This is a genomic window from Allobosea sp. Tri-44 (assembly GCF_004123845.1).
GTDB lineage: Bacteria > Pseudomonadota > Alphaproteobacteria > Rhizobiales > Beijerinckiaceae > Allobosea.
Genome location: NZ_NBDP01000016.1, coordinates 1 through 114958 on the forward strand (window position 1 = coordinate 1; position 114958 = coordinate 114958).

Genomic DNA, 114958 nt, shown 5'->3' on the forward strand with positions numbered 1-114958 from the left:
CCAGGCACTCGGGCAGGAAACTCAGCTGCGAGCGGTCGGCTCCTTCAACGAAACGACCCATCCGATCCCCCCGCATCGCGGCAGGAAAACACTACCTGACTCGCGCGTTTTTACACAGCCAGGGTCGCAAACGGACTCTCGGTGCATCGGGAATGTCCGCTTCTCGGCAGAACCCCAGCGCCCCCAAAATGGCGCTTCTCGGCCCCGAAAGTGAGCTCTCATGATGTCGATTTTAACCATGGTGTAGCTGGTGCGTCCGCTCTCGCGTGAGACGAGCCGGGGGCAGCGCGACTGCGCTATTTGGTCGGCTGCGCCGCGCTGCCCCCTGTTCGGGGTGACGACTCTGATGATAAGATTGACTTGCCACGCGCAACTCGTCACTAACCCGCTAGAACCTGCCGATGGATAACTGTTATGTTTCTATCGGGGGAACAATGGGAGCAGAGGGTTCCAGATTCGAATCCTGGTGCCCCGACCAATCTCGACGAGCTTTGCCGGAAGGCGAGGGGAAGCATGACGGCACGTATCTATTCGCCGGCGCGCAACGCGATGCAGTCCGGCACGGCCAAAACCGGTCGCTGGCTGCTGGAGTATGAGCCGGAGCGGCCGCGCGAGATCGAGCCGCTGATGGGCTGGACCTCGTCCGGCGACATGAAGAGCCAGCTCAGGCTCTGGTTCGACACGGCCGAGGAGGCTGTCGCCTACGCAACACGCAACGGCATTGCCTATCGCGTGGAGCAGCCGCACGCAGCAAAGCGCCGCACCATGACCTACTCGGACAATTTCAAGTTCAACCGCGTCGGCCAGTGGACGCATTGAGTTGCTGCGCTGGGTTCGCCCCGGCGTCTCTTTCAGGGCCCGTAGCTCAGCTGGATAGAGCAGCAGCCTTCTAAGCTGCTGGTCACAGGTTCGAATCCTGTCGGGCTCGCCACTTTGCCTCACTCCTGCGCCTCATCTCGGCGCAGCTCGAAGGCCAGCATCGCTTCGGCCAGCGCTTCCAGCTCGCGCTCCTTGTCGTTGCTGTCCGGTGCGGCGTTGAGTTCGGTCAGGCGCTGCTGGGCCTGTTCGTAGTCCTCGTCGGTATGAACCGCGATCGGACTCTTCATGATCGTGCTCCTTTCGGCCCGCGTTGACTCTTCACGCGACCAGTGGGTCAACCCTCAATCTGAGATGGGGTTCCGCGGGCTCTGCCGCTATGGGCGCCTCAGTCCTCGCGTCCCCAATTTCGCAGCTGTCGGATCGTTGGCAGGGGTGGGCGCAGGCGCCAGAGCGCCACAGCGAGGTAGCCGACGAAGCCGATGACGTAACCGGGGATGGCCGCGCCAAGTGTCACGGTAACCAGCCCCATGGCGCAGCCGCCGGAATCGCCCGGGCCGCACTTTGGATCGAACAGCAGTGCCGCCATCACGATGGCGAAGCCGGCGAGCATCGCCAGCAGCATGCCGAGGCAACCTATCCAGATCGCCCGCAGCAATATCCTTACCATGGCGTCTCCCGGTGCCGTCTGCATGGCAAACGCTGCCCCTGCGTCGTCGCAGGTCATGAGTGCATCTTGCCGCGATCGGCGTGAAGTCGTAAACGCCCGGCGGCCGGATCGGCCATGATCACGCCCGAAAGGCGGGGCATGGCCCGGATGCATCCGGTTGGTAAAGCGTCTGGTTTCTGATCGCTGCCCGCAACCTCCAAGCTCCAGCCCCTGCCGCGGCTGCAAGGAGTCTCGATGATCTCGCTCGGCTCCGGCCTGGACCGGCTCGCCAATTTCGCCTCCGCGAGTCATTGGCGCGCCTGCCTGCTTCTGGCGCTGCTCTCGCTCGGCGCTTTCCTGCCCGGCTTCGCCAGTCTGCAGCCCTTCGATCGCGACGAGCCGCGCTTCGCTCAGGCCAGCAAGCAGATGCTGGAGACCCGCGACTTCGTCGACATCCGCTTCCAGGACGAGGCCAGGCACAAGAAGCCGGTCGGCATCTACTGGCTGCAGGCGGGAAGCGTTGCCATCGGCGAGGCGCTGGGCGTGCCCCAGGCTCGCACCACGATGTGGCTCTACCGTCTGCCGTCGCTGATCGGCGCCATCGCCACCGTGCTCCTGACCTATTGGGCGCTGCTCGCTTTCGTCGGCGCGCGCCTGGCCCTGCTAGGCGGGGCACTGATGGCGGCAGCCGTGCTGCTCGGCGTCGAGGCGCGCTTTGCCAAGACTGACGCTCTGCTCGCTGCCTGCGCGGTCGCGACCATGGGCGCGCTCGCCCGCGCCTGGCTCGACTGGACGCGCTCACTCGCCTTTGTGCCGAGCCGCCACAACTGGTTGGTGTTCTGGTCGGCAACGGCGCTCGGCCTGTTGCTCAAGGGCCCGATAGTCCCAATGGTCTGGGGCCTGGCGGTGCTTGTCCTCGCCATTCGCGAGCGCTCGCTACGCTGGCTCGCGCCGCTGCGGCCCGGGCTCGGCCTGCTCCTCTGCCTGATTGTCGTGCTGCCCTGGTTCGTTGCCATCGCGGTGAAGACCGGCGGCGATTTCTTCGCCGAGAGCGTCGGCAAGGACATGCTCGCCAAGGTCGGGGAGGGGCAGGAAAAGCATTGGGGCCCGCCCGGCCTCTATCTGCTGCTGTTCTTCGGCACCTATTGGCCCTCGGCTGCGCTGGCGGCGATGGCGATCCCGTTCGCCTGGGTGAAGCGCCGCGAGCCGCAGATCCTGTTCCTCATTGCCTGGATCGTGCCGTCCTGGCTCGTCTTCGAGGCGGTGCCGACCAAGCTGCCGCACTATGTGCTGCCGCTTTATCCGGCGATCACGGCCCTGCTTCTGCTCGCGCTCGTCAATGGCGGCATCAACCGCTTCCGCCGCGGTTCGACTTTGACCGCCTTCCTCGTCGTCGCGGTGCCGGCGGCGCTCGTCGGCGTGCTGCTCTACGGCACCTGGACGCTCGACCGGACCTTGCCTTGGCTGGCCCTGCCGGTCCTGGCGCTCGCGCTCTTCGTTGCCTTCCGCGGTTTCCTGGCCTTCCGCCAGGGCGCGTTCGAGGGTGCGCTCTGGCGCGGTGTGATCGCGAGCCTGCTGCTCAGCGCCGGCGTCTTCGGTCTTGCCTCGCCGAGCCTGCGCGGCCTCAAGCTGTCGCCGCGGCTGGCGGAGGCGGTGCAGGCCGTGACCTGCCCGAATCCGCAGGTCATCACCGTCGGCTACCGCGAGCCGAGTCTCGTCTTCCTGGTCGGAACCGATCTGCGCATGGGCGCCGATGGGAGCGTCGCGGCCACCTTCCTGCGGGAGCCCGGCTGCCGGGTGGCGCTGGTCGAGGGCCGTTTCCTCGACGGCTTCCGCCAGACGCTTGCCGCGTCGGGACAGGCGCCTCGGCTCCTGACCACGATCTCCGGCTTCAACCTGAACGGCGGCAAGCGCCTCGACATCAGCGTCTTTGTCCGCGAGTGATCGACGCTTGCCCCACCGTGGCGGTTGACGCAGTTTGCGCGCCGCAATGCAGAAAGACTTGGAATCCGTGACTGAACCTGTGCCTTCAACCGGCCAGCCCCGCCTCAGCATCGTCGTGCCGGTGCGCAACGAGGAGGGCAATATCGCGCCGCTCGTCCGCGACATCGAGGCCGCTTGCGCCGATCTCGGCCTCTTCGAGCTGATCTATGTCGATGACGGTTCGAGTGACGGCACGGCGGCCGCGCTCGCCGAGCTGGCCGCGACGCGCCCCTGGTTGCGAATCGTCCGTCATGCACAGTCCTGCGGCCAGTCGGCGGCGGTGCGCAGCGGGGTGAGGGCGGCGGCCGCCCCGATCGTTGCGACCCTCGACGGCGACGGCCAGAACGATCCCTCCTTCATTCCGGCGATGCTGGCCCAGCTCGAGGCGGCAGGGGCCTCTGCCGGCCTGGTCCAGGGCCAGCGCGTCGGGCGCAAGGACACGGGCTTCAAGCGCATGCAATCGCGCATCGCCAACAAGGTGCGTGGCGCCGTCCTCAAGGACGCTACGCGCGATACTGGCTGCGGCCTGAAGTGCTTCCGGCGCGAGGCCTATCTGGCGCTGCCCTATTTCGATGCGCTGCACCGCTTCATGCCGGCTCTCGTGGTGCGCGAAGGCCTTACGGTCCTGCATCACGACGTGCGCGACAGGCAGCGCCTGACGGGGGTCTCGAATTACGGTTTCTTCGACCGGCTCTGGGTCGGCATCCTCGACCTCGCCGGCGTCTGGTGGCTGATCCGGCGTCACAAGCGCGTGCCGCAGATCCTGACGGAGGCGCGCTGATGCTCATCGACCTGCAGAACATGATCGGGAATTATTTCCACGACGTCTTCGTCAACAAGGTCGACTGGTGGGTGCTGCTCGGCGTCGTCGCGCAAGGCCTCTTCACCATGCGCTTCGTGGTGCAGTGGCTTGCCAGTGAGAAGGCGCAGCGCTCCGTCGTGCCGATGACGTTCTGGTGGTTCTCGATCGGCGGCGGCATGCTGCTTTTGATCTACGCGCTCTATCGCCGTGATCCGGTCTTCATCATCGGCCAGGGCTTCGGCGTGTTCGTCTACCTGCGCAACCTGCAGTTCGTGCTGCGCGCGAAGGCGCGCGGCGAGGACACAAATTCCGCGCCGGGCTAGGGCTGACGGGAGCCGATACGCAGCGACGAACAGCTTGCGTCGGCTCGCATGCCTCGCGAGATATCCGTGTTGGGCCGTTCTGGACGGGCGGCGCAGGAGTACTAGTCCGCACGCACCAGTTCCCAGTCCCGCCGCAACTGTCTTGAATTCCTCCAGACTGCAGCCTTCTGGCAGGGAGAGGGATTTTGACCGATAATCGTCGCATTCTGGTGACCGGCGGCAATGGCTATGTCGGCCGACAGGTTGTTCGCCGGCTGTGCGATTCATCCGATGTCTGCGTCATCGACAATCTGCGCATCGGACCGATGCGGTTCTCCGAAAGCGAGCTCCGGCGCATCCGCTTCGAACGCGCCGACATCACCAGCAGGTCGAGCGTCCAAGCCATCGTCGAGGATTTCCGACCGGACGCCATCATCCATCTCGCGGCGATCCACTACATCCCCGAATGCGAGCAGGAGCCGGCAGAGACGCTCCGGACCAACGTGCTCGGCGCGATGAACATGCTCCTTGCCGCGCCTACCGGAAGCCGCTTCGTCTATGCGAGCAGCGGTGCGGTCTACAAGCCCGACACGCATCCTCACTGCGAAGGGACCGCATTGCTCGAACCGAGTGACATCTATGGGCTGAGCAAGCTGCAAGGCGAGCAATATGTCCGCTACATCGCGAGCATGCGCGCGCTGTCGGCGGTGGTGGTGAGGCTCTTCAATGTCGTTGGCCCTGGCGAGACCAATCCGCATCTCGTGCCGGAGATCGTCGCCCAGTTGAAATCCGGGCGCACCACCATCAAGCTGGGCAATCGCTGGCCCAAACGGGACTACATCCATGTCGAGGATGCAGCGCGCGGCTTCGCGACCGTGGCCACCGCCGAGGCGTTGGCGGCGGGCGCGACGGTGACGGTCAATCTGGGAACTTCCCAGTCCTATTCGGTTGACGAAATCCTGCATAAGCTCCGCGATATCGCGCAGATCCGCTTTTCATTGGAGGAAGACAGCGCGCGCCTTCGCCCCGTCGACAGGCCCGTTCTCATCGCCGACACGACGCAGATCCGCCAACGCTTCGGCTGGAAGCCGTCCTTCACCATCGACGACGCCTTGCGTGATCTCTGGCGCGAGCCGGACCTCGCGGCCTCTCTGACCGCGAAATACGCATGATCCGCGTCCTGTCGGTGATCGTGGCGCCGCCCCATCTCGCCGTCAGCGGCGCCGGACGGGCCGGTGAGCAACTCAGTGTCGCTCTCACCGACCACTGCCGGGTGACCGTCGCCAGCATGATGGGGCCGCAGGTTGCGGCTGATGACGGAAAGCTGCGCAGAACGCCGGTCAAGGTGAGCTTGCCGTGGCCCCTGCGTTCCCGGCGCCTGCCGAACCGTTATCGGACGCTGTTCTACCGTTCGGATATTCCCCGGCTTGTTCGCACCGGGGATTTCGACATCGTTCACCTGCACAATCCGATGCCGGCGCTCGAGATGGCGCGGATTGCCCGCGCCTGCCGGCGCGCGCGCATCCCCTACGTCGTCTCGACCCACGGCTTCAACGAAATCGCCAATGGCGAGCGAGTCTACGGGTTCGGATTCCTTCAGCGCTTGATCTGGAACGCGCTCGTAAAAATCCCGGTCTCGTCGACGGTTAGGGGAGCATCCGCGATCTTCACCTTGTCGGCAGCGGACGACGGCATCGTGCGCCAGATGGGGTTCGCCAGCGCGGCGATCGCGAACGTTCCGAATGGCGTGCCTGTCCCAGCGGAGGCCGACCCCGCCCGCGATACCGCCATCCATCTGCATCTCGGCATACCCGAACGCAGCCCGGGTCAGATCACATGCATGTTCTTGGCGAACCACACCCCGAACAAGGGCCTGCCCATCCTGCTGTCGGCCTTCTCGCAGCTCGAATGCCCCTATCTCCTGATCGTCGGCGGCGAGAAAAGGCCGGAGATAGATTATGGCCTCGCGACGCAGCAGCGAAGGCCGGATCAGCGGATCGTGGTTACTGGGCGGCTCGCCGACGAGGAGGTGGTCGCCTTGTTCCGACGCTCGGATCTCTTCGTGTTTCCGACGCTCGCCGACACATTCCCGTTATCGATCCTCGAAGCGATGTCGTACGGCCTCCCGGTCCTTGCGTCGAATGTCGGCGGAATTCCCCATCAGCTCGACGAGAAATGCGGGAGGCTGGTCAAGCCCGGAGCGGCCGGGGAACTCATCGACGCGATCAACGATCTCACGCGAGCGCCGGAAATCCTCGCCGAGATGGGGCGGCACGCACGTGCCCGCGTCGCCGCGCAATTTACCTGGGAGAGCGCCGCGACGCGCGCCTGCGTCGAATATGAGCGCCTGCTGCGGTTTTCCGCCACGAGCACGCCATTGCGCGCAAGGGCGCATCCCCGGTAAGTCCATAGGCGGTTGGCGAAGGGGAACTCGGTGGTTTAGCTCCGACCTAAAGTCTCGGAGTCTATCCGCCGGCCCTGAGCCGTGCGAAGCCGGCGTCGAGATCCTCCTTGAGGTCCTCCAGGTCTTCCAGGCCGATATGGAACCGGATCGTCGGCCCCTTGAAGCCGGGCTTGGTTGCGGTGCGGTAGCGGGTGCAGTCGAACGGCAGCACGAGGCTCTCATAGCCGCCCCAGGACGCGCCCATGCCGAACAGCGTGAGCCCGTCGAGCATGGCGGCCACCGCCTTCATCGAAACTGGCTCGAGCTCGATCGAGAACAGCGAGCAGGCGCCGGTGAAATCGCGCTTCCAGATGGCATGGCCCGGATCATCAGGCAGGGCCGGGTGCAGGACGCGGGCGACCTCGGGCCGCGCCGCCAGCCAGTTCGCCATCTCCAGCCCCGCCGGCTGCAGCTCCTTGAGCCGGATGGCGAGAGTACGGATGCCACGCAGCGTCAGATAGGCGTCCTCGGGCGCAATGATCACGCCGAGTGCGTCCCAGGTCCGCTGGAGCTGGCCGTAGAGCTCCGGTGTGCGGGCCGACACCGTGCCGATCAGCACGTCTGAATGGCCGGCATAGTACTTCGTCCCGGCCTGGACCGAGACATCGACGCCGAAGCTGTGCGCATCGAAAAGAAGCGGCGTCGCCCAGGTGTTGTCCATCATCACCATGATGTCGCGGGCATGGGCCGCAGCGACGATCGCCGGTATGTCCTGGACCTCCAGGGTCTGGGATCCCGGCGACTCGGTCCAGACGGCCCTGGTGTTCGGCTTGAACAACTCGGCGATGCCTTCGCCGATGAGCGGGTCATAATAGGTGACCTCGACGCCATAGCGCGGCAGCATCCGCTCGCAGAAATTGCGCATCGGATGATAGACGCTGTCGGTCACGAGAAAGTGGTCGCCGGCGGTCAGGAAGGCGAGGGTGGGCAAGGTGCAGGCGAGCAGGCCAGACGAGCAGGCGAGTACGCCGGCGCCGCCCTCCATCGTGTGGGCCGCGGCGAGCAGCGCATCGATCGTCGGGCTGCCGGAGGTGCCGTAGCTGTAGCGCGCCTTGCGGACCAGGAAATCCGCGGTGTTCGGATAGATCACGGTCGACCCGCGCACGATCGGCGGATTGACGAAACCGTAGCTGTCGGTGGAGTCGCGGCCGGCGAGGACGAGACGGGTTTTCTCGCGCAGGCGCGCGAATTCGGGCTTCGAGAGCTTTTTCATGGACCGGGAGCGACGCGTGCGGGAGGGGGTGGGTTGTGGCCGCACTTGACCACCTCCGGAAAGTCGCATGTGATGCCTGCTGTGAAAAGAGGCAGGCGCATGGGGAGCCCTTGCTTGACGCTCATGAGCGGCTCTGGCAATCGACCCGGGCCGTGTTTCGCTTAAATTTTCGGCATCGAAACGGGACATCAAGTCGCGACGATGCGGTGACCGGCAGGTTCCGGCCGGCAGACGCCGGCGGGGCAACAATGGGAGAGATCAGAATGAAGAAATTCATGGCAGCCGCTGTCGCCGGCCTCGGCTTCGCGCTGGCGGCGGTGAGCGCTCAGGCGCAGGCGCCTCAAACGCTCAATCAGGTCAAGAGCCGCGGCATCCTGAACTGCGGCTCCAACACCGGCCTCGCCGGCTTCGGCGTGCCGGATGGCCAGGGCAACTGGGCCGGGCTCGACGTCGATTACTGCCGCGCCATCGCGGCCGCGATCTTCAACGACCCGACCAAGGTGAAGTTCATCCCGCTCTCGGCCAAGGACCGCTTCACGGCCCTGCAGTCGGGCGAGGTCGACGTGCTCGTGCGCAACTCGACCTGGACGATGTCGCGCGACACCGCGCTCGGCCTGCTGTTCACCGGCGTGAACTACTATGACGGCCAGGGCTTCCTGGTCCGCAAGAAGCTCGGCGTGAATTCAGCGCTGCAGCTCAACGGCGCCTCGGTCTGCACCCAGCAGGGCACCACGACCGAACTCAACCTCGCCGACTTCTTCCGCGCCAACAACCTGAAGTACGAGGTCGTCGCTTTCGCGAGTGCGGATGAGACGGTCAAGGCCTATGATTCCGGCCGCTGCGACGCCTTCACCACCGACGCTTCGGGCCTCTATGCCGAGCGCCTGAAGCTGACCGCGCCGGACGATCACATGGTCCTGCCCGAGATCATCTCGAAGGAGCCGCTCGGCCCGTCGACCCGCAACAATGACGGGCAGTGGTTCGGCCTGATCAAGTGGGTGCACTACGCCATGCTCAACGCCGAGGAACTCGGCGTGACCAAGGCGAATGTCGACGAGATGCTGAAGTCGAGCAACCCCGAGATCAAGCGTCTGCTCGGGACCGAGGGCAAGTTCGGCGAGAGCGTCGGCCTGACCGCCGATTGGGCCTACCGGATCGTCAAGCACGTCGGCAATTACGGCGAGAGCTTCGAGAAGAATGTCGGCCAGGGCTCGCTGCTGAAGATCGCTCGCGGCCAGAACGCGCTGTGGACCAAGGGCGGCCTGCAATACGCGCCGCCGGTTCGCTAAGGAACCATGCGGGGCGGGCGCCTCCGGCGTCCGCCCCGATTCTTTCTAAGCTACTGGAAAAAATGGCTTGCCCGGTCGCGCTTGGTCCGGGATTTGCCAACCTATCGAGGACGGGATCAACCCGTTCCGCCGGACAGGGGAAGTACATGATCAGAGTGATCAGCGCGGCGCTGCTCGTCGTCGCCGCTGCCTTTGGCGTCGCTAGTGCACAGGCGCAACAGACCCTTGCTCAGATCAAGAGCCGCGGGGTCCTGAACTGCGGGTCCAATACCGGCCTGATCGGCTTTGGCGCGCCTGATGCACAGGGCAACTGGAACGGCCTCGACGTCGAATATTGCCGCGCCATCGCCGCGACGATCTTCAATGACCCCGCCAAGGTGAAGTTCATTCCGCTCTCGGCCAATGATCGCTTCAAGGCGCTCCTAGGGGGCGAGGTCGACGTGCTCGTGCGCAATTCGAGCTGGACCATCACGAACGACACGCCGCCCGGCCTGCTCTTCACCAACGTCAACTATTATGACGGCCAGGGCCTGATGGTGCGCCGCAAGCTCGGAGTCATGTCGGCGATGCAGCTGGCCGGCGCGTCGATCTGCGTGCAGCGGGGCACGACGACCGAGCTTAATGTGGTCGACTACTTCAAGACCAACAATCTCAGGCATACGATCGTCGCCTTCGACACCGGCCCGGAAACGCTCAAGGCCTATGATGCCGGGCGTTGCGATGCCTTCACCACGGACGCCTCGTCCCTCTATGCCGAGCGCATGAAGCTGACGGCACCGGACGACCACATGGTTCTGGTGGAGATCATCTCGAAGGAGCCGCTCGGCCCTTTGACGCGCGACAACGACTCGCAATGGTTCAAGCTGGTGCGCTGGGTCCACTTCGCCATGCTGAACGCCGAGGAACTCGGCGTGACCAAGGCCAATGTCGACCAGATGCGGGGATCGGCCAATCCCGAAATCAGGCGTCTGCTCGGCGTCGATGGCAGGTTCGGCGAGGGCCTCGGCCTGGCGAACGACTGGGCCTACCGGATCGTCAAGCATGTCGGCAATTACGGTGAAAGCTTCGAGCGCACTGTCGGCAGTCGCTCGGTGCTGAGGATGTCGCGGGGCCAGAATGCGCTCTGGACCAAGGGAGGGTTACAGTACGCGCCGCCGATCCGGTGAGCTTCTGGTAGCCCCCGTGCCTTTGCGGGCGGCTCCATCGTTTCGTTAGGGAGAGGAAGAGGAGACTGCGGCCGGCGGGGACTGGCCTGGAGCTTGCTAGCTAACCGAGAGCGGGAGAACCCGTTCCGCCAGACAGGGGACAGAACAATCATGAAACAAGTCATTGGGGCGGCGCTCATCGCCGTCACCGCCGCCATATCTGCGAGCGGAGCACTGGCCCAGTCGGCCACTCTGGCGCAGGTCAAGAATCGCGGCATCGTGCTCTGCGGCTCCGGCACCGGTCTCGCCGGTTTCGGCATCCCTGATCAGCAGGGCAATTGGAGCGGCATGGACGTGGACGTCTGCCGCGCCGTCGCCTCGGCGATCTTCAACGATCCGAACAAGGTCAAGTTCATTCCGCTCTCGGCCAAGGATCGCTTCACCTCGCTGCAGTCGGGTGAGGTCGATCTCCTGTCGCGCACCACGACCTGGACGATCTCGCGGGACACCGCGCTCGGGCTGAACTTCGCCGGCGTCAACTACTATGACGGCCAGGGCTTCATGGTGCGCAAGAAGCTCGGCGTCGATTCCGTGCTGAAGCTCGCCGGCGCCTCGATCTGCACCCAGCAGGGCACCACGACCGAACTCAACCTCGCCGACTATTTCCGCGCCAACAAGATCAAGTACGAGGTCGTCGCCTTCGCCTCCAACCAGGAGACGGTCAAGGCCTATGAGGCCGGCCGCTGCGACGCCTTCACCACCGACGCCTCGGGCCTTTACGCCGAGCGTCTGACACTCTCGAATCCGGACGATCACATGGTGTTGCCGGAGATCATCTCGAAGGAACCGCTTGGCCCGGTTGTGCGCCATGGCGACGATGTCTGGCTCGATATCGTCAAATGGTCGCTCTTCGCCATGATCAACGCCGAGGAACTGGGCGTCACCAAGGCGAATGCCGACGAGATGCTCAAATCCGAGAATCCGGAGATCAAGCGTCTGGTCGGGACCGAAGGCAAGTTCGGCGAACCGATGGGCCTGACCAATGACTGGGCCTATCGGATCGTCAAGCATGTCGGCAATTACGGCGAGAGCTTCGAGCGCAATGTCGGCTCGGGCTCGCTGCTCAAGATCGCGCGTGGCCAGAATGCGCTCTGGACCAAGGGCGGCCTGCAATACGCGCCGCCGATCCGGTGAGGATTGCCGATGCGCGGCACGCGTCGCGCATCGGGCATTGAAGCTGTCTTGTTCCGGCGAACCGGATAAGAATACGGGCTGGCGACGATCCGAGGGGGGCGTCGCCAGACCCTCGGTCGCCAACACTCAGAAGGGCGTCAGACGTGTCGACTACTTCCGCAGAGGTCAAGCCGGGCAGAGCCTCGGTGTTCTACGACCCGAAGATTCGGGGCTATTTCTACCAGATACTGCTGCTCGCCGTGGTCGGCTTCCTGATCTGGTCTGCGGCCTCGAACGCGATCGAGAACCTGCGAGCCCAGAAGATCGCCTCCGGTTTCGGCTTCTGGCACAACGCGGCCGGCTTCGATGTCAACCAGAAGCTGATCCCGTTCAGCGCGTCGGGCTCGACCTATGGCCAGGCCTTCTGGGTCGGCCTGCTCAACACGCTGCTGGTGGCCTCGATCGGCATCGTGCTCTCGACCTTCCTCGGCTTCTTCGTCGGCGTCGCCAGGCTTTCGAGCAACTGGATCGTGTCCAAGCTCGCGATGATCTATGTCGAGGTCATCCGCAACCTGCCGCTGCTGCTGCAGCTGTTCTTCTGGTACAATGCGGTGCTGAAGCCGCTGCCCAATCCGCGCCAGTCGATCGAGCTGCCGGCCGGCTTCCTGCTCAACAATCGCGGCCTCTATGTGCCCGATCCGCAGTTAGGCCCCGGCGGCAATCTCATCATCTGGGCGCTGCTGATCGGCCTGGTCGCGACCTTCGTCTTCCGCTCCTGGGCGCACAAGCAGCAGGCCGCGACCGGTAAGCAGTATCCGATCGGCCTGATTGCCTTCGGCCTGATCATCGTCCTGCCGCTGCTGGTCTATTTCGCCACCGGCCGGCCGGTCACCTTCGTCTATCCGGAGCTCGCCGGCTTCAACCTGCGCGGCGGCATCCAGATTTTCCCTGAGTTTGTCGCGCTGCTGGTTGGCCTGACCACCTACACCGCCGGCTTCATCGCCGAGGTGGTCCGCGCCGGCATCCTCGCCGTCTCGAAGGGGCAGACCGAGGCGGCCAACGCGCTCGGCCTGCGGGCGGGGCCGACGCTGAAGCTCGTCGTCATCCCGCAGGCGATGCGGGTCATCATCCCGCCGCTGACCTCGAACTACCTCAACCTGACCAAGAACTCCTCGCTCGCCGTCGCGATCGGCTATCCTGATCTCGTCCAGGTCTTCACCGGCACGGTGCTGAACCAGACCGGCCAGGCGGTCGAGGTCGTCGCCATCACCATGGCGGTCTATCTGACCATCTCGCTGGTGACGTCGTTTTTCATGAACATCTACAACAAGCGCATGGCGCTGGTGGAACGGTGAGGGCGCCCCGATGACCGACGCAACCACCGAAATGGCTCCCTACGCCTTCGTCCGCAGGGAGACGCTGGAGCAGCAACCGGCGCCGCTCTCCGTCGCCGGGCCGCTCGCCTGGGTCCGGCAGCATCTGCTCTCCAGCCCGCTCAACATCGCGCTGACGCTGGTCTGCCTCTACCTCGTCGTCGACTCGGTGCCGGGGCTGATCCGCTTCTACTTCCTTGACGCGGTCTGGACCGGTACGAGCCGCGATGCCTGCCTTGCCGACAAGGTCGGCCGGCCGGTCGGCGCCTGCTGGGCCTATATCGCCGATCGCTTCCAGTATTTCATCTATGGCTCCTATCCGATCAGCCAGCGCTGGCGCGTGAACATCGTCTTCGTCTTGTTCGCGCTCGGCGTCGTCTGGCTGCTCTGGAACCAGGCGCCCAAGAAGAAGCTCGGCATCTTCTTCTTCTTCGTGCTGCTGCCGATCTCGGCCTATGTGCTGCTGCTCGGTGGCCCCGGTGCCGAGCGCTTCCTCGGCTTCTGCCTCTCGGTGACGCTGGCGCTCGCGGCGCTCTATGTCGTGCTCTCCTTCGTGCCGCAGCTTGTCCGCTTCTACATCGGGGAAGCCGCGGTCGGTGTGGTTCAGGAGTTGCCGATTTGGAAGCGCTTTTTCGGACCAAAGCAGCTCGTCCTGTTCGCCCTCGTCGTCTTCGGCTTCCTTAGCCTGCTGGCGAATAGCCCTGGTCTGCCCAGGGTCGACACCGGCCTCTGGGGCGGCATGACGGTGACCTTCCTGATCGCAGCGGTCGGTATCGTCTTTTCGCTGCCGCTCGGGGTCGTCCTGGCTCTGGGGCGCCGCTCCAGGTTGCCGATCATCCAGCTGCTCTCGGTGATCTTCATCGAGTTCGTCCGCGGCGTGCCGCTGATCACCGTGCTGTTCATGGCCAACACCATGCTGCCGCTCTTTGTGCCGCAGGAGTACTCGCCGGACCGGTTGCTGCGGCCGCTGGTTGGCGTTGCGCTCTTTGCCGCCGCCTACATGGCCGAGGTGGTGCGCGGCGGCCTCCAGGCCATGCCCAAGGGCCAGTATGAGGGCGCGATGTCGCTCGGCCTCGGCTACTGGAGCATGATGCGGCTGATCATCCTGCCGCAGGCGCTGCGCATCGTGATCCCGGGCATCGTCAACACCTTCATCGGGCTGTTCAAGGATACGACGCTGGTCACCATCGTCGGCATCTTCGACTTCCTGCGTACCATCGAGGCCACCCTGGTCGATCCGACCTGGGCGACGCCGACGACCCGCGCGACGGGCTATGCTTTCGCTGCGGTTTTCTATTTCCTGTGTTGCTGGGGCATGTCGCGCTACTCGATTGCAGTCGAGAAGCGGCTTGCCGCCGGCCAGAAGCGTTGAGGGGAACAATCATGGCTATGGCAGAAACCACCAGCGCGCGCCCGTCCGCGCTGAAGCAGACCGCGCTCAACACCGCGACTGCCGTCGAGATGATCGCCGTCAACAAGTGGTACGGCGAGTTCCACGTGTTGCGCGATATCAATCTCAAAGTCTCGCGCGGCGAGAAGCTGGTCATCTGCGGCCCGTCCGGCTCCGGCAAATCGACGATGATCCGCTGCATCAACCGGCTCGAGGAGCATCAGAAGGGCCAGATCATCGTCGACGGCACCGAGCTCACCAACGACCTCAAGAAGATCGACGAGATTCGCCGCGACGTCGGCATGGTGTTCCAGCACTTCAACCTGTTCCCGCATCTGACGATCCTGGAGAACCTGACCCTGGCGCCGATCTGGGTTCGCAAGATGCCCAAGAAGGATGCCGAGGAGATCGCGATGCACTATCTCAAGCGCGTCAAGATCCCCGAGCAGGCATTGAAGTACCCGGGCCAGCTCTCCGGCGGCCAGCAGCAGCGCGTCGCCATTGCCCGCTCGCTGTGCATGAGCCCGAAGATCATGCTGTTCGACGAGCCGACCTCGGCGCTCGACCCGGAAATGGTCAAGGAGGTGCTCGATACCATGGTCTCGCTCGCCGACGAGGGCATGACCATGCTCTGCGTCACGCACGAGATGGGCTTTGCCCGTCAGGTCGCCGACCGAGTGATCTTCATGGACGCTGGCCAGATCGTTGAGATGAACGAGCCCAACGAGTTCTTCAAGAACCCGCAGCACGAGCGCACCAAGCTCTTCCTCAGCCAGATCCTGCACTGATCAGACTGACCTCCTGCTTGCTTGCAACGGCGCCTTCACGGGCGCCGTTTGCATGTCGGCTGCCTCGATTGACGTAGCCTTGCCAGGCCCCCGAAGCGGCCTTGTTGGAACTTTCCGGAATGGCTGCGGTTGTTTCCCTCGAAATCGGAGGAAACATCATGAAACTCGTTCTCACGACTATGGTCGCTGGATTGCTGCTCGGTAGTGCCGGCGTCTATGCCCAATCGGTCGATATCGGCCCCGGCGGTGTCAGCGTCGACACGCGCTCTCCGCGTGATCGCGCGATCGACCGTGATATCCGCCGCGAGGACCGGATGCGCGAGCGTGATCGCTGGGAGCGTCGCCGGGCCTATCGCGCCGAGCGCGATTGCCGGACCGTGACTCAGGTTCGCGAGACCCCGCGCGGAGAGGTGCGTCGCACGACGCGTGTCTGTGACTGAGCGTGAGTTGAGTTGCGTTAGGTAAGGCGAGACCGCCGCACCCAGTCGGGAGCGGCGGTCTTGCGTTGTGGATTACTTGGCGTTGCGCGCCTTAACGGCCGCATCGGGGAAGTCCGAGAACAGCCCGTCGATGCCGAGTGCCAGATAGGCCTTGTACTCGGCCGTCGGATCGCCCTTGAAGTCGGAGGCGAGGCGCTTGGGCTCGCTGCGGAAGGTCCAGGTGTGGACGAAGAGCCCGACGGCGTGGGCGTTCTTGACGACGTCGGTCGGCGGCAGCAGCACACGGTCGCGCTCGTCGATCGTCCCGTCACCGTTGAGATCGCGCGGCTTGCCGTCGTCGCCGATCACCTGCTTGGCCGGCATCAGATAGGGCTTCCAGGGACCGACGCCATCGGCATAGGTCTTGATCTCCTTCAGCCCCTCGGCCGTGACGAGGTCCTTGAAGGTGCGCTTGTCGCCGGTGACGGCGAAGTCGTAGGGCTTGTCGAACGGGGCGGCGAGCACGATGCCGCCGTCCTTGTCGACATCATCGGCGTCGACGAGCTGAATCAGGCGCAGCTGCGTCTTGCCGCGCAGATATTTGAGGTTGGCAGTCTCGAAGCTCTGGATGAACACCGGCGAGGTCTTCTCGGTCCAGCCGGCGGCCTTCAGCTGATCGAGCAGTCTGTCCTCGATCGCAAGGCCCATCGCGGAGTGATAGGTCGAGTGCTTGATCTCCGGATAGATGCCGATGGTGCGGCCGATCCGGGTGCTCTCGGCCTTGGCGAGGTCGATGACCTGCTGTAGCGTCGGAATTTCATATTTGCCGTTATGCGACTGGTCGCGGTCGGCGAAAGCCTGCTTGGCCCGCAGCGTCTTGATCTCGGCGAGGGTGAAGTCGGAGGCGAACCAGTCGGTGGTGTCGACGCCGTCGATCTTGCGGGTCAGCTTGCGCGCGGCGAATTCCGGCCGGGTCGAGACGTCGGTGGTGCCGGACAGCATCGGCTCGTGGCGGACGACGAGGTGGCCGTCCTTGGTCGAGACCAGGTCGGGTTCGATGAAATCGACGCCATGCTCGATCGCGAGCTTATAGGCTTCCAGCGTATGTTCCGGCAGATAGCCGCTGGCGCCACGATGGCCGACGATCAGCGCCGGCTTGCCGTCAAGTGTCGGTGCGGGGCTTTGGGCCAGGGCGGGCGCGGCCAGCGCCAAGACAAAGGTCGCCAGCATCGTGGCCGGCTGGAACAGGGGCTTCATCTCGTCCGATCCTCGTGTCCTGTGGAAGGTCGCGAAACTGCTCGGTCGATATGACAGGCCGGTGAAGGCCCGTTTGCCTCTTCGCAATGCCGGGAAGTCGTCGTTGCCGACACCGCGAAGCTGCGTTTCAGCGCTCCAGGCGCTCACTCGCCGGATGGCTGCGAGCGCCCGGAACAGGAGGCTCAGCGGCGGCCTTCCAGCGTGGTCTTGGCGTCGAGGCGCTTGGACGGCGGCGGCGTGGTGTCGACCGGCTGGGTGGCGCAGGCGGCCAGCGAAAGGCAGAACAGGCCGGCGAGCGCGAGGCGGGCGAAGGTGGTCATTGCAGGATCCCTAGGCGATTGGCGTTACGGAAGGAGTTGTATCGTCTTGCGCCCTGTGGGACGAGGGCGTCAAGGGTCCTTTCGCGCTTCGGAATCGTTCCAGATCGTGTCTGGCCCAAGCGCCGTGACCAAGAGCATCACAGGAACCGCCTGACATGACTCCTGCCGCCCGTATCAGCGCCGCCATCGAGGTCCTGGCGGACCTGATCGAGCGTCGGCGCCCGGCGGCCGATGCGTTGAAGGATTGGGGCCTGTCGCGTCGCTTTGCCGGTTCGAAGGACCGCGCCGCGGTCGCCTCGCTGGTCTATGACGCGCTGCGCCGCCGGGCTTCCTCCACCCACGCGCTCAGCGAGGAAACGCCCCGCGCGCTCGTCCTTGGCATGCTGGTCAGCCAGCGTGGAATGGCGGTCGAGGAAATCTCGGAGCTCTTCAACGGGCAAAATCACGCTCCGGCTCCGCTGACCGAGTTCGAGGTGGCTGGGCTCGTTGCCTTCGATCTCAATGCGGCGCCCGGCTGGGTGCGCGCCGATGTGCCGGACTGGCTCTGGCCGTCCTTCGTGGCCGGCTTTGGCGACGATGCGGTCGCAGAAGGGCAGGCACTGGCGGGCAGGGCGCCGGCGGATATCCGTGCCAACCGCCTGAGGACCGATCGCGACAAGCTGCGCACAGCGCTAAGCCATCTTCAGCCGGAGCCGGGCGCCTGGTCTCCCGATGCCTTGCGCTTCCTGCCCGGGCCCGATGGCCGCGGTCCTTCGCTGCAGAGCGAGCCGAGCTTCTTCAATGGCGAGTTCGAGATCCAGGACGAGGGCTCACAGCTTGTGACCCTGCTCGCCGGTGCACGGCCGGGCGAGACGGTTGTCGACCTCTGCGCCGGCGCCGGAGGCAAGACGCTGGCGCTGGCCGCTGTGCTCGACGGGAAAGGGCGCATCTTCGCCACCGACCTCGACAGCCGCAGGCTTGCACCGCTGCACGACCGGGTCGCCCGCTCGGGCGCAGGCAATGTCGAGGTTCGCGTGCCCAAGAGCCGTGGCCACGATGCGCTTGCAGATCTTGCTGGCACGGTCGATCTTGTGCTCGTCGACGCGCCCTGTACTGGCTCCGGCACCTGGCGGCGCAATCCGGACGCGAAATGGCGGGTGCGGCCCGGCGCGCTGGCCGAGCGCATCAAGGAACAGGCGCAGGTGCTCGATCGTGCCGCCACGCTGGTCAAGCCGGGCGGGCGCATCGCCTACATCACCTGCTCAATGCTGCCGGAGGAGAACGACGTAGCGGTCGAAGCCTTTCTGGCGCGGCATGCTGGCTTTGCGCCGGTTGCGACACGCTCTCTGCTGAATACCGGCGAAGTCGATTTCGGCTTGCTCGCCCGCTTCGCCACGCGCGTCGGCCTGCAGCTGTCGCCGCGCCGGACGGGGACGGACGGATTTTATCTGAGCTGCCTCACGGCGCCAGTCTGATCCGCTCTCAGCGCCGTTGCGCGCTTGCGCGCGATGGCGTAACCGGGCGCGATGAGCGCCCAGCCCCAAAACCCCGCCCATCACGACTCCATCCTCATCATCGACTTCGGCAGTCAGGTGACGCAGCTGATCGCGCGCCGCGTGCGCGAGATCGGGGTCTATTGCGAGATCGCGCCGTTCCAGTCGGCCTCCGAAGCCTTTGCCCGGATGAAGCCCAAGGGCGTGATCTTCTCCGGCGGCCCGGCCTCGGTGCCGGATGAGGGTTCGCCACGGGCGCCGCAAGAGGTGTTCTCCTCCGGCCTGCCGGTGCTCGGCATCTGCTATGGCCAGCAGACCATGGCCCATCAGCTCGGCGGCAAGGTCGAGGGTGGTCATGCCGCCGAGTTCGGCCGCGCCGATGTCGAGATCGTCACCCCGTCGGCTTTGTTCGAAGGAGTCTGGGAGGAGGGCGGGCGCTATCCGGTCTGGATGAGCCATGGCGACCGCGTCACCCAGCTCCCGGCCGGCTTTTCCGTCAAGGCGACCTCCGAGAACGCGCCTTATGCGGTGGCGAGCGACGAGGGCAGGCGGTTCTATTCGACCATGTTCCACCCGGAGGTGGTGCACACGCCCGATGGCGGCAAGCTGCTGCGCAACTTCGTCGTCGACATTTGCGGCTGCAAGCCCGACTGGAGCATGTCGGCCTATCGCGCCGAGATGCAGAAGAAGATCCGCGACCAGGTCGGCAAGGGCCGGGTGATCTGCGGCCTCTCCGGCGGCGTCGATTCGGCGGTTGCGGCCGTGCTGATCCACGAGGCGATCGGCGACCAGCTCACCTGCGTCTTCGTCGATCACGGCCTGATGCGGATGAACGAGGCGGAGGAGGTCGTCCGCCTGTTCCGCGATCACTACAACATCCCGCTCGTCCATGTTGAAGCCGAAGAGCTTTTCCTCTCCGAGCTCGCCAAATGCGGGGCCGATCCGGAGGCCAAGCGCAAGACCATTGGGCGGCTCTTCATCGAGGTCTTCGACGCCGAGGCCGCCAAGCTCGGCGGCGCCGATTTCCTGGCGCAGGGCACGCTCTATCCCGACGTGATCGAGAGCGTCTCGTTCAGCGGTGGCCCCTCGGTGACGATCAAGAGCCACCACAATGTCGGCGGCCTGCCCGAGCGCATGAAGATGAAGCTCGTCGAGCCGCTGCGCGAGCTGTTCAAGGACGAGGTCAGGGTGCTCGGCCGCGAACTCGGCCTGCCCGAAGCCTTCGTCGGTCGCCATCCCTTCCCGGGGCCGGGCCTCGCCATCCGCTGCCCCGGCGAGATCACCAGGGAGAAGCTCGACATCCTGCGCAAGGCCGATGCGATCTATCTTGAGGAGATCCGCAAGGCCGGCCTCTACGACGTGATCTGGCAGGCCTTCGCCGTGCTGTTGCCGGTGCGCACCGTCGGCGTGATGGGCGACTACCGCACCTATGACCATGTCTGTGCGCTGCGCGCCGTGACCTCGGTCGACGGCATGACGGCCGATTTCTACCCCTACGACATGGCCTTCCTCGGCCGCACCGCGACCCGCATCATCAACGAGGTCAAGGGCATCAACCGGGTGGTCTATGACGTGACCTCGAAGCCGCCCGGCACAATCGAGTGGGAGTGAGCGGGCAAACGGCGGCGATTGGCGGCTTTGGCGTAGAGTTTCGCAGAGAGTGCAACGATCTGCGGGCAGTTTCAGACTGCTGTCCTGGGCTATGGGTCGACCATCGATCCCACCCGCCTCGGCTGTTGCGAGGCCGGCATGGGCCATGCTTTGGCGACCGTCACCCGCAGCGTCCAAAGTCTGTTCGAAACACTCCAGCAGCATTTCGGTGAGGACCCGTACCTTCCGTGCGGGATGCTGACCTGGCGGGCGGATGACATATATGCCTGCCGGAAGTGGTGGATGGCGTGTCATAACCGGAACGAGCGCGCCGGAGGCCACATATTCATGGGTGACGCCATCCGGGATTCAGGCGATGCCGAGTCCTGCCAATGCTGCTCCCCGCGCAGTAATCCCAATGGCTCGAAGAAATATCTCCATTTGTCATTGATGGAGATAGCCGTGGGTCTAGCGTCAGATCAGTTGATCGACTAGCGGCCAATCCGCTGGGGTGTACTGATGACCGTTGCGCTCATCATCGTCATGGCAGCGTATTTCATCGTCGCAAGCCTGACTGCGCTCAATTCAGTGTTCGAAACCGAACGTAGCGTCCTAGCCGCCAAAGACCTCGCCGTTATTGCTCTGGTCAGCATGGCCTGGGCGTTCGTTGGCTGTGCGCTGCTGTTGGCGCAGGCCTGTCGGAGAACTTCCCTAAGGAAGCGCGGGTTCCTGCCCGCGGTTCGCTGACGCGCTCTGGTCGCTTGGAGCCCGCTGGTCCTGGCGAACAGCTCGCCATCCGCCGATCCCCGTTTCGAAGCAATCTCGATCTAGAGCATTTCCGCGTTTCTCCGAATCGCAGAAATACTCTAAGTTCTTGTTTTATCGCATTTTCTTCACGCGAACCGGTACCCACTTCGCTCGAAAATGCTCTAACGTAGCGGACCTCAGAAATGCGCCTTCGGCTGGAGCTTCAGTGTCGTGCGCGTCGAATCCGCCATCTTCGACAGCAACCAATCGGGGTTGCCGAGGTTGAAATAGGTTTTCAAGGCCAAACGCCAGAACAGACGCTCCGCCTGCGATGACGGCCCATGCTGGGCGTAGATCCTGGCGTATTCGGCAGCGGTGCGGCTTCCGTGAATCGCGCTGTTGTTCACGCCCGTTCTCCGGAAGCAGGCGATCGACTGGCTGATCCGCCCATAGGGTTCCTTTTTCAGGGCTCGGCAGAACATGTCGTAATCGCCGGCGTCCTTGTAGGAGATGTCGAACCCACCCAGTTCCTCGAAGAAGGTCCGGGAGAAATAGGTCGCCATGTGCATGATCGGATTCCAGCCCAGGCAGACCAGCATCCTGGGCGTCATCCAGTTGGGAGGCGCCGCGAGCCCGCCGAGGCTGTGCCCGCCTGAATCGATCCATCGGATAGCGCCGACCACCCAGCGCCGGCGGCTCCGGCGATAGGTATCCACCACCGCGGCAGCGGCCCCTGGCAGCATGACGTCATCGGCGCCCAGGAAGCCCAGCAACTCGCCCGACGAGTTGAAGGACCCCTTGTTGATGGCGTCGAAGATGCCGCTGTCCTTCCCCTGCATGACGCGCAGCCCGTAGCTGCGCGCGAGTTCGACCGTTCCATCGCTGCTGCCGCCATCGACGATGACGTGCTCGATCTCGATGTCGCGCGTCGCGTTCCGGCGAGCGGACTCGATGCATTCCTTCAGATAGTCGACGGCGTTCAGCGTCGGGGTCACGATTGTCACGATCATGGATGCAGCTCCGCGCCTGAGGCTGGTGTGTTCACGAGAACCGCGGCGAGTTCGCCACGTCCTGCCTCGCAGCGATCATCGGCAGGTGCTCGTCTTCAGCTGCGCCGGACTCTTCGGCTACCGGAATCCGGGTTACCGCGTTTTGCATCGCCCACATGGCTGCCTGGGTCCGATTCCTGACGCGGACCTTCCGCAGGATCGCCTTGACGTGGACCTTCACCGTGGCTTCGGCGATCTCGAGCTTGCGCGCGATCACCTTGTTGGATTCGCCCAGCATGAGCCCTTCGAGAATGCTCACCTCGCGGGCCGAAAGGCCCTGGAATGGCGAGCCGTCTGCCCGCCTTTGCACACCTTGGAGGAGGCGCTGCGGCTCGACCGCGATCTCGGAGAGCTGCGACAGAAGTTCGGGTGGAAAGACGGCGCCATTGGCAATGACGACTTCCAGTGACGTGATGAGATCCTGCGCCGAAATGGATTCGACGAGATAGCCCACTGCACCGAGCTGGATGGCACGACGCATCAGTTCGCGGCTGTCGCGGAGGGCGAGCGCCACGATCTTGGCGCTCTTGAACTGCCTTTTGATATCGCCGACGATCGAGCAGGACATGTCGTCGATCACGACGATGAAAAGATCGGGAATCTGCTGGCTGGTTTCCGGCCTGTAGAGATCACAACTCGTCGTTCTCTGGCTTACATGGAAGCGTGCGCCATCCAATAACTTCGTTATGCCTTCCCGAAGCAGGGCGTTGTCGCTCAGGACAGTGGTTTCGATGATTTCAGGCATCGGTACTCCCCTTTTACTCGGAACAAAACTGTTCTCAGCGAGCGCAACAGCGAGCATAAACTCGCCACTGCGTCGGCAAAAATATTACATCACGTTGTTAGAGAAACCTTCAGGTATGGTACGCTCGGTCTAATCAATCATGAGTACTGGGTGACGCAACAGGATGCGTGCAACCAGAAATTCATCGTTAATAATTAGTTCATTCGGATGCATTCGTCTTGTCGGGAAAATTACTATCCCGTCAGGATAATCCTTACAACGAAGCCTGTCCTTGGCCGCCGATTTCGATCTCGGGCGAGCGGTTTTCAGCCTGTCGGATCGACTTTGAGAATACGAAGCAGGTCCTTCGCGAGCACAGCCGCTTCGGTGCGGTTGCGGACGTTGAGCGTGCGCATCAACGCGGAGACGTGAATTTTCGCCGTTGGCTCGGCAATGTGGAGTGCCTGGGCGATTTCCCGGTTCGAAAGCCCATCAGCCAGCAGTGCCAGGACATCCTTCTGCCGGCGCGTCAGTCCGAACGGAGCCTGCTGCAGGCCGCTGCGGCGCTGCGGTGCTTCGCGAGCGCTATGCCCCTCTACCGAGGACCCGAATGACGTTAGCCCGCGTGGGACCGCGAGGCGTCCGGCGAGAACCTCCTGGACCGCCTCAACGATCTCATCATCTCGTTGCAATTTCGAAATGAAGCCGTGAAAACCTTCCGCGATATAGTGGAGGACCTGATCGAAGGTGCCGTTACTGGAGATGACGATATAACGCGTCGTCGTAGAGGCGCGCTTGAAGTCCCAGATGATCTGCGGTTCGGTGGAACCGGTCATGCGCAGGCTGACCAGTACGAGATGGATCGGCTGGTCTTCCATCAGGCGACGCATCAGGCCTTCGAAATCTGGAGCTTCCAGAAACTCGGCGTCCGGCAGCGCAGCCTGCAGGATCGTGCGCAGACCCGTGCGGTAAAGCGCATGTTCGTCGGCAACGAGGATCCTTGTCATGTCTGCGCCGCCGGTCTGCTCGCCTTTGCAACGAGGGACGCGACCGCGCGGATGGGCTCCGCTGGTCGCAGGCGGCCCTCAAGCGCAGGCTTCTGAGCCCCCGCGCAATGTCGTAGCGGCAACGGTTCTTCAAGTCGCTACGCTCTTCGGGAGATGTGGTTAGGTGTCGCTTGGCCATTATTGTTGCGGCCGCGCCAAGTTGAGTACTCCGCGCAGGGCCAAATGCGGCTGCTCAGCCCGCCGATGGCATAGCGACTACTGTCAGACGTCGAGAATCCAGCCATGACTGGCGCCATATCTGATGATGTCGAGGCGCGAGTGCAGCATTAGTTTCTTGCAGGCTCTGTAGCGGTAGGTTTCGACCGATTTGATGCCGAGGCCGACGCGCCGGGCGATCTCCTTATTGGAGTGGCCGACGGCGGCAAGGCGCAGGACCTGCGTCTCGCGGTAGGTCAGCGTGCCGTTCGCGGATGCGGCGGTCGCACCAGAGGCGGGGCAAAGCTTGCGAATCCATTCCGAGCGGAAGTCCTCCAGATCGGAATCGATGTAGACGCCGCCGCTCAGCACCGTTCTGATCGCCTGTGCGACCTTCTCGCTTGCCGAGGCTTTGAGGACATAGCCGCGAATGCCTATCCTAAGCGCCTTCTGGACATAGCTCGGCTCCTCGTAGTGGGTCAGCATGACGATTCGCGTGTCGGACGCTCCTTCGAGGATGCGCTCGGCCAACATCAGACCGCTCATGCCCGGCAAGCCCATGTCGAGGACGACAATGTCGGGGCTTTGGTCGCGGACGAGCGCAAGCGCCTCGGATGCGCAAGTTGCCGTTCCGACGAGTTCGAGATCGGGCAAACCGAGCACGAGGGCCTGCAGGCCGGCGAGAACAACCGGGTGGTCGTCGACCAGGATGAGACGTGCCATCATGATGGGGCACTTCCATGCAAGCCGCACGCCAATGGAGCAGTTGCCGTGACGATCGTGCCCTTGCCGAAACGCGGGCTGATCGCCAATGTCCCGCCAATGTCGGCCAGGCGTTGGCGCATTCCGCGGAGTCCGATGCCGGCGTCACTCCCTTCCGGTTCCGTCGCTTCCGCAGAAAAGCCGATGCCATCGTCGGCTATCGTCAGCGAGACTGAGCGATCGGTAAATTCCAGGATGACATCGACCCTCCGTGCGCCGAGCGCGTGCTTGAGCACGTTCGTCAGGGCTTCCTGAGCCACTCGATACAGCGCGTTCTCGACGTCGATTGGCAACGGGTCTGGCTCGCTTCCTTTCTTCTTGAACGAGAAGCCGAGTCTGCCATCGGCCGCGACAGATGCCACCATGGATTCGATGGCGCGATAGAAGCCGAGCTCTTCGATGATGCGAGGCCGCCCGTTGACGACGGCATGATGGATCTTGCGCCCGATCCCGGCGACGTGCTCGGCAATTTCGTCGAGACGCTTTTTTGCGGACCCTTTCGCGCCATCCTGCAGGGCTCGCAGTTCCGCAAGGACGAGGGCCATCTCCTGCCCGGCATGATCATGCAGGTCCCGGGCGATGCGTTCGCGCTCGTCACAGCGGATGTGGTTGATCTCGTCCTGCAGTTCGTGCGTTCGCGCCTCCACGACGCGCAGCGCTTCAGCGACGAAGCAATATTGCTCGACCAGCCGCAGGCGGTCGCTGCGCAATTCGTCGAACTGCTGCACGGCAACGCGTTGCTGCCGCTCCGCCGTCAGGCGCCGTATCCGCTCCGCGGCCGCGGAAAACCGTGTGTCGAGCACTGGGAACAGACGTAGCAGAAGCGTGGCCGGGCGGTTTCGGCGTCGGGGGACCAGCACGTTGCCGAAGCAGCGATAGTCGACTGCGCCATCCGGGCCATCAAAACTGACCCGTTCGATCAATGGTTGGCGCGAGCCAGAGCAGGCGCGAAGATAGGTCTGCAAGGTCTCGGCGCCGCCCGCGCACAGATCGAGAAGCGAGGATATCGAGTTCGTGGGATGGAGAAGCTGGCTAGCGGCGCGATTGAACGCGTGGACGCTTCCATCGCTCAAGGCGATGACCGACGGCTCGAGATAGGTCTCGAGGTCTAGTTCATGCCGAAGCTGGAGATGCATCATCTCGGAAGTATTCCCTCGTATCGGGGCCCAGTTCCGTTCGCTTCAGATGAAGGACGACGCGGCAGCCAGGGGCGCCTCTGGCGATCGTTTGCTCGAGATCCACCGCAGCGTATCCGACCGTGTTGGCGGCCATCCGGCCGAAGATGTTCGAGGTCAGCATGCAGAGGGAAGGGTGGTTCGCAGCAGCCTTACCGAGAGGGCAGGCGCCATTACCAAATACGACGCGGTCCTCGTCTTGCTCGATCAAAGAAAAATTCCCGCCTGCGCGGTTCTTCAGATCGATCAGAACCTCGATCAGCTGATTGCGGTTGAGGTTTTGGGTGCCCAGCGCAGTCTTGTATTGCTTCTCGATATCGGCTCCCAACCGCGCGGCGATGCTGCTGACATAGACGCAGGCATCCTCGACTCCCGCTATGGTCTCCAACAGCTCCGCCATGTTGGCGACCAGCGCGTTGAAAAGACCATGGTGGTCGAATTCGATGTCAAGCGAGCCGATGCTCGGCGACGTCACGTTTGTGGCCGATGGAGTCACGAGGACTGGCCCTCCTGAATTGGGGGCGCCTTAGTAAAGGCGACCCGGGGTGATGTGCGTTTCGGATCGTTTACATTGGAGAGGCATCGAGCTCCTTCGTTGTCATGTTGTTCGGTTATGTCCGGCTTTCGCCTATTTCGCTGTCAGCCGCCTCAAGATTCAAAGTTTGAATTCATCTGAGGAGAAATAAAATATTTAGATTTAATAATCTATAAGAACCTATGCTGCATCAGCATTCCATAATTAAAATAGAATAATTGATACTTAATCGGTTAGTTTTTTGATTTTCTTATCACGTTTTAGTGAAGCCTGTGGCTTCGCGACGACATCGTCGATCCTTGCCTCAATCAGGCAAGTTAAAAAGATACTTGAAGGCGATTTTAGGTGGAGCAGACGGGGTAAACTGAACGCGGTCTCCAGGCTCAGAATGCGCATCTTCAACCCGATAATAGCATCTTATTGGGCGTCTGTCTGCCGGAATCTGAACGAACCTGTATCGGTACGATTTTCTACAACGTGAATTCTAATATAGGTTGTATCACTGGCGGCGAACCGACTGTCCCGAGGGTATGAAAAATCCAGATGGAGATAGCAACGGAGAAAATAGATTATAGATTCTAAAATATTCGAGTTTATTTCTAATTCAATTCGAAAATATTCGATAGCTTTTATTACAATTCTCCGAGCGGGGAGATGGAAATTGTACAGCCTCGATGTTGACGGCAGCCGCCGAGGAGGGCGAAATTTCGAGATGGATTGTTCCATATTGAACTTGTGATGACAACGGTATTCGGAATGGCAGTCTTTTACGAAGACCGGGATGATCGGCGCGACCAGGCTGCTATTTTCGCGGTTGGGCGAGTTGAGGTGCCGAATTGATCGCGATGCCGCTGCATTTTTGTGAACGGTCGTTCACGTTCGCCGTTTCATACGTCAATCATGAAGCGGGTGGGGCCCGATCGAACTCGGTGGTAAATCGGCACATCGACCAGCTTTCTAAGCTGACGCCAGGCAAACGGCAGGAAGCTTTGCTGGGAGCTGGATCGTGGTGGCGCAGTCCTCGGCCAGAGCCAGAAAGGCGAACTCCCGACGCATGGCCGACTCCTGCCTCAGAGTTCGGGATTCCTGATGGCGATCAAGGATTTCGGCAGGAACAACACGTTCTCCGTCAGGATCTCGGCATCGGGAAAGAGCTCGGCGAGCTGCGCTCGATCGAGCATCGAGGTTCCTTCGACGATCTGCATGGCGTGGTCGAGCGAGGTCGCCTTCGCATAGAAGCCGCGTGACTTGCTCGACACCAGCCGCCGCTGCAGCGGCTGCGGCAGCCAGTGCATGATTGGTGCGTTGCTGTGCGGGTCGAGCGGAAACCAGAAGTTCGGCGTCTGGACGTAATAGTTCGGAGCCAGTCGCCTGATCTCGGCTGCGACGCGCTTCATGTCGGCCCAGCGGCCGACATGCTCGATCAACGAGTTGGAGTGGACGAAATCAAAGTTCAGATCGGCGAATTGCGCGACATCCCGCGCATCTCCCTGGACGACATGGAAGCGCGGGTCGGGTGACGGCTCCTTGGCCTCGATGTTCAGGAGCCAGATCTCGACACCCGAATCCGGAAGATCGAACTGCCAGTAGTCGGCGTCTCCGCCCATGTCGAGAATCCGGCACGAGCCCCGCTTCTTCATCACGGCATCGATGATCGGGCGGACATGAGTTCTGAACCGCTCCTCGCGGAATTGCGAGCGCCGGAACGACCGCGGGATCATGTTCATGAGCTCTTGGCCTCGTAATGCCATGCCGGTTCTGAGGACATGATCCTAGCGAGGATCATTCCGCCGACAGCCCGGTCCGACGACTGAGCCGCTTGGGCTTGTGGACTAAGCCGTTCTGGGCAGAGGGCAGGCCTACTCGGGACGGACGAGCCGGCCGCTCGCTTCCTGGCCAAGGCTGCGGAAGGTTTCGTAAGAGATCGGCTCATGCCCCCAGATGAAGAAGGGTGCGCTTGTCGGCTGGCGCAGCACATAGGTGTTGCGGTTGAACTGGTTGCCGCCTGTTTCGATGACCCCGAAATTCGGATTCGAAGGCGTGACGTCGCTGGCCCCGCCGGACAGGCCGGTCTCGCCCTCATAGACGATCTCGTTGTCGTGCACCGCGTTGCGGGCCGTCCGGTAGAGCAGCGGGCCCGGTCCGTTTCCCCGCTGGGATTGATCCACCCGTTCGCGACCCTGATCGACGATGACGATCCCGCTGCTGCCGTCGGCGACGGTGACAATGTTGCCATAGACGCGCACGCCCTCCGACGCTGCGATCTGGATGCCGGCGCCCCACAGCCAGAAGCTGCCCTGCTGGCCGCCACGTCCGGTTCCGTTCAGGCGAACGATGTTGTTGCGGATGATGGCATCGAAGCTGATCTCGTAGAAGATTCCGGCATCCGAATTGCGCTCGACGAGGTTGTTCTCGAATAGCACGTTACGGCAGTCGACATCGCACCACAGTCCCGAGCCGTAATTGTCGTGCACATGGTTGCCGCGCAGCGTCAGGCGCTCGACCTTGCCTGCCTTGACGCCGCCGGCCTCCCAGGCGCCGTCGAAGCCGTGGATGTTGTTCTCGTAGATCTCGTTGTCTTCGATCAGGACGTCGGCGCCGTTCGGCGAGATGCCGAGCTGGCCGTTGTGATGAATCTTGTTGTTGCGAACGATGCTCCGATCGCCGGTCGCTATTCCAGAGCCGCTGTTGAAACGGACCTCGTTGCCTTCGATCACCCAATCGGTGGCGCGCGGATTCTCGTCGCCGAAGATCGCGCCCTGCTGGGCCGGCGTTGCATATTTTTCGACGATCAGGCCTTTGACGGTGACGCCGCGCGCCCCGCCGTTGTTGATCGCATAGAGCTGCCGCGTCCTCTCCAAGGTGCGACCGCGCGGATCATCGGCGAGATAGCTCAAGCCCGTTACGGCGTCGGAGTAGACTCGTCCGGACTGCAGATCGGCGCGCTCGGTGACCGGCTCCAGGGGGTGGCCATCGAGGAAGAAGCGCAGCGGATCGTTGCAGCGGGCTCGATGGGGCAGGCAGGTGCCGAACGGCTTGACCTGCAACTTCGACGCGGCGGTCACCCAGAAGGCTCCCTGCCTGCGAATGCCTGTGACCAGCTCGGAGCCGTTCAGAATGGCGCTGGGCTGACCGACGAAGGCTTGCCGGTCTTTGGGCACGATCTGCTGGGCTCGGTGAACGCCGGCCGCGATGCAGAACATGGCTCCCGGCGGGGCCTTGTCGACGAGAGCCTGGATGGAGTCGCCGAGCGGAACCAGGATCGAGCCGGGCGGACAAGGGGCATTCTCGGCAGCTTCGGAGGGAGGGCTGCCCAGCAGTGCCAACGCCCCGAGGAGAGCTGCGCCGGCAATGCGCGCGCGCTTGCCACCCCCTCGCCCGAAGCGAGCAGGCGCTTCGACGACATGCCAGGCGCGATAAACCATCAGCGAACCGAAGCCGATGCCGAACAGGATCCAGAAGGGAATGCCGAGCATTGGCCCCTCGAGCGCGACGTCGAAGGAGGCGTCGATGACGATTGCGGAGAGATAGCAGACCAGGAAGATGAAATAGCGCGCCCAGTCGAGATCGCCGCGCCGCCAGGCGATGTGGGCGGCCCGCAGCAGCGCTATGATCCAGGTCCCTATCGTCAGGAGCCAGAGCGTCAGCCCGGGCACGCCACCCCTGCCGAGATAGGTCATATGCACATTGTGCGGGCTGCGCAGGACCGGACCGCCGAGTTCGAGTCCGACCACGAAGCCGTCTGCCAGCGCCAGATTGATGCCGAATCCCTTGCCGGTCCAGAAATAGGGTCCGTGGAATGTGTAGTCGCGGATGGCCGTCCACCATCCCAGTCGCCATTTCTTGGTGCCATCGAGATTGTTCGCGTCGTTCGATGAGGCGATGCTCGTGACGTTGTCGATCACGGCCCGGGCGCTGATCGGCCGCTCACCCCTCGGCACGTCGATCTCGAAATTGATCGCGTAGGCGACGAGCAAGGCGAGCGCGAGCGCGCAGGCGATGCCGGCGAGGCGGCTGATCTGGCCGGTCAGAAGCATGGCCAGGGTCAGCGGTAGCAGCAGCGCGAGCATGCCGCCACGGTTTTGGCTCGCGACGAGCAGGGTTGCGCTCAGGGCGATCCAGAACCAGACCCGTCCCGTCTTGCAAAGCCCGACGAGGACGAGGACGAGCGCGCCGCACAGATGCGTTGCGAGTTCGCCCGGACGCACAGAGAGGAGGTCGACATCCTGGCCGGGGAGTCTGGGGAGCGAGTCGCCGAAGAACCGCGCGACGAGGTAAAGGAAGAATGCGGTGGGGACGAGCACGCGTGCGTGGATCCGGAAGTAGCCGACGATCTGTGCGATCCGGGCCGGACGCTCGACGATCAGGGCGGCGACGATGAAGGCGAAGCCGGCATAGAGCGCGACCGCACCGTCCCGCAGCGCATCGACCCCATAAGTTCCGATACCCTGCAAGACCCGCAGCAGAACCCAGGCCATGAGCAGTGCCGCGCAGATCGCTGGCACGGTCGTCAGCAGTACCGTCGAGCAGCCCGACGCCAAGAATGCCAGGAAGCCGAGCGCGAACAGAATCTCGCCCACGAAAAGGGGAGGCACGCCGAGATAGGCGAAGCTCTTGCCGATGACGATATAGCCGGCGAAGCCTAGCGCGAGGATCGGCAGATAGCGATCGGTCGCCCGGCGGTCGGCCGCGCCGCCAGCCGGTGTTCGTGACATCACTTTCACCATCCGCCCTCGCTCTATGCGGCATCGGCTGTCGCGAGAGGAGGGTACCGCTCGGCCACGTCGAAGCAGGCTGGGCATTCGAGGTAGCCAAGCCGGCAAGGAGGGCGCTTCACCACCTTTTGGGCAGTCCCTATGCCCAGAGCCGCAGGCGCGATGACGCCGCTAGACTTCGTACCGTGAAGATGCGGCCGGGCGATCGCCAGCGGAGGCTCGATGACATGCAGCGCGCGGCCAGGATCGGCTGGGTGTTCGGCCTCCGGAGGCAGGACAGGCCCGGCGGCAAGCCATGGGCGGGCATGAGAGCGCGTCTTCAAGCGATGCTCGATCCGGCGCTGTCCTTCGGCGACCAGGCGCTGTCCAGCGCCTGCAATTTCCTGACGACCATCCTGCTCGCCCGCGCGCTGGGCCTCGAGGCCTTCGGCCTTTACACGATGGTCTGGCTCGCGCTGTATCTCGCGATGAGCCTTCAGCTCGGCCTCATCGTCAGCCCGATGATGAGCATCGGCACGAAAGAGCAGGGGGCTGAGGCCGAGGCCTACTACACCGTCGTCTTCCTCCATCAGGCCGGCTATGTCGTCGTCGCGACCGGCGCGATCTTTGCCGCTCTGATGCTTGCAGCGGGCGCCGCCTCGCCTCTCGCCGAGGTCGCATTGCCGGGTTCGATGGCCGCAGCCTCCTATCTGACGCAGGATTTCCTCCGGCGTTATTTGTTCGCCCGCCGACGGCCTGCGGGAATTCTGCTGATCGACGCCATCAATCAATTCCTGAAGCTCGGGGCTCTCGCAGTCCTCTGGCAGGCAGGGATGATCAGCGTCGCCAATGCCCTATGGGCCGTTGCTGGTGCAGCGGCGGTCTCGACGCTCTGCGGCCTGACCCTATCGGGGCCTCTCCTGTGGAAGCCGCAAATCCTGGCCAGCGTCACAGGGCGGCAATGGCGGTCGGCCCGCTGGCTCGTGCTCACCGGCTCCGTGCAATGGGTGCTCAGCTACAGTGGCCTTCTGGTGACGGCCGGCCTATTCGGGCCGAAGGTACTTGGTGCGCTGAGGGCGGCGCAGAGCCTGCTCGCCGTCCTCAACGTCGTGCGCGAGGCGCTGGAGAACATCGTCCCGCCGATGGCCGGCAAAGCCTTCGCACAGGGCGGCATGCCCGGTCTTCACAGAACCCTCGGCCGCGCCATGTTGTTCGCCGGCCTGACCGGTGCCGCGGTGGTCCTCGGCCTCGGGCTGTTCGGCCCCTGGCTGCTGCACCAGCTCTACGGCGGGGAGATCCTCGAATTCGACTGGGTGATCATCTGGTATTCCTTCGCATTTCCGATGGCGCTGATGAGCCTGGTCCTTGGCTGCGCCTTCCGGGCGCTGGAGCGTACGCGGCCGGTCTTCATCGCAGCGCTCGTTGGAGGCTGCTTCAGCCTGCTGGCGGTCTATCCGGCCGCGCTCTTCTTCGGCGTGGCGGGGTTGATCGCCGTGACGCTTCTATCGGAGCTCGCTGCTCTGCTCGTCCTGGTGATGCTCGCGCTCCGGATACCGGGTTTGCTGGCAAGCCGGCCGATCGCTTCGGCGCGCGCGCGCATGGTGACGGCGTCGTCGCCATGATGCCGCTACCGCCCTCTCAGGTGCATCTCTGGTGCTGTCGTGTCGATTGCAGCGCGGCAGAGGCGGCGGAGCGGCGCGGGATTCTCTCCGATGACGAGCGCACCCGTGCCGACCGCTTCCACGACACGAAAGCACGGGTCGCATTCGTCGTGGCGCGGAATTGGCTGCGGCGCGTCCTTGGACTCTACACGCCCATCCCGCCGCCGCAGATCCGCTTCGGTGAAACAGCGTTCGGCAAGCCGTTTCTTGCGAACGATGGGGACGGATCGCGTCTCGCCTTCAATCTCAGCCATTCCGGAGAACTCGCGATCGTCGCGGTGGCGGACGGGATTTCGGTCGGCATTGACATAGAGCGCATCCGGCCGATTTCGGCCGACCTGTTGGCGGGGTGCCTTGCGCCGCGGGAACTCGCAAGCCTTTCGGCTCTGGCGCCGACGCTGCGAGAGGAATCCTTCATTCGCTGCTGGACGCGCAAGGAAGCCTGCCTGAAAGCGATCGGCATCGGCCTCAACGGCTCGCCGGCAAATTTCGAGGTTTCGTTCGATCCGTTCGGGGCGCGGCTTTTGACGGTAGGGTCCGACCCAATCGAGGCCGAACGCTGGCAGCTCGTCGATCTGGAGCCGGCACCAGGCTATTGCGGCACATTGGCTGCGCGGCAGCGCGGCTGGTCGCCCATTTGGATGGCTCGGCCGTAATCCTCGAGAGCGAGGAAGGCTTGCCGTCAACTCCGATCCTGGCGCGTGGCTTCGACGATCCGTTCAGCCATAGTCCTTGAGCCGGCTTCGGAGAACGCTCCCTCGTGACCTTCGCCATCGACGGCGAAGCAGGGCGTGTCGGGGGCGAGATGGCCGACCCAGCCCAGGGTGGCGTCCGGTGGCCAGCCGGGCGGGATCGCGCCGCTCCGGAAGACCAGCACGCGGCCGCCATAGCTCGGCAGCGCATAGCGTTGGATCAGGGCCTCGAGTTCATCGGTCGTCCGCCAGAAATCGGCCTCGTCGATGGCCTCTTCTTCCGGGCGCCAGAAGAACAGCCGCTTGGCCTGCCGGATGGCTGCGGTTGATTGCAGCCAGAACGACATCCGCGTCACAAAGCTCCGCGGCCCGGCCTGCCAGAACCGCTTGGCGAAGCGGCCTGCACGTCTCAGCCTGAAGCGCAGGCGCGCGCTGTAGGGCTGTCGCCGGAAATAGCCGGGTGCCCAGCAGTCGATCAGGACCACGAGATCGACCGACTTCCCGCTCGCTATAAGTTGCTTCGCCACTTCGACGGCGATCACGCCGGATCTACAGAAGCCCGCGAGCCGGTAGCGACCCTCCGGCTTGGTCGCGATGATCGCCTCGCAATAGGCTGCTGCGAGCTGCTCGATCGAGCTCGGCGCCGCGCCGTTCACCAGCGGATCGAGCAGCTGCAGGGCGGCAAAGGGCTGATCGGGCCCCAGCTCATGCGACAACGGCCGGTACAGCCTCAGATTATGGGCGGTATGGTTCAGTGCGAACAAGATCGGCTGCGTGCCGGCCTGCTGTAGCCAGGTCCGGCGCAGCGCCGTCGCATCGATTACAGGTGGTGCCGCCGGAGTAGCCGGCAGCCAGAGTGGAGAGGCGATCGGCAAGGAGGTTGGTGCGGGCCGCGGCAGCCGCGCGGTCGGGTTGGCGACGAGCGCCTCCGCCAGGTTTTCGAACTGCGCCGCAAGTTCGCTTGCGGTCGCTTCGTCATAGAGGTCGCGATGATACTCGCAGGTGAGGCGCCAGCCTTCCTCGCGCTCGACGAGGATGAAGTTGAGATCGTAGAGCGCGCCGGGCAGAGGCGAGGGAATTCCCGACAATTGGAAGCTGTCATTGGCGAGTTCGCCGATGAAGGCGCGCTGGACGATGAAATTGATCGAGATCGGCGGTCGGTCGCCGTTGCTCGGCAGCAGTGCTGCGAGCCTGCCGAACGGCCATTGATGATGATCGACCGCCTCCTCGAACGTGTCGCGGGCTGACTGACAGAGATCAAGGAAACTTTGCTCCTCGGAGACCCTGGTCCGCAGCACCAGCGTGTTGACGAAGGGACCGACGATCGCCTCCAGCTCGACATCGTCGCGGTTAGCCATCTGCGTGCTCAGCACGATGTCGGAGGCACCAGTGCGCTGCCGAATTAGGGTCAGGAGAACGGCGTAGGCCGCTGAAAAGAAGGTCGTACCCTCCCTGCGAGCCAGATCGGCCAGCCCTGAGGTCAAGGCGCGCGGAAGCAGCCGTGAGAGCGAGGCGCCGTTCGTGCTTCGCGTCGAAGGCTGCTGGCGATCGCCCCGCACTTCGACGATGGGCAGATCGGCGAGCTGGCGCTGCCAGTAAGCTTCTTCCCGCGCGAGCCCGCCGCCGGCCATGCCGTCATGGCTTCCCTCGGCGAAGTCTGAATATTGGAGAGGGAGCTCGGCGAGGACCGGTTCGCGGCCTCGGCCGAGCGCCTGATAGGCCGCGACGAAATCCTTGGCGATGAGGCCCATCGACCAGCCGTCGCTGACGATGTGGTGGGCGACGACCAGGATCACAGCCTCGGCGCGGCTCTTGCGCAGCAATGTCGCCCGCAGCAGCGGAGCTTCGCCAAGATTGAAGCGTGTGCATGCCTCACCTTGGGCGATGCGATCAGCCTCCCTGGTCCGATCCGCCTCAGGCAGGCCGGACAGGTCGATCTCTGGCAGCTTGAAAGCAACCTGTTCGGCGATCGCCTGGACCGGGCGGCCATCCTCCAGCCGGATCGCCGTCCGCAGGGATTCGTGGCGGCTGAGGATCGCCTGGAACGCGTCCTGCGCCAGGGACGCGTCCAGATGCCCGCGGATCCGCCATTTCACAGCGATGTTGAGCGCCGGCGTGCCCGGATCCTTGGCGTCGATCTCCCAGTAGCGCTCCTGTGCCGACGAGCACCGCGCCGTCGCGAGGATATGATCCGGTTCGTGGATATGGGGTTCGGGTTCGCGCGTGAACTGGTTTGCCATGGCCTCGTTCACCTTCTCTCGCGCTGTGAGACGGCACTCGGCTCACCTGGCTGCGCGCCATCGCGCGGGCGCCGCCACGGCCGCTTCCAGAACGTCGCGGCAGGGGCGCTGACTTCAGAGATGGCCTCGTCGGGAAGCGCCGCCGCGACGGCAGCGATCGTCCGGTTCCGGAAGAAATCCCGGGCCGCGACCTTGAAGCCTTCGCGACGGGCGCGGCTGGTGATCTGGAAGATGCTGAGGGAATCGGCGCCGAGGTCGAACAGATCGTCGTCGACGCCGATATCCTCGCGGCGCAGCACCTCGGCCCAGATGCGGATCAGGGTCTCCTCGACGGAGGTTCGCGGCATGGCCTTGTCAGCCTTCGCCGGCGCGCTCTGGGCATCAGGCGCCGGCAGCGCGGCGCGATCGAGCTTTCCGCTCGGGTTCAGCGGCAGGGCCGGCAGGCCGACCCAGGCGGTTGGGACCATGTAGTCCGGCAATTCCTGCGCTAGCGCAGCCCGTAATTCGGCCGGCGGCGGACTGTCCGCACCGGTGACATAATAGCAGACCAGCCGTGCCTCGCCGGGCATGTCCTCGCGCAGGATCACGGCGGAGACGATGCCGGCCTTGCGGGCGAGGACGGCCTCGATCTCGCCGGGCTCGATGCGGAAGCCGCGCAGCTTCACCTGATGGTCGAGGCGCCCGAGATGCAGGATGCGGCCATCGGGAAGATATTTGGCACGATCGCCGGTGCGGTAGGCCTTGGCGCTCGTGGCGGGATCGACCGGATTGGCGATGAAGCTCGTCGCGGTGAGCTTCGGATTGTTGGCATAGCCGCGCGCCAGGCCTGTACCGCCGATCAGAAGTTCGCCAGGGATGCCGACGCCGACCGGCTCGTTGTTGCCGTCGACGATGTAGAACTGCGTGTTGGCGATCGGCAGGCCGATCGTGACGACCTCGTCCTCCGGCTGAATGCGGGCGACCGAGGACCAGATCGTGGTCTCGGTCGGGCCGTACATGTTCCAGAGTTCGCCGCCACCTTCGAGCAGCTTGCGCGCAAGGTCGAGCGGCAGCGCTTCGCCGCCGCAGAGCATGCGCAGGCCCGGCCGCGAGCGGAAGCCGGCTTCGAGCAGCAGGCGCCAGGTCATTGGCGTCGCCTGCAGCACGCTGGCGCCACTCTGCTGCAGCCGTGCCAGCAACTCGGCGCCGTCCTTGGCCTCGTCCGCGGTCGCGATCGCGATCCGGCCGCCCTGGATCAGTGGCAGCAGCAGTTCCAGCGCGGCGATATCGAAGGTCACCGTCGTGACGGCGAGCATCGTATCCGAGCTGGCAAAGCCGGGCTCGCGCGCCATCGCGAACAGCAGATTGGCCAGCCCGCCATGGGTGACTTCGACGCCCTTCGGCGCTCCGGTCGAGCCCGAGGTGTAGATCACATAGGCGAGGTGACTGGGCGCGATCGTCGTCGTCCTGATCCCGGCGAGGTTGGCCGTGGTCTGGTCGACATCGATCAGCATGACGCTCTCGTCCGGCTCGACGATGGCCGGGTGGAGCGGGCCGGCGGTCAGGACAGCGACGGCCTCGGAGTCCCGCAGGATCCGCTGGATGCGCGCTTTCGGCATGACGGGATCGAGCGGCACATAGGGGAAGCCGGCCTTGAGGGCTCCCAGCATGCCGGCAACGAGCGCCGGCGAACGTTCGATCAGCAGGCCGATGCGGCTTTCGGGTGCATCGACACGGGCCGTCAGCTCGGCCGCGATCCGGTCGGCCCAGGCGTTCAGAGTGGCATAGGAGAGCTGCTGGTCGCCGCATGAGACGGCGATCGCCTCGGGCTGCTGATGAACCTGCCGTTCGAAGGCCTGGATCGCGCCGTCGTCGAGTTGGAGCGCAACCTGCGTGTCGTTGATCTCGGAGACGAGGCGCTGGCGCTCGTCGCCGTCGATCAGCGGCATCGCTGCGATGATCGTGTCGGGGTTGGCGACGAAGGCGGCGAGCAGCGTCCGGTAATGGCCGAGCCAGCGGTCGATGGTGGCCGCGTCGAAGAGATCGGCGCCATAGCAGCAGTCGATCCGCAGTCCCTCGTCGGATTCGCCGATGTTGAAATAGAGATCGAAGGTCGAGAACGCTTTCGGGTTAGGCTCGACACTTGCCTTGATATCGGGGCCAAAATTGAGATTGCCGGCGAGCCGCTCAAGGTTGAACTGCACCTCGACAAGCGGCAGCCGTCCGGACACCGGCGGGACACGCAGCCGCTTCAGCAGCGCGCCGAGCGTGAAGCTCTGATGGTCGTAGGCATCGAGAACGAGGCGCCCGACCTTGTCGAGATGGCTCGAGAACGGCTCGGCCGGATCGATCCCGCCGCGGATCGGCAGGAAGTTGACGCAGTGGCCGACCGGGGAGGGACCTTCGAGCAGAGATTGGCCGGCAGCGGGAACGCCGATGACGGGATCGCGCTGGCCGGAGAGCCGTAGCAGCAGCACCTGGAAGGCGGTGAAGAGCGTTGCGAAGAGCGTCCGCCGACGTTTGGCGCCCGCCGCCTTCACCTTGCGATAGAGCTCGGCGTCGATGAGGCTCGTGCGCGTGCCGCCACGGAAGCTGCGCTGAGCTTGCCGCGGCCGATCGGCCGGCAGTTCGAGCGGGGCCGGAAGCTCCGCAAACATACCGGTCCAGTAGGTCGCGGCTTCTGCCGTGCGCGCGTCCTGATGGGTCAAAGTCGCGTATTCCGCAAACGGCATTGGCGCCGTCAGAGAGTCGACGCCGGAGCGGTAAGCCGTCGCGATCTCGTCGAGCAGGACGTTTGTCGACCAGCCGTCGCAGACGATGTGATGGGCCGACAGGATCAGCACATGCTTTTGCTCGGCGAGCCGGATGATCTCGGCTTCCGCCACCGGCCCCTGCACGAGGTCGTAGGGGCGGCTCGCATAGGCTTCGATCCGGGTCTGCAAGGTGGCTTGCGGATCGGGCTCGCTGCGCAGGTCGCTGATGGCGACCGGGAAGGCCCCCGACGGAGAAATCCGCATCGTCTCGCCGTCAGGCGAGAACCGCGCGTTGAGGATCGCGTGCCTCGCCGCGACCTGCCTGACCGTCTCGGCGAGGCGGAGCGCATCAATGTCGCCTTCGAGCGTCAGGCTGACGGATTCGTTGAAGGCTGCGCTGGCCTCGGGGCCGGTCTGGTCCGACAGCCAGATTTCGCTCTGGGCTTCGGTCAGAGGAAGCTCGATCTCCGGTGGCCCGATGGGGGTATCCGACGGACGGATTTCGGTTGTCCCTCCGGGCAACATGCCGTCCCGGCGCATGAGGTCCAGGCTGTCCTCGAAGGCGGCGATGATCGCTGCGATCTCGGCATCGCCGTGTTGGGTCGTCAGGAAGCAGGGATAGTGCTCCTGGATGAAGATGCCGCGCGCCCGCAGATGGTAATGCAGCAGGCTGCCGAGCCGGTGGTCGCGCCCAGGCTTGAAATAGGCGACGCTGCCATAGCTCTCGATCGGCACGTCCCAGCCGACCCGTGCGAAGGCGCGCCGTAGCCCTTCGACGAGGCTCTGCATGCGCTGTGTCAGCGCCTCGTTTAGCGCCGGTCCCTTTTCCTTGACGTGCCTGAGAACGGCGACCGTCGCGGCCAGTGCCAGCGGATGCCTGACGAAGGTTCCGGCGAAGAAGGTGACGCCGACCTCGGGCAGGCTGTCGTCGCCGAAGCTCCAGGCACCGCCGTCGAGCGCATCCATGAAGCGCGGAGTGCCCGCCAACAGGCCGACGGGCAAGCCGCCGCCGACGACCTTGCCGTAGGTCGCGAGGTCCGGCTTGATGCCGAGCAAAGCCTGCACGCCGGCGGGATGGACCCGGAAGCCGGTGACGACCTCGTCGAGGACCAGCGTTGTGCCGGCTTGCTCGGTAATGGCGCGCAATTCCTTGAGGAAGGCGGCGGGGAGATAGCCCGGCCGGCGGCTCTGCACCGGCTCGACCAGCACCGCGGCGAGCTCATGCGCATGCTCGCGCAGCCAGGCGAGGCTCTCATCCGTGCCATAATCCAGGATCGTCATGCGTCCGACCGCATCCGCCGGAATACCCGGTGCCGCGGGCACCGAGCGATGCTGCTCGCCGACCCCGCGGACCAGGACTTCGTCGAACTGGCCGTGATAAGCGCCGGAAAAGGCTACGATCCGGTCGCGGCCGGTGACGGTCCGGGCGACGCGCATCGCAGCCATCACGGCCTCGGAGCCGGTGTTGCAGAATGCGACGCGGGCATGGCCGGTCAATTCGCAGAACAGTTGCGAGGCCTCATGCGCGAGCGGCGATTGCGGCCCGATAGCGAAGCCGTCCTTCAGTTGGGCCTGGACCGCCTCGACGACGAAATCCGGTGCGTGCCCGAAGGCGGTCTGGCCGTAGCCGTTGACGAGGTCGATATAGGCGTTGCCGTCGACATCCCAGATTCGGGCGCCCTTCGCCCGCGCGGAGACGATCGGGTAAACCATTTCCTTCCAGTCGGCGGCGAAGCCGGAGACGGTGCGCGGATCGGCCAGGACCGGGCGGTGCTGGTCCGCGAGGCGCTTCGAGGTCGCGGTCTTGTCGACATAGAATTTCGTCAGCCGGGCGATATGCGCGCGCTGGGTTTCGGTGAGCGCCTCGTTGCCCGTGCGGATCAGCGGCTTGAACCGCGCCGTCGAGCTCGCGGCGGTGCTGCTCGCTGCAGCGTGCGGAGCAGGCGCTGGCTGGGGCTGAACCGCCGGCGCGAGAGGCAGGGCAGGCGATGGCTGCGCTGCGGTTGCGATGGCCGGCGCCACAGCCTGGCCGCTTAGGGCCTGGAGCTGACGCTCCATCAGGCGCGACATCACGTCGAGCTGCTCGCGCATCAGCGCGTCCAGACCCGAGCCGGCCGGCTGCGCGCTGGCGGCTGCGGCAGCGGTCGTGACGGGAGCCGGCATGGCAGGCGAGGGCGCAACCGGCGCCGCCGCCTGAACGATCGCAGCCGGCTTCGGCATCTCCTGCGGGCAAAGCTCGGCGATGTGGCGCGTCACCTCGTCGACGCTCGGGAGGTCGTCGAGCAGTTGCCGGAAGCGGATCTGGATGCCGAATGTCGTCTGGAGGCCCTGCGCGGCCTGCGTCAGCAACAGGGAGTCGAAGCCGAGTTCGAGGAAGCTGGCGCCAGTCTCATCCGCGCCGAAAGACCGCCCCGACAGGTTCTCGAAGATCGCTGCGACCCGGCTGCCTAGGTCCGAACGGTCCAGGGGGATGTCGGTGTCAGTCTGGCGGTCCATGGCCGGTTCCTGCTCGGATTGAGTGGGAAGAGGTTGAACGGCGGCGACCGCAGGCAGGCTCGATGCGGCGGAGGCCGCTACGGCGGGGGCCTCGACCCAGTGCCGGCTGCGTTCGAATGGGTAGGTCGGGAGCGATACGCGCGCCGGTTTCCCGCCGGCCTGGTAGGCCGACCAATCGGGCGTGATCCCTGTGGTCCAGAGGCGTCCAAGTGCGGCAGCGAGCATGCCCTCGGCATCGCCCTGTGCATCGGGCAGACAGGAGATGGCCGCCCGCCCGGCGCCGGCACCCTGCAAGGCGAAACTCGCCAGCGCGGCGCCGGGCCCCACCTCGAGCAATACCGGAGAAATGCCGCGTGCCAGGGTAGTGATGCCATCGGCGAAGCGGACGGGTTCGCGTGCATGCCTCGCCCAATAGGAGGGGTCGGTCGTCTGTTCGGCGCTGGCCCAGTCACCGGTCACGCCCGAGATGTAGGGCAGCTCGGGCGCCTTGAGGTGGATTGCCGCGACCGCCTCGGTAAAGGGCGCGATCAACGGCTCGATCATGCCGGAGTGGAAGGCATGCGAGGTCTGCAGCCGGCGATGGGTTACACCGCGCCGCGCCAGCTCGGCTTCCAGAGCTTCGATCGGCTCGAACGGGCCTGAGAGCACGCTCATCCCCGGCGCGTTGATGGCCGCCACGCAGACGCCATCGTGCGCGAGCGCAGCGACCTCGGCATCGGGCAGGCGCACGGCCAGCATCGCGCCGCCTGGCAGTTCCTGCATCATGCGGCCGCGCTTGGCGACGAGCGACAGGGCGTCCTCGAGCGAGAAGACGCCGGCAAGGCAGGCGGCGGCGAATTCGCCGACGCTGTGGCCGATCATGGCGGAGGGCTGCAGGCCCCAGCTCATCAGCAGCTGCGCCAGCGCGTACTCGACTGTGAAGATTGCAGGCTGGGCGAGCAGCGTCGCCGACAGCCGCTCGGGATCGCCACCATTGCTCGGATAGAGCAGCTTGCGCAGGTCGAGCCCGAGCTCGGGCTTAAGCAATTCGCAGCACAGATCGATCGTGCGGCGGAAGACCGGCTCGCCCGCATAGAGCTCCCGCGCCATCTGCGGATATTGCGAGCCCTGTCCCGGGAACATGAAGACGAGATTGCCGGCGCCGGTCGCCGCGGCGGCGCGATCTGTGTTCTGCTTGCGCAGGGCGGCAGCGGCCTCGGTGTGGTTGCCGGCGACCACGGCGAGACGGTGAGGAAAGGGCCGTCGCCCCGTCTGCAAGGTGAAGGCGATGTCGGCTAGGTTCTGCTCGGGGCGGGCTTCGAGATGTTCCGCAAGCCTGTCCCGCGCCGCACCAAGTGCCGCCGGGCTACGCGCTGATAGTGTCAGGAGTTGATTGCGGCGGGCCGGAGCCTGCGCTTCGTTCACAGGCGGCTGTTCCAGTACGAGGTGGACATTGGTGCCGCCGACCCCGAAGGCGCTGACACCGGCGCGGCGTGGCCCGTCCTGGCCTGGCCAGTCCTGCCGATGGTCGGCGATGAAGAACGGGCTGCTCGGCAGCTCAAGCGCCGGGTTAGGTTGGGTGACGTGCAGGCTCGCCGGCAACACCCCGCTCTTCACCGCGAGCGATGCCTTGATCAGCCCGGCGACGCCTGCCGCGGCATCGAGATGGCCGATATTGGATTTGGCCGAGCCGAGCGCGCAGAAGCCACGGTCCTCCGTCGTCAGGCGGAAGGCGGCGGTGAGGCCGGCGACCTCGATCGGATCGCCCATCGGCGTGCCGGTACCGTGGCATTCGACATAGCCGATCGAGCGCGCGTCGACATCGGCGGCAGCATGGGCCATGGCGATCGCCGCGGCTTGGCCGTCGACGCTGGGGGCGGTGAAGCCGACCTTGCCCGCTCCATCATTGTTGACGCCGACACCGCGGATGACGGCGTAGATCTGGTCGCGATCCGCAACCGCATCCTCCAGCCGCTTCAGCACGACGAGGCCGGCGCCGCTGCCGAAGATCGTGCCATTGGCGCTGCTGTCGAAGGCGCGGCAATGACCGTCGGTCGAGACCATGCCGCCATCCTGGGCGAGATAGCCGCGCTGCTGCGGAAAGGTGATCGAGACGCCGCCTGCCAGCGCCATGTCGCAGCCATGGCCGAGCAGGTTCTGCACGGCCTGGGCGACCGCCAGCAGCGAGGTCGAGCAGGCGGACTGGACGGCGACGCAGGGGCCGGTCAGGCCGAGCTTGTAGCCGATGCGGGTCGCGGTGAAATCCGCGGCGGAGCCGACCAGCATCGGCAGGTTGCCGACCTGGAAACCCGAGGTGTAGTCGGCGATGGCCGCACGGTCGTGCAACAGGTTCTGCAGCAGATAGGTGCTGGAGGTGGCGCCGGCGAAGACGCCGATGCACTGGCCTGGCAATGCGGGGTCGTAGCCGGCGTCCTCGAGCGCTTCCCAGGCGCATTCCAGCAGCAGGCGCTGCTGCGGATCGGTGAGCGCCGCCTCGCGCGGCAGCATGCCGAAGAAGGGCGCATCGAACAGATCGACGCCGTCGAGGACGGGCCGCGCCGGAACGAAGTTCGGAAGCGCGCGCGTCGCTGCGTCGAAACTGTCCTCGAGCTCGGCGGGGGCGAACCGGGTGATCGATTCCACGCCATTGAGCAGGTTCCGCCAGAACGCTCCGATCGTCTGCGCGCCGGGAAACCGGCCGGCCATGCCGATGATGGCGATGGCGCGCTCGGGAAGCGGGTCAGTCATGAGAGCCGCCGATCGACACGCTTTCGGGGAATGGGGTGTTCAGGCCGCGTGAGCGCAATCCGCGCTCGCGCGCCGCGGCGAGGCTGCCGAGTACACTGGGCTTCTGCGGCGCCAGATGGCCGGCCAGGGCGCGCACATTCGGAAAGCGGTACAGGTCGACCAGGGCGAACCAGGGCAGGTCCCGGACCAGGCGCCGATGGAGCTCGGCGATCAGCAGCGAGTTGCCGCCGATATCGAAGAAGTTGTCGTCGATGCCGACAAGGTCGACCTGGCAGACTGCTGCAACGGCCTCCGCGAACCGCTGTTCCATCGGGTTGCGGGGCGCAGCGTAGGGGGCGGCGCTCTCCGGTCGCGCGCGCCCCGGCGCCGGTAGCGCGGCGCGATCGAGCTTGCCGTTCACGGTCAGGGGTATGTCGGGCACGAAGACGAAGGCCGCCGGCACCATGTGATCAGGCAGGATCTCGCCGAGATGGGCCTTCAGCGCAGCCGGCGCGGGACGCTCTGTATTGCCCGCAACGAGGTAGCCGACGAGACGCTCGTGCGCGTCATCGGACCGGAGCAGCACCGCGGCCTGCCTGATCGCGGGATGGGACATCAGCGCTGTCTCGATCTCTCCGAGCTCGACGCGAAAGCCCCGGATCTTCACCTGCTGGTCGGCCCGTCCGAGATACTCGTAGTCGTCCTCGTCGACCTGACGAGCGAGGTCGCCGGAGCGGTAAAGCCTGGCGCCTGGCTTCTGCGGGTGCGGCACGAAGCGCGTGGCGGTCAGCTCTGGTCTGTTCAGATAACCGCGGGCGAGCCCGGCTCCCGCAACGAAGATTTCGCCGATCTCGCCGCGCGGCACCGGCAGCATGGTCTCGCCATCGAGCAGGAGGATATCGAGGTCCGGGATCGGCCGGCCGATCAGGCTCGACCGCTGTTCGGTATCGGCGGAAGACAGGGGACGATAGCTGACATGCACCGTCGTTTCCGTGATTCCGTACATGTTGACGAGATGCGCATGCTCGCCGCGGCGCTGATACCAGCCGGCGAGGCGCCGCGGGTCCAGTGCCTCGCCGCCGAAGATGACGAGCCGCAGGGAAAGCCGGTCGCGCCCGCCGCGATCGTGATCGGAGCGATCGAGCGCGGCGAAGGCAGACGGCGTCTGGTTGAGCACCGTGACGCCCTCCTCGGCGAGCAGGCGCAGGAAGCCAACGGGGTCTCGCGTCGTGCTCTCCGGCACGATCACGAGACGCCCGCCGTGCAGCAGCGCCCCCCAGATCTCCCAGACCGAGAAATCAAACGATACGGAATGGAACAAGGTCCAGACATCGGCGGGTCGAAAGCCGAACCAGGCCTGCGTCGCGCTGAACAGCCGCGTAATGGCGGCGTGTTCGATGGCAACGCCCTTCGGCTTGCCGGTCGAGCCCGAGGTATAGATCACATAGGCGAGGTCATCGGCCGCCGCCGTACATCTCGGCGCCGGCTCATGCGTCGCGTGAGCCTCTTCGGAATGCTGCGGATCGAGCCGCTGCCGGCCGGCTGGCAGCCAGTCGAGATGTTCGGATGCGATGATGATCGAGGCGTCGGTATCCTCGACCATGAAAGCGAGGCGCTCGCCCGGATAGGCCGGGTCCAGCGGCAGATAGGCGGCGCCACTCTTCAGGATAGCGAGCAGCGCCACGATCAGGTCGAGAGAACGAGGCAGGCAAAGCCCGACGATCGTGCCTGGCCTTGCGCCCATGGCGGTCAGCCGGCCGGCCAGCCGCTCGGCGCGCTCGTCGAGTTCGGCATAGGACAGGCTGGCCACACCCAAGGAGAGTGCAACGGCGCGCGGTTGAGCAGCGACTTGCGCGGCGAAGAGGTCGACCACGGTCGTCGCTGCGGGTGGAGCGACTGCGATCCCGGACTTGTCGGCTCGCGGAGCTGCCGGCTGGACGGCACGTCGGCGCGAAGGTCCGGCGGGGTCGGGAGCAACGGACGGCCGTGACCCGCGACGAGCTGAAGGCTTGCGGGTGGCTTTCCTGTCGATGGTCTGTGTCATGCTGGTAGGCTATGCGCCGAGCCTGCACGACAAAATGGTGGCAGTCGGAGTAACGCCATCTCGCCACGGAGGCGGTAAAATCCACGCAAATGGAAGACGTTGGGCAGTCCCAGCCGGGCGAGGCGCGCCAAAAAGGGGGATGTCGGTGGACCGCGAACCTGCTTCAGGATCTCAGCCGGAAGTAGAGCCCCGAATAGGTCTCGACATGGCATTCCGGATGGAACGGCACGTCGAGCCTGCGTGCCTTCTCCCATGAATCCACGAGCTCATAGCCGAGCACGAGCAGGCCATCGATGAAGCGCGCACGTGCCGCGACGCTATAAGGACAGAACGAAACTTGGCCCGTTCGCGTGATGACGGACTGGATCGTGACGAAGGATTGTCGCATGTGGAGCGGCGTCCGCTGGACGATCACGTGCCGTGGACGTTTTCGCCATGCGTTCAGCCGCTCGTGTAGATAGTTTTCGGGCAGATATTGCAGCGAGCCAGCCGCGAGCAGGATGTCCATGCCGCAGCCGTCATCGACGGTGTTGGTGAAGCGCAAGCGCGGCGTGGGGTGCCGAGCCGATAGCGCCTGCCCGGCCTGGGTGATGTGGGGAAGGTCGAAGACGGTCCAGCGGAACTCGTCCGGGAAGGCGAGGTAGCGATCATACTGGCGAAAAGCGTGCCCGACATAGCCCCCCAGATCGAGCAGGGTCCGCGCGCCGTCGTCGAGCGCGCCGCGCAGCCACAACAGAACAGGGTACTCGGTCGCCGGCATCGGCTCGAAGCCGCCTGCCATGGTGGTGTAGTGGTCGATGTCGGCCATGGCGGTGTGGTCGAAGCCCGCGAGGCCGGCCGGAAGGGCGCGTTCGGCAGCCTGGAAACTGTCATATCGGCCGCTATTGCCGCAGTGATATCTGCCGGCGCGAAACCGGGCCTGGTAGAGCCGTTGGCGCAATTGGGCGATGCCGGGCCAACTGACCGAGGCCGTGCGGGCCGCCAGCCGCAGGTTTTGCTTCCAGGCGGCCATGACCGTCATCGATCAGGCCTCGCCCGCACGCGTCGTCCGGGGGCGGGCGCCCGGTCTGGACGGCTCCGCTTTGGCTGGTGGCAGGATCGCTGTCGCGCCGGAGGGCTCTGATCGCAGGGACAGCGCCCGCCCCAGCAGTCTCGCCGCGGGCTCTGCGAAGAGCACCGCCAGGGCAAGAAGTAGCAGGAGCACGGTCGATCTCAGGCGGCTTGGCGCGGATGTGTCTTGCGCAGTGACGGCGGGGCGAGGGGGCGGCGTCTCCTGCAGCGCAAGCCGCTGGGGGGCTCGCCTGGCCGGCGCTCCAAAGGCCGCTTTCGTGAGTTCGGCGCCTCCCTCGTCGACCGCGAGCCAATGTTTCGCGAAGGCAGCATGCCGGACCACCGGAAGCGACGGAGAGGGGCGCTCGCTGCCATGGCCTTCCCGGCTGTGCTTCTCCGAGCTCGTCAAGGATCTCTCCGTTTCAACAAGTGGAGTGTCTCCTCTGCTTCGCGGCTTTGGATCGGTCAGCCGGTCATAGAGAAGAGATCGGTCATTGCTGGCTGGCGAGACCGGTGAGCGACCGCATCGGTGTCTGTGCCTCTCCCCCTGGGATCCGACTTTCGATCGCGCGCGCTTTGGGAGCGACCTGGACGATGTCACCCGGTTGCAGCGAGGTTTCGAATTTCGCCTGGATCGTCACCGGTGTGAGGCCGGCCTGTCGCGTGATCTGGATGTCCCAATCCGCCGCCGCGCTGGATCCCTGACTCGCGACCAGCCTGCGACGCCGGCTTTCGGCGATCTCGCGCGCGGCCGGGAGGCTGCGCTCGACCTCGAGGATCTTCTGCCGCGTTTCCTGAAGCTCCAGGACGACGCGGCGCATATAGGTCGTGTCGAGCTCCCGCAGTCTCAGCATCAGCTCGCCGAGCGCCGTCTCGCTCTTGGCCAGCTCCGCCCGCAGGCGCGCCGCTTCGCCCTGCGTGCGGGCATAGTCGCGCTCGCGCTCGACCTGGACGGTGCGTAAGCCATGGCCGGTCGTCGCCAGCTTGTTGTATTCGCTCGATTGCTCGCGCGTCAGCTCGACCTGCCGCTCGACCAGTCGGGCTTGCTCGGTCAGGGCGGCCTTTTCGGACTGGAGCCGCGCGACCTGCTGGCTCAGCAATTCGCGCTCGCCCGCCTTTGCCCTACGCTGGAAGTCGAGGATTTCCTGCTCTCCGGCCAGAAGCTGGGCGTTTGCCGCAGCGCGCGCATCGGGGACGAGCTGTTTGACGTCGTCACGTTCCGCTTCGAGCCGCGCGCGCCTTGCCATCAACGTCTGGAGCGACGTGTTGAGCAGGTTCTCACGTTCGTCCGCGAGCAGAAGTTCGGATTTGAGCACGGCGAGCGACTCGTCGCCGACACGATAGCCGCCGGCAAGTGCGACGGCTCCCAGGATATTGAGCCCGTGCCGGAACGGATAGGTTCCCGGCGAGCGTACCTCGCCCATGATGTAGATCGGCTTCAGCTCGGCCACCCGCAAGCTGACGACGGCATCCTTGAGATAGCCGTCCATCAGCGCGCTGCGGATCCGCGCTTCCGCTTCCATTGCCGTGAGCCCCGCAACCCTGATGCGCCCGGCCAGGGGCATGTTGACCATGCCCGATCCATCGAGCACGAAGTCTCCGGAAAGATCCGTCTGGCCGAAGACCGAGATCGTGACCTTGTCACCGATCGAGAGGGTCTCGGCGGCTTCGCGCTCCGCGGCCGACAGCGTCGGCGCCATGAAGAGCACAAAGGCGCAGAGCACCAGAACGAAGTGCCAGAGGTAGTATGATCCCGATCGGCCGGCACCGGCCGGCACTCTGGAGGCCGGGCGAGAAGCCCAGTGGTGAATCGCTGCGTCCGACATCAGCTCCGACCATCCTGCCAATCACATCTCGCAAGGAGACGCAGGCGAGGATGTCAGGACCGGCTCTGCTTTCCGCGTTGGCATTCAGGCCAAGGTGCGTCGCCAGGGGATTAATCCCATCGTCGAGCCCTGCGGCCACCTTGCGTCAGGACGCCAGGTCGCGTCGCAGGGGAAGTAGCCCTTCCTTGTTGCCGCCGGGAAGCTCACCTCCCAAAGCGTCCTTTGAGAATGAGGCGCTTGCAGCAAAGCTTTCTGCTCCATCCCGTGCACGATCCGGCGGAGTTCAGATATGCAGAAGCGCATTCTCGTCACAGGCGGCGCCGGCTTCCTCGGCTGCCATCTCTGCGAGCGCCTCGTCGCTCAGGGCCATCAGGTTCTCGCGGTCGACAACTATTACACCGGGCGCCGCGAGAATCTGAGCGCGCTTCTCGGCCAGCCTCAATTCGAGGCGGTGAGGCACGATGTGACCTTCCCGCTCTATCTCGAAGTCGACGAGATCTACAATCTCGCCTGCCCGGCCTCGCCGGTGCACTATCAGCGCGATCCCGTGCAGACCACCAAGACGAGCGTGCTCGGCGCAATCAACATGCTGGGCATGGCCAAGCGGCTCGGCATCCCGATCCTGCAGGCCTCGACCAGCGAAATCTACGGCGATCCGGACGTGCACCCCCAGGTGGAGGATTATCGCGGGCTCGTCAGCATCAGCGGGCCGCGGGCCTGCTATGACGAGGGCAAGCGCTGCGCCGAAACGCTCTTCTACGACTACAAGCGGCGCCACGGCGTGGAGATCCGCATCGCGCGCATCTTCAATACCTATGGCCCCCGCATGAATCTCGAGGATGGCCGCGTCGTTTCCAATTTCATCGTCCAGGCGCTGCGCAACGAGCCGATCACGCTCTATGGCGACGGCCGGCAGACCCGCGCCTTCTGCTTCGTCGACGATCTGGTCGAAGGCCTGATGCGGCTGATGAACGTGACCCAGCCTTTGGACAGCGCGGTCAATCTCGGCAACCCCGTCGAGACCTCCATGGCCGAAATCGCGGACATGATCATCGCGCTCACCGGCTCGCGCTCGCAGGTCGTCTACAGGCCGCTGCCGCAGGACGACCCGCGCCAGCGCTGCCCCGACATCAGCAAGGCGCAGGAATTGCTGCACTGGGCGCCGAAGGTGCCGCTGCAGGAAGGGCTCGAGCGGACGATCGCCTATTTCGACGGCGTGCTGTCGAAGCTGCATGATCCGGTGCGACGGGTCGAGGTCGCGAGGGCGAGCTGATGACGGCCGAAAACCCGCTTCCACGTGCGCGCATCATGGGCGTGAATGTCAGCGCCATCACCATGGCGGATGCCCTGCGCACGGTCGAAGACTGGATCGGACGGAAAGCACACAACTACGTCTGCATCACCGGCGTGCATGGCGTGATCGAGAGCCAGTCGGATCCGAAGCTGATGGCGATCCATGAAGGCGCCGGAATGGCGACCCCCGATGGCATGCCCTTGGTCTGGATGGCCCGCAAGCTTGGCTATGGGGGCACCGAGAGAGTCTACGGTCCGGAGTTGATGCTGCGGCTCTCGGCACTATCGGCCCAAAAGGGCTACCGCCAGTACTACTTCGGCGGCGCGCCGGGCCTTGCCGAGCGCCTGCGCGAGCGCCTTACCGAACGCTTTCCCGCTCTCGCTGTCGCCGGCACCTTCTCGCCGCCGTTTCGGCCGGCCTCTGTCGATGAGGACGAAGAGACCGTACGCATGATCAACGCGGCCCGGCCGGACATCGTCTGGGTCGGCCTCAGCACGCCCAAGCAGGAATACTGGATGGCCGGGCATCTCGGCCGGATCGATGCACCGGTCATGATCGGCGTCGGGGCCGCCTTCGATTTCCTCGCCGGCACCAAGCGCCAGGCCCCGGCCTGGATGCAGAAGCGCGGACTCGAATGGCTGTTCAGGCTGCTGTCGGAGCCGCGGCGACTCTGGCGCCGCTACGGCAGGATCGTTCCGCAGTTCATTTTTGGTGCCAGCCTGCAGCTGCTTCGGCAGAAGACCGCACTCGCCGCTAACCCCAAGAGATAGGTCTTCTCAAAAGGGGTATAGTTCCGTTTAACCACCTGATTTAAAAAGATAAAACCGCTATCACTGAATTCCATTTCTCAGTGGAGCGAAGTAATGTCCAGGAAATCTGTGCTGGTTACGGGTGCTGGTGGCTTTATCGGCTTCCATCTTGTCAATTATCTCAAGGATCGAGGCTATTGGGTCCGCGGGGTCGATATCAAAGATCCGGAATACCAGGCCAGCTCGGCAGATGAATTCCGAATCCTCGACCTGCGCGAGATGGAGGATTGCCGCGAGGCCGTCCAGGGCATGGACGAGGTCTATAATCTCGCCGCCGACATGGGCGGCATCGGCTACATCTCCGGCGCACACGCCTCGATCACCTTCAACAACACGATGATCAGCGCGCAGATGCTGAAGGCGGCATACGACGCCAAGGTCAAGCGCTTCCTGTTCTCGTCCTCGGCCTGCGTCTACCCGCAACATCTCCAGGACGTGCCGTCGGTGGTACCGCTAAAGGAGGAGGACGCGTTCCCCGCCGATCCCGAGCCGGGATACGGGCTGGAGAAGCTCTACACCGAGAAGCTGTGCGAATACTTCACGGAAGATTACGGCTTCCAGACTCGATTGGTCCGCTTCCACAATGTCTACGGGCCGCTCGGCACCTGGGACGGCGGCAAGGAGAAGGCTCCGGCCGCCATCTGTCGCAAGGTCGCGCTGGCGAAATCGGGCGATGCGATCGAGGTCTGGGGCGACGGCAAGCAGACCCGTTCCTTCATGTACATCGACGATTGCGTCGAGGGCATCTACCGCATCATGCGCTCGGATTATTCCGGGCCGCTCAATCTCGGCACGGACGAGTTGGTCGATGTCAGCGGACTCGTCGACATTATCGCCGGGATCGCAGGGAAGACGATCCACAAGCGCTTCAACACGAGCCGCCCGCAGGGCGTGCGCGGCCGCAACAGCGACAACAACCGCTTGCGCGAGGTGCTCGGCTGGGAACCGTCGATTCACCTCGGGCAGGGACTGGTCCCGACCTATGCCTGGATCGCGGGAGAGGTGAAGGCGAGGGCCGAGCGCGAAGCGATGGCCGAGTCGATCCCCACGATCGCAGCGCAATAGCGCCTTCACCTTTCTGCGTAGCTGAACGAGACCTCGCAGGAGCTTGCCATGCCGGACGTTGTTACGACCGTCGTCCCTGCTTCAATCGGCTTGGCAAAGCCGGGTCGGCGGCTCGGCGTCAATATCGCTCCAGCAACGCGGCGACGACTGGTCGCCGCCGCGTTGCTGATCGGTGATCTCGTTACGCTGACGATCGTGGCCGGCGTGCTGCAGTTCGGCGCGGCCATTGCCGCGTCCGATACCGACACCAACATGGCAAGCCTGATCCTGGTCTGGGCGCTGGCTCTATGCGGTGCCCTGGCCAGTTTCGGGCTCTATGGCTCGGACCGGGCCGAACCGGTCGATCGCCTGCGCCGGCGCACGCTCGGCAATATCGCTGCCGGGGCGGCAGTGCTCGCCTGGCTGCTCGTCGCGAAGCCGTCAAATCATCTCTGGGGCTTGGTGATCGTCGGCGCCGGCTTGACGGTCTTGCTCGGTTATTATGTCGAGGCATTGATCCGGGGCGCGCTGCTTCGGCGCGATCTGTGGACCGCTCCGACCGTGCTCTACGGCACGATGCCGGCATGTCTGGCCCTGGCCCGTGATCTGGCCTTGCGGCCGGAACTAGGCCTGAAGCCCGTCGCCATTCTCATGGATGAGGAGGCAGATGCGCTGCCCGACATGGCGGAGATCGCTGGTCTCCCGGTGATCACCCGCGGCCAGGCCAGTATCATCTCGTCGGGGATCGAGGTCGCCCTGTGCGCATCGGGCGATCTGCACGCCGAGAAGGCGGATTGGCTGGCGCGCTTGCCATTGCGCCAGATCTTCGTCGTCCATGACGCCTCGACGCTCCAAGTCCTGAATCCCCAACTGCGGGCCATGGGCGGATTGCTCGGTCTCGAACTACGCAGCGCCATCCACATGCCGCGCAACCTGCGCCTGAAACGGGCGCTCGACCTCGTCGTCGCGATACCGCTCGCCCTGCTGGCGCTGCCGGTGGTCGCAGTGCTGGCGCTTGCGGTAAAGGGGGTCGACAATGGGCGCGCCTTCTATGCGCAGCCAAGGGTCGGTCGGAACGGCCACATCTTCAAGGTCTACAAGCTGCGCAGCATGTATGCCGACGCCGAGGCTAGGCTCGCTGCGCATCTGGAGGCTGACAGCGCCGCGCGGCAGGAATGGCAGCGCTTCTTCAAGCTGTCGAACGATCCGCGAATCCTGCCGGGGATCGGACAATTCATCCGCCGCTCCAGCCTCGACGAGCTGCCGCAGCTCTGGAACGTTCTGCGCGGCGAGATGAGCATCGTCGGACCGCGGCCGTTTCCTGGCTATCACAATCAGTGCTTCGACACGGCCTTCCAGGCACTGCGCACCAGCGTGCCGCCTGGTCTGACGGGCCTTTGGCAGGTCACGGACCGCAGTGACGGCGACCTTGCCGTCCAGAAGCGGCAGGACAGTTTCTACATCCACAACTGGTCGGTCTGGCTGGACTTCTACGTGCTGCTGCAGACCGTTCCGGCCGTGCTCCTGGGGCGCGGGGCGAAATAGCGCGCAGACATCTCCGCACGCGCCGGCCAGCAGGCGCCGGCCGGCCGCGATCCGCATCTCGAGTGAATTCAGCAGGCGAGGCACGGGACCATGGATCTCTTCAGCGACATGCGAGGCCACCGCGCCCCGGCGACGCTCGCCAAACACTATGATGCGGTGACCTTCGACTTCCTCTCCATGCTCTGGAGGAAGCGGCTGCTGATCCTCGCCGTCACCTGTGCGACCATGTTGGGGGCAGGCCTTTTCCTGATGGTGACGCCGCAGCGTTACACGGCCGATCTGGTGTTGCAGTTCGATTTCACGCGGGAGGATAGTGTCGGAGGCGGCAAGGCGAGCAGCGTTTCGCTCGACGCTTCGACACTTGTGGAAAGCGAGGCACGCATCATCCGCTCGCTTGCGACGGCCCGTGCCGTTGCTTCGCGCCTGGGCCTCGACAGGGCGACGGCGGCTCCACCCTCGTCGCTGTCCAGTCTTTTCACCGGTGCCGCCGAGCTGATCTTTCCAGCGTCCGTCCGCAAGACGCTGCGGAATCTCGCCGGCTTCGAGGAAGGTGCGGCTGAGCCGGCGCCGCGCGATATCGCTGCCCAGAAGCTGCTCGCATCCCTCGGCGTGAGCAACGATACGAAAGCCTATCTCGTCACGCTGACCTATCGCGATACTGACCCGGATCGCGCGGCGCTGATCGTCAATGCCTTCGGGAACGAGTATCTGCGCCGCAAGATGGAGGCCACCACCAGCGCCTCGCAACGCTCCAGCCAGTGGTATGGAGCGCAGGCGCAGGAGGCGCGCGCCAATCTCGGGAGGATCGACAAGCAGATCGAGGCCTTCCGCGTGAGGACCGGCTTCGTCGAGCTGGGCCAGGATGGCGCCGACATCCAGCAGCAGCAGCTTCGCGACATGCTGACCCAGCTCAACACGACCTCCGCCACGCGCCTCGCGGAGGAGACCCGGCTGCAGCGCGCGCAGGTCTCTCTGGCCGCAGGCAACATCCCCCAGACGAGCGATCTTGGCGGTTCTCCGGTCGTGCAGCAGCTCCTGGACGAGGAAGGCAAGGCGCGCCGGGCTCTCGACGAGATGGTCGCGGTCTCGGGCGAACGGCACCCTGCTGTGCAGCGGCTGCGGCTGTCGCTGACGGCTGTACAGGAACGGTTGCAGAAGCAGCTGGCGCAATCCGTCGCCAATATCGAAACCGATGTCGCGGCGGCCCGACGTGCCGAAGCCGCGCTGCATGAGCGCGTCGCGGCATTGCAGACCAAGTCGATCGAGGCGAGGGGGCTCGAGGGGCAGCTGCGGACCCTGCAGGCTGAGGCGACCGCCGCCCGCGACCGCCTGAAGCAGCTTTCCGATGCGCATCAGCAGGCGAGCGCGGTGAGCGAGTTGCGGCCCATCATCGCCCAGATCGTCGCTCCGGCCGATATTCCCTCGCTGCCGAGTTCGATCAAGCCGTCGCTGGTGCTGGGGCTCGCCCTGATGGGTGGGCTCACAGCGGGAGCTGCACTTTCGTACATGCTGGAGAAACGCGATCGCGGCTTCCGCAGCGAGAATGAGTTCGCTACGGAGATTCGGACCAATTGCGTCGGCCTTCTCCCCAATCTCGAGCATTATCCGGGCGGGCTGGAGAGCCTGGTCTTCGCCGAGGCGGTGCGCTCGATGGTGGCTGAGTTGTTTCCGTCCACCAATCCGCCGAAATTCGTACTGATCACCTCTTCCGCGCCGGGAGAAGGCAAATCCTTCGTCGCCTCCGCCATGGCGCGCGTGCTGGCGATGATGGGACAGCGGGTCCTTGTGGTCGACGGCTCGCCCCGGCGTCTGCTGCTGGGCCAGAACTTCCCACATGAGGCGCTGCTCGACCAATGCCTGCCCCAGGTCGGCGATGCGGGCGGTCCGGGTGCAAGTCCGGTCGCCACGGTCCGGCGCGCCTCGGGCCTGCGTGACAGCCAGAATGTCTATTCGAACCCGGCTTTCGAGGCGATGCTTCGGGAGGCGCGGGCGCGATATGACGTGATCCTGTTTGAAGTGGCGCCTGTGCTGCTCTCTGCCGACAGCGCCCTGTTGCGTGAGCACGCCGATACGGTGCTGCACGTCGTCAAATGGAACGACACGCTGAAGAGCACCGTGTCCGCAACGCTCGATCACCTCGCCAGGCTGGGATTGGACGTCGCCGGCGTTGTGCTCAACGGTGTCGATCTCGAGGAGCAGGGCCGCTACGAGGTGTCCGATCGCGGACGGGTCTATCGCAACTACAAGTCGTTCTATCAGGCCTCGGCATGAGCAGGCGCACGCATCGCTATGCCGCGCTGCTGACGGCCAGGGGGAGCGGCACGCCTTCGCCTTCGCAAACGGGAGACTTCAGCTGCCGGAATTGCGGATCGCCCGCTGTCCATTTGCCGAGCGATCTGTCGGCCCAGGCGCTGGTCATCTGCGATGGCTGCCAGCGCCCGGTAGCGACGCTGGCCGCCTTCCGCGCCTATGTCGATCGCCTCGCCGCAGGTGCCCAGTTCTGCGACCACCATTTCACGGTCTGTCATTCGGACGCTGGAACCGGGCCAGACCAAACGGCGTTGACTTAAGCGGCGATTTCGCCTTCTGGTTTCGAGATTAAGGCCATTCGAAGGCTCCGCGGGCCGGGTGAACAGATGCCTCGGGCCTGATTTGGCCATTCCATCAACAGGGCAGGCGCGGCGCGGTCGAGAAATAATCCATTGATATATTGTGCCAAAACAAGACGATTAATCCGAATGAACTAATCCTTCGGAGTAAGGGTTCATCGGCTCGGGTAGCGCCGAATCAGGCCTCAAGGGTATCTAGGCAGCGATCACTTAGAGTGTTCCAGCCAAAAAAGGAGCCCCTTTATGGCCACAATTTACGTCTCGCCTACTGGAAACGATAGCAATACAGGACTTGATGCATCGTCATCTTTCAAGACTCTGGAGAGAGCCCTCGAGGCCATGCGCCAGAGCGCTGGTGCCGATACCGTCTACCTCACTGGAGGTACCCACTATGTGAAGGGTCCGCTCCAGCTGACAGCGGCCGATTCAGGCTCGTCCTTCGTGGCGATGCCCGGGGAAAAGGTCGTGATCAGCGGCGGCACGCCGGTGACCGGCTGGACGAAGGGCGCCGACGGTATCTGGACGGCGCAGGTCGCCGCGGACCAGGTCGAGCAGTTCACCGTCAATGGGGTGAAGCAGACGGAAAGCCGTTTTCCCGATGTCGATCCGAATGATCCGATCCGGGGCGGCTGGCTCTGGGCGAATGAGCTGCCGAGCGGATACGATCCGCAGAAGTCGATGGCGTTCGATCCGTCGGACTTTCCCCCTGGCCATGAGCCCAAGGTCGGCCAGACGATCTCGGTCTTCGCCGAGAACGGCTATGCCAACGACAAGCTGACCATCGCCTCGGTCCAAGGCAATGTGATCACCTTCACGACGGAGGCCAATTACGACCTTGGCGCCGCGAGCCGCTATTTCGTATCGGAAAAGACGCCGGACGGTGTCGGCGAATGGTCCTACGATAGCGCGACGCAGACCATCCGGTTCAAGGCGCCCGAGGGCTTCACTGGCGAAGGAGGCGTCGTTTCCAACGACCACAGCCTGTTCGTCGTCGACGGCGCCGACAACGTCACCTTCAAGGGGCTGACGCTCACCGACACGGCAGCGAGCACAGGCGACCCCGAGACGGCGGCGATCGAAGCGTATGACGCGAACGGGCTGGTCATCGAAGGCAATCACTTCGTCAATGTCGGGGTGGGCGTTGCCCTGCATGAGGGCAGCAGTGGAAATCTGATCTCGGGCAACAGCTTCGAGCACATCTGGTCGAGCGCCATCGCGATGACGGCTGGGACCAGCGACAACCGCGTGACGAACAACGTCATCGATCGTTCGGGAGAGGTCTTCGTCCAGTTCGGCGCCATCGACATGCAGGAATCGGCGCGAAACCAGATCGATCACAACACGATCACCAACGTGCCACGCTTCGGCATCTCGGAAATCAACTACGATCCCGGCAATCCGTCGGGCGGCAACATCATCGAGTACAACGATATCCGCCATTCCGGGCAGCAGACGCCGGATACCGGCGCCATCTACCTGTTCTCGGCCGATGACCCGGGGGCGGAAGGCGACATCATCCGCTACAACCACATCGTCGACACCGGCGGCCTGAACACGCAGGCCGGTGGCTTCGCCGAGAACTGGAGTTCCGGCATCTATCTCGACAACATGGCGAGCAACGCCCAGATCTACGGCAATTTCGTCCAGGGTACGACGTTCAGCGGTATTCTCATCCATGGCGGATCGAACAACCAGATCCACGACAATACGCTTCTGGACAACGGCAAGTACGGGATTTCGACGATCGTCGCCGATGATCATCCGATCACGGGAAATCAGACCTATCAGAACTTCATCGAGGTCTCGGAAGACGGAAGCAACTCGATCGATACCGATCAGACCGACCCAAGCCTGATCCACGACAACGTCTACTATAACCCCAATGGCGGCGAGCTGTGGGTCGCCGATCTCTCGCTGGCAGGTTTCCAGCAGCGCGGTGGCGATTCCGGCAGCGTCATGACGACACAGGCGGGTTTCGTGAACGCGGCAGCTGGCGACTACGGCTTTGTCGCCGGATCGGTGGCGCAGGGGCACGGTATCGAGGCGCTGCCGTTCGGCTCTGTTGGTGCGACAGGCGTCACATCACCCGATGTCGACACGCCCGTGACGCCTCCGAACGGGGGCGGCACCCCGCCGGTTACGCCAGAGCCGCCAGCTGCGGAAATTCCGCCCGTGACGGCAGAGCCGGAGACCCCGAGCAATGGTGGCGGGTTGCCGGTAACGGATACCCCGCCGGTGACGGCAGAGCCGGAGGCTCCGAGCAATGGTGGCGGGTTGCCGGTAACGGATACCCCGCCGGTGACGGCAGAGCCGGAGGCTCCGAGCAATGGCGGCACGTTGCCGGTGACGGATACCCCGCCGATCACCGCCGCGCCTGAATCACCGCAAGTCGAAACGCCGGTCTCAAATCCCCCGGACGTGATCACGATCCCCGAGGTGACAGTACCGGATACCCCGTCGAATTCGGGAGGATGGTCAGGCTGGGGCGGCCTCGGCGGTGGGCGCAACTGGCTCCAAGAAATCTGGGCGCAACGTGCCGACGATGACCATGGCGGCGGTCGCAACTGGTTCCAGGAGAGCCGGGTGAGCCGCGACGACGATGCGGGCGGGCGCCGTGGTGACTCGCAGGCCAACCTGTGGCGCCAAGATGATGGCGACAACGATCACCACGGGCTCTCGCACTCGCATTGGCACTGGTAAGCGGCTCCTACCTGCGACGACCCGGCTCCGCGACGGAGCCGGGTCGTGAAGCTTCAAAAAACCTCCGGCTCGCCACGAATTGTCGCCGTCCGATCGGCGGCGGCGGGCCGGACTTACTCTTTTGCACCCCATGATCGCGCCAGGAAAACCGACGAATGCTCACGCAAACGGTCCGCAAGCTGACGCCCGCATTTGCTTCGCTCTTCGGGCTTTCCTTCGTGCTCAACCTCTTCGTCTTCGTCTCTCCGCTCTATACGATGCAGATCTACGACAGGGTGCTCACGAGCCGGAATGGCACCACGCTCGTCATGCTGTCGCTGATCGTGCTCGCCCTGTTCGTTGCCTATGCTGCGCTCGAGCATTTCCGTAGCCGCGCGCTCGTCCAGCTCGGCCTGTGTGTCGATCGGGCGCTGTCCGAGCCGGCTTTCGAAGCCTCCTTTCGTGGTGCGCTCGATGCGAAGGGCTCGCCAACCCTGCCCATTCGCGACGTCGAAACCTTGCGGGCGACGCTCTCTGGCAGCCTCGTTCCGTCGCTCATGGATGCCCCCTGGATACCAATCTATCTTGGCCTCTGTTTCATTCTCCATCCGGCGATCGGCCTCGTCGCCACGCTCGGAGCGCTCGCGATCCTGGGCGTCGCGCTGTTGAACGAGCGCATCACCAAGGGTTCCCTGATCCAGGCATCGGAGCTGGGGCACGGAGCGAGTGACCGGCTGACGGCCTCCCTTCGAAATGCCGAGGTCATCAAGGCGCTCGGCATGGGCCAGGCGATCCGCGGCGAATGGCAACGCCAGCGCGGGCAGGCGCTCGCATTTCACACGATTGCAGCCGACCGGGGCGGAACCCTGCTGGCGATAACAAAGCTGTTGCGCCTGGGGCTGCAATGCGCGGTCCTGGGCGTGGGCGCCTATCTCGCAATCAACCAGAACATGGCGGCAGGGGCGATGTTCGCCGCCTCCCTGATCATGGGCCGGGCGCTGGCTCCGATCGAGGGCGCCGTCAGCCAATGGAAAAGCTTCGTCTCGGCCCGCAGCGCTTTCCAGCGGCTGGGAACGACATTGAAGGCGCCAACCGAGGGCGCCAAGCCCATGACATTGCCTCATCCGGCCGGCTCGTTGCGGGTCGAAGGCCTGAGCGTGCGTGCCCCGAGCGGGAACGCTCTGCTGCTGCACAATGTCTCGTTCGAGGTGGAGCCGGGCGAGATTGCGGCTGTCGTCGGTCTCACCGGCTCGGGAAAATCCACGCTGGCTCGGGCTTTGGTCGGTGTCTGGCAGCCCGTTCAAGGCGTCGTCCGGCTCGACGGCAATGACATCCGTCACTTCTCCGACGAACAACGCGGCGGTGTCCTCGGCTATCTGCCGCAGGATGTGGAACTCTTCGCCGGAAGCGTGCGCGACAACATCACCCGCTTCGATCCTGCCGCCACGGACGAAGTCGCCGTCGCTGCTGCATCCGCCGCCTCCGCGCATGAACTGATCCAGGGCTTTTCCGATGGCTACGCAACCCAGATCGGGGAGGGCGGGGCCATCCTGTCCGGCGGGCAACGGCAGCGGATCGGGCTGGCTCGGGCACTCTGCGGCCAGCCGGCACTGGTGGTGCTCGACGAGCCGAACGCCAATCTGGACATGGACGGCGATGCCGCGCTTGGGCGGGCCTTGGCCGGCTTGCGTGCCGCCGGCGCGATCGTCGTCGTGATCACCCATCGCCCGCAGCTGTTGTCGCAAGTCGACAAGATCATCCTCATGCAGAAGGGCCAGGCCGTCAGGGTCGGCCTGCGCGACGAGATCCTGCCTGTGCTGCTGCAGCCAGGTAGTGGCATGCGCATCCAGCCGCCACACCCGGGTCAGACAGGGCAGGTGGAGCCGCTTTCGGCGGCGAGGTGGGCACGGCGATGAGATCCTTCTTCAAGCGGATGAAATCCTTCCTGAATTGGCCGGAATGGCGCCAGCGCGGCGAGGCTGCGCTCGCGATCACCAAGCGGTGGTTTGAGCGGGCCCGTGCACCTGTCGAGGGCACCGGCGATTGGCGCAGCCCGGTCCGAAAAGGTTACGTTGTGGTCGCCATAGCGCTGGGCGCCGGCGGCCTCTGGTCGGTGATCGCGCGCCTCGACAGCGCCGTCGTGGCGCATGGCAGCATTGTCGTGGAGAGCGACCGCAAGGCAGTCCAGCATCTCGAGGGCGGCCTCGTCGAAACGATCGCCGTGCGCGATGGCGCTGAGGTCAAGGCTGGCGAGATCCTGGTGCGTCTCGATACCACGCATGTTGCCGCACAGCGCAGCGTCGCGCGGCTCAGCGTGCTGCAGACCCTGGGCGAGGAGGCACGCTTCACCGCCGAGATCGACCGGCTCGATCGCATCACCTTCCCGAGCGAGCTGACCGACGCCTTGGAGAGCAAGGAGGCGCGCAGGATCATGCTCGACCAGGAACGCCTGTTCAAGGAACGCCAATCCGCCCAGAAGCTGGAAGTCTCGATCCTGAAGGAGCGGTTGACACAGTCCGAGAAGCAGCACCAGTCGACCGTGGCGCAGCGCGACTCCGCCGTAGAACAAGCCGCCAGCATCAACGACGAACTCGTCAATCTGCGGCCTCTCGCCGACAAGGGTTATGTCGCCGCAACTCGCATCAACCCGCTGAAGCGCTCGTTGACCGAATTGCAGGGTCGTTTGGGCTCGCTGGAAGCGGACCTGTCACGGTTGTCGGTCGCCACCGACGAGATTCGGCTTCAGATGAACCAGATCAGCTTTCGCGCCGTGGAAGAGGCCTCGACGAAGCTTGCCGAGTGCCGGGTGAAGCTCGCCGACGCCCGCGAAAAGCTGCGCATTGCCGAGGACGTCCTGGCGCGCGCGGAAGTTCGTGCGCCGCGCGCCGGGCGGGTCGTGGCCTCGAAGATCCATACGGTGGGCGCGGTGGTCAAGCCAGGCGAGACCCTGATGGAGATCGTGCCGCAGGACGACGAGCTCATCGTCACGGCCAAGGTTTCGCCGATGGATGTGAACAATCTTCGTCCGGGCATGGCCGCGGAAGTGCGCCTGCCCTCGTTCAAGGGACGGGCGACGCCTTTCACCGTCGGCGAGGTGAAGTCGATCGCGGCCGATGCGCTGCGCGACGAGGTCCTGCAGCAGATGGTCTACGAGCTGCGCGTCAGCGTCTCGGCCTCGGGCTTTCCCCCGAAGATCAGGGCCAAGCTCAGGCCGGGCATGCCGGCCGAGGTCTATGTGCCGACCGGCGAGCGGACCGCGATCGCCTATCTGATGCAGCCGCTGACGGATTCGATGAGGTCGAGCTTCAGGGAAGAGTGAGCTCGGAAATGGCTGGTGACCTCGGCTTCGGAGTGGCCATCGTTACCGAGGCCGGAGGCGTCGGCTGACCGCGTTGCCGCGTAATCTTCTGACGAACTGCATCAACTAAGGGACCGGCGGGGGCAGCGTGCCGCCGCCGATTTCTTTGACATCAACGAATTAGCATTGACTAATCAATTAGCAATCGCTAATTTATTTTACATGCTTGAAGCCACCTCAGTCTCCACCGTCATGCGCGCGCTCGCCGATCCGACGCGGCGAGCCGTGTTCGAACGGATTTCCGCCCGCGACGAGATTTCCGTCGCCGAATTGACCCGCGGCAGTAGCGTGACGCAGGGCGCCATCTCCCAGCACCTCAAATCGCTGAAGCAGGCTGGCCTGGTCGCCGAGCGGCCGGAGGGTCGCAACGTCTTCTATCGCGTCGAGCCCGAGGGGCTGGCGCCGCTCGTCGACTGGATCGGCCATTACGGCGCCTTCTGGCGCGAGCGCTTCGCCAACCTCCGCACCCTTCTCAAGGAGATCGATCCATGACCGCCATCGACCTGCAGCCCGCCACGCAGGCGATCGTCGTCGACGAAATCCTGCCGCATGCGCCGGAGACGATCTGGACGGCTCTGACCTCGAGCAAGCTGATCGCGCGCTGGATTATGGAGCCTTCCGGCTTTGCTCCGATCGAAGGGACACGCTTCACCTTCAGGACGACGCCGGCCGGTGCCTGGGACGGCACGATCCACTGCCGTGTGCTCGACGTCGTCCTGAACGAGCGCCTGGCCTATTCCTGGAAGGGCGGCGACGACGGCAATGCCGGCTATGGCTCCCGGCTCGACACGGTCGTCACCTGGACGCTGTCCCGGGAAACGAATGGCACCCGCGTGCGCCTCGTTCATTCCGGCTTCGAGCTGCCACGCAACGAGGCCGCGTTCACGAATATGGGCCGCGGCTGGAAGACCATTCTGCCACGCCTCGGCGATGTCGCTGGCGAGGGCGACTGACCATCGCCGAACCGTCGCCACGGTCTCGGCGATTCCCAATCCCTTCCTGGAGAATGACGATGAGCCACGCCTACAGGGGCGGCTGCGCCTGCCGCGCGATCCGCTATGAGATCTCGGCCGAGCCGGTCGAGAGCAATGACTGCCAATGCCGGCAATGCCAGCAGCAGAGCGGCACCGGCCACAGCTCCTATCTGAGTTTCGTCGGCGCGCCGGTCACCGTCGAGGGTGAGGCGACGACCTGGGACGTCGTCGGGGAGGGCCGCACGGTCAAGCGCTGCGCCTTCTGCCCGACCTGCGGCTCACCCGTCTATCTGACCTTCCCGGATATTCCCGACCTGTTCATCGTGCGTGCCGGCAGCCTCGACGAGCCCGGCCGCTACAAGCCGGAAATGGTCTTCTGGCATTCGGCCGCCCAGCCCTGGGACCATGTGCCACCGGGCATTCCGAGGCACGAGAAGCTGCCGCCGCGGTGAGGGCAGGCCTACCCGGCCTCAATAGGGCAGGCCGACATAGTTCTCCGCGACGCTGGTGAGCGCGGCCTGCGATTGCGCGAGGTAGTCGAACTCGGCGCGCCTAATGCGCTGATCGAAGGCGCTCGCTTCCGGGAAGAGGTGGAGCAGCTTGGTCATCTGCCAGGAAAAGCGCACAGCCTTCCAGACCCGCGCCAGCGCTCGGCCGGAATAGGCATCGAGCCCCGCATCGGAACCTTCGGCATAGTGCTCGCGCAGCGCCTCGAACAAATAGTGCACGTCGCTCGCCGCAAGGTTCAGCCCCTTGGCGCCGGTCGGCGGCACGATGTGGCCGGCATCGCCGGCGAGGAAGAGCCTGCCGAAACGCAAGGGCTCGGCGACGAAGCTGCGCAGCGGCGCTATACTCTTCTCCAGCGACGGTCCAGGCGTCACCGCCGCCGCGACCTCCTCGGGCACGCGCCGGCGGAGTTCGTCGAAGAAGCGCGCGTCCGACCAGGCCTCGACCTTTTCGTCGAGCGGCACCTGGACGTAATAGCGGCTGCGGGTCTGCGAGCGCATAGAGCACAGCGCAAAGCCATGGGGTGAGCTGGCGTAGACCAGCTCATGCGCGGCCGGTGGCTGGTCGGTGAGCAGGCCGAGCCAGCCGAACGGATAAACGCGCTCGAAAGTCTCGATCGCGCAGGCCGGCACCGAGGCGCGGCAGACGCCGTGGAAGCCGTCGCAGCCGGCGATGAAGTCGCAGGCAATCTCGCGCCGCTGGCCTTCGGAGATAAAGCTGACGCGCGGCGAGGCGCTGTCGAAATCGTGCAGCTGGACGTCCGCAGCCTCGTAGAAGGTCGTCGTGCCGGCGACCTGCCGTGCCTCCATCAAATCCTGCGTGACCTCGGTCTGGCCGTAGACCGTCACCTGCTTGCCGGTCAGGCTCTTGAGGTCGACGCGCTGCAGGCGCCCTTCGAAGGCGAGCGAGAAGCCGTCATGCGGCAGGCCTTCTTCGGCGAGGCGCCCACCGACGCCCGCCTCGCGCAGCAAATCGACCGTGCCCTGCTCGAGCACGCCGGCCCGGATGCGCGAGAGCACATAGTCCGCGCTCTTGCGTTCGAGGATGACGTTGTCGATGCCCTGGCGCGTCAGCAACTGGCCGAGCAGCAATCCGGCCGGCCCGGCGCCTACGATCACGACCTGGGTGCGCATGGCATCCTCCCGCACGAATCTCGGGCTCGCCGAGCCCTGTACTTTCACAAGAAAATGCCATCGCCTCTGCTTGACCGGAATGGAGCTTTCACCCAACCTATTGGACAAAACGAACATCGGGTTGCTCGCATGTCGCTCGCTTCGGTGCCGGCCTACTGGCTCTATGACGAGCCACGGGAGCAGCGTTTCCCCGATGCGCTGCATATCGAACGCATCAGCGCCCGCAGTGCTCCACGCGACTGGCGGATCGAGCCGCATCGCCACCAGGACATGGCCCAGTTCTTCCTGATCGCCTCGGGTGGCGGCCTGGTCCGGGTCGACGGTGTCGAGCATCGGCTGATCCCCGGCACGGTCCTCCTGCTGCCGCCGCTGGCGATCCATGAGTTCCGGTTCAATCCGGACACCGAAGGATTCGTCGCCAGCGTCGCGACCTCGACGCTGACGCCGCTCTTCGAAGCCGAGCCCGCGCTCGGCGCCGTGCTGAGCGAGGCGTTCGTCGACAGGCGAGGGCCGAACGATGCGGGCACGGCTGAGCTCGCCATGACGATGGAGGCAGCGCTCGCCGAGTTCGGCCGCAACCGCGGCAGTCGCGAGCTCGCGCTAGCCGCCCATGCGCGCCTGATCGCGATCTGGTTCGCCCGCATCGCGCGTTCGCACGCAGTGGCAAATAGCGGCTCGAACGATGCGCGCGCCGTGCTGGTCAGGCGCTTCATCGAGCGTGTCGAAAGCCATTTCCACACGCATGAGCCGCTCGACGCCTATGCACGCGATCTCGGCGTCACCGGCCCGCATCTCACCCGTGTCTGCCGCGAGGTCCTCGGCCATTCCGCGATGCGGGTCATCCAGGGCCGGCTGATGATCGAGGCGCGGCGTGACCTCGTCTACACCCGCTCGCCGGTCTCGCAGATCGCCTTCCGGCTCGGCTTTTCCGACCCTGCCTATTTCTCCCGCTTCTTCGCCGCGCGGGCGGGCATGTCGCCGTCGGAGTACCGGGCGGCGGGGTGAGGGGTGGTCACGCCCGCTGGAGCCCGTGATTGCTTTTGTTCTTCTTTTGTTCTATCGATGAGTGATGAGGAGATCATCTCCTGACCAATTGAACCTCTTTGGTGAAGGAGGTGGTTGTGTACCCGCCGAACCCTCGCAACGGCTCGGCGGTCAGCCTTGGACCAGTTGCTTCTTTGCCGTGCTGCCACCGCCCGCCGTCGCTCAGTCCGTCCACGCGCTTGGACATCAGCTGCGGCGCTCGATCGGCCTGCGCGGTAAGCTGATCGGCCCGGATCGCTACCATATCACCCTGTGCGGCACCGGCGCGTTTGGCGAAGTTCCTTTCGAGATTATCGAGCTCCTCAAACAGATTGGAACAGCCATCCAAGACCCTGTCTTCGATGTCTTTTTCGATCTGACGGCGGCATTCAGTGGCTCGTACGGAAAGCGGTCGCTCGTTCTTATGGCGAGTGACACACTGCCGGCCTTGCTCACACTCCAGACACGCCTTCATGATGCCATGCAGGCGGCGAACCTGCCTGTCGACGAGCGGTTCAACCCACACATCACGCTGCTTTACGACAAGCGGCCCGCTCCGCGGATCGAGATACCTCGTTTGAGCTTCACCGTGCCCGAGTTCGTTCTGATCCGCAGCGTCCACGGCACGAGCCGCCACGACCATCTTGCTCGCTGGCAACTCGGCGCCCGATGATTGCGCCGATGTCCACTAGGCGCCTTCGCTCTCCGGCGCTGTTCGCGGGACGGTGCGCAACACCTCTGCCCTGATCCCACCGCCGGCAAGGCGCTCGCGTCCGCCCATTCCCTCGATGTCGAAGACGAAGAGCGCCGTGTCGCAATGGCCGCCGAGCCGGCGGATCAGCCGCGCCGTCGCCAGCGCCGTGCCGCCCGAGATCAGGCAATCGTCCACGATCGCGACACGGCGGCCCGCCAGCCGCGCGCCTTTCGAAATCACGACGCCTTCGCCCAGCTCGTAATTCGCGATGATGCTGCGCATCACCTCGTTGCGAAGCGAGTCGACTTTGCGGATGTCGATGAAGCCGAGGCCGTTGCGGTAGGCCAGCGCCCCGGCAAGGCCGAGCCCGCCGATATCGAGGCCAGCCAGCACATCGATCTTGGCCGGTATCCGCGACGCGAGAGCATCGACGATAGGACGGGTGAGTGTCGCTTCGCTGGTTGCGATGGAGAGGTCGGGGAAATCCACCCCGGCAGCCGGATGATTTTTCCAGGAGCGGAACGGAATATCGAGGTCGTCGCCGCTCGTCGCGGCCTGCTGCAATTGCTCGATCATGGCGCGCCCATCCGTTTCCTTGCTCGCCCGATACGCGCCATCGTTACCGGCCGGATGACAGGACGCGAGAGACGCCTGATTGTCCGCGCTGCGATCGGCGATGGCAACGAGCGCCTGCTCGGAACACTCAGCTTTCTTCGCCGTAGTCCGGCGCCAAGCGGCGGGATCGCTTGATCTCCGGTCGGCCGCATGCCACCCCGGCGCCGACGATAATCAGCGACGGTCGGAACGATGGTCACGCTCTACGGCATCAAGAACTGCGACACGATGAAGAAGGCCTGGAGCTGGCTCGACGCGCACAAGATTCCCTACGCCTTCCACGACTATCGCGTCTCCGGCATCGACAAGACCAAGCTCGAGGCCTGGTGCAAGGAACTCGGCTGGGAGAAGGTGCTCAACAAGGGAAGCACGACCTTCCGCGAGCTGCCCGAGGCCGACAGGCAGGGCCTCGACGCCAAGAAGGCGATCGCGCTGATGCTGGCGCAGCCGACGATGATCAAGCGCCCGGTGCTCGATCTCGGCGAGCGCCGCATCCTCGCCTTCAAGCCGGACGTTTACGAAGCCGCTTTCGCCAAGCGCTGAGCGCCCGGCTGCCGGCACAGCCCCGCCCGGCGCGCAAGCCTCTTTCGCGAAAGGCGGCGCTGGGCTAGGCCGGCGCCCATGACGACGGAATTCAGCTTTCATCTTCTCGGCCGGGACGGCTCAGCCCGCACCGGCGAGGTTCGCATGCCGCGCGGTGTGATCCGCACGCCGGCGTTCATGCCGGTCGGCACCGCCGCGACGGTCAAGGGTATGTATCCCGAGCAGGTCAAGGCGCTCGGCGCCGATGTCGTGCTCGGCAACACCTATCACCTGATGCTGCGCCCGGGTGCCGAGCGCGTCGCCAGGCTTGGCGGCCTGCACAAGTTCATGAACTGGCCGCATCCGATCCTGACCGATTCCGGCGGCTTCCAGGTGATGTCGCTCGCCAACCTGCGCAAGCTGACCGAGGAGGGCGTGACCTTCCAGTCGCATATCGATGGCTCGAAGCATGTGCTGACGCCCGAGCGCTCGGTCGAAATCCAGAACCTGCTCGGCTCCGACATCGTCATGCAACTCGACGAATGCGTCTCGCTGCCCTGCGAGGACAAGGTCGCCGAGAAGGCGATGCGGCTCTCGCTGCGCTGGGCCGAACGCTGCAAGACGGCGTTTGGTGACCCGGCGGGGAGGGCGCTGTTCGGCATCGTCCAGGGAGGGGCTGTGCCAGCGCTGCGTGTCGAGAGCGCCCGCGAGCTCGCCGCCATGGACCTCAAGGGCTACGCCATTGGCGGACTCGCGGTCGGTGAGCCGCAGGACGTGATGCTGGCGATGATCGAGACGGTCGAGCCGCATCTGCCGCAGGAGAAGCCGCGCTATCTGATGGGCGTCGGCACGCCGGACGACATCGTCGAGGCGGTCAGGCGCGGCGTCGACATGTTCGACTGCGTGATGCCGACCAGAGCCGGCCGCCATGGCCAGATCTTCACCCGCTTCGGCCGGATGAACCTGAAGAACGCCAAGCATGCCGAGGATGTCAGGCCAGTCGATCCTCAATCCTCCTGCCCGGCGGCCAACACCTATTCGCGCGCCTATCTGCACCATCTGGTCAAGGCCGAGGAGATGCTCGGCAAGATGCTGCTGACCTGGGTGAACCTGGCCTATTATCAGGACCTGATGGCTGGCCTGCGCGCCGCCATCGCCGCCGGCCGGCTGGAGGATTTCATCGCTGAGACCAAGGAAGGCTGGGCCAAGGGCGAGCCGGCGTGATCGATCCCTGGCTCGGCCTGCTGCTGCTCAAGATGGCGGTCGCGGCCGCCATCGTCGTCAGCTGTTCGCTGCTGGCCGAGCGAAGCGGGCCGCTGCTCGCGGCGATGATCGCGACGCTGCCGATCTCGGCCGGGCCGGTCCTGGCATTCCTCGCGCTCGATCACGACGCCACCTTCATCTCAGCCAGCGCGCTGGGCAGCATGAACTCCAATCTCGGCAATGCCTGCCTGTCGCTGGTCTACGTCCTTTTGGCGCAACGCTTCGGTACGGTCGTCAGTCTTGGCGCCGGGCTGTTCACTTGGGTCGCGGCGATTGTTGTGCTGCGTGAACTCGCCTTGCCCTTTTCGGCGATCCTGGCGCTGACGATCATCGTCTTCCCGGTGCTCCATGGAATTTTCCGGCCCTATCTCGCGGCGCGCCCGGCCAAGCCTCCGGGTCGGCTCTGGTATGTCCTGCCATTGCGCGCAGCTGCCGTCGCCACGCTGACCGGCGTCGTCACCACCTTGAGCGCCACGGTCGGGCCGACCTGGTCGGGCGTGCTAGCTGCGCTGCCGCTCGTGCTGTCGAGCTTGATCGCGATCCTGCAGCCGCGCATCGGCGGCCCGGCCAGCGCTGCGGTCATCGCCAACAGCGCGCTTGGCCTGCTCGGTTTCGGACTGGGGCTCGCCACCCTTCACGCTACGGCGCCGATATTCGGCTCCTGGGCGGGGCTCGGCCTCGGCCTGCTGGTCTGTATCGTCTGGAATCTCGGCCTGATGGTGCTAGCGCGCCGCCGCGCGACGCCATGAGGCGACGAACAGCCCGGCGATGATCAGCGCGATACCGCCGATCTGCAGTCCGCTCGGGATCTCGCCAAGCACGGGGATGGCGAGCAGCGTGCCGACAACCGGGATCATCGGCGGAAAGCGCCCGGCTACCGAGGGGCCGAGCACCGGCGTCGACCAACTCCAGATCCACAGACCGACGATGACGTTGAGCACGCCCTGATTGATCGCGTGCAAGACCAGCACCCACCAGGGCGCGACGTCGAAGCCACGGAAATAGAAGGCGAAGTAGATCGGCAGATAGGCCATCGACAGCACCGAGACGACCGCTGTGGCCTTGAGCGCATTGACCCGCCAGAGCTGGATCAGCAGCGGATAGCCGCCCCAGACCAGTCCGACGCCGAGAAAGCAGAGATCGCCGAAGACAATGCTCGGGTTGGAGTGCGTCGTGCCGGCGATGCCGAGGCAGGCGAGGCCGATGAGCACCGCAATGACGCCGAGCACGAGCTGCCGCGTCAGCAGCGCGCCGAACAGGACGACGCTGCCGACGATCCCGATCACGGTGACCGTGCCGGGCCCGATCACCGCGCCATGAGCGGCGGGAGCGAAGGTCAGCCCGGTCATGAGCAGGAAGCTCATCGGGAAGCCGCTCATCACCGCCAGGATCAAACCGCGCTTCCAGCCGAGACCGGCGCAATCGCTGAGGCCGCCGGCCATCATGAAGCTGGGCAGGAGCAGGAAGCCGGCGGTGACGAAGCGCAGCGCCAGCATGTCGTGCGAGGAAAGGCCGTTCAGCACCGCATGGCGGCTGACGACGAAATTCGCCCCGAAGATCACCATGGCAAAGACCATGCCGGCAAAGGCGAGTTGCCTGCGCCGGCGCAGTTTCTCGTCGGAAAGCGGAACGGCTTGATGCATGCTCCGGCTTAGCGCGATGCCGGAGCTGCCGTTAGGGGCCAAACCGCATGGCGCTGCCTATTGCAGCGCAGCAGAACAGCTCAGGCGAGGGCCTTCAGGGCCGAGCGCCCGGCATAGATCGCCTGGGCGCCGAGCTCCTCCTCGATGCGAAGCAGCTGGTTGTACTTTGCCGTCCGGTCGGAGCGGGCAAGGGAGCCGGTCTTGATCTGCCCGCAATTGGTCGCGACGGCGAGATCGGCGATGGTCGCGTCCTCGGTCTCGCCCGAGCGGTGCGACATCACCGCGGTGTAGCCGGCGCGCTGCGCCATCTCGACGGCGGCCAGCGTCTCGGTCAGCGTGCCGATCTGGTTGACCTTGACCAGGATCGAGTTGGCCGTCTTCTCCTTGATGCCCCGCGACAGGCGCGTGACATTGGTGACGAAGAGGTCGTCGCCGACGAGCTGGCACTTGTTGCCGACGAGATCGGTCAGCGCCTTCCAGCCCTCCCAATCGTCCTCGGCCATGCCGTCCTCGATCGAGATGATCGGATAGCCGGCGACCAGCTTGGCGAGGTACTTGGCCTGTGCCTTCGGGTCGCGGGTTTTGCGTTCGCCTTCATAGACATAGGAGCCGTCCTTGAAGAACTCGGTCGCGGCGCAGTCGAGCGCCAGCGCGACGTCTTCGCCGGGCTTGTAGCCGGCCTTCTCGACCGCCTGCATGACGAAGTCGAGCGCCGCCTCGGCCGACTTGATATTGGGGGCGAAGCCGCCCTCGTCGCCGACATTGGTGTTGTGGCCGGCGTCGTGCAGGGCCTTCTTCAGCGTATGGAAGATTTCAGCACCCATGCGCAGCCCCTCGGCAAAGGAGGGCGCGCCGATCGGCATCACCATGAATTCCTGGAAGTCGATCGGATTGTCGGCATGGGCGCCGCCATTGACGATGTTCATCATCGGCACCGGCAGGACGCGGGCCGACGTGCCGCCGACATAGCGATAGAGCGGCAGGCCCGAGGCTTCGGCGGCGGCCTTGGCGACGGCGAGCGAGACGCCGAGAATAGCGTTGGCGCCGAGCTTGCTCTTGTTCGGCGTGCCATCGAGCTCGATCATCGCCTGGTCGATCGCCGCCTGGTCTTCGGCGTCCATCGCGACAATCGCTTCGGCGATCGCGACATTGACGGCCTCGACCGCCTTCAGCACGCCCTTGCCGAGATAGCGGCTCTTGTCGCCGTCGCGCAGCTCGACCGCCTCATGCGCGCCGGTCGAGGCGCCAGAGGGCACCGCGGCGCGGCCCATCGAGCCGTCTTCCAGCACGACATCGACCTCGACCGTCGGGTTGCCGCGGGAATCGAGGATCTGGCGGCCGATGATGTCGATGATCGCGGTCATGGCAGGCTCCGGAGCTGAGGTGGGCAAGGGATGCCGCGCTTCTAGACACAAGCTGCGGCGACGGGAAGGGGCGGTGGCGTTTATCCGGGGTGGGGATTAAAAGCCGCGGCAACTCAGCGTTCGTCATCGACGAACGCCCACCTGCCCAGGACGAAACGACATGACACTCGACGCATCGACCCTTCAGCTCGGCAAGGCGAGCGACCTGCCGCGCTCGCCGGAGGAAGCCCGCCTCGACCGCGTGCCGAACCCTCATGCCGGCACCGATTATCTCGCGCGCTTCACCTGCCCGGAATTCACCTCGATCTGCCCGGTCACCGGCCAGCCCGATTTCGGCATCCTGGTGATCGACTACGTGCCGGGCGACTGGCTGGTCGAATCGAAGTCGCTGAAGCTCTACCTCGGCTCCTTCCGCAACCACGGCGCCTTCCATGAGGACTGCACCGTCGGCATCGGCAAGACGCTGGTCGAGCTGCTGGAGCCGAAATGGTTCCGCATCGGCGGCTACTGGTATCCCCGCGGCGGCATCCCGATCGACGTGTTCTTCCAGACCGGCGAGACCCCGAAGGGGCTGTGGCTGCCCGACCAGGGTGTCGCGCCCTATCGCGGGCGCTGAGAGCTTGCCGCCGAAAAGTGCGAAGCGGTTTTCGGATTACGGCACGCTCAAAAAAGAACCTCAGGTCCGGCTGCCCGCCAACGGCAGGATGCGCGGCGTTGCGAAGCCGAGCAGGGTAATTCCGGCGGCGAAAAGCAGGATCGCGCCGCTGGTGCCGAAGAGGTGCAGGGCTGCGCCCATCAGCACCGGCCCGAGCGCATGGCCGCAGAACAGCGCGCAGGCGAACAGCGCCACCGCCGAGCCGCGCGCGGTCGGCGCGAGCTCGGTCGCCTGCGCCTGGAAGGTTCCGTGCATCAGGAAGAAGCCGAAGCCGCTCAGCGTGAAGATCGCGACCGCGCTCCACCAGGGCAGGAAAGGGAGCGAGAAGAGAGCGAAGGCCAGCCCCATGACAATGCCGCCTAGCGTCGTCATCCTGGTTGGGCCGAGCCGCTCGACCAGGATCCGGGTCAGCACGCCGTAGACGATGCCGCCGAGCCCGGTGCCGGCGATGACGAGGCCGGCCTGCGACGGACCGACACCGGCACGCTCCTGCAGGATCGCGGCGATATAGGGCGGCATTCCGAAGATCAGGCTGCCCTCGACGATGACGAGCCCGTAGAGCAACTTCGAACGCGGATTGGCGAAGACGGCGGCATAGTTCGCGAGCGCGCCTGCGAAGCTGAGCGGTGCGCGTCGCGCATCCGGCCTCGGCTTCAGCACGATCAGCACCAGCGCACCGGCGATCGCGGCGAGGCCGGCGGCCATCACGAAGACATAGCGCCAGCCGATATGCTCGGCGATCAAGCCCGAGCAGGCTGCGCCGACCATCTGCCCGACGATCATCAGCACCAGGAAGCGGCCGAGCATGACCTGCCTCTCGGCCATGGGCGCGCGGTCGCCGATCGCCGCCATCGCGACCGGGATGATGCCCCCAGCGGCGATACCGGCGACCATGCGCACGACCGTCAGCGCTTCGAACGATCCGACGAAAGCCACTCCGAGCGACAGCAGCGCGAGCCCGCCGAGGCAAGCCGAGATCGTCCTGAGCTTCCCCAGCGAATCGGCGATCGGCCCTAGGAACGGCTGGCCGACGGCGTAGGCGAAGGAGAATGCGGTCGCGACGGCGGCGACCTGGGCGATGCTGCGGCTGAATTCGGCCGCCAGCGTCGGCACCAGCGGATCGAGCAGGCGCATCGTGAAGGTCGAGGCGAAACCGCACGCCCCCAGCACGAGGATCAGCGAATTCAGCGAGCCTTGCGAGGGCGTCGATGGAGGTGGCGGGGCGCTTGGGGCGTCAGACATACGCCAGCGTAGAGTGCACCGTACGCTTGGCAAGACGATCGAACTCTTGCAGCTCTGCGATCAGCGCATGGAAGTCGCGCAGCGGCACCATATTCGGCCCATCCGACGGGGCGTTGTCCGGATCCGGATGTGTCTCAATGAAGACGCCGGCGACGCCGACCGCCACCGCAGCCCGCGCCAGCACCGGCACGAATTCGCGCTGGCCGCCGGTCGAGGCGCCCTTGCCACCGGGCTGTTGCACCGAATGGGTCGCGTCGAAGATAACCGGGGCGCCGATTTCCGCCATGATCGGCAGGCTGCGCATGTCGGTGACCAGCGTGTTGTAGCCGAAGGAGGCGCCGCGCTCGGTCAGCATCACGTTCGGATTGCCGCTCTCGGTCACCTTGGCGGCGACGTTGACCATGTCCCAGGGCGCCAGGAACTGGCCTTTCTTGACGTTGACGACGCGGCCGGTCTTTGCGGCGGCGACGAGCAGATCGGTCTGCCGGCAGAGGAAGGCCGGGATCTGCAGGATGTCGACCACTTCGGCGACCGGCGCGCACTGGCTCACATCGTGGATATCGGTCAGCACCGGCATGCCGGTGCGCTCGCGAATCTCGGCGTAGACGGGCAGGGCGGCCTCGAGTCCCATGCCGCGCTGGCCCTTCACGCTGGTGCGGTTGGCCTTGTCGAAGGAGGCCTTGAAGACGAGGCCGATGCCGAGCCTCTCGGCTGTCTCCTTCAGTGCCAGGGCGATCTCGAGTGCGTGATCGCGACTTTCCATCTGGCAGGGGCCAGCGATCAAGGCGAGCGGCAGGCCGTTACCGAATCGGACGGGCCGGGCGAGCTCGGCGCCCACGGTGACGATGGCGTTGGCGGTCATGACGGGCTCCTTGGCTTAAGGCCGGGGGTTTAGAAGCCGCTCACTTGCGTGGCAAGCGCCGCCATGGCCAGCGCGTGACGCCGGAAGCGTAGAGCGCCGCCCAGATCAGCACCGGTTGGAAGGCTAGGCGAGGGCCGTGGTACCACCAGCTGCTCGGCAATCCCGGAAGGACGATGTCCTCGATGGCGTGCTTGAGATTGGCCGGGAGCACACAGAGCGCGTAGAGCGCAAGGCCGATCCCCGCAGTCTTGCGCAGACGCGGTACAAGCAGGCCGAGCGCGCCCAGAATTTCAGCGATGCCTGTCACGATCACGGTTAAGTGCGGCGCCGGCACCCAATCCGGCACGATGAGCAGGAACGCTGCAGGCGAGCGCAGATGCAGCAGGCCGGCAGCGAGATAGAACGCCGCCAGCAGCCAGAGCATGGCGCGCCGTCCCGCGCTCATCGCCTTACGTCACCTCGAACCAGCTCCACAGCCCGCGGTCGAAGCGCTCCAGCACGGTCGAGGAGATCAGCCAGCGCCCGGGATTGTCGGCGATGAAGGCGATATGCAGACGCTTGCCCTCGGGTATCTGAACTGTGTCGAGGAAATAGGGCTCCCAGCCGTCGTCGAGCGGATGCAGCAGGCGGAAGCTGTGGCCGTGGACATGCAGCGGCTGCAGGAAGGCCGTCCTGTTGGTGATGCCGATCACCACCGGCGCGCCGCGCTTGACGCTGAACAGCGGCTTGCCCTTCGGATCGCCCTGGCCGCCATTGACGGTCCAGGGCCTGGCGAGGTCGAGCCCGGTGAGGTCGAGCTTGTTCTCGGACGTGATCTTGGCACCGCCCTCGATCACCATCTCGGCGCGCCTGGCGTCCTGCAACCGAACCGCCGCCGGCAGGGCCGGGTTGGGCTGCATCGCGGCGATCGGCGCGCGCGCCGGCTTGGCCGCGCCCTCCGAGACGAAGCGCACCAGCGGCACGCCCGGTCCGATCAGCGCGGTCACGCTGGCGCTGGCACCGACCGTCTCCGGCATGTCGAAAATCACGTCGTAACGCGTGCCCGGCGCGAAAGGCAGCTGCCCCCGGACCGGCTCGAAGGTATCGGTCGGCTGGCCGTCGACCGCCGCGACCGAGGCTTTCATCTCGTCGAAGCGCAATCGCATGATCCGCGCATTGCAGGCATTGGCGAGGCGAAGCCTGACGCGGGCGCCCGGCGGCAGCTTGACCGGCAGCGGCGGCGGCTTGCCGTTGACGGTCAGCCAGCTGCCGAGCCGGCCAGCCGCAGCGCCGTCTTGTCCCTCAGTGGCGAAGGGCAGGAGCTTCTGGTCGTCGCCGAGCAGCCAGTCGCCAATCAATGCCGGCAGGTCGAGATCGACCGAAGGCGGCTCCTTCTCCTCGACGATCAGCATCCCCGAGAGCCCGCGTCCCGCAGGCTCGGAGGAGCCACCGAGCAGCATTGGCCGATAGAGGAAGGTGCCGGAATCGGGGGGCGTCAGCCGATACTCGAATTGCCCGCCCGGCGGCACCGGCTCCTGGCTGAAGCCGCCGACGCCGTCCATGGCGTGATCGGCGCGCAGACCATGCCAGTGCAGGGAGAGCGGCTTGTCGGTTCGATTCTGCAGGGCAAGGCGCAAGGTCTCGCCTTGCTTTACTCTGAGCACCGGGCCTGGCGTCGCGCCATCGAAGGCCCAGATTTCCGTTTCGGGCGCCGGTGCAGGCCGCAGCCGCACCTTGGCCGAGGTCGCGACAAGGTCTCGCACCGCGCCGCCGATATGCGGCGTCGAAACAGTCGGCGCCTGCTGGGCCAGTGCGGAAAGCGGGGAGAGCAGGGTCGCGGCACCGGCGGCCCGTGCGATGACAAGGCGTCGGCTGGGATGAGGGCGCGAGGCCGGCGGCGAGGCGTCTTTGCTCATGGTCGCGACATAGCCGGGCCGTGCTGTTCTGGCGAGTGGAAAGCCGCTCGGGAGCGGTCTTCGCAGAACTGTCGCATTTTTTTGCTGCATGGCGCGCCCGAAATGGTATAGCGGCGCGGCCTACGGTGCTGCTGTCGCGAAGACTGCGATATGGCGCACCGGGTCGGCGGGCGTGGCGGAACTGGTAGACGCACTGGTTTTAGGTACCAGCGGCGAAAGTCGTGGGGGTTCGAGTCCCTCCGCCCGCACCAGGATTCGGATTTCGCGAGCGCAGCGGCGGTCACCCGGCGTCGCGCTTTGGACATTGAAGTTAAAGAGCTGTTGGCGGATCAGAACAATGAACGTGACGGAAACCCTGTCCCAGGGCCTCAAGCGCGAATTTCAGGTGGTGCTGAACGCCACCGACCTCAAGTCGAGGCTCGATGACAGCCTTCAGGACCTGCAGGGCAAGGCCAAGATCAACGGCTTCCGTCCCGGCAAGGTCCCGGTCGGCCATCTGCGCCGGCTCTATGGCCGCTCGGTCATGGCCGATGTGGTGCAGAATGCCGTCAACGAGGCGAACCAGAAGATCATCGCCGACAACGAGCTCAAGCTCGCCTTCGAGCCGCAGATCAAGTTCCCCGAGAACAAGGACGAGATCGAGGCCGCGATGGAAGCCAAGGGCGACCTTGCCTTCACTGTCGCGCTCGAGGTGCTGCCGAAGATCGAGATCGTCGATGTCTCGGATATCGCGCTCGAGAAGCCGGTCGCCGAGGTGCCCGAGGCGGACGTCGATGCCGCGCTGGAGCGCATGGCCTCGCAGAACCGCAGCTTCGAGTCGAAGAAGGACGGCGCCAAGGCCGCCAAGGGCGATCGCCTGCTGATCTCCTTCACCGGCACGCTCGAGGGCAAGCCCTTTGACGGCGGCACTGGCTCGGAAATCCCGCTCGAGCTCGGCGCTGGCCAGTTCATCCCGGGCTTCGAGGAGCAGCTCGAGGGCGCCAAGAAGGGTGAGCAGCGCACCGTATCGGTGACCTTCCCCGAGAACTATGCGGCCGAGAATCTCGCCGGCAAGCCGGCCGAGTTCGCCGTCACCGTCGACGACGTGCAGGGCCCGGGCGAGCTCAAGATCGATGACGAGCTCGCCAAGGGCTTCGGCATGGAGTCGCTCGACGCACTCAAGACCGCGATCCGCGAGCAGATCGGCCGCGAGTTCGGCGAGCAGTCGCGCCGCAAGGTCAAGAAGAGCCTGCTCGATGCGCTCGACGGCAAGTACGGCTTCGAGCTGCCGCCGACCCTGGTCGAGCAGGAGTTCGCCGCGGTCTGGAGCCAGGTCGAGGCGGACATGAAGAACGCCAACAAGACCTTCGCCGACGAGAACACCACCGAGGACGAGGCTCGCGCCGAGTACCGCAGGATCGCCGAGCGCCGCGTGCGCCTCGGCCTCGTGCTGGCCGAGATCGGCGAGCAGGCCAAGATCCAGATCGCCGATGACGAGGTGACGCAGGCCCTGATCCAGCGCGCCCGCCAGTTCCCCGGCCAGGAGAAGGAAGTCTGGGAGTTCTATCGCAAGAACCCGCAGGCGTTGGCTGAGATCCGCGCCCCGATCTTCGAGGAGAAGGTCGTCGACCATCTGCTCGGCCAGGTGAAGGTCTCCGACAAGTCGGTCTCGCGCGAGGCGCTCTTCGCTGATGACGAGGAAGAGGGCGCCGCCGAGGACAAGCCGAAGGCAGCCAAGGCGAAGAAGGCCAAGAAGGCCGCGGATGACGAGGCTTCGGCCTGATCCTTCCGCACCTGGCTTACGATTTCGCGCCGCCCGCATCCCGCCGGGCGGCGCTTCCCTTTTCAGCTGCCGCCGGCATGCTTATGTGGGGTTTGGCCGCTCTCGGCTGATTCCCGCCCGCTTTGACCCCAAGGACCGACCATGATGCGTGACCCGATCGAGACCTATAACAATCTCGTCCCGATGGTGGTCGAGCAGTCGAGCCGCGGCGAGCGCGCCTTCGACATCTATTCGCGCCTGCTGCGCGAGCGCATCATCTTCCTGACCGGCCCGGTCGAGGATTACTCGGCATCACTGATCGTGGCGCAGCTGCTGTTTCTCGAGGCCGAGAACCCGAAGAAGGAAATCTCCTTCTACATCAATTCGCCCGGCGGTGTGGTCACCTCGGGCCTGTCGATCTATGACACCATGCAGTTCATCCGTTGCCCGGTGACGACGCTCTGCGTCGGGCAGGCCGCTTCGATGGGCTCGCTGCTGCTGACCGCCGGCGCCAAGGACATGCGCTTTGCCCTGCCGAACGCGCGGATCATGGTCCACCAGCCCTCCGGCGGCTTCCAGGGCCAGGTCACTGACATTCTGATCCACGCCCGCGAGGTCGAGAGCCTGAAGCGGCGCCTGAACGAGATCTACGTCAAGCACACTGGCCGCTCCTACGAGGATATCGAGGGCGCGCTGGAACGCGACAACTTCATGACCTCCGAGCAGGCGCGCGATTTCGGGCTGATCGACAAGGTCATCGACAAGCGCGCGGACGAGGCGGCCGCCTAAAGCATCGGCCGGAAAAAAATTGGGTACCGGCTTTCAGAGTAAGCCGGTACTTTAAATGGCTACTCCGGCACGACGTGCCTGTGGGTTGGCGAGTGGTTCCCGAAGGACCATATTGCCTAGAGACTAGGCCCCATGTTTGCATGGGGCATCGGAAGGGCGCAGCAAGGCGCTCAAGCGGTCCGGTTTTGGGTCAGTTTCGTCGCCACCTGCGCCAGAGCGACGCGTTAACCTAAAAATCGTGATCTGAGCGCCTATTATGACGGGGAGACGACATCAGCCTGCCGTTATTCGGTGGCGGATTTCGTCCTCCGAGATGGAGAATCACGATGAGTAAGGCCAGCGGCGGCGATTCCAAGAGCACGCTCTACTGCTCCTTCTGTGGCAAGAGCCAGCATGAGGTCCGCAAGCTGATCGCGGGCCCAACCGTGTTCATCTGCGATGAATGCGTCGAGCTCTGCATGGACATCATCCGCGAGGAATCGAAGTCCGCGCTGGTGAAGTCGAAGGACGGCGTGCCGACTCCGAAGGAGATCCGCAAGGTTCTCGACGACTACGTCATCGGCCAGGACCACGCCAAGAAGGTGCTCTCGGTCGCGGTCCACAACCATTACAAGCGGCTCTCGCACGCCTCGAAGCACAACGACGTCGAGCTCGCCAAGTCGAACATCCTGCTGATCGGGCCGACCGGTTCGGGCAAGACGCTGCTGGCGCAGACGCTGGCGCGCATTCTCGACGTGCCCTTCACCATGGCCGATGCGACGACGCTGACCGAGGCCGGCTATGTCGGCGAGGACGTCGAGAACATCATCCTGAAGCTGCTCCAGGCCTCCGACTACAATGTCGAGCGGGCTCAGCGCGGCATCGTCTACATCGACGAGATCGACAAGATCAGCCGCAAGTCGGACAACCCCTCGATCACCCGCGACGTCTCGGGCGAGGGCGTCCAGCAGGCCCTGCTTAAGATCATGGAAGGCACCGTCGCCTCCGTGCCGCCGCAGGGCGGGCGCAAGCATCCGCAGCAGGAGTTCCTGCAGGTCGACACCACGAACATCCTGTTCATCTGCGGCGGCGCTTTCGCTGGTCTTGACAAGATCATCTCCAGCCGCGGCAAGGGCACTTCGATCGGCTTCGGCGCGACGGTGAAGGGGCCGGACGACCGGCGCACCGGCGCGATCTTCCGCGAGGTCGAGCCGGAGGATTTGCTCAAGTTCGGCCTGATCCCGGAGTTCGTCGGCCGCCTGCCGGTGCTGGCGACGCTGGAGGATCTCGACGAGGCCGCGCTCAAGACCATCCTCACGGAGCCGAAGAACGCACTGGTCAAGCAGTACCAGCGCCTGTTCGAGATGGAGGACACCGAGCTCACCTTCACCGACGAGGCGGTCAGCCTGATTGCCCGCAAGGCGATCGAACGCAAGACCGGCGCGCGTGGCCTGCGCTCGATCATGGAGGGCATCCTGCTCGAGACCATGTACGAATTGCCGGGGCTGGAAGGCGTCGAGCAGGTCGTCATCGGCCCCGAGGCGGTCGAGACCAAGTCGCGCCCGCTGTTCATCTATGCGGACCGCGAAGAAGAGGCCAAGTCGGCCTCGGCCTGAACGGCTCGTCGACTTGAGCGACTTGCCCCGACGGCGTAGCCTCTAACCAGAGACTATGCCGGGGGGCGGCCTTGACGACATATGACGATGGCGAGCGCGCGGGTCGATGATGGCTCGCGGTGCAATAAGTTGCATTGTCGCCAGCCTGGCCATGATCGGAGCGGCGCTTCAGCCGACTCCTGCCGGGGCCCAGACCAGCTCCGACCCGTTGATGCGGGTCTTGTCCGATCTCGGGATCGAGCTTCCGGTCGTCGTCGCGACCAAGAGAGCTGTTGCGGCGCCCATCGAGGCCCTGTCGCGCGAGCGCTGCGACCGGGAGGCGGCGCTGGCCCTTGCCGACGGTCTGAAACAGGCCGGCTATCGCCGCGAAGGTGCAGAGGCGCTCGTTCGCTTCTCCGACAATTGCGGTGGCTTCGTCGATGCGCTCCGCCGGGCGGCGAATCTGCTGCTGGATCTGTCGGACTGGACCGCCGCCGCCGTAGTTGCGAACAAGGTCATCGCTGAGCAGCCGCACTCGGATAATGGCTACTACCTGCGGGCCCTTGCGAACGACAAGGCGGGCAAGTTCAACGAGGCGATCGACGATTACCTCACTGCGATCGCGCTGTTCGGCAACAAGGACCGCATCTCGTCGACTGCGTATTTCGCTGCCTCGCGGGCCTATGAAAAGCTCGGGCAGTATTGCGACGCAATCGTGCCGATCGAGGCCTGGGTCGCCGTCAATCCCTTGCGTAATGACGACAGCCGCACGCAGGCGGTGATCGGCTCGCTGCGCAGCAAGGGGCAATGCGCCGAAAGGGCCTTCGCGCCTGACGAGACCATCCCGATCACACGGAGCGGGCAGGTCGTGACCGTGGCTGCCACTGTCAACGGTATGAAGGGCGTTTTCATCATCGACACGGGTGCGACTTTCGTTTCACTCCGCCAGAGCTTTGCCGATCGCGCCCGGATCGTGGTCGATCCCACGAGCAAGGTGCGCCTGCATACGGCGAATGGCATTGTCGAAGCCCGTCGTGGCAGGGCCGCCCTGATCGAGCTCAAGCGCGTTCAGGCGACGGAGGTTCCGGTCGTCGTGCAGACCGATGCTGCCGGCAGCTACGGCGCGCGCGTCGATGGCCTTCTCGGAATGAGTTTCCTCAGCCGGTTCGATGTGACGATCGACAGGCGCAGCGTCAGGATCCGGTCGCGCGGCGGCACGAAGCTTTGATACCGGGCTTTCTAGGCCTGCTCGTCGGGAGTAGCGAAGAAAAGCCCAAGACAGCTCGGCCTGAGCAAAGCTGGGTCCTTGTTCAATTCGGAACACTCGCCGATTGGCGCGCGTTTTGCCTCGTGAGTTTGGGCGGATACGACTGCCCGCACACTGCTTTTGCCTTGGCTGAGCCATCACGGCCTCGTGTGCCGGCTGCGGCAGAAGCTGTGGTGGACTGCGTGAGGCGTCGCTTGAAAGCCGGCGTCGAAGCATCCACTTTATGTTCACTTGCGAGAGTCGCGTGCCTGTAGAGGGCGTGGCTCGCAGGGGCGCCTGGCGCGAATGGTCGCGCCGCGCGGTACGTCCGCTCGATTGCCTTTCCAGGGGTCGGCCGGGCGAAAACTTGAAGGACTAGACATGACTGGCTCGACGCCCCGCGCCCCGCTTGTCCCCGGTACGACCGATACCTATCCGGTCCTGCCGCTGCGCGACATCGTCGTATTCCCGCACATGATCGTGCCGCTCTTCGTCGGCCGCGAGAAGTCCATTCGCGCGCTCGAGGAGGTGGTCAAGAACGATGGCCTGATCCTGCTCGCCACGCAGAAGAATGCCGGCGACGACGATCCGGAAACAGGCGACATCTATGAGATCGGCACGCTCGCTCGCGTGCTGCAGCTGCTCAAGCTGCCCGACTCGACCGTGAAGGTGCTCGTCGAGGGCATCGGCCGGGCGAAGGCACAGACCTACACTGCCACCGACGACTTCTATCAGGCCGAAGCCGAGGCGCTCGCCGAGGAGGCCGGCAAGAAGGTCGAGGTCGAGGCGCTGGCCCGCTCGGTGATCAGCGAGTTCGAGAATTATGTGAAGCTCAACAAGAAGATCTCGCCCGAGATCGTCGCGGCGGTCTCCCAGATCGACGAGCCGGCCAAGCTCGCCGATACGGTCGCCTCGCATCTCGCGGTCAAGATCGCCGACCGCCAGACCGTGCTGGAGGTGATGAACGTCGCCCACCGGCTCGAGAAGGTGCTCTCCCTGATGGAGAGCGAGATGTCGGTGCTGCAGGTCGAGAAGCGCATCCGCTCGCGCGTCAAGCGCCAGATGGAGAAGACCCAGCGCGAGTACTATCTCAACGAGCAGATGAAGGCGATCCAGAAGGAGCTCGGCGACGGCGAGGAAGGCCGCGACGAGCTGGCCGAGCTGGAAGAGCGCATCGCCAAGACCAAGCTGACCAAGGAAGCGCGCGACAAGGCTATCGCCGAGGTCAAGAAGCTGCGCCAGATGTCGCCGATGTCAGCGGAAGCCACCGTCGTGCGCAACTATCTCGACTGGCTGCTCGGCATCCCGTGGCAGAAGCGCTCGAAGATCAAGAAGGACCTCGCTGCCGCCCAGCAGGTACTCGATGACGATCACTTCGGCCTCGACAAGGTCAAGGACCGCATCGTCGAATATCTCGCCGTGCAGCAGCGCGCCAACCGGCTCGCCGGCCCGATCCTGTGCCTCGTCGGCCCTCCGGGCGTCGGCAAGACCTCGCTCGGCAAGTCGATCGCCAAGGCGACCGGCCGCGAGTTCGTGCGCATGTCGCTCGGCGGCGTGCGTGACGAGGCCGAGATCCGCGGCCACCGCCGCACCTATATCGGCTCGATGCCCGGCAAGATCATCCAGTCGATGAAGAAGGCCAAGACCTCGAACCCGCTCATCCTGCTCGACGAGATCGACAAGATGGGCCAGGACTTCCGCGGCGATCCGTCGGCGGCCCTGCTCGAGGTGCTCGATCCCGAGCAGAACTCGACCTTCAACGACCATTACCTCGAGGTCGACTACGACCTGTCGAATGTGATGTTCGTGACCACGGCGAACACGCTGAACATCCCGCCGGCCCTTCTGGACCGCATGGAGGTGATCCGCATCGCCGGCTACACCGAGGACGAGAAGGCCGAGATCGCCCGCCGTCACCTGATCCCGGGGACGATCAAGAAGCACGGCCTCGAATCCAAGGAATGGTCGATCGACGACGAGGCTCTGACGACGCTGGTTCGCCGCTATACCCGCGAGGCCGGCGTGCGCAACCTCGAGCGTGAGCTTGCCAACACTGTCCGCAAGGCGGTGAAGGAGATCGTGCTGACCAAGAAGAAGAAGGTCGCGGTCACTCCGGCGGTGCTGGAAGAGTATCTCGGCCCGCCGCGCTATCGCTATGGCATGGCGGAGACCGAGGATCAGGTCGGCGTCGTCACTGGCCTGGCCTGGACCGAGGTCGGCGGCGAGATGCTGACGATCGAAGGCGTGATGATGCCCGGCAAGGGCAAGATGACCGTCACCGGCAATCTGCGCGACGTGATGAAGGAATCGATCTCGGCGGCGGCCTCCTATGTCCGCTCCCGCGCCATCGATTTCGGCATCGAGCCGCCGCTCTTCGACCGGCGCGACATCCACGTCCATCTTCCCGAGGGGGCGACCCCGAAGGACGGTCCGTCGGCGGGCATTGGCATGGCAACGGCTATCGTTTCGGTCATGACCGGCATCCCGGTTCGCCGCGATGTCGCCATGACTGGCGAGGTCACGCTGCGGGGCAGGGCACTGCCGATCGGCGGCCTCAAGGAGAAGCTGCTGGCTGCCCTGCGCGGCGGCATCAAGAAGGTGCTGATCCCCGAGGAGAATGCCAAGGATCTGGTCGATCTGCCGAAGTCCGTGAAGAACGGGCTTGAGATCGTGCCGGTCTCGCGGATGGATCAGGTGCTCCAGCATGCGTTGGTGCGCCAGCCCGTCCCGATCGTCTGGGAGGAGGACCTGAAGGCGGCAACGCCCAAGGCCACCGAGGACGACGCGGCTACGGGTCTCGTCGCCCACTGAGCCCATTGTTCGTGAATACGAAGGCCGCCGGCTCTGCCGGCGGCCTTTTTTGTTGGCTGGCCACTTGAGCCGCACCCTGCGTCATAGCCTAGGGCTGATTCAGGAGGTGCCGATGAGCACGCAGAACAAGGCTGAGACCTGGCTAGAGGCCAATGAGTGCGCGGCCCGGATCGGGCTGTCGAAGCGGGCGCTGCGGCTCTACGAGGAGCGTGGCCTGATCCGGCCGCGACGGACCGACAAGGGCTGGCGCCTCTATGGCGCCGACGAGATCGCCCGGTTGCACGAGATCCTGGCGCTGAAGCGGCTGGGTCTCAGCCTGCAGCGGATCACTGCGCTCCTGCACGGCAAGGCGCTCGATCTTTCGGGCGAGCTCCTCGAACAGCAGCAGCGTGGCGGGATGTCTTTCGAGCTGTTGAGCGAGGAGTTGGCGGAGCTCGTCCGCGAGCAGCAGCCGATCGTGAACGCGGAGCTTGAAGCGAAGGGCGGACTGCAGTCGCTCGGCTTGCGCCGCGTCGCCGAGGATGGCGTCGATATCTACGAGGCGCAGTTCGCCCAAGGCTCCCTGCAATGCGGCATCGGCTTTGGCCAGGATGGCCGCGTGCATACGCTCTGGATGCTGCCGGCCTGAGCAAAGGTTTCGCAAGCCGCTTTCTGTGGCTTGCGAACCAGCCCTCATGGCCTTAAACGGCGGGCAAGAGGGCGGTTAGCTCAGTCGGTAGAGCGCCTCGTTTACACCGAGGATGTCGGCGGTTCGAGCCCGTCACCGCCCACCAGCCTTCGCCTTGGACGCGCCGGCCTCTGGGCGCTCGTTCAACAAGGTCAGCGACTGCGAACGTAGATCATCGCATAGCGGTCGGAATAAGCGCGCGTCCAGCCGGGCAATTCATCGAAGAACGGAATGCGGCCGTCCCCGGCCGACAGCAGCGCCCAGTCGACTCCATATTTGCGCAACTGGGTTTCCAGCAGCGGCTTGCCGGTGCTGCGTCCCATCGCGTCGTCCGCTTGCGTGAAGCCGTTCAGGAAAAGCTGGTCGGTGCGGCCGTCGATGAAGGTCTTGATGCCGTGGAAGATGAGAGTTCCGCCGAAGTCGTAGGAGTTGAGAACAGGGCCCGACAGGCCGCGCTGCGCAGCGAAGGCCAGCGCGTCTTTCGCCGATGTCTTTTGGCCAGGCTCGACAGCGGGGCCACGCGCTAGCATGGCGTTGGCGCCGATGACGAGAGCGACACTCGCGCCGAAGGCCAGCCGATAGTGCCCGAGCAGGAAACGCTCCAATCCGTCGCGCTGCTCCATCATCCACGTCCGGATCGAAACTGCGGGAAACTGTTCCGCGACCTGCACGGCCAGCACCAAGGGAACCAGCAGGAAGAACACGTAAACGAAGCGCTCGTGCGCGAGATAGAGATGTAGCGCAAACAGAATGAAGAGCGCCCTCGCCAGGCCGATACGGAAGCCCGAGAGGAGCAGCCCCAGCACCATCAGCAGCAAGGCCGCCTCGTTCAGAGGGGCGGCGGAGGCGTTGAACGGCCGCCACTCCATGATGAGCGGCACGGCCTCGTTGGCGCCGGCGACAGTGAAGGTGGCCAGGATGGCCTTGAGGCCATAGGGGTTGATCAGGCTCACCAACGGGCAAAGCGCGCCGAAGATGCACCATTGAGCCAGGAGTCGTGGCCGCGTCAGCCGATAGCGGATGAGGACATCCAGTCCCGCAAAGGCTGCGATGACGAAGCCGAGCGTGAACGAGGCGTGGAGATTGGTCCACAGCCAGAGTAACCCAAGCAGCCCGAGGCTGGGTGGCCGGCCGGCGCCTGCGACCCGGAACAGATTGGCTGTCCATACCACGATGATGGGCAGTGTGAAGACATGCGGCCGGGCGGTGAAGACGAAAGCCGACAGAAGGGCGAAGCTCAGAGCCAGGGCCATTGCGAGGCTCGGCTTCAGCGCCTCTCCGAGCTGCCAGGCGAGCAGGAAGACCATCAGCGAGATCGCTGTGGCTGTGACGAGTGCGACCCCGTTCCAACCGGCGCCCTTATAGGCCAGCGCCAGGAGCACCTGGCTCAGCCATTCCTTCGCGATCCAGGGCTGACCGGCGAAGCTGTGCGAGTAGCTGTCGATGGTTGGGAACGTGCGGGTGGCAAGCATGTCGAGCCCGACACGAATGTGCCACCAGCTGTCGGGATCCTGAAGAAGGGCCGGGGTGCGGGCGAGCAGAATCGCGGCCATGACGGCAGCCGCAAGCAGGCTGAAGATCAACCTCATGCGCCAGGCTTCTCCGGCAGGCGACAGCGAGCCAGCCAGGGGCTGGATGGTTTGGCTAGCACTCATGGCTTGCGAGCTGTGGCGTCAGGCGGCAGCTGAGCCCGCAAACCGGGACGGGCGACGAACACGTACCGGGAGGAGCCGAGATAGAAGAGGATGGAATAGGTGCAGAGGCCCGCGAGCTGGGCCAGGGGCGATTCCACGAAACCGAGCGATCTCGCCAAGGTCAGGACAGCGAGATTCGCGCAATAGGCGACCAGGAAGACGAGCACATAGCGACGGCCCTCGCTCATGCGCGGGCCCGCGTCGCTGCCGAAGGTCCAGCGCCGATTGAGCGCAAAGCCGGCGAGGAGCCCGGCGGCATAGCCGGCCGCGTTCGAGACGATATCGCCCCAGCCCAAGGCGAGACCCGTCAGGATAACAGCGTAGCCGAGCGCCGTGTTGACAAGCCCGACCATCCCAAATCGCAGCACGCGCAGCCGCTCAGGCGGCTGATTTGACCGCATGGACAAAATACTGCGCTCCGAGGGGAAAACGGGTGAGATAGCGCTCGAGCGGCCGGAGCCGCGCCAGTGGTCGCGGAAAGAAGATTCGGTAGACGGCCCTGGCTTCCGGCAGGCCGGCCGATGCGATTCTGGCGCGCATTTCGTTCGCTGCGATCAGAACGGCATCCTTGTCGAAGGGGCAGTTCCGCACGGCATGCCTGGTCAACGGATTGAGAGGGTTGTGCTCGAACAGGAAAAGGCTGCCGCCGGGAGCGAGCACCCGCGCGATCTCGCTGAGCAGTCCCGCCTGCAGCTGCTCGGGAATGTGGTGAAAGACGCAGGCGGCGAAGACGACATCGAACCGTCCCTCTGCGAAAGGGATCGCCTCGCCGTCGAACGGCGTGAATTGTGCCTGTCCGGGAAAGCGTCTTGCGGCCATGTCGAGCGATTGTGCCGACGGGTCCAGCAGCACGATCTCGGCATCGGGAAAGATCGCGCGCATGGGGCCCAGCGAGTTGCCGATGCCTGCGCCGAAGTCGAGAATCCGGTTTGGACGGCGTCCCGCCGCCATGAGGGTGGTCGCGACGTCCTCGATCTTGTATCTGGCGAAAAAATCCGGCGTCTCGCCACTCATGCGGATGCTGGCGGCGTGCTGCTCCTGATAGTCGAGAGCGAACTGGTCGAATTCCGCCTCAGGCACTGACGGCACCCTTAACCCGATCTTGCAGCTCGTGCACGGGGCTGCCTTGGGCCCCAGCCGTGCCGTCACAGACGATTTCGGCGACGATGTAGAGGGGACGACGCTTGGTCTCCATGTACATGCGCCCGAGATACTCGCCGAAGATGCCGAGTACAAGCAGTTGTACGCTGCCAAGGATCAGGATGATCGCGGCAAGGCTGGTCCAGCCGGGAATAACGTTGCCGGCCAGCCATGACATGATGGTGTAGCCTAGGACGCAAAGTCCGAGCACGCCAAAACCCATCCCCAGATGCGACGCGAATCGCAAGGGCGCGATGGAGAAGCTCGTCATCGCGTCGAAGGCCAGGAGCAGCATCTTCTTCAGCGGGTAATGCGTCGTTCCCGCAAAGCGCGGATGCCTTTCATACGGAAAGGCCACCTGCCGCAAGCCGATCCAGCTCACCATGCCGCGTACGAAGCGGTAGCGCTCAGGCATCGCGTTCAGATGGTCGAGCGCGCGCCGGCTCATCAGGCGGAAATCCCCGGCGTCCGCGGCGATCTCGATATCGACCATCCCCCGCAACAGGCGATAGAACAGGGCGGCGCTGGAGCGTTTGAACAGGCTCTCGCCGTCGCGCTTCAGGCGCTGGCCATAGACGACGTCGAAGCCTTCATCCATCTTCGCCATCATCGTACCCAGAAGCTCGGGCGGATCCTGGAGGTCTGCGTCGAGGATAAGGCAGCGTTCGCCCCGGCAAAACTCGAGCCCCGCGGTGAGCGCGATCTGGTGGCCGTAGTTCCGGGCGAGATCCATGCCGACGACATGGCTGTCACGGCGAGCGAGATCGAGAATCGCTTCCCGGGTGCCATCGGTCGCACCATCGATGATGAGGACGATTTCGTAGGATGGCCCGACCGCCGCCAGGCAGGCGGCGCTCACGCGCCGGTGCAGCTCGGCGATGCCGGCCCGCTCGTTGTAGCAGGGCACCACGACCGACAGCGCTATGCTGTGTCGAAAGGCGCCATGATGAGGATCGGCCATGAGCTCCATCCAAGTTTGCTCGAGGATGGCTGAGTTCGGTTGGGGAATCGTTAAATCCAGCAAGACGGAACGCAGCGAAGTCCATGAACAAATTTGACGGCCTCGGTGCTTGACAGTCCGGGCCCGGGGCCATAATCCCAACCCCGCCGAGGACATGTTCCTCCGCCGCCCGCGCGGGCGTAGCTCAGTTGGTTAGAGTGCCGGCCTGTCACGCCGGAGGTCGCGGGTTCGAGCCCCGTCGCCCGCGCCATTTCAAACGATTTCCCAGAACTTGTATCCACTGCTTTCGCAGGCGCCGAAGACATTCGAAGCGGCGTCTTTGACAAGCGGATGACACGGCCTGCCGGCTGCAACGTCAATGTCTGGTGTTGCGCAGGAACTCGGCGAGGCGCGCGTTTTTGGTCGCGCCGAAGATCTGGTCGCCATGCGGTTGCAGCTTGTTCCGCACCGACGGGAACAATCGCGTTCCGCGGCGGTTGTTGTCGAGGCTCGGCCTGCGCCGGCACTTGGAGGAAACACGATGCGTAAGCGGACTTTCATCGCGGCTTTGATCGGTGGCTTGACCTTGTCGGTCCCCGCATGGGCTTCGCCCGCTCGCGAATCTGCCCCGGCCGGCGAGGCTGCGATTGCCCGTGGGCTCGACGATCTCGACGTCGCGTTCACGCGCCATACGCGCGAGCACCGCATGTGGGAGATCCAGCGGAACCTCGAGCGGCAGAATCGCGGTCGCGGCTATGGCTACGGACGCGGTTATGATCGTGGCTATGGTCGTGGCGATGGCTACGGGCGTGGACGCGACTATGGCCCGCCTCCGGGGCGCGGCTATGGCGGCGGTTACGGGGGCCGAGGTTATATCCGCGGAGGCGATCCCTATAGCGGTAGCACCTACTGAAGCGCCGAGGTCTTCGATCCGGTATCGGACTGAGGGACGCATCGCGTCTCTTCTCCGATGCCGAGCCTACCAGGGCCGGCGCGGGCCCGTGTCGATGTGGATCAGCCCGTTCCAGTAGACCTTGTTGCCGCCGACCTCGGGCAGGTTGCGGGCCCACTCCAGAACGACACGCGGCCTGACGCCCGGCACCCGGAAATCCATCGCCTCGCAGCGCTTGTGATAGGAGCCGCGCCGCGCCCGCCACGGCGGACGCCACGTCGAGGTCACCTTCACCGCCCCGTATTTGTCCGAGATCTTGCCGAGAATCGCCTTCAGCACCGGCGGCAGGCAGACGATCGAGGTTCCTGGATCGGTCGAGATTCCCGGCTTGTCAGGCTTCTCGTCCGGATCGAAGGCGGGCTCTTCGCCGACCTGCCCCGGCGTACGCTGCGGCCATTCCGGGCCTTCATCGTCGTCGGGCTGGGCGAGGGTGGGGGCTGGGCCTGAGACAGCGCTGGCTTCGATTGGCGCTGCTGGCACCACGACGATCGGTGGCGCGCCCGGCTTGATCTGCAGGTCGAGGTCGAAGGGGCGTTCGGGCGGCAGCGGCGCCAGCATCATCTGCGCCGCGGCTGGGTGGCCGAACGCCATCCCGGCGGCACAGGTGCCAGCCAGCACGACTCTCCGCATGGCAATCACGAGGCGCGGGACGCCGATGGCGGGAAAGCGGCCACGATGCCGCAGTCACGATGCGTTGTTGGCCTCGGCATTCCCGCAGCGGTGCTCCTGACGCATCGGCAGCGTTTGCCGACGAATCGTGCCGGCGCCGAAGACTGACGTTACGTCCCCGTTTGCCACGCTTCGACGCGCCGCGACAACCGCCTTGCGTCAGGCACGATAGGTCGTGAGAATCGAGGTCGAAACGCCCGGGAAACGGGACACTTTCGCGAGGCGGGTCGACATATGCGGCAAAGACATGGCGATAGCCGCGTTGTGCGGCGCGGCGAACCCTTGCGTGATTCTAAAGCAGGGTCTAATCGACTGGCGAGATTGAGGGCGCCGCCTCGGCGCCGGGTTGAAGCGGGGTGACAGATGCAAGCTCTTCCTGTGCAGTCCCTGCTATCGGACTACCTGCCTCTGGTCATCTTCGTCGGCCTGTCGATCGTGATCGGCCTGGCACTCCTGATCGCGCCCTTCGCCGTCGCCTATTCCAAGCCCGACGCCGAGAAGCTCTCGGCCTATGAGTGCGGCTTCAACGCCTTCGACGATGCGCGCATGAAGTTCGACGTGCGCTTCTACCTCGTCGCCATCCTGTTCATCATCTTCGACCTCGAGGTCGCCTTCCTTTTCCCCTGGGCGGTCGCCTTCGGCGGTCTCGGCTGGTTCGGCTTCTGGTCGATGATGATCTTCCTCGGCGTGCTGACCGTCGGCTTCGTCTATGAGTGGCGCAAGGGTGCGCTCGAGTGGGACTGACCATTTGTCGCGTAAGCTTGATACCGCCCTGTCACCGATCTTACATTCGACGAAACCTAAAGGTTCGAACTGATGGCCATGACAGCGATCGATCGCGGTGATCCGCTCGTCGCGCCGGCGCCCAGGGGCCTGCTCGGCCCGGACGGCAAGCCGGTCGGCACGCGCGATCCCTTCTTCGTCGAGATCAACAACGAACTGGCCGACAAGGGCTTTCTGGTCACGGCGACCGACGACCTGATCAACTGGTCGCGCACCGGCTCGCTGATGTGGATGACCTTCGGCCTCGCCTGCTGCGCGGTCGAGATGATGCAGCTCTCCATGCCGCGCTACGATGTCGAGCGCTTCGGCTTTGCACCGCGCGCCTCGCCGCGCCAGTCCGACGTGATGATCGTCGCCGGCACGCTGACCAACAAGATGGCCCCAGCCCTGCGCAAGGTCTACGACCAGATGCCGGAGCCGCGCTACGTCATCTCGATGGGCTCCTGCGCCAATGGCGGCGGCTACTACCATTACAGCTATTCGGTGGTGCGCGGCTGCGACCGGATCGTGCCGATCGACGTTTATGTGCCGGGCTGCCCGCCGACCGCGGAAGCGCTGCTCTATGGCGTGCTGCTGCTGCAGAAGAAGATCCGGCGGACGGGGACGATCGAGCGGTGAGCGAGGCCGGAGCCAGCGTGATGCGGCAGTGGCGGGCGCGAGCCACGCCGGAGGGTGCGCTCGCCTATCGCGCGCATCTTTCCGGCTCGGTGCTGCCGCAGCTGCAGGCGCTGGCTGGCTTTCGCGGCGTTGCGCTGCTCAACCGCCAGGTTGCCGGCGAGGTCGAGATCACTGTGCAGACCCGCTGGGAAAGCATGGCCGCGATCGCGGTGTTCGCGCAGCCTGATCTGGAGGCTGCAGTGGTCGAGCCGGCGGCCGCAGCCGTGCTGTTGAGCTATGATGATGTGGTGACGCATCACCAGGTCATTCTCGAAGGATGATGCGATGAGCGAAGCGCTCGCGACATTGGGTGAAGAGATCAAGACGGCGCTGCCCGGCGCGGTGACCGACGCCGTCGTCGCCTATGGCGAGCTGACCGTGCTCGCCGAGGCCGCCGCGATCGTCGACGTTCTCAGGACCCTCTACGACGACCCGCGCTTCCGCTTCGTCAATTTCACCGACATCGCCGGCGCCGACTATCCACAGCGCGAGAAGCGCTTCGAGGTCGTCTACCACCTGCTCTCGCCGCGTCATAACCAGCGCGTGCGCGTCAAGGTTCAGACTGACGAAGCGACCCCGGTGCCGTCCGTGATCGAGGTCTTCCCGGCGGCGAACTGGTACGAGCGCGAGGCCTACGACTTCTACGGCATCCTGTTCTCGAACCATCCGGATCTGCGCCGCATTCTCACCGATTACGGCTTCGAGGGTTATCCGCTGCGCAAGGACTTCCCTCTGACCGGCTTCGTCGAGGTCCGCTATGACGACGAGCAGAAGCGCGTCGTCTACGAGCCGGTGAAGCTGAATCAGGAGTTCCGCAACTTCGACTTCCTCTCGCCCTGGGAAGGGACCGAATACGTCCTGCCGGGCGACGAGAAGGCCAAGGCGGGCTGAGCGATGGGCGAGGGCGACAAACTCTCAGGTGGCTGTCTCTGCGGTTCCGTTCGCTTCACGGCGAGGATGGCCAAGCCGGAGATGGACGTCTGCCATTGCGACATGTGTCGCAAATGGAGCGGCGGCGTGCTGATGACCGTGCCGTGCACGGACGTCGCTGTCGCCGACGAGACGCACCTTGCCGTCTATCCTTCGTCCGAATGGGGTGAGCGCGTCTTCTGCCGGAATTGCGGCACCAGCCTGTTCTGGCGCCAGCGTTCCGGCGAGGGCCATGTCGCAGTGGCGTTCCCGAGCCTCGACAACCCTTCCGATCTCGTCTTCGCCGAAGAGATCTTCATCGACGAGAAGCCTGATCTCTACGCCTTCGCGGGCGAGCGCCGGCGCAAGACCGGTGAGCAGGTGATCGCCGAATTCCATGCCGCCCAGGAAGGCCGGACATGACCGAACACAACATCCGCAACTTCTCGATCAATTTCGGCCCGCAGCACCCAGCCGCGCACGGCGTGCTGCGCCTGGTGCTGGAACTCGACGGCGAGATCGTCGAGCGCGTCGACCCGCATATCGGCCTGCTGCATCGCGGCACCGAGAAGCTGATCGAGCACAAGACCTATCTCCAGGCGCTGCCCTATTTCGACCGGCTCGACTACGTCGCGCCGATGAACCAGGAGCACGCCTACTCGCTCGCGGTCGAGAAGCTGATGGGCGTGACCGTGCCGCGCCGCGGCCAGCTCATCCGCGTGCTCTATTCCGAGATCGGCCGCATCCTCTCGCATATCCTCAACGTCACCACGCAGGCTATGGACGTCGGCGCGCTCACCCCGCCGCTCTGGGGCTTCGAGGAGCGCGAGAAGCTGATGATCTTCTACGAGCGGGCCTGCGGCGCGCGCATGCACGCCGCCTATGTCCGGCCGGGCGGCGTCCACCAGGACCTGCCGACCTCGCTGATCCACGACATCGCCGAATGGTGCGACCCGTTCCTCAAGGTCTGCGACGATCTCGAGACCCTGCTCACCGACAACCGCATCTTCAAGCAGCGCAACGTCGACATCGGCGTCGTCGATCTCGAGACCTGCTGGAAATGGGGTTTTTCGGGTGTGATGGTGCGCGGCTCCGGCGCGCCCTGGGATCTGCGCAAGAGCCAGCCCTACGAGTGCTACGAGGAGATGGAATTCGACATCCCCGTCGGCAAGAACGGCGACTGCTACGACCGCTACTGCATCCGCATGGAAGAGATGCGCCAGTCGGTGCGCATCATGAAGCAGTGCTGCGAGAAGCTGCTCTCGGCCGATGGCGGCGGGCCGATCTCCTCGCTCGACGGCAAGATGGTGCCGCCCAAGCGCGGCGAGATGAAGCGCTCGATGGAGGCGCTGATCCACCACTTCAAACTCTACACCGAGGGCTACAAGGTGCCCGAAGGCGAGGTCTATGCCGCCGTCGAGGCGCCCAAGGGCGAGTTCGGCGTCTATCTCGTCTCCGACGGCACCAACAAGCCCTATCGCTGCAAGATCAAGGCGCCGGGCTTTGCCCATCTCCAGGCCATGGATTTCATGTGCCGCAAGCACATGCTCGCTGACGTCTCGGCGATCCTCGGCTCCCTCGACATCGTGTTCGGGGAGGTCGATCGGTGATTCCCATCGCGCAACTCATCAACAACGGCTTCGAGATCAAGTCGTCGACCACCGCGACCGTCAAGGGGGAGCAGGAGATGTACGTCATCCTGCAGAAGGGGCCTGACGCGTATCTCTGTCTGTTCCGGTTCAATGGAAACGGCTGGCCGCAGGCCGGCGGCTGGCCTCTCGGGTAATCATCATGTCCGTCCGTCGTCTCGCGCCCGATCACGTTCAGCCCGCCTCCTTCGCCTTCACTGCGGCGAACGAGAACTGGGCCGATCAGCAGATCGCCAAATATCCGGAAGGCCGCCAGGCCTCGGCCGTGATCCCGCTGCTCTGGAAGGCGCAGGAGCAGCATCATGGCTGGCTGCCGCGCGCCGCGATCGAGGAAGTCGCGCGCAAGCTCGGCATGGCCCCGATGCGGGTGCTGGAGGTCGCGACCTTCTACACCATGTTCAGCCTGCAGCCGGTGGGCGAGCACTTCATCCAGCTGTGCGGCACGACGCCTTGCGCGCTGCGCGGTGCCGAGGCCCTGAAGAAGGTCTGCGAGGACGTCATCGGCCCGCAATCGACCGTCACCGCCGACGGCAAGCTGTCCTGGCTCGAAGTCGAATGCCTCGGCGCCTGCTGCAACGCCCCGATGGCGCAGATCAATTTCGACTACTACGAGGATCTGACGCCCGATAATTTCCGCAAGCTGCTCGGCGATCTGCGCGAAGGCCGCCCGACCAAGCCCGGCCCGCAGGTCGATCGCTCCTGCTCGGAGCCGCTCGGCGGCGGCGATACGCTTAAGGATCCGGCCCTCTTCGACGGCTCTGTGATCGGCGCCGGTGACTGGCAGGCGCGCATCACCAGGCAGCGCGAGGACGCGATCAGGATCGCCAGCGAGAAGGCCGCGGCCGAGGCCAAGGCCAAGGCGGAAGCCGAGGTGGCCGCCGCGACCGCCAAGACCGGCCCGACCGACGTCAAGACCGCGCCCGCTCCCGAAGCCGCCGCTCCCGGCCGCCCGAAGCCGTCCGAGCCGAACCAGCCGGCCGGCGCCGCGCAGGACACGCCGTCCGCGACCGGCAAGGCGATCAAGGACACGCCCGCCAAGGGCACGGCTGAGAACGCGCCGGCGGCCAAGGCCGCTCCTGCCGCCGAGCCGGCCGTTGCCGAAACCAAGCCGCAGCTGCTGACCGCGGCGCGCGACGGCAAGGGCGACGACCTCGAATTGATCTGGGGCGTCGGTCCCAAGCTCGGCAAGATGCTCAACGAGATGGGCATCTGGCACTTCGACCAGGTCGCCGCCTGGACCCCGGCCGAACTTGCCTGGGTCGATGCAAGGCTGACCGGCTTCAAGGGCCGTGCCGTGCGCGACGACTGGATTTCGCAGGCGACGAAACTCGCGACAGGCTGGCGGCCGGAATCGGCCCTCGGCGACAAGCCGGTGAAGTGAGGCGATAACGATGCTGGCTGATCGCGACCGCATTTTCACCAATCTCTACGGCCTTCACGACCTGTCGCTGAAGGGCGCCATGCAGCGTGGCGCCTGGGACGGCACCAAGTTCCTGCTCGAGCAGGGGCGCGACTGGATCATCGACGAGATGAAGAGGTCGGGCCTGCGCGGGCGTGGCGGCGCCGGCTTCCCGACCGGGCTGAAATGGTCGTTCATGCCCAAGCAGAGCGACGGGCGCCCGCACTATCTCGTCGTCAACGCCGACGAGTCGGAGCCGGGCACCTGCAAGGACCGCGAGATCATGCGCAACGACCCGCATACGCTGGTCGAGGGCTGCCTGATCGCCTCCTTCGCCATGGGCGCGCATGCGGCCTACATCTACATCCGCGGCGAATATGTCCGCGAGCGCGAGGCGCTGCAGCGCGCCGTCGACGAAGCCTATGAGGCGAACCTCATCGGCAAGAACAACAAGCACGGCTATCCCTTTGATCTCTATGTGCATCACGGCGCCGGCGCCTATATCTGCGGCGAGGAGACGGCGCTGCTCGAAAGCCTCGAGGGCAAGAAGGGCATGCCGCGGCTGAAGCCGCCTTTCCCGGCCAATGTCGGCCTCTATGGCTGCCCGACCACGGTCAACAACGTCGAGTCGATCGCGGTCGCGCCGACCATCCTGCGCCGCGGCGCCAGCTGGTTCTCCTCGATCGGCACGCCCAACAATGTCGGCACCAAGCTGTTCTGCGTCTCGGGCCATGTGAACAAGCCCTGCAATGTCGAAGAGGCGATGGGACTGACCTTCCGCGAGCTGATCGACCGCCATTGCGGCGGTATCCGCGGCGGCTGGGACAATCTCAAGGCGGTCATCCCCGGCGGCTCCTCGGTCCGCATGGTGCCGGCCGAGCAGATCATCGACACGCCGATGGATTTCGACTCGCTTTCGAAGCTGAAGTCGGGCCTCGGCACGGCGGCGGTGATCGTGATGGACAAGTCGACCGACATCATCCGCGCCATCGCCCGCATCAGCTACTTCTACAAGCATGAGAGCTGCGGCCAGTGCACGCCGTGCCGCGAGGGCACCGGCTGGATGTGGCGCGTCGTCAACCGCATGGCGGAGGGCCGCGCCCAGAAGCGCGAGATCGACATGCTGCTTGACGTCTCCAAGCAGATCGAGGGCCACACCATCTGCGCGCTGGGCGACGCTGCCGCCTGGCCGATCCAGGGCCTGATCAACCATTTCCGTCACGAAATCGAGCAGCGCATCGACGACTATGCCGCCAACCCGCATGGCGAGCCGGTCAGGCTCATGGCGGCGGAGTGAGACCATGACCAAGCTTCTGATCGACGGCATCGAGGTCGACGTCCCCGCGGAGTACACAGTGCTCCAGGCCTGCGAGGCGGCGGGCGCCGAGGTGCCGCGCTTCTGTTTCCATGAGCGGCTCTCGATCGCCGGCAATTGCCGCATGTGCCTGGTCGAGGTGAAGGGTGGCCCGCCCAAGCCGCAGGCCTCCTGCGCCATCGGCGTACGCGACCTGCGTCCCGGCCCGAACGGCGAGCTGCCGGTCGTGCTGACCAGGTCGCCCATGGTCAAGAAGGCGCGCGAAGGGGTGATGGAGTTCCTGCTCATCAACCACCCGCTCGACTGCCCGATCTGCGACCAGGGCGGCGAGTGCGACCTCCAGGACCAGGCCATGGCCTATGGCGTCGACACCTCGCGCTATGCCGAGAACAAGCGCGCGGTCGAGGACAAGTATATCGGCCCGCTGGTCAAGACCTCGATGACGCGCTGCATCCAGTGCACGCGCTGTGTCCGCTTCACCACCGAGGTCGCCGGCGCCTCGGACCTCGGCGCGATCGGCCGCGGCGAGGACATGGAGATCACCACCTATCTCGAGCACGCGATGAGCTCGGAGCTGCAGGGCAATGTCGTCGACCTCTGCCCGGTCGGCGCGCTGACCTCCAAGCCCTACCAGAACAAGGCCCGGCCCTGGGAACTGACCAAGACCGAATCCATCGACGTGATGGACGCGGTCGGCTCGGCGATCCGCGTCGACTCGCGCGGCCGTGAGGTGATGCGGGTGCTGCCGCGCATCAACGAGGCGGTGAACGAGGAGTGGATCTCCGACAAGACCCGCCACATCGCGGACGGGCTCAGGACCCAGCGGCTCGACCAGCCCTATATCCGCGAGCACGGACACCTGCGGCCGGCGAGCTGGACCGAGGCGCTTTCCCTTGTCGCGCGCAAGCTCAAGGCTGCCAAGCCGGAACGCATCGGCGCCATCGCCGGCGATCTCGCCGCGGTCGAGGAGATGTATGCGCTTAAAGGCCTGATCGCCGGCCTCGGCTCGGCCAATCTCGACTGCCGCCAGGACGGGACGAAGCTCGATCCGGCCTTCGGTCGCGCCAGCTATATCCTGAATACCGGCATCGCCGGGATCGAGGACGCGACCTCGCTGCTGATCATCGGCTCGAACCCGCGCCGCGAGGCGCCGATCGTCAATGCCCGCATCCGCAAGCGCTGGTTGCGCGGCGATTTCAAGGTCTCGTTGATCGGCGAGAAGGTCGATCTGACCTACGCCTGTGACTATCTCGGCGCTGGCCCTGAGACGCTGGCCGATCTGGTCAAGCGCGCCGGGGCTGCCGGCGAGCGGCCGATGGTGCTGGTCGGGCAAGGAGCGCTCACCCGCGCCGACGGTGCTGCGGTGCTCTCCCTTGCGGCCAAGGCGGCCGAGGTGCTCGGCGCGGTCAAGGATGGCTGGAACGGCTTCGGCGTGCTGCACACGGCCGCCGCCCGCGTCGGTGGCCTCGATCTCGGCTTCGTGCCGGCTGAGGGGGGGCTCGATGTCGCCAGCATGACGGCAGCGGGCGCGCTCGACGTGCTCTTCCTGCTTGGCGCCGACGAGATCGAGGTGTCGGCCGGCGCCTTCGTGATCTACCAGGGCAGCCATGGCGACAAGGGCGCCCATCGCGCCGACGTCATCCTGCCGGGCGCCGCCTATACCGAGAAATCCGGCACCTACGTCAACACCGAAGGACGGGTGCAGATGGCGGCGCGTGCCACCTTCCCGCCGGGCGATGCCAAGGAGGACTGGGCGATCCTGCGGGCGCTCTCGGCCTCGCTCGGCAAGCCGCTGCCCTTCGATTCGCTCGGGGCGCTGCGCCGAGAGCTCTATGCCGCCCACCCGCATTTTGCCGCCGTCGATGCGGTGGCGGAGGGCGATCGCTCCGGCCTGGCGAAGCTGGCCGGGCAGGGCGGTGCGACCGAGAAGGCGGGCTTTGCCCCGGCCGTCAGCGACTTCTACACCACGAACCCCATCGCCCGCGCTTCGGCGGTGATGGCGGAATGCTCGGCGCTGGCCTCCGGCCGCATGCGCCAGGCGGCGGAGTAAGCCTCGATGAACTGGGACCTCGTCCTCGATCTTGCGATCATCGCCGGCAAGAGCCTGCTGCTGCTGGTCTGCCTGCTGGTCTTCATCGCCTTCATCCTGCTCGCCGATCGCAAGATCTGGGCGGCGGTGCAGCTGCGGCGCGGTCCGAACGTGGTCGGCCCGTTCGGCCTGTTCCAGAGCTTCGCCGACCTCTTGAAGTTCGTCTTCAAGGAGCCGATCATCCCGTCCAGCGCCAATAAGGGCGTGTTTTTGCTCGCGCCGCTGATCTCCTGCGTGCTGGCGCTGGCGGCCTGGGCGGTGATCCCGGTGGCGGAAGGTTGGGCGATCGCCGACATCAATGTCGGCGTGCTCTACATCTTCGCGATCTCCTCGCTCGGCGTCTATGGCGTCATCATGGGCGGCTGGGCCTCGAACTCGAAGTACCCATTCCTCGGCGCGCTGCGCTCGGCGGCGCAGATGGTCTCCTACGAAGTCTCGATCGGCTTTGTGATCATCACCGTGCTGCTCTGCGTCGGCTCGCTCAATCTCTCGGCCATCGTCGAGGCGCAGAACTCGAAGGCGGGCCTGTTCGGCTGGTACTGGCTGCCGCTCTTCCCGATGTTCATCGTGTTCTTCATCTCGGCGCTGGCCGAGACGAACCGGCCGCCCTTCGACCTGCCGGAAGCGGAATCGGAGCTCGTTGCGGGCTTCATGGTCGAGTACTCCTCGACCCCGTATCTGCTGTTCATGCTCGGCGAATACGTGGCGATCATGACCATGTGCTCGCTGACCACGATCCTGTTCCTCGGTGGCTGGCTGCCGCCATTCCCGGTCGCGCCCTTCACCTGGCTGCCGGGCATATTCTGGTTCGCGCTCAAGATCTGCATGGTCTTCTTCATGTTCGCGATGGTGAAGGCCTTCGTGCCGCGCTACCGCTATGACCAGCTGATGCGGCTGGGCTGGAAGGTCTTCCTGCCGTTGTCGCTGGCGTCGGTCGTCGTGGTCGCGGCGGTGCTGCAGCTCACTGGTTGGGGGCCCGCTCCGTGACGGCGGGCCAGGCCGGACTGATCGGAGCTTTGATCGGCTTCGTTGTCGGCCTGATCGAGTACCGGCTCGTCATGGGCGTTGTGGTTGGTGCGTTGCGTCGCACCGACAGCTCGCAGACGCAGGCCGAGAAGGATGATTACGAACGGCGCATCCGCCTGTTGAAGGCGGCGGTGCTGGTGGTTTCGGTGGGTGGATTGCCCATCGTCGGTTACCTGATCGGCCGGACGCTGTTCGGTTGAGACGAGAGAAGGACGAGAAGATGTCACTCGCGCAAGCTGCCAAAGGACTGCTCCTCAAGGAGTTCGTCGGCGCTTTCGTCCTGTCGATGCGCTATTTCTTCAAGCCGAAGGCGACGCTGAACTATCCCTTCGAGAAGGGCGTGCTCTCGCCGCGCTTCCGGGGCGAACACGCGCTGCGCCGCTATCCGAACGGCGAGGAGCGCTGCATCGCCTGCAAGCTCTGCGAGGCGATCTGCCCGGCACAGGCGATCACGATCGAGGCCGGCCCGCGCCGCAATGACGGCACCCGCCGCACCACGCGCTACGACATCGACATGACCAAGTGCATCTATTGCGGCTTCTGCCAGGAGGCCTGCCCGGTCGATGCCATCGTCGAGGGCCCCAACTTCGAATTCGCCACCGAGACCCGTGAGGAGCTGTTCTACGACAAGGACAAGCTGCTCGAGAACGGTGCTCGCTGGGAACGCGAGATCGCGCGCAATATCGCGATGGATGCGCCCTATCGCTGAGGACGGAGCCCGTCGCGCGGTTGTCGCGCTAGGCGGGCCTGACTATAGACGCTCCAAACTGCGGCGGGTCTCGATCCGCCGCGTGATGAAAACGAGGGCCGCCCTTTAGGGCGGAAAGGCTGGCGAAGATGAATGCCGCAGCGGCTTTCTTCTATCTCTTCTCAGGCGTCACCATCGCCTCGGCGCTGATGGTGATTTCGGCACGCAACCCGGTCCATTCGGTGTTGTTCCTGATCCTCGCCTTCGTCAACGCGGCGGGCCTGTTCCTGCTGCTCGGGGCCGAGTTCCTCGCGATGCTGCTGATCGTCGTCTATGTCGGCGCCGTCGCCGTGCTCTTCCTCTTCGTGGTGATGATGCTCGACGTCGACTTCGCCGAGCTGCGCCAGGGCTTCCTGCAATATCTGCCGATCGGCGGCCTGATCGGCCTGATCTTTGCGGTCGAGCTGCTGCTGGTCGTCGGCGCCTGGGTGATCGATCCGCAGATCGCGCGGGCGCCGGTCGCGGCGATCCCCGCCGGCGTCACCAACACGGCGGCGCTGGGGCAGGTGCTCTATACCAAGTATGTCTACTACTTCCAGGCGGCGGGCCTCGTGCTGCTCGTCGCGATGATCGGCGCGATCGTGCTGACGCTGCGCGACCGGAAGGGCATCAAGCGCCAGGATATCCCGACGCAGAACGCCCGCACCAAGGCTGCGGCGATGGATGTGAAGCAGGTGCCGTCGCGCGCCGGCGTTCCCGAGGAGATGGCGTGATGATCGGGCTCGGACACTATCTCGCGGTCGGCGCGATCCTGTTCACGCTCGGCGTGCTCGGCATCTTCATCAACCGCAAGAACGTCATCGTCATCCTGATGTCGATCGAGCTGATCCTGCTCTCGGTCAACATCAACTTCGTCGCCTTCTCGAGCTTCCTGAACGACATCGTCGGCCAGGTCTTCGCGCTCCTGGTGCTGACCGTGGCGGCCGCCGAGGCTGCGATCGGGCTCGCCATTCTCGTCGTCTACTTCCGCAACCGCGGCACGATCGCGGTGGAAGACATCAACATGATGAAAGGCTGAGCGCGGCAACGCGCCCGTAACCTGCCATGTATCACGCGATCGTCTTCCTCCCTCTGATCGGCTTCTTCATCGCCGGCATTTTCGGCCGGCTGATCGGCGCCCGCGCCTCGGAGATCGTCACCACCACGCTGCTGCTGGTCTCGGCGGTGCTGTCCTGGATCGCCCTGTTTCAGGTCGGCTTCGGCTCGGGCACCACCCGCGTCCAGGTCGCGACCTGGCTGGCCTCTGCGGATCTGCGCGTCGACTGGGCCTTCCGCATCGACACGCTGACCGCGGTGATGCTGGTCGTGGTCAACACCGTCTCCTCGCTCGTGCACGTCTATTCGATCGGCTACATGCACGAGGATCCCTCGCGGCCGCGCTTCTTTGCCTATCTCTCGCTGTTCACCTTCGCCATGCTGATGCTGGTGACGGCCGACAACCTGGTGCAGATGTTCTTCGGCTGGGAGGGCGTCGGTCTCGCTTCCTATCTGCTGATCGGCTTCTGGTATCAGAAGCCCTCGGCCAATGCCGCGGCGATCAAGGCCTTCGTCGTCAACCGCGTCGGCGATTTCGGCTTCCTGCTCGGCATCTTCCTGGTTTTCGTGCTGACCGGATCGGTCGCCCTCGACAGCATCTTTCCGCAGATCGCCGGTTTGACGGAGCGCAGCTTCCGCTTCCTCGGCTATGACTGGAACGCGCTGACGCTGACCTGCCTGCTGCTGTTCATGGGCGCCATGGGCAAGTCGGCGCAGTTCATGCTGCACACCTGGCTGCCGGACGCGATGGAAGGCCCGACCCCGGTCTCGGCGCTGATCCATGCCGCGACCATGGTCACCGCCGGCGTCTTCATGGTGGCGCGCCTGTCGCCGATCTTCGAATACGCTCCGGTCGCGCTGACCGTCGTCGTCGTCATCGGCGCCACCACGGCCTTCTTCGCCGCGACCGTCGGCCTGGTGCAGAACGACATCAAGCGCGTCATCGCCTATTCGACCTGCTCCCAGCTCGGCTACATGTTCGTGGCGATGGGTGTCGGCGCCTATTCGGCTGGCATCTTCCACCTCTTCACCCACGCCTTCTTCAAGGCGCTGCTGTTCCTGGGCGCCGGCTCGGTCATCCACGCGATGCACCATGAGCAGGACATGCGGAACATGGGCGGCCTGCGTAAACACATCCCGTGGACCGCGGCCGCCATGACGATCGGCACGCTGGCGCTGACCGGCTTCCCGCTCTTCGCCGGCTATTTCTCCAAGGATGCGATCATCGAGAGCGCCTATGCCTCGGTCGCGCATGGTGGCTTCGCCAGCTCCTACGCCTTCGTGCTGCTGGTCGTCGCCGCGCTGATGACGTCATTCTATTCCTGGCGGCTCTACTTCATGACCTTCGAGGGCAAGCCGCGCTGGGCCGGTCACGGCCATGATGCGCATGGTCACGATGACCACGCGCACGCCGCCCACGGCCATCATGACGACCATGGCCACGCTGCGCATGGTCATGACGACCACGGCCATGGCCATCACGACCACAAGCCGCATGAGAGCCCGCTCTCGATGCTGATCCCGCTCGCCGTGCTCTCGCTCGGTGCGCTCGTGGCGGGTTACGTCTTCAAGGAGGCGTTCATCGGCCACGACTACGAGCACTTCTGGAAGACGGCGCTGTTCACCGGCAAGGACAATCACATCCTGCACGCCATGCACGAAGTGCCGAAATGGGTGGTCTGGTCGCCCTTCGTCGCGATGCTGGTCGGCTTCTTGCTGGCGCTCTACATGTACGTGCTGCGTCCGGATATCCCGGGCAAGCTCGCCGCCGCCAACCCGGTGCTCTACAAGTTCCTGCTCAACAAGTGGTACTTCGACGAGATCTACGACTTCCTGTTCGTGAAGCCGGCGATGTGGCTTGGCCGCTTCCTCTGGAAGAAGGGCGACGGCCTCGTCATCGACGGCTTGGGACCGGACGGCGTCTCTGCACGGGTCGTCGACGTGACCAACCGGGTCGTGCGGCTGCAGACCGGCTATGTCTACCACTATGCCTTCGCCATGCTGATCGGCGTCGCCGGGCTGGTGACCTGGTACCTCATGGCCCGCGGGTGAGATGATGTCCTTCGGTTTCGGTGTCCTCGCTGGTCTCCTGGTCCTGCCGCTGGTCGGCGCCGCGTTCATCCTGACGCTGCGCGGCGATGAGGCTTCGGTCAATTCGAACGCGCGCTGGGCGGCGCTGTTCTTTACGATCGGGACGTTCGTTCTCTCGCTCTACGCTTGGAGCCAGTTCGACTCAACCAATCCCGGCTTCCAGATGGTCGAGACCCATGCCTGGGTCTCCGACATCATCAAGTTCAAGCTCGGCGTCGACGGCTTCTCCTTCCCCTTCGTGGTCCTGACCGCCTTCCTGATGCCGTTCTGCATCCTGGCGTCCTGGACCTCGGTCGAGAAGCGGGTGCGCGAATACATGATCGCGTTCCTGATCCTCGAGGCGCTGATGATTGGCGTTTTCGTCGCGCTCGACCTCGTGCTGTTCTATCTGCTGTTCGAGGCGGGCCTGATCCCGATGTTCCTGATCATCGGCATCTGGGGCGGCAAGCGCCGGGTCTACGCCTCCTACAAGTTCTTCCTCTACACGCTGCTCGGCTCGGTGCTGATGCTGCTCGCCATCATGGCGATGTACTGGAACGCCGGCACCACCGACATTCCGACGCTGCTGACCCACAAATTCCCGGTCCAGATGCAGCCCTGGCTCTGGCTCGCCTTCTTCGCCTCCTTCGCGGTGAAGATGCCGATGTGGCCGGTCCACACCTGGCTGCCCGATGCCCACGTCGAGGCGCCGACGGCCGGCTCCGTCATCCTGGCGGCGATCCTCCTGAAGATGGGTGGCTACGGCTTCATCCGCTTCTCGATCCCGATGTTCCCGGATGCCTCGGCGATGTTCGCGCCGCTGGTCTACGCGCTCTCCGTCATCGCCATCGTCTACACCTCGCTGGTGGCGCTGATGCAGGAGGACATCAAGAAGCTGATCGCCTACTCCTCGGTGGCGCATATGGGCTTCGTCACCATGGGCCTGTTCACCCTGACGCCGCAGGGCATCCAGGGCGCGATGTTCCAGATGGTCAGCCACGGGCTGGTCTCGGGCGCGCTCTTCCTCTGCGTCGGCGTGATCTACGACCGCATGCACACCCGCGAGATCGCCGCCTATGGCGGGTTGGTGAACCGGATGCCGCTCTATGCGGTGGTGTTCATGATCTTCACCATGGCTAATGTCGGCCTGCCGGGCACGGCCGGCTTCGTCGGCGAGTTCCTGACGCTGATGGGCGCCTTCAAGGCCAATCCCTGGGTGGCGTTCATCGCGACCTTCGGCGTCATCCTTTCTGCCGGCTATGCGCTCTGGCTCTACCGCCGTGTCGTCTTCGGCGAATTGGTTAAGCCCGAGCTCAAGGACATCACCGACCTCAACGCCCGCGAGATCACGATCTTCGTGCCGCTGGTCCTGCTGACGATCTGGTACGGCATCGCCCCCGGCACGATCCTCGACGCCTTCGCGGCGCCGACCGAAGCCCTCATCAAGAACTATCAGGCCGCCATCACCGCCGCGAAGACGGCGATGCTGGTCGCTCAATAAGGCTGACGGAAATGACCTTGCCCGCCCTCGGCCCTGCGCTTCCGGAAATCATCCTGGCGCTCGGCGCCATCGCCATGGTGCTCTACGGCGCGATTCAGGGCGAGCGCTCGACGCGCACGCTCGAGATCGCGGCGCTCGCTCTTTTCGCGCTGGCGCTGGTGCTCGTCCTGCGCGGCGAGGGCAAGGTCGTCACCTTCAACGGCGCCTTCATCGCCGACGGCTTCGCCCGCTTCATGAAGGTGCTGACGCTGTTTGGCGCCGCTGCCGCGATCGTGCTCTCGGCCGATTTCCTGCGCCGCGATGGCGCCATGCGCTTCGAGTTCCCGATCCTCGTCGTCCTCGCCACCATCGGCATGATGATGATGATCTCGGCTAACGACCTGATCGGGCTCTATGTCGGCCTGGAGCTGCAATCGCTCGCATTGTACGTGGTTGCCGCCTTCGACCGCGACAATCCGCGCTCGACCGAGGCCGGCCTGAAATACTTCGTCCTCGGCGCGCTCTCCTCGGGCATGCTGCTTTACGGCTCGTCGCTGGTCTATGGCTTCACCGGCACGGTGAGCTATGCCGGCATCGCCGAGGCAGTGAAGGGCGGCCATCCCGGCATCGGCCTGATCATCGGCCTCGTCTTCGTCGCCGCCGGCGTCGCCTTCAAGATATCGGCCGTGCCGTTCCATATGTGGACTCCGGACGTCTATGAGGGCGCCCCGACCCCGGTCGCGGCCTTCTTCGCCTCGGCGCCGAAGATGGCGGCGATGGCGATGACCGTGCGCATCTTCGTCGGCGCCTTCCCGGGCGCGCTGCATGACTGGCAGCAGATCATCGTCTTCATGTCGATCGCCTCGATGGCGCTCGGCGCCTTCGCCGCGATAGGCCAGACCAATATCAAGCGCCTGCTCGCCTATTCCTCGATCGCGAACATGGGCTATGCGCTGGTCGGCCTCGCCGCCGGCACGCCGGCCGGCGTCCAGGGCGTGATGACCTATATGGCGATCTATCTCGCCACCACGCTCGCGGCCTTCGCCTGCGTGCTGATGATGAACCGCAATGGCAAGCCGGTCGAAGAGATCGGCGAGCTCGCCGGCCTGTCCCGCACCAATGGCTGGATGGCGTTTGCGATGTCGATGATGATGTTCTCGCTCGCCGGCATCCCGCCGCTCGCCGGCTTCTGGGCGAAGTGGTACGTCTTCCTCGCCGCGATCGAAGCCAAGCTCTACGTGCTTGCCGTCGTCGGCGTCGTCACCAGCGTCGTCGGCGCCTACTACTATCTGCGCATCGTCAAGGTGATCTATTTCGACGACGCCAAGCCCGCCTTTGACAAGGGCGATACCGGGGTGCGTGCGGTCCTTCTGGTTTCGGCGCTGTTCGTCCTGGTGCTGTCCTTCCTGCCGGCGCCGCTGTTCGATTCCGCAGCCGCGGCGGCGAAGTCGCTGTTCTGAGCGCTTAGATGCTCGGCGAAACGGCGCGCGCCGCCGGCTATCGCCTGATCATCCGCGACGAGGTCGCCTCCACCATGGAGGAGGCTCGTCGGGCGTTGGGCGAGGGCGATCCGGGACGGCTCTGGATCGTCGCGCGAAGCCAGAATGCCGGTCGTGGCCGGCATGGTCGGCACTGGGGCTCGCCGCCCGGCAATCTCTACGCCAGCCTGCTGCTGGTCGCGCCCTGTGAGCCTGCGCTCGCGCCGCAGCTCGGCTTCGTCGCGGGGCTCGCCCTCCACGATGCGGCAGCGAACGTGACCGGACTTTCAGCACCGACGTTGGCCCTGAAATGGCCGAATGACCTGCTGATCGGCGGTGCCAAGACCTCGGGCCTGCTGCTCGAAGGCGAGAACCGGGCAGGGCGCTTCAACGTCGTCATCGGATTCGGCGTCAACGTCGCCTCCTCGCCGGAAGGAACGCCTTATCCCGCGACGCGTCTCTCCGCGCATGCTGCCGAAGCGAGCGTCGAGCGCCTGCTGGCGGCCCTGTCGGATGCGTGGCACCAGCGCTTCTCGGCCTGGTCGCTGCCCGGTGGCTTCGGCCCGACCCGTTCCGCCTGGCTGGAGCGCGCCGCCTATCTCGGTGAGACCATAACCATGCGGCTGCCCGAGGGGCCGGTCTCCGGCCGCTTCCTCGGCCTCGACACGTCCGGGCGGCTGGAACTGGAGACGGAGGCCGGCCGGCGCCTGATCGACGCCGGCGATCTTTATTTCGGTAGCACGGCCAATTCGGGCGTGCCGTCAGCGTGACGGGTATCCTCGTCCTGCCCACTCCTGCCGCTATGGAGGCGGGTGGAAGGGCATGCTACGCCTGCCGCCGCCCGCCTTGCCCGCCTCAGCATAGAAGTCAGGATAACCAGTGACCCGTTCCAGCGACCAGCTCGTCTTCGTTCCGCTCGGCGGCCTTGGCGAGATCGGCATGAACGCCGCGCTCTACGGCTTCGGGCCGGAGAAGAAGCGCAAATGGATCCTGGTCGATTGCGGGCTCTCCTTTGCCGGGCCGGAGGCGCCGGGCGTCGACATCGTCCTGCCCGACCTCACCTACATCATCCAGGACCGGGCGAACCTGCTCGGCATCGTCATCACCCACGCTCATGAGGACCATATCGGCGCGCTTGCCGCGCTCTGGCCCTCGCTGCGCGTGCCGGTCTGGTGCACCCGCTTCGCCGCCGGCCTGCTGGCGACCCGCCGCCTGTCGGAGCCGGGCGCGCCCAAGGTCGAGATGAACATCGTCGCCCAGGGCGGGCGCTTCACCCTCGGTCCCTTCGACATCGAGTTCGTGCCGGTCGCCCACTCGATCCCGGAATCGAACGCGCTCGCGATCCGCACCCCGGCCGGCCTCGTCGTCCATACCGGCGACTGGAAGATCGACCCGACACCGCGCGTCGGCCTGCCGACCGACGAGGCGCGCCTGCGCGAGCTGGGAGAGGAGGGCGTACTGGCACTGGTCTGCGATTCGACCAATGTCCTGCGCGACGGCATCAGCCCGAGCGAGGCCGATGTTGCGGCCAAGCTCAAGGAGCTGGTCGCCTCGGCCCCCAACCGTGTCGCCGTCACCACCTTCGCTTCTAACGTCGCCCGTCTGCGGGCGGTCGCCGAGGCTGCGATGGCCAATCAGCGCGAGGTCGTCGTCGTCGGCCGCGCCATGGACCGGGTCATCGACGTCGCCCGCGAATGCGGCTTTCTCGACGGCATTCCCGCTTTCCGCGGAGTCGATACCTATGGCTACCTGCCGCGCGACAAGGTCGTGGCGCTCGTGACCGGCAGCCAGGGCGAGCCACGCGCGGCGCTCTCACGCATCGCTGCCGACGACCATCCCGAAATCGCGCTCGCGCCGGGCGACCGGGTGATCTTCTCCTCGCGCACCATCCCCGGCAACGAGAAGGCGGTCGGCGCCATCCTCAACCGCCTGGCGCGCGACAACATCGAAATCATCACCGACCGCACCCATCTCGTGCACGTCTCAGGCCATCCCCGCCGTGAGGAACTGGCACGGCTCTATGGCTGGCTGAAACCGAAGATCGCGATCCCCGCTCATGGCGAGGATCAGCATCTGACCGAGCACGCCACCTTTGCCCGCAGCCTCGGCGTCAAGCATGTGCTGCGCGCCGGCAATGGCGATGTCGTCGCGATCGGCGAGGACGGCGCCCGCAAGCTCTCCGAGGTCCAGCACGGGCGGTTCTACCAGGATGGCGAGCTTCTGGTTGGAGCGCTTGACCGCACAATTCCGGAGCGCCGCCGGCTCTCCTTTGCCGGGGTGATCTCGATTGCGGTCGCCCTCGACGAGAAGGGCGAGCTTGCCGGCGATCCCGAGGTCGCGCTGATCGGCCTGCCACTCGCCGCCAAGGACGGCACGCCGTTCGACGATATCGTCGCCGATGCGGTCGAGGATCTGATCGAGGGCATGCCCAAGTCCAAACGCCGCGATCCCGAGGCGGTGCGCAACGCCCTTGAGCGCGGTGTGCGCAGCGCCGTCAACGAAGAGTGGGGCAAGAAGCCGCTGGTGAATGCGCTGGTGATCACGGTGTAGGATCGGGCATATCGCCCGTTGCAGCCGAGCCCGAACGGAGCCTGTGAATGATCGGACGCCTCAACCACGTCGCCATTGCCGTGAAGGATCTCGCGGCTTCGACCGCGCTATATCGCGACACGCTCGGCGCCCGTGTCTCGCAGCCGCTGCCGCAGCCGGAGCACGGCGTCACCGTGGTCTTCGTCGAGCTGCCGAACACCAAGATCGAATTGCTGGAGCCGATGGGCGCGGATTCGCCGATCGCCAAGTTCCTCGAGCGCAACGCCGATGGCGGCATCCACCACATCTGCTACGAGGTCGACGATATCCTCGCGGCCCGCGACCGGCTGAAGGCGCAGGGTGCGCGCGTGCTGGGATCGGGCGAGCCGCGCATCGGTGCCCATGGCAAGCCGGTGCTCTTCCTGCACCCCAAGGATTTTTGCGGCACGCTCGTCGAGCTGGAACAGGCCTGAGCCATGACGTCCGAGATTGCATTCTTCGGCGAACCGGAGGCCGGGTCGCCGCGCCCCTTCAGCCTCGCCACGCGCGCCGGCGGCCTCGTCTTCGTCTCCGGCCAGTCGGCGCCGCATGACCCCGCGAACGGCATCGTCCGCGGTGGGACGCCCGGAGAGCAGGTAAGGCAGGCGCTGGGGTATATCGCCAGCATCTTGGCCGAGGCCGGCAGCAGCCTCGACCGGGTGGTGCAGATGACCATGCTGATCACCGATCCCAGCGACTACGCCGCCTGCAACGCCGAATACGTGAAGCATTTTCCGAACGGCCTGCCGGCTCGGCATACGGCGCGTTTCGGCGTGCCGACGGAAGCGAGGGTTGCGTTCTCCTGCATCGCCCTGGCCGGTGAGGGCAGCGCATCATGACGATCGGCGGCGGGCTCGCGGTCTATTTCGTGATCTGGTGGACAGTGCTGTTCGTGACGCTGCCTTTCGGCGTGCGCAGTCAGGCGGAGAGCGGGGAGGTCGAGAAGGGGACCGATCCCGGCGCGCCAGTCCTGCCGGGTCTTGCCAAGAAAGCAGTGGCAACGACGATCCTCGCCGGCATCGTCTTCTGCATCGTCTGGTACGTCTGGACCTATCTCGATATCTGAACAGCGTTCAGTACAACTTAGCGTATAGTCCAAAAACAAAAAGCAAGGCTTTCGCCTTGCCTTTGGAAGTCTGTTTTTTACCGAAGTATCGGCGCGCCATTGTCGATGCGCACTCATATACTAGCGGCTGTTTGTTCCTCCCGAGACCTGGTCCGCGGCGCCCGGAAAACGGTCGGGCGAGCCCAGCGCTGAATTGATTAGCGGATCGCAATAATGTTGTCACCTGTTTAGGCAGCGTTCGCCCGAACTTTTTGCAAAATTATTCCAGTTTGTTCTTGTGCAGTGCAACATTGTGCTCCGGCGGCGATTCCGCGCCTTGTTCCAGTCATAGGATGTCGCTACCTCGCTGGGGCAGACGCGCCGGGCCGTTCCGGCGGTCAGGAGAGATTCCGATGCTTCGCACCACGCTCGCCGCTCTGGCGCTTTCCGCTTCCGTCAGCCTGGCCCTGGCCCAGGCGCCCGCGCCGGCCAATCTCGACCCGCAGAACACCGTGGTGCTCGAGACCAAGGACGGGCCGGTGACGATCCGCCTGCGGCCCGACCTTGCGCCCAAGCATGTCGAACAGATCAAGGCGCTGACCAAGCGTGGCTTCTACAACGGTATCGTCTTCCATCGCGTCATCGATGGCTTCATGGCTCAGACCGGCGATCCGAAGGGCGACGGCACCGGCGGCTCCGACCTGCCGAACATTCCGGCGGAGTTCACCCCGACGCCGTACAAGGCCGGCTCGGTCGGCATGGCGCGCTCGCAGAGCCCGAACTCGGCCAACTCGCAATTCTTCATCTGCTTCGAAGGCTGTGGCTCGCTGACCGGCCAGTACACGCTGTTCGGCGAGGTCGTCTCCGGCATGGACGCGGTGCGCAAGATCAAGAAGGGCAGCAGCGCCAACAATGGCTCGGTGAGCGGCCCCGACAAGATCATCCGCATGCGCCTGCTGGCGGACGCCAAGTAAGTCTCATGCGCCGGTCGCGCCTGCCTGCGCTTTTGCTCCTGCTGCTGGCTTCGGCCAGCAGCATTGCGCATGCGCAGGACACGCGCGACCTCGGCCTGCCGCCGGCCTCGGGCTTCCAGAATCCTGTCTTGCCGCCACCATCGGGCTCCCAGAACCCGGTGCTGCCGCCGCAATCGGGCCAACGCTATATGCCTGGTATCGACGGGCCCTTCGGCGAGGGCGCGCGCCGGCCGGCCAGGCCGCCGCAAACGCCTGGCGTCGACAACGGCGTCAGCGGCACGGTCAATCCCGAGACGATCGGCCTCGGCGGAGAGACCATCGACCGGATCGACCAGATCGGTCCGGCACTGCGGCGCTGCTGGCAGCCACCTTCGCTCGATGCTCAAAGTGGTGGTGCCAGCGCGAGCGTGCGCTTCAGCCTGCGCCGCGACGGCACGCTCTTCGGCCAGCCGCGTGTCACCTGGGAGATGCGGCGCGCACCGCCCGGCCTGCGCGAGCGCTTCAGCGACTCGCTGATGCGGGCCGTGCGCGACTGCACGCCGATGAGGTTGTCGCCGGGCCTCGGAGGGAGTATCGCAGGCCGCCCGATCACCATCCGCTTCTTCGGCCGCGTGCCGACCAACGAAAGATCAATCTGATGTCGCTCGACCCTGAGAACACCCTCGTCATGGAGACCACCAAGGGCCGCGTGGTCATCAAGTTGCGTCCGGATCTCGCTCCCAACCATGTCGAGCGGATCAAGCTCCTCGCCCGCGAGGGCTTCTATGACGGCATCGTCTTCCATCGCGTCATCGACGGCTTCATGGCGCAGGTCGGCTGCCCGCATGGCACCGGCACCGGGGGCTCGAGCCATCCGGACCTGGCTCAGGAGTTCAACGCCGAGCCGCATGTCCGCGGCGTCTGCTCGATGGCTCGCTCCCAGAACCCGAATTCGGCCAACAGCCAGTTCTTCATCGTGTTCGACGACGCCCGCTTCCTCGACAAGCAGTACACCGCCTGGGGTCAGGTCGTGGAAGGCATGGAGAACGTCGACAAGATCAAGCGCGGCGAGCCGGTGCGCGATCCCGACTCCATCGTCTCGCTGAAGGTTCAGGCGGACGCCTGAGGCGTCAGCCCGCTGTCGGCGCCTGAATCGTGGACGTCGACCTTTTCGACTTCGATCTGCCTGAGGAGCGCATCGCGCTGCGGCCTGTAAGCCCGCGCGATGCCGCAAGGCTGCTCGTCGTCCGCCCCGATGCGCCCGAGTCGCTCGCGGATCGGCGCATCCGCGATCTCATCGAACTGCTCCAGCCCGGCGACGCGCTGGTGCTGAATGACACCCGCGTCATACCCTCGCGGCTCTGGGGACGGCGCTATCGCGGCGAGACCTCGGCCCGCATCGAGATCATGCTGCACAAGCGCGAGGCCGATGACCGCTGGCGCGCCTTCGCCCGCCCGGCCAAGAAGCTCGCTGTCGGCGAGACGATCATCTTCGACAGCGACGGCGCCGGCAATGCCTGCGAACTCGCTCGGCTGCAGGCCGAGGTCGAGGACAAGGGGGAGGGCGGCGATATCGGCCTGCGCTTCTCGCTGACCGGCCCCTATCTCGACGAGGCGATCGCGCGGCTCGGCGAGTTGCCGCTGCCGCCCTATATCGCCGGCAAGCGCGCGACCGACCAGGCCGACGCACGTGACTACCAGACGACCTATGCCCGCGAGGAAGGCGCCGTTGCCGCGCCGACGGCAGGTTTGCACTTCACGCCGGAGCTGTTCGACGCGTTGAAGAAGCGCGGCATCTCCAGCCATTTCGTCACGCTGCATGTCGGCGCCGGCACCTTCCTGCCGGTCAAGGCCGACGACACCGACGAGCATCGCATGCATGCCGAATGGGGCACGGTCAGCGCCGTGACCGCCGACGCCCTCAACGCCGTGCGTGCTGCGGGCGGCCGCATCGTCGCCGTCGGCACGACCTCGCTGCGCCTGCTCGAAAGCGCGACGGGTGAAGATGGCGTCATCAAGCCGTTCTCGGGCGACACCGCGATCTTCATCACGCCGGGCTATCGCTTTCGCGCCGTCGACCTGCTGATGACCAATTTCCACCTGCCGCGCTCGACCCTGTTCATGCTGGTCTCGGCCTTCGCCGGCCTCGACCTGATGAAGCGCGCCTATGCCCACGCCATCGCCGAAGGCTATCGCTTCTATTCCTATGGCGATGGCAGCCTGCTGTTTCGGGCGACACCACCAGCCTGAGCGCTATTTGGCCGGCAGCGGCGGCACGCCCTTCTGCCATTCGCCCCAATTGCCGACGATGTGATCGACAACGCGCGAGCCGACCGCCTCGACATTGGCGACGGTCTCGGCAAAGCCGCCGGCGGTCTGGCCGGGCGCCGGGTCGAGATGCTGCTGCGTCGTCTCGTTCGGATTGCCCTGGTCGAAGTTGACCGCGCCGCGCAGGCTGAGGACCCGGTCGGTGCCGAACTGCCGCTTGATCACCAGCGTGATCGCCGCCGCTTCCATTTCGGTGATGACATAGTCGTCGGCGCCGTAGAGCTTGGCCATGTATTGCGCCTCCTTCGACAGGCCAGGCCCATGGAAGAAGGTGTCGCCGGTCATGTGCGTGCCGGTCTGGACGGAAGGGGCCGCCCGTGCCCGCTCCTCCGGATAGCGCTGGCGATACTGCTTTGCCGACTCCGAATCCTGCAGGTTGACTCCAGAGCTCAGCCGCGTTGCCCAGCCGACCAGCGTCGGGTTGAGTTTGAAGACCCGGTACTCCTCATAGCCCTTGCGCGGTATGAAGACGGGCTCGCCCGGCTTGCCCTCCTCCGGCGCCCAGCGATGGCCGAGATCGTAATCGACCAGCCAGGTCCCCCAGGAGACGTCGCCGATCGTGCCGCGCGAGGGCGGCGTGCCGGCGACGCCGGTGATGACGAAATAGGCTTGCGAGAAGTCGTAGTCCGGATCGAGCAGGATCGCCTGCATCGAGGATGAGGAATTGACCTTGCCCATGCCGAGGACCGCGCCGCAGACGCCGTCGCCGTTGCA

At 65.1% G+C, this 114958-nt stretch carries 101 protein-coding genes, 4 tRNA genes and 1 pseudogene (1 of these 106 cut by a window edge); 73 read left to right on the forward strand and 33 right to left on the reverse strand.

What is annotated here, in order from left to right:
- Window positions 1–513 precede the first annotated feature (513 nt).
- Both B6S44_RS10800 and B6S44_RS10805 read left to right on the forward strand, forming a co-directional pair.
- Window positions 514–819 carry an ETC complex I subunit gene (locus B6S44_RS10800; protein WP_129156915.1) on the forward strand — a complete coding sequence of 102 codons (306 nt, stop codon included), beginning with the start codon at window positions 514–516 and terminating at the stop codon, window positions 817–819.
- Between the two features lie 35 nt (window positions 820–854).
- Window positions 855–931: transfer RNA gene (locus B6S44_RS10805), tRNA-Arg, on the forward strand.
- A 7-nt stretch (window positions 932–938) separates the two neighbouring features.
- On the opposite strand, the gene B6S44_RS29335 is transcribed toward B6S44_RS10805, so the two are convergent.
- Both B6S44_RS29335 and B6S44_RS10810 read right to left on the reverse strand, forming a co-directional pair.
- Window positions 939–1106 (reverse strand): hypothetical protein, encoded by a 168-nt coding sequence (locus B6S44_RS29335; protein WP_164985789.1) that lies wholly within the window; start codon window positions 1104–1106, stop codon window positions 939–941.
- Window positions 1107–1204: 98 nt separating this feature from the next.
- Entirely contained in the window at window positions 1205–1486 is a 282-nt protein-coding gene (locus B6S44_RS10810) for a hypothetical protein (RefSeq protein WP_129156916.1), read from the reverse strand.
- Window positions 1487–1720: 234 nt separating this feature from the next.
- Here B6S44_RS10810 and B6S44_RS10815 point away from each other — a divergent pair, with 234 nt between their 5' ends.
- The 5 genes from B6S44_RS10815 (at window position 1721) to B6S44_RS10835 (ending at window position 6956) form a co-directional block, all read left to right on the forward strand.
- On the forward strand, window positions 1721–3409 hold the full coding sequence (locus B6S44_RS10815) for an ArnT family glycosyltransferase (RefSeq protein ID WP_129156917.1): 1689 nt from the start codon (window positions 1721–1723) through the stop codon (window positions 3407–3409).
- 46 nt (window positions 3410–3455) lie between these two features.
- On the forward strand, window positions 3456–4229 hold the full coding sequence (locus B6S44_RS10820) for a glycosyltransferase family 2 protein (protein ID WP_129156918.1): 774 nt from the start codon (window positions 3456–3458) through the stop codon (window positions 4227–4229).
- Window positions 4229–4573 (forward strand): lipid-A-disaccharide synthase N-terminal domain-containing protein, encoded by a 345-nt coding sequence (locus B6S44_RS10825; RefSeq protein ID WP_129156919.1) that lies wholly within the window; start codon window positions 4229–4231, stop codon window positions 4571–4573. Before B6S44_RS10820 ends, B6S44_RS10825 begins: the two co-directional genes overlap by 1 nt.
- Before the next feature lie 185 nt (window positions 4574–4758).
- The gene (locus tag B6S44_RS10830) at window positions 4759–5724 is read left to right on the forward strand and encodes an NAD-dependent epimerase/dehydratase family protein (protein ID WP_129156920.1); all 966 of its coding nucleotides are present in this window, start codon (window positions 4759–4761) and stop codon (window positions 5722–5724) included.
- The gene (locus B6S44_RS10835; RefSeq protein WP_129156921.1) at window positions 5721–6956 is read left to right on the forward strand and encodes a glycosyltransferase family 4 protein; all 1236 of its coding nucleotides are present in this window, start codon (window positions 5721–5723) and stop codon (window positions 6954–6956) included. The genes B6S44_RS10830 and B6S44_RS10835 overlap by 4 nt, the downstream gene beginning before the upstream one ends.
- A 61-nt stretch (window positions 6957–7017) precedes the next feature.
- Here B6S44_RS10835 and metC read toward each other — a convergent pair whose 3' ends face one another.
- The gene (gene metC, locus B6S44_RS10840) at window positions 7018–8208 is read right to left on the reverse strand and encodes a cystathionine beta-lyase (RefSeq protein ID WP_129156922.1); all 1191 of its coding nucleotides are present in this window, start codon (window positions 8206–8208) and stop codon (window positions 7018–7020) included.
- A gap of 263 nt (window positions 8209–8471) precedes the next feature.
- Between metC and B6S44_RS10845 the strand changes: the two genes are divergently transcribed.
- From B6S44_RS10845 to B6S44_RS10875, 7 genes are all read left to right on the forward strand, one after another.
- Window positions 8472–9497, forward strand: a complete 1026-nt coding sequence (locus tag B6S44_RS10845) for an amino acid ABC transporter substrate-binding protein (RefSeq protein ID WP_129156923.1) — start codon at window positions 8472–8474, stop codon at window positions 9495–9497.
- Window positions 9498–9643: 146 nt separating this feature from the next.
- Window positions 9644–10663 carry an amino acid ABC transporter substrate-binding protein gene (locus B6S44_RS10850; RefSeq protein WP_129156924.1) on the forward strand — a complete coding sequence of 340 codons (1020 nt, stop codon included), beginning with the start codon at window positions 9644–9646 and terminating at the stop codon, window positions 10661–10663.
- A 150-nt stretch (window positions 10664–10813) separates the two neighbouring features.
- On the forward strand, window positions 10814–11836 hold the full coding sequence (locus B6S44_RS10855; protein ID WP_129156925.1) for an amino acid ABC transporter substrate-binding protein: 1023 nt from the start codon (window positions 10814–10816) through the stop codon (window positions 11834–11836).
- 143 nt (window positions 11837–11979) lie between these two features.
- Complete coding sequence (locus B6S44_RS10860; RefSeq protein WP_248309547.1) at window positions 11980–13170, forward strand: amino acid ABC transporter permease; 1191 nt, start codon at window positions 11980–11982, stop codon at window positions 13168–13170.
- Between the two features lie 10 nt (window positions 13171–13180).
- Entirely contained in the window at window positions 13181–14560 is a 1380-nt protein-coding gene (locus tag B6S44_RS10865) for an amino acid ABC transporter permease (protein WP_129156926.1), read from the forward strand.
- 17 nt (window positions 14561–14577) lie between these two features.
- Window positions 14578–15366: an amino acid ABC transporter ATP-binding protein gene (locus B6S44_RS10870; protein WP_465246104.1), complete on the forward strand. Its 789-nt coding sequence runs from the start codon at window positions 14578–14580 to the stop codon at window positions 15364–15366.
- Between the two features lie 158 nt (window positions 15367–15524).
- A complete protein-coding gene (locus B6S44_RS10875; protein WP_129156927.1) occupies window positions 15525–15806 on the forward strand; it encodes a hypothetical protein in 282 nt (93 codons plus the stop codon).
- Between the two features lie 72 nt (window positions 15807–15878).
- Here B6S44_RS10875 and B6S44_RS10880 read toward each other — a convergent pair whose 3' ends face one another.
- On the reverse strand, window positions 15879–17042 hold the full coding sequence (locus B6S44_RS10880) for a glycerophosphodiester phosphodiesterase (protein WP_129156928.1): 1164 nt from the start codon (window positions 17040–17042) through the stop codon (window positions 15879–15881).
- Between the two features lie 182 nt (window positions 17043–17224).
- Window positions 17225–17362 (reverse strand): hypothetical protein, encoded by a 138-nt coding sequence (locus B6S44_RS29340; protein ID WP_164547439.1) that lies wholly within the window; start codon window positions 17360–17362, stop codon window positions 17225–17227.
- 155 nt (window positions 17363–17517) lie between these two features.
- Between B6S44_RS29340 and B6S44_RS10885 the strand changes: the two genes are divergently transcribed.
- Window positions 17518–18816 (forward strand): RsmB/NOP family class I SAM-dependent RNA methyltransferase, encoded by a 1299-nt coding sequence (locus B6S44_RS10885; RefSeq protein ID WP_129156929.1) that lies wholly within the window; start codon window positions 17518–17520, stop codon window positions 18814–18816.
- 51 nt (window positions 18817–18867) lie between these two features.
- The gene (gene guaA / locus B6S44_RS10890) at window positions 18868–20445 is read left to right on the forward strand and encodes a glutamine-hydrolyzing GMP synthase (protein ID WP_129156930.1); all 1578 of its coding nucleotides are present in this window, start codon (window positions 18868–18870) and stop codon (window positions 20443–20445) included.
- A gap of 153 nt (window positions 20446–20598) precedes the next feature.
- On the opposite strand, the pseudogene B6S44_RS29850 reads toward guaA, so the two are convergent.
- A pseudogene (locus B6S44_RS29850) lies at window positions 20599–20823 on the reverse strand (LysR substrate-binding domain-containing protein); the annotation flags it as partial.
- A 120-nt stretch (window positions 20824–20943) separates the two neighbouring features.
- Here B6S44_RS29850 and B6S44_RS10900 point away from each other — a divergent pair.
- Window positions 20944–21171 carry a hypothetical protein gene (locus B6S44_RS10900; protein ID WP_129156931.1) on the forward strand — a complete coding sequence of 76 codons (228 nt, stop codon included), beginning with the start codon at window positions 20944–20946 and terminating at the stop codon, window positions 21169–21171.
- Between the two features lie 197 nt (window positions 21172–21368).
- Here B6S44_RS10900 and B6S44_RS10905 read toward each other — a convergent pair whose 3' ends face one another.
- The 8 genes from B6S44_RS10905 to B6S44_RS10940 form a co-directional block, all read right to left on the reverse strand.
- On the reverse strand, window positions 21369–22166 hold the full coding sequence (locus B6S44_RS10905) for a glycosyltransferase family 2 protein (protein ID WP_248309548.1): 798 nt from the start codon (window positions 22164–22166) through the stop codon (window positions 21369–21371).
- Window positions 22167–22212: 46 nt separating this feature from the next.
- Window positions 22213–22965, reverse strand: coding sequence for a response regulator transcription factor (locus B6S44_RS10910; protein ID WP_129156933.1), 753 nt, complete (start codon window positions 22963–22965; stop codon window positions 22213–22215).
- Between the two features lie 305 nt (window positions 22966–23270).
- Complete coding sequence (locus B6S44_RS10915; protein WP_129156934.1) at window positions 23271–23951, reverse strand: LuxR C-terminal-related transcriptional regulator; 681 nt, start codon at window positions 23949–23951, stop codon at window positions 23271–23273.
- Between the two features lie 261 nt (window positions 23952–24212).
- Entirely contained in the window at window positions 24213–24872 is a 660-nt protein-coding gene (locus B6S44_RS10920; RefSeq protein WP_129156935.1) for a response regulator, read from the reverse strand.
- Window positions 24869–26047 carry an ATP-binding protein gene (locus tag B6S44_RS10925; protein ID WP_129156936.1) on the reverse strand — a complete coding sequence of 393 codons (1179 nt, stop codon included), beginning with the start codon at window positions 26045–26047 and terminating at the stop codon, window positions 24869–24871. Before B6S44_RS10925 ends, B6S44_RS10920 begins: the two co-directional genes overlap by 4 nt.
- Complete coding sequence (locus B6S44_RS10930) at window positions 26022–26579, reverse strand: methanogen output domain 1-containing protein (protein WP_129156937.1); 558 nt, start codon at window positions 26577–26579, stop codon at window positions 26022–26024. The genes B6S44_RS10925 and B6S44_RS10930 overlap by 26 nt, the downstream gene beginning before the upstream one ends.
- Window positions 26580–27688: 1109 nt before the next feature.
- Window positions 27689–28345: a methyltransferase domain-containing protein gene (locus tag B6S44_RS10935; protein WP_164985790.1), complete on the reverse strand. Its 657-nt coding sequence runs from the start codon at window positions 28343–28345 to the stop codon at window positions 27689–27691.
- A 132-nt stretch (window positions 28346–28477) separates the two neighbouring features.
- Window positions 28478–31333, reverse strand: coding sequence for a right-handed parallel beta-helix repeat-containing protein (locus B6S44_RS10940; protein WP_164985791.1), 2856 nt, complete (start codon window positions 31331–31333; stop codon window positions 28478–28480).
- 305 nt (window positions 31334–31638) lie between these two features.
- Here B6S44_RS10940 and B6S44_RS29345 point away from each other — a divergent pair, with 305 nt between their 5' ends.
- A complete protein-coding gene (locus tag B6S44_RS29345; RefSeq protein WP_164985792.1) occupies window positions 31639–32934 on the forward strand; it encodes a lipopolysaccharide biosynthesis protein in 1296 nt (431 codons plus the stop codon).
- Complete coding sequence (locus B6S44_RS29350) at window positions 32931–33629, forward strand: 4'-phosphopantetheinyl transferase family protein (protein ID WP_164985793.1); 699 nt, start codon at window positions 32931–32933, stop codon at window positions 33627–33629. The genes B6S44_RS29345 and B6S44_RS29350 overlap by 4 nt, the downstream gene beginning before the upstream one ends.
- A 26-nt stretch (window positions 33630–33655) precedes the next feature.
- Here B6S44_RS29350 and B6S44_RS10950 read toward each other — a convergent pair whose 3' ends face one another.
- From B6S44_RS10950 to B6S44_RS10970, 5 genes are all read right to left on the reverse strand, one after another.
- A complete protein-coding gene (locus tag B6S44_RS10950) occupies window positions 33656–35905 on the reverse strand; it encodes a condensation domain-containing protein (RefSeq protein ID WP_129156940.1) in 2250 nt (749 codons plus the stop codon).
- 8 nt (window positions 35906–35913) lie between these two features.
- Complete coding sequence (locus B6S44_RS10955; RefSeq protein ID WP_129156941.1) at window positions 35914–43860, reverse strand: hybrid non-ribosomal peptide synthetase/type I polyketide synthase; 7947 nt, start codon at window positions 43858–43860, stop codon at window positions 35914–35916.
- Window positions 43853–45712, reverse strand: a complete 1860-nt coding sequence (locus B6S44_RS10960) for an amino acid adenylation domain-containing protein (RefSeq protein ID WP_164985794.1) — start codon at window positions 45710–45712, stop codon at window positions 43853–43855. Before B6S44_RS10960 ends, B6S44_RS10955 begins: the two co-directional genes overlap by 8 nt.
- Window positions 45713–46046: 334 nt before the next feature.
- Complete coding sequence (locus B6S44_RS10965; protein WP_129156943.1) at window positions 46047–46904, reverse strand: methyltransferase, TIGR04325 family; 858 nt, start codon at window positions 46902–46904, stop codon at window positions 46047–46049.
- A gap of 520 nt (window positions 46905–47424) precedes the next feature.
- On the reverse strand, window positions 47425–48759 hold the full coding sequence (locus B6S44_RS10970; protein ID WP_129156944.1) for a polysaccharide biosynthesis/export family protein: 1335 nt from the start codon (window positions 48757–48759) through the stop codon (window positions 47425–47427).
- A gap of 289 nt (window positions 48760–49048) precedes the next feature.
- On the opposite strand from B6S44_RS10970, the gene B6S44_RS10975 reads away from it, so the two are divergent.
- The 11 genes from B6S44_RS10975 to B6S44_RS11030 all read left to right on the forward strand — a co-directional run bounded on the left by B6S44_RS10975 (window position 49049) and on the right by B6S44_RS11030 (window position 63523).
- Window positions 49049–50032, forward strand: coding sequence for a UDP-glucuronic acid decarboxylase family protein (locus B6S44_RS10975; protein WP_129156945.1), 984 nt, complete (start codon window positions 49049–49051; stop codon window positions 50030–50032).
- A complete protein-coding gene (locus tag B6S44_RS10980) occupies window positions 50032–50823 on the forward strand; it encodes a WecB/TagA/CpsF family glycosyltransferase (RefSeq protein ID WP_129156946.1) in 792 nt (263 codons plus the stop codon). Before B6S44_RS10975 ends, B6S44_RS10980 begins: the two co-directional genes overlap by 1 nt.
- Before the next feature lie 93 nt (window positions 50824–50916).
- Window positions 50917–51927 (forward strand): NAD-dependent epimerase/dehydratase family protein, encoded by a 1011-nt coding sequence (locus B6S44_RS10985; protein WP_129156947.1) that lies wholly within the window; start codon window positions 50917–50919, stop codon window positions 51925–51927.
- A 48-nt stretch (window positions 51928–51975) separates the two neighbouring features.
- Window positions 51976–53451 carry an exopolysaccharide biosynthesis polyprenyl glycosylphosphotransferase gene (locus B6S44_RS10990; RefSeq protein WP_129156948.1) on the forward strand — a complete coding sequence of 492 codons (1476 nt, stop codon included), beginning with the start codon at window positions 51976–51978 and terminating at the stop codon, window positions 53449–53451.
- A gap of 90 nt (window positions 53452–53541) precedes the next feature.
- A complete protein-coding gene (locus B6S44_RS10995; protein ID WP_129156949.1) occupies window positions 53542–55722 on the forward strand; it encodes a GumC family protein in 2181 nt (726 codons plus the stop codon).
- A gap of 581 nt (window positions 55723–56303) precedes the next feature.
- Complete coding sequence (locus tag B6S44_RS11005) at window positions 56304–58760, forward strand: right-handed parallel beta-helix repeat-containing protein (RefSeq protein ID WP_129156950.1); 2457 nt, start codon at window positions 56304–56306, stop codon at window positions 58758–58760.
- A 155-nt stretch (window positions 58761–58915) separates the two neighbouring features.
- Entirely contained in the window at window positions 58916–60655 is a 1740-nt protein-coding gene (locus B6S44_RS11010; RefSeq protein ID WP_129156951.1) for a type I secretion system permease/ATPase, read from the forward strand.
- A complete protein-coding gene (locus tag B6S44_RS11015) occupies window positions 60652–62058 on the forward strand; it encodes an HlyD family type I secretion periplasmic adaptor subunit (RefSeq protein WP_248309550.1) in 1407 nt (468 codons plus the stop codon). Before B6S44_RS11010 ends, B6S44_RS11015 begins: the two co-directional genes overlap by 4 nt.
- 201 nt (window positions 62059–62259) lie before the next feature.
- Window positions 62260–62589 (forward strand): ArsR/SmtB family transcription factor, encoded by a 330-nt coding sequence (locus B6S44_RS11020; protein ID WP_129156952.1) that lies wholly within the window; start codon window positions 62260–62262, stop codon window positions 62587–62589.
- Window positions 62586–63050, forward strand: coding sequence for an SRPBCC family protein (locus B6S44_RS11025; RefSeq protein ID WP_129156953.1), 465 nt, complete (start codon window positions 62586–62588; stop codon window positions 63048–63050). Before B6S44_RS11020 ends, B6S44_RS11025 begins: the two co-directional genes overlap by 4 nt.
- Before the next feature lie 59 nt (window positions 63051–63109).
- On the forward strand, window positions 63110–63523 hold the full coding sequence (locus tag B6S44_RS11030; protein ID WP_129156954.1) for a GFA family protein: 414 nt from the start codon (window positions 63110–63112) through the stop codon (window positions 63521–63523).
- 18 nt (window positions 63524–63541) lie between these two features.
- On the opposite strand, the gene pobA is transcribed toward B6S44_RS11030, so the two are convergent.
- Window positions 63542–64711, reverse strand: a complete 1170-nt coding sequence (gene pobA, locus B6S44_RS11035; protein WP_129156955.1) for a 4-hydroxybenzoate 3-monooxygenase — start codon at window positions 64709–64711, stop codon at window positions 63542–63544.
- A 129-nt stretch (window positions 64712–64840) separates the two neighbouring features.
- Here pobA and B6S44_RS11040 point away from each other — a divergent pair, with 129 nt between their 5' ends.
- Both B6S44_RS11040 and B6S44_RS11045 read left to right on the forward strand, forming a co-directional pair.
- Window positions 64841–65716 carry a helix-turn-helix domain-containing protein gene (locus B6S44_RS11040; protein ID WP_164985795.1) on the forward strand — a complete coding sequence of 292 codons (876 nt, stop codon included), beginning with the start codon at window positions 64841–64843 and terminating at the stop codon, window positions 65714–65716.
- 64 nt (window positions 65717–65780) lie between these two features.
- Window positions 65781–66407: a 2'-5' RNA ligase family protein gene (locus B6S44_RS11045; protein WP_129156957.1), complete on the forward strand. Its 627-nt coding sequence runs from the start codon at window positions 65781–65783 to the stop codon at window positions 66405–66407.
- A gap of 15 nt (window positions 66408–66422) precedes the next feature.
- Here B6S44_RS11045 and B6S44_RS11050 read toward each other — a convergent pair whose 3' ends face one another.
- Window positions 66423–67004 carry a phosphoribosyltransferase family protein gene (locus B6S44_RS11050; RefSeq protein WP_129156958.1) on the reverse strand — a complete coding sequence of 194 codons (582 nt, stop codon included), beginning with the start codon at window positions 67002–67004 and terminating at the stop codon, window positions 66423–66425.
- A 231-nt stretch (window positions 67005–67235) separates the two neighbouring features.
- Between B6S44_RS11050 and B6S44_RS11055 the strand changes: the two genes are divergently transcribed.
- The 3 genes from B6S44_RS11055 to B6S44_RS11065 all read left to right on the forward strand — a co-directional run bounded on the left by B6S44_RS11055 (window position 67236) and on the right by B6S44_RS11065 (window position 69577).
- Window positions 67236–67586, forward strand: a complete 351-nt coding sequence (locus tag B6S44_RS11055; RefSeq protein WP_129156959.1) for an ArsC family reductase — start codon at window positions 67236–67238, stop codon at window positions 67584–67586.
- A gap of 78 nt (window positions 67587–67664) precedes the next feature.
- A complete protein-coding gene (gene tgt, locus B6S44_RS11060; protein ID WP_129156960.1) occupies window positions 67665–68789 on the forward strand; it encodes a tRNA guanosine(34) transglycosylase Tgt in 1125 nt (374 codons plus the stop codon).
- Window positions 68786–69577, forward strand: a complete 792-nt coding sequence (locus B6S44_RS11065) for a hypothetical protein (RefSeq protein WP_248309551.1) — start codon at window positions 68786–68788, stop codon at window positions 69575–69577. Before tgt ends, B6S44_RS11065 begins: the two co-directional genes overlap by 4 nt.
- On the opposite strand, the gene B6S44_RS11070 is transcribed toward B6S44_RS11065, so the two are convergent.
- Complete coding sequence (locus B6S44_RS11070; RefSeq protein ID WP_129156961.1) at window positions 69551–70471, reverse strand: DMT family transporter; 921 nt, start codon at window positions 70469–70471, stop codon at window positions 69551–69553. The two genes, B6S44_RS11065 and B6S44_RS11070, sit on opposite strands and share 27 nt — an antisense overlap.
- 80 nt (window positions 70472–70551) lie before the next feature.
- A complete protein-coding gene (gene eno / locus B6S44_RS11075) occupies window positions 70552–71835 on the reverse strand; it encodes a phosphopyruvate hydratase (RefSeq protein ID WP_129156962.1) in 1284 nt (427 codons plus the stop codon).
- A 160-nt stretch (window positions 71836–71995) separates the two neighbouring features.
- Between eno and queF the strand changes: the two genes are divergently transcribed.
- Entirely contained in the window at window positions 71996–72451 is a 456-nt protein-coding gene (queF, locus tag B6S44_RS11080; protein ID WP_129156963.1) for a preQ(1) synthase, read from the forward strand.
- 60 nt (window positions 72452–72511) lie between these two features.
- Here queF and B6S44_RS11085 read toward each other — a convergent pair whose 3' ends face one another.
- Genes B6S44_RS11085 through B6S44_RS11100 form a run of 4 tightly spaced genes read right to left on the reverse strand, consistent with a single transcriptional unit; the run spans window position 72512 to window position 76489 of the window.
- A complete protein-coding gene (locus B6S44_RS11085; RefSeq protein ID WP_129156964.1) occupies window positions 72512–73732 on the reverse strand; it encodes an MFS transporter in 1221 nt (406 codons plus the stop codon).
- Complete coding sequence (gene kdsA / locus B6S44_RS11090) at window positions 73725–74594, reverse strand: 3-deoxy-8-phosphooctulonate synthase (RefSeq protein WP_129156965.1); 870 nt, start codon at window positions 74592–74594, stop codon at window positions 73725–73727. The genes B6S44_RS11085 and kdsA overlap by 8 nt, the downstream gene beginning before the upstream one ends.
- Before the next feature lie 40 nt (window positions 74595–74634).
- Entirely contained in the window at window positions 74635–75039 is a 405-nt protein-coding gene (locus B6S44_RS11095) for a DoxX family protein (RefSeq protein ID WP_248309552.1), read from the reverse strand.
- Window positions 75040–75043: 4 nt separating this feature from the next.
- Window positions 75044–76489: a multicopper oxidase family protein gene (locus B6S44_RS11100; protein ID WP_129156966.1), complete on the reverse strand. Its 1446-nt coding sequence runs from the start codon at window positions 76487–76489 to the stop codon at window positions 75044–75046.
- A 166-nt stretch (window positions 76490–76655) separates the two neighbouring features.
- On the opposite strand from B6S44_RS11100, the gene B6S44_RS11105 reads away from it, so the two are divergent.
- The 8 genes from B6S44_RS11105 (at window position 76656) to B6S44_RS11140 (ending at window position 85423) form a co-directional block, all read left to right on the forward strand.
- Window positions 76656–76740, forward strand: a tRNA-Leu gene (locus tag B6S44_RS11105).
- Window positions 76741–76826: 86 nt separating this feature from the next.
- Complete coding sequence (gene tig / locus B6S44_RS11110) at window positions 76827–78251, forward strand: trigger factor (protein ID WP_129156967.1); 1425 nt, start codon at window positions 76827–76829, stop codon at window positions 78249–78251.
- A gap of 144 nt (window positions 78252–78395) precedes the next feature.
- Complete coding sequence (locus B6S44_RS11115) at window positions 78396–79019, forward strand: ATP-dependent Clp protease proteolytic subunit (protein ID WP_129156968.1); 624 nt, start codon at window positions 78396–78398, stop codon at window positions 79017–79019.
- Window positions 79020–79345: 326 nt separating this feature from the next.
- Window positions 79346–80614, forward strand: a complete 1269-nt coding sequence (clpX, locus tag B6S44_RS11120) for an ATP-dependent Clp protease ATP-binding subunit ClpX (RefSeq protein ID WP_110491201.1) — start codon at window positions 79346–79348, stop codon at window positions 80612–80614.
- A 211-nt stretch (window positions 80615–80825) separates the two neighbouring features.
- Window positions 80826–81821, forward strand: a complete 996-nt coding sequence (locus B6S44_RS11125; RefSeq protein ID WP_164985796.1) for a retroviral-like aspartic protease family protein — start codon at window positions 80826–80828, stop codon at window positions 81819–81821.
- Window positions 81822–82220: 399 nt separating this feature from the next.
- A complete protein-coding gene (lon, locus tag B6S44_RS11130) occupies window positions 82221–84650 on the forward strand; it encodes an endopeptidase La (RefSeq protein WP_126111952.1) in 2430 nt (809 codons plus the stop codon).
- A 112-nt stretch (window positions 84651–84762) separates the two neighbouring features.
- On the forward strand, window positions 84763–85278 hold the full coding sequence (locus B6S44_RS11135) for a MerR family transcriptional regulator (protein ID WP_129156970.1): 516 nt from the start codon (window positions 84763–84765) through the stop codon (window positions 85276–85278).
- A gap of 69 nt (window positions 85279–85347) precedes the next feature.
- Window positions 85348–85423: transfer RNA gene (locus tag B6S44_RS11140), tRNA-Val, on the forward strand.
- Window positions 85424–85469: 46 nt separating this feature from the next.
- Here B6S44_RS11140 and B6S44_RS11145 read toward each other — a convergent pair.
- The 4 genes from B6S44_RS11145 to B6S44_RS11160 all read right to left on the reverse strand — a co-directional run bounded on the left by B6S44_RS11145 (window position 85470) and on the right by B6S44_RS11160 (window position 89112).
- Window positions 85470–86906: a hypothetical protein gene (locus B6S44_RS11145; protein WP_248309553.1), complete on the reverse strand. Its 1437-nt coding sequence runs from the start codon at window positions 86904–86906 to the stop codon at window positions 85470–85472.
- 62 nt (window positions 86907–86968) lie between these two features.
- Window positions 86969–87364, reverse strand: coding sequence for a GtrA family protein (locus tag B6S44_RS11150; RefSeq protein WP_248309554.1), 396 nt, complete (start codon window positions 87362–87364; stop codon window positions 86969–86971).
- A 25-nt stretch (window positions 87365–87389) separates the two neighbouring features.
- Window positions 87390–88160: a class I SAM-dependent methyltransferase gene (locus B6S44_RS11155; protein WP_248309555.1), complete on the reverse strand. Its 771-nt coding sequence runs from the start codon at window positions 88158–88160 to the stop codon at window positions 87390–87392.
- Window positions 88084–89112, reverse strand: coding sequence for a glycosyltransferase family 2 protein (locus B6S44_RS11160; RefSeq protein ID WP_129156973.1), 1029 nt, complete (start codon window positions 89110–89112; stop codon window positions 88084–88086). The genes B6S44_RS11155 and B6S44_RS11160 overlap by 77 nt, the downstream gene beginning before the upstream one ends.
- Before the next feature lie 173 nt (window positions 89113–89285).
- Between B6S44_RS11160 and B6S44_RS11165 the strand changes: the two genes are divergently transcribed.
- Both B6S44_RS11165 and B6S44_RS29640 read left to right on the forward strand, forming a co-directional pair.
- Window positions 89286–89362, forward strand: a tRNA-Asp gene (locus B6S44_RS11165).
- A 270-nt stretch (window positions 89363–89632) separates the two neighbouring features.
- A complete protein-coding gene (locus B6S44_RS29640; protein WP_206735132.1) occupies window positions 89633–90004 on the forward strand; it encodes a hypothetical protein in 372 nt (123 codons plus the stop codon).
- 66 nt (window positions 90005–90070) lie between these two features.
- Here the strand turns inward: B6S44_RS29640 and B6S44_RS11175 are convergent, their stop codons facing one another.
- Window positions 90071–90661: a YcbK family protein gene (locus B6S44_RS11175; RefSeq protein WP_164985798.1), complete on the reverse strand. Its 591-nt coding sequence runs from the start codon at window positions 90659–90661 to the stop codon at window positions 90071–90073.
- A 429-nt stretch (window positions 90662–91090) separates the two neighbouring features.
- On the opposite strand from B6S44_RS11175, the gene B6S44_RS11180 reads away from it, so the two are divergent.
- The 27 genes from B6S44_RS11180 (at window position 91091) to queA (ending at window position 114166) form a co-directional block, all read left to right on the forward strand.
- Window positions 91091–91456, forward strand: a complete 366-nt coding sequence (locus tag B6S44_RS11180) for an NADH-quinone oxidoreductase subunit A (protein WP_110491427.1) — start codon at window positions 91091–91093, stop codon at window positions 91454–91456.
- A gap of 78 nt (window positions 91457–91534) precedes the next feature.
- On the forward strand, window positions 91535–92113 hold the full coding sequence (locus B6S44_RS11185) for a NuoB/complex I 20 kDa subunit family protein (protein ID WP_126111765.1): 579 nt from the start codon (window positions 91535–91537) through the stop codon (window positions 92111–92113).
- Window positions 92110–92433 (forward strand): hypothetical protein, encoded by a 324-nt coding sequence (locus B6S44_RS11190; protein WP_129156975.1) that lies wholly within the window; start codon window positions 92110–92112, stop codon window positions 92431–92433. The genes B6S44_RS11185 and B6S44_RS11190 overlap by 4 nt, the downstream gene beginning before the upstream one ends.
- A gap of 4 nt (window positions 92434–92437) precedes the next feature.
- Window positions 92438–93043, forward strand: coding sequence for an NADH-quinone oxidoreductase subunit C (locus tag B6S44_RS11195; RefSeq protein WP_129156976.1), 606 nt, complete (start codon window positions 92438–92440; stop codon window positions 93041–93043).
- A 3-nt stretch (window positions 93044–93046) separates the two neighbouring features.
- Window positions 93047–93484 (forward strand): GFA family protein, encoded by a 438-nt coding sequence (locus B6S44_RS11200; protein WP_129156977.1) that lies wholly within the window; start codon window positions 93047–93049, stop codon window positions 93482–93484.
- A complete protein-coding gene (locus B6S44_RS11205) occupies window positions 93481–94671 on the forward strand; it encodes an NADH-quinone oxidoreductase subunit D (protein WP_129156978.1) in 1191 nt (396 codons plus the stop codon). Before B6S44_RS11200 ends, B6S44_RS11205 begins: the two co-directional genes overlap by 4 nt.
- The gene (locus B6S44_RS11210; RefSeq protein WP_129156979.1) at window positions 94668–94847 is read left to right on the forward strand and encodes a hypothetical protein; all 180 of its coding nucleotides are present in this window, start codon (window positions 94668–94670) and stop codon (window positions 94845–94847) included. The genes B6S44_RS11205 and B6S44_RS11210 overlap by 4 nt, the downstream gene beginning before the upstream one ends.
- Before the next feature lie 5 nt (window positions 94848–94852).
- Window positions 94853–96091: an NADH-quinone oxidoreductase subunit NuoE gene (gene nuoE, locus B6S44_RS11215; RefSeq protein WP_129156980.1), complete on the forward strand. Its 1239-nt coding sequence runs from the start codon at window positions 94853–94855 to the stop codon at window positions 96089–96091.
- A 10-nt stretch (window positions 96092–96101) separates the two neighbouring features.
- Complete coding sequence (gene nuoF, locus B6S44_RS11220; RefSeq protein ID WP_129156981.1) at window positions 96102–97406, forward strand: NADH-quinone oxidoreductase subunit NuoF; 1305 nt, start codon at window positions 96102–96104, stop codon at window positions 97404–97406.
- Between the two features lie 4 nt (window positions 97407–97410).
- Entirely contained in the window at window positions 97411–99474 is a 2064-nt protein-coding gene (gene nuoG, locus B6S44_RS11225; protein ID WP_129156982.1) for an NADH-quinone oxidoreductase subunit NuoG, read from the forward strand.
- A gap of 6 nt (window positions 99475–99480) precedes the next feature.
- On the forward strand, window positions 99481–100500 hold the full coding sequence (gene nuoH, locus B6S44_RS11230; RefSeq protein WP_129156983.1) for an NADH-quinone oxidoreductase subunit NuoH: 1020 nt from the start codon (window positions 99481–99483) through the stop codon (window positions 100498–100500).
- Window positions 100497–100739 carry a hypothetical protein gene (locus B6S44_RS11235; RefSeq protein WP_129156984.1) on the forward strand — a complete coding sequence of 81 codons (243 nt, stop codon included), beginning with the start codon at window positions 100497–100499 and terminating at the stop codon, window positions 100737–100739. The genes nuoH and B6S44_RS11235 overlap by 4 nt, the downstream gene beginning before the upstream one ends.
- A 20-nt stretch (window positions 100740–100759) precedes the next feature.
- On the forward strand, window positions 100760–101248 hold the full coding sequence (gene nuoI / locus B6S44_RS11240) for an NADH-quinone oxidoreductase subunit NuoI (protein WP_126111743.1): 489 nt from the start codon (window positions 100760–100762) through the stop codon (window positions 101246–101248).
- 128 nt (window positions 101249–101376) lie between these two features.
- Window positions 101377–102000, forward strand: coding sequence for an NADH-quinone oxidoreductase subunit J (locus tag B6S44_RS11245; RefSeq protein WP_129156985.1), 624 nt, complete (start codon window positions 101377–101379; stop codon window positions 101998–102000).
- A complete protein-coding gene (nuoK, locus tag B6S44_RS11250) occupies window positions 101997–102305 on the forward strand; it encodes an NADH-quinone oxidoreductase subunit NuoK (protein ID WP_110491227.1) in 309 nt (102 codons plus the stop codon). The genes B6S44_RS11245 and nuoK overlap by 4 nt, the downstream gene beginning before the upstream one ends.
- A 26-nt stretch (window positions 102306–102331) precedes the next feature.
- Window positions 102332–104374 carry an NADH-quinone oxidoreductase subunit L gene (gene nuoL / locus B6S44_RS11255; protein ID WP_129156986.1) on the forward strand — a complete coding sequence of 681 codons (2043 nt, stop codon included), beginning with the start codon at window positions 102332–102334 and terminating at the stop codon, window positions 104372–104374.
- A 4-nt stretch (window positions 104375–104378) separates the two neighbouring features.
- Window positions 104379–105893 (forward strand): NADH-quinone oxidoreductase subunit M, encoded by a 1515-nt coding sequence (locus tag B6S44_RS11260; RefSeq protein WP_129157085.1) that lies wholly within the window; start codon window positions 104379–104381, stop codon window positions 105891–105893.
- Between the two features lie 11 nt (window positions 105894–105904).
- On the forward strand, window positions 105905–107332 hold the full coding sequence (nuoN, locus tag B6S44_RS11265) for an NADH-quinone oxidoreductase subunit NuoN (protein ID WP_129156987.1): 1428 nt from the start codon (window positions 105905–105907) through the stop codon (window positions 107330–107332).
- Between the two features lie 8 nt (window positions 107333–107340).
- Entirely contained in the window at window positions 107341–108120 is a 780-nt protein-coding gene (locus tag B6S44_RS11270) for a biotin--[acetyl-CoA-carboxylase] ligase (RefSeq protein WP_129156988.1), read from the forward strand.
- A 109-nt stretch (window positions 108121–108229) separates the two neighbouring features.
- Window positions 108230–109900 (forward strand): ribonuclease J, encoded by a 1671-nt coding sequence (locus tag B6S44_RS11275; protein WP_129156989.1) that lies wholly within the window; start codon window positions 108230–108232, stop codon window positions 109898–109900.
- A gap of 47 nt (window positions 109901–109947) precedes the next feature.
- The gene (mce, locus tag B6S44_RS11280; protein WP_092154233.1) at window positions 109948–110352 is read left to right on the forward strand and encodes a methylmalonyl-CoA epimerase; all 405 of its coding nucleotides are present in this window, start codon (window positions 109948–109950) and stop codon (window positions 110350–110352) included.
- Between the two features lie 3 nt (window positions 110353–110355).
- Window positions 110356–110757: a RidA family protein gene (locus tag B6S44_RS11285; protein WP_129156990.1), complete on the forward strand. Its 402-nt coding sequence runs from the start codon at window positions 110356–110358 to the stop codon at window positions 110755–110757.
- Window positions 110754–110984 (forward strand): DUF1467 family protein, encoded by a 231-nt coding sequence (locus B6S44_RS11290; RefSeq protein ID WP_129156991.1) that lies wholly within the window; start codon window positions 110754–110756, stop codon window positions 110982–110984. Before B6S44_RS11285 ends, B6S44_RS11290 begins: the two co-directional genes overlap by 4 nt.
- Window positions 110985–111376: 392 nt before the next feature.
- Window positions 111377–111937: a peptidylprolyl isomerase gene (locus B6S44_RS11295; protein WP_129156992.1), complete on the forward strand. Its 561-nt coding sequence runs from the start codon at window positions 111377–111379 to the stop codon at window positions 111935–111937.
- Window positions 111938–111942: 5 nt separating this feature from the next.
- Window positions 111943–112575, forward strand: coding sequence for a hypothetical protein (locus B6S44_RS11300; RefSeq protein ID WP_129156993.1), 633 nt, complete (start codon window positions 111943–111945; stop codon window positions 112573–112575).
- A complete protein-coding gene (locus tag B6S44_RS11305; RefSeq protein WP_129156994.1) occupies window positions 112575–113042 on the forward strand; it encodes a peptidylprolyl isomerase in 468 nt (155 codons plus the stop codon). The genes B6S44_RS11300 and B6S44_RS11305 overlap by 1 nt, the downstream gene beginning before the upstream one ends.
- A 29-nt stretch (window positions 113043–113071) precedes the next feature.
- Window positions 113072–114166, forward strand: coding sequence for a tRNA preQ1(34) S-adenosylmethionine ribosyltransferase-isomerase QueA (gene queA / locus B6S44_RS11310; RefSeq protein ID WP_129156995.1), 1095 nt, complete (start codon window positions 113072–113074; stop codon window positions 114164–114166).
- Window positions 114167–114169: 3 nt separating this feature from the next.
- On the opposite strand, the gene B6S44_RS11315 is transcribed toward queA, so the two are convergent.
- A protein-coding gene (locus tag B6S44_RS11315; protein ID WP_206735133.1) for a purine-nucleoside phosphorylase crosses the window boundary here: on the reverse strand, window positions 114170–114958 show its 3' portion. 219 nt of this gene lie beyond the right edge of the window; the window shows 789 of its 1008 coding nt (coding positions 220–1008); the start codon falls outside the window, past its right edge; it ends in the stop codon at window positions 114170–114172.

Excerpts from the sequence above, each read along its gene's own strand:
- B6S44_RS29335 (WP_164985789.1), bottom strand. The coding sequence starts at position 1,106 with ATGAAGAGTCCGATCGCGGTTCATACCGACGAGGACTACGAACAGGCC.
- B6S44_RS10940 (WP_164985791.1), bottom strand. The coding sequence starts at position 31,333 with ATGTCACGAACACCGGCTGGCGGCGCGGCCGACCGCCGGGCGACCGAT.
- B6S44_RS11045 (WP_129156957.1), top strand. The coding sequence starts at position 65,781 with ATGAGGAGATCATCTCCTGACCAATTGAACCTCTTTGGTGAAGGAGGT.
- B6S44_RS10965 (WP_129156943.1), bottom strand. The coding sequence starts at position 46,904 with ATGACGGTCATGGCCGCCTGGAAGCAAAACCTGCGGCTGGCGGCCCGC.
- B6S44_RS11305 (WP_129156994.1), top strand. The coding sequence starts at position 112,575 with ATGTCGCTCGACCCTGAGAACACCCTCGTCATGGAGACCACCAAGGGC.
- queF (WP_129156963.1), top strand. The coding sequence starts at position 71,996 with ATGACACTCGACGCATCGACCCTTCAGCTCGGCAAGGCGAGCGACCTG.
- B6S44_RS11135 (WP_129156970.1), top strand. The coding sequence starts at position 84,763 with ATGAGCACGCAGAACAAGGCTGAGACCTGGCTAGAGGCCAATGAGTGC.
- B6S44_RS10950 (WP_129156940.1), bottom strand. The coding sequence starts at position 35,905 with ATGGCAAACCAGTTCACGCGCGAACCCGAACCCCATATCCACGAACCG.
- nuoH (WP_129156983.1), top strand. The coding sequence starts at position 99,481 with ATGAACTGGGACCTCGTCCTCGATCTTGCGATCATCGCCGGCAAGAGC.
- B6S44_RS11115 (WP_129156968.1), top strand. The coding sequence starts at position 78,396 with ATGCGTGACCCGATCGAGACCTATAACAATCTCGTCCCGATGGTGGTC.
- B6S44_RS10815 (WP_129156917.1), top strand. The coding sequence starts at position 1,721 with ATGATCTCGCTCGGCTCCGGCCTGGACCGGCTCGCCAATTTCGCCTCC.
- B6S44_RS10935 (WP_164985790.1), bottom strand. The coding sequence starts at position 28,345 with ATGAACATGATCCCGCGGTCGTTCCGGCGCTCGCAATTCCGCGAGGAG.
- B6S44_RS10845 (WP_129156923.1), top strand. The coding sequence starts at position 8,472 with ATGAAGAAATTCATGGCAGCCGCTGTCGCCGGCCTCGGCTTCGCGCTG.
- B6S44_RS11055 (WP_129156959.1), top strand. The coding sequence starts at position 67,236 with ATGGTCACGCTCTACGGCATCAAGAACTGCGACACGATGAAGAAGGCC.
- B6S44_RS10955 (WP_129156941.1), bottom strand. The coding sequence starts at position 43,860 with ATGACTGACCCGCTTCCCGAGCGCGCCATCGCCATCATCGGCATGGCC.
- B6S44_RS11245 (WP_129156985.1), top strand. The coding sequence starts at position 101,377 with ATGAATGCCGCAGCGGCTTTCTTCTATCTCTTCTCAGGCGTCACCATC.
- B6S44_RS11095 (WP_248309552.1), bottom strand. The coding sequence starts at position 75,039 with ATGAGCGCGGGACGGCGCGCCATGCTCTGGCTGCTGGCGGCGTTCTAT.
- B6S44_RS11205 (WP_129156978.1), top strand. The coding sequence starts at position 93,481 with ATGACCGAACACAACATCCGCAACTTCTCGATCAATTTCGGCCCGCAG.
- B6S44_RS10920 (WP_129156935.1), bottom strand. The coding sequence starts at position 24,872 with ATGATGGCACGTCTCATCCTGGTCGACGACCACCCGGTTGTTCTCGCC.
- B6S44_RS10850 (WP_129156924.1), top strand. The coding sequence starts at position 9,644 with ATGATCAGAGTGATCAGCGCGGCGCTGCTCGTCGTCGCCGCTGCCTTT.
- nuoF (WP_129156981.1), top strand. The coding sequence starts at position 96,102 with ATGCTGGCTGATCGCGACCGCATTTTCACCAATCTCTACGGCCTTCAC.
- pobA (WP_129156955.1), bottom strand. The coding sequence starts at position 64,711 with ATGCGCACCCAGGTCGTGATCGTAGGCGCCGGGCCGGCCGGATTGCTG.
- kdsA (WP_129156965.1), bottom strand. The coding sequence starts at position 74,594 with ATGACCGCCAACGCCATCGTCACCGTGGGCGCCGAGCTCGCCCGGCCC.
- B6S44_RS11145 (WP_248309553.1), bottom strand. The coding sequence starts at position 86,906 with ATGAGGTTGATCTTCAGCCTGCTTGCGGCTGCCGTCATGGCCGCGATT.
- B6S44_RS10800 (WP_129156915.1), top strand. The coding sequence starts at position 514 with ATGACGGCACGTATCTATTCGCCGGCGCGCAACGCGATGCAGTCCGGC.
- B6S44_RS11050 (WP_129156958.1), bottom strand. The coding sequence starts at position 67,004 with ATGATCGAGCAATTGCAGCAGGCCGCGACGAGCGGCGACGACCTCGAT.
- B6S44_RS11300 (WP_129156993.1), top strand. The coding sequence starts at position 111,943 with ATGCGCCGGTCGCGCCTGCCTGCGCTTTTGCTCCTGCTGCTGGCTTCG.
- B6S44_RS11100 (WP_129156966.1), bottom strand. The coding sequence starts at position 76,489 with ATGAGCAAAGACGCCTCGCCGCCGGCCTCGCGCCCTCATCCCAGCCGA.
- B6S44_RS11070 (WP_129156961.1), bottom strand. The coding sequence starts at position 70,471 with ATGCATCAAGCCGTTCCGCTTTCCGACGAGAAACTGCGCCGGCGCAGG.
- B6S44_RS10825 (WP_129156919.1), top strand. The coding sequence starts at position 4,229 with ATGCTCATCGACCTGCAGAACATGATCGGGAATTATTTCCACGACGTC.
- B6S44_RS11200 (WP_129156977.1), top strand. The coding sequence starts at position 93,047 with ATGGGCGAGGGCGACAAACTCTCAGGTGGCTGTCTCTGCGGTTCCGTT.
- B6S44_RS10975 (WP_129156945.1), top strand. The coding sequence starts at position 49,049 with ATGCAGAAGCGCATTCTCGTCACAGGCGGCGCCGGCTTCCTCGGCTGC.
- B6S44_RS11295 (WP_129156992.1), top strand. The coding sequence starts at position 111,377 with ATGCTTCGCACCACGCTCGCCGCTCTGGCGCTTTCCGCTTCCGTCAGC.
- guaA (WP_129156930.1), top strand. The coding sequence starts at position 18,868 with ATGAGCGCCCAGCCCCAAAACCCCGCCCATCACGACTCCATCCTCATC.
- clpX (WP_110491201.1), top strand. The coding sequence starts at position 79,346 with ATGAGTAAGGCCAGCGGCGGCGATTCCAAGAGCACGCTCTACTGCTCC.
- B6S44_RS11010 (WP_129156951.1), top strand. The coding sequence starts at position 58,916 with ATGCTCACGCAAACGGTCCGCAAGCTGACGCCCGCATTTGCTTCGCTC.
- B6S44_RS10985 (WP_129156947.1), top strand. The coding sequence starts at position 50,917 with ATGTCCAGGAAATCTGTGCTGGTTACGGGTGCTGGTGGCTTTATCGGC.
- B6S44_RS11020 (WP_129156952.1), top strand. The coding sequence starts at position 62,260 with ATGCTTGAAGCCACCTCAGTCTCCACCGTCATGCGCGCGCTCGCCGAT.
- B6S44_RS10910 (WP_129156933.1), bottom strand. The coding sequence starts at position 22,965 with ATGCCTGAAATCATCGAAACCACTGTCCTGAGCGACAACGCCCTGCTT.
- B6S44_RS10995 (WP_129156949.1), top strand. The coding sequence starts at position 53,542 with ATGGATCTCTTCAGCGACATGCGAGGCCACCGCGCCCCGGCGACGCTC.
- B6S44_RS11160 (WP_129156973.1), bottom strand. The coding sequence starts at position 89,112 with ATGGCCGATCCTCATCATGGCGCCTTTCGACACAGCATAGCGCTGTCG.
- nuoG (WP_129156982.1), top strand. The coding sequence starts at position 97,411 with ATGACCAAGCTTCTGATCGACGGCATCGAGGTCGACGTCCCCGCGGAG.
- nuoE (WP_129156980.1), top strand. The coding sequence starts at position 94,853 with ATGTCCGTCCGTCGTCTCGCGCCCGATCACGTTCAGCCCGCCTCCTTC.
- nuoL (WP_129156986.1), top strand. The coding sequence starts at position 102,332 with ATGTATCACGCGATCGTCTTCCTCCCTCTGATCGGCTTCTTCATCGCC.
- nuoI (WP_126111743.1), top strand. The coding sequence starts at position 100,760 with ATGTCACTCGCGCAAGCTGCCAAAGGACTGCTCCTCAAGGAGTTCGTC.
- B6S44_RS11030 (WP_129156954.1), top strand. The coding sequence starts at position 63,110 with ATGAGCCACGCCTACAGGGGCGGCTGCGCCTGCCGCGCGATCCGCTAT.
- B6S44_RS10970 (WP_129156944.1), bottom strand. The coding sequence starts at position 48,759 with ATGTCGGACGCAGCGATTCACCACTGGGCTTCTCGCCCGGCCTCCAGA.
- B6S44_RS11270 (WP_129156988.1), top strand. The coding sequence starts at position 107,341 with ATGCTCGGCGAAACGGCGCGCGCCGCCGGCTATCGCCTGATCATCCGC.
- B6S44_RS10880 (WP_129156928.1), bottom strand. The coding sequence starts at position 17,042 with ATGAAGCCCCTGTTCCAGCCGGCCACGATGCTGGCGACCTTTGTCTTG.
- B6S44_RS10915 (WP_129156934.1), bottom strand. The coding sequence starts at position 23,951 with ATGACAAGGATCCTCGTTGCCGACGAACATGCGCTTTACCGCACGGGT.
- B6S44_RS10865 (WP_129156926.1), top strand. The coding sequence starts at position 13,181 with ATGACCGACGCAACCACCGAAATGGCTCCCTACGCCTTCGTCCGCAGG.
- B6S44_RS11195 (WP_129156976.1), top strand. The coding sequence starts at position 92,438 with ATGAGCGAAGCGCTCGCGACATTGGGTGAAGAGATCAAGACGGCGCTG.
- B6S44_RS29350 (WP_164985793.1), top strand. The coding sequence starts at position 32,931 with ATGATGCCGCTACCGCCCTCTCAGGTGCATCTCTGGTGCTGTCGTGTC.
- B6S44_RS10885 (WP_129156929.1), top strand. The coding sequence starts at position 17,518 with ATGACTCCTGCCGCCCGTATCAGCGCCGCCATCGAGGTCCTGGCGGAC.
- tgt (WP_129156960.1), top strand. The coding sequence starts at position 67,665 with ATGACGACGGAATTCAGCTTTCATCTTCTCGGCCGGGACGGCTCAGCC.
- mce (WP_092154233.1), top strand. The coding sequence starts at position 109,948 with ATGATCGGACGCCTCAACCACGTCGCCATTGCCGTGAAGGATCTCGCG.
- B6S44_RS11025 (WP_129156953.1), top strand. The coding sequence starts at position 62,586 with ATGACCGCCATCGACCTGCAGCCCGCCACGCAGGCGATCGTCGTCGAC.
- B6S44_RS29345 (WP_164985792.1), top strand. The coding sequence starts at position 31,639 with ATGAGAGCGCGTCTTCAAGCGATGCTCGATCCGGCGCTGTCCTTCGGC.
- B6S44_RS10855 (WP_129156925.1), top strand. The coding sequence starts at position 10,814 with ATGAAACAAGTCATTGGGGCGGCGCTCATCGCCGTCACCGCCGCCATA.
- B6S44_RS11185 (WP_126111765.1), top strand. The coding sequence starts at position 91,535 with ATGACAGCGATCGATCGCGGTGATCCGCTCGTCGCGCCGGCGCCCAGG.
- B6S44_RS10835 (WP_129156921.1), top strand. The coding sequence starts at position 5,721 with ATGATCCGCGTCCTGTCGGTGATCGTGGCGCCGCCCCATCTCGCCGTC.
- B6S44_RS11290 (WP_129156991.1), top strand. The coding sequence starts at position 110,754 with ATGACGATCGGCGGCGGGCTCGCGGTCTATTTCGTGATCTGGTGGACA.
- tig (WP_129156967.1), top strand. The coding sequence starts at position 76,827 with ATGAACGTGACGGAAACCCTGTCCCAGGGCCTCAAGCGCGAATTTCAG.
- B6S44_RS11260 (WP_129157085.1), top strand. The coding sequence starts at position 104,379 with ATGTCCTTCGGTTTCGGTGTCCTCGCTGGTCTCCTGGTCCTGCCGCTG.
- B6S44_RS10820 (WP_129156918.1), top strand. The coding sequence starts at position 3,456 with ATGCAGAAAGACTTGGAATCCGTGACTGAACCTGTGCCTTCAACCGGC.
- B6S44_RS11015 (WP_248309550.1), top strand. The coding sequence starts at position 60,652 with ATGAGATCCTTCTTCAAGCGGATGAAATCCTTCCTGAATTGGCCGGAA.
- B6S44_RS10900 (WP_129156931.1), top strand. The coding sequence starts at position 20,944 with ATGACCGTTGCGCTCATCATCGTCATGGCAGCGTATTTCATCGTCGCA.
- B6S44_RS10870 (WP_465246104.1), top strand. The coding sequence starts at position 14,578 with ATGGCAGAAACCACCAGCGCGCGCCCGTCCGCGCTGAAGCAGACCGCG.
- B6S44_RS11005 (WP_129156950.1), top strand. The coding sequence starts at position 56,304 with ATGGCCACAATTTACGTCTCGCCTACTGGAAACGATAGCAATACAGGA.
- B6S44_RS11040 (WP_164985795.1), top strand. The coding sequence starts at position 64,841 with ATGTCGCTCGCTTCGGTGCCGGCCTACTGGCTCTATGACGAGCCACGG.
- B6S44_RS11125 (WP_164985796.1), top strand. The coding sequence starts at position 80,826 with ATGCGGGTCTTGTCCGATCTCGGGATCGAGCTTCCGGTCGTCGTCGCG.
- B6S44_RS29340 (WP_164547439.1), bottom strand. The coding sequence starts at position 17,362 with ATGACCACCTTCGCCCGCCTCGCGCTCGCCGGCCTGTTCTGCCTTTCG.
- B6S44_RS11085 (WP_129156964.1), bottom strand. The coding sequence starts at position 73,732 with ATGTCTGACGCCCCAAGCGCCCCGCCACCTCCATCGACGCCCTCGCAA.
- B6S44_RS10810 (WP_129156916.1), bottom strand. The coding sequence starts at position 1,486 with ATGGTAAGGATATTGCTGCGGGCGATCTGGATAGGTTGCCTCGGCATG.
- B6S44_RS10990 (WP_129156948.1), top strand. The coding sequence starts at position 51,976 with ATGCCGGACGTTGTTACGACCGTCGTCCCTGCTTCAATCGGCTTGGCA.
- B6S44_RS29640 (WP_206735132.1), top strand. The coding sequence starts at position 89,633 with ATGCGTAAGCGGACTTTCATCGCGGCTTTGATCGGTGGCTTGACCTTG.
- B6S44_RS10980 (WP_129156946.1), top strand. The coding sequence starts at position 50,032 with ATGACGGCCGAAAACCCGCTTCCACGTGCGCGCATCATGGGCGTGAAT.
- B6S44_RS10925 (WP_129156936.1), bottom strand. The coding sequence starts at position 26,047 with ATGATGCATCTCCAGCTTCGGCATGAACTAGACCTCGAGACCTATCTC.
- B6S44_RS11150 (WP_248309554.1), bottom strand. The coding sequence starts at position 87,364 with ATGGTCGGGCTTGTCAACACGGCGCTCGGCTACGCTGTTATCCTGACG.
- nuoN (WP_129156987.1), top strand. The coding sequence starts at position 105,905 with ATGACCTTGCCCGCCCTCGGCCCTGCGCTTCCGGAAATCATCCTGGCG.
- eno (WP_129156962.1), bottom strand. The coding sequence starts at position 71,835 with ATGACCGCGATCATCGACATCATCGGCCGCCAGATCCTCGATTCCCGC.
- metC (WP_129156922.1), bottom strand. The coding sequence starts at position 8,208 with ATGAAAAAGCTCTCGAAGCCCGAATTCGCGCGCCTGCGCGAGAAAACC.
- B6S44_RS11285 (WP_129156990.1), top strand. The coding sequence starts at position 110,356 with ATGACGTCCGAGATTGCATTCTTCGGCGAACCGGAGGCCGGGTCGCCG.
- B6S44_RS10875 (WP_129156927.1), top strand. The coding sequence starts at position 15,525 with ATGAAACTCGTTCTCACGACTATGGTCGCTGGATTGCTGCTCGGTAGT.
- lon (WP_126111952.1), top strand. The coding sequence starts at position 82,221 with ATGACTGGCTCGACGCCCCGCGCCCCGCTTGTCCCCGGTACGACCGAT.